At 30.5% G+C, this 83,739-nt stretch carries 72 protein-coding genes, 1 tRNA gene, 1 other RNA gene and 1 pseudogene; 51 read left to right on the top strand and 24 right to left on the bottom strand.

Annotation, left to right across the window (positions count from 1 at the left end):
- Window positions 1–168 precede the first annotated feature (168 nt).
- The 13 genes from ABNK64_RS04335 (at window position 169) to ABNK64_RS04275 (ending at window position 13,161) form a co-directional block, all read left to right on the top strand.
- Window positions 169–906 carry a phosphatase gene (locus ABNK64_RS04335; RefSeq protein ID WP_349763594.1) on the top strand — a complete coding sequence of 246 codons (738 nt, stop codon included), beginning with the start codon at window positions 169–171 and terminating at the stop codon, window positions 904–906.
- A gap of 84 nt (window positions 907–990) precedes the next feature.
- The gene (locus tag ABNK64_RS04330; protein ID WP_349763593.1) at window positions 991–1,929 is read left to right on the top strand and encodes an NAD(P)H-dependent flavin oxidoreductase; all 939 of its coding nucleotides are present in this window, start codon (window positions 991–993) and stop codon (window positions 1,927–1,929) included.
- Between the two features lie 21 nt (window positions 1,930–1,950).
- The gene (fabK, locus tag ABNK64_RS04325) at window positions 1,951–2,904 is read left to right on the top strand and encodes an enoyl-[acyl-carrier-protein] reductase FabK (RefSeq protein ID WP_349763592.1); all 954 of its coding nucleotides are present in this window, start codon (window positions 1,951–1,953) and stop codon (window positions 2,902–2,904) included.
- Window positions 2,905–3,086: 182 nt separating this feature from the next.
- Window positions 3,087–3,749: a hypothetical protein gene (locus ABNK64_RS04320; RefSeq protein WP_291255946.1), complete on the top strand. Its 663-nt coding sequence runs from the start codon at window positions 3,087–3,089 to the stop codon at window positions 3,747–3,749.
- On the top strand, window positions 3,733–4,311 hold the full coding sequence (locus tag ABNK64_RS04315) for a Maf family protein (RefSeq protein ID WP_300341924.1): 579 nt from the start codon (window positions 3,733–3,735) through the stop codon (window positions 4,309–4,311). The genes ABNK64_RS04320 and ABNK64_RS04315 overlap by 17 nt, the downstream gene beginning before the upstream one ends.
- A 22-nt stretch (window positions 4,312–4,333) precedes the next feature.
- The gene (locus ABNK64_RS04310; RefSeq protein WP_291255948.1) at window positions 4,334–5,380 is read left to right on the top strand and encodes a rod shape-determining protein; all 1,047 of its coding nucleotides are present in this window, start codon (window positions 4,334–4,336) and stop codon (window positions 5,378–5,380) included.
- Window positions 5,381–5,398: 18 nt separating this feature from the next.
- On the top strand, window positions 5,399–7,018 hold the full coding sequence (locus ABNK64_RS04305; RefSeq protein WP_349763591.1) for a hypothetical protein: 1,620 nt from the start codon (window positions 5,399–5,401) through the stop codon (window positions 7,016–7,018).
- Window positions 7,008–7,544, top strand: a complete 537-nt coding sequence (gene scpB / locus ABNK64_RS04300) for an SMC-Scp complex subunit ScpB (protein WP_291255950.1) — start codon at window positions 7,008–7,010, stop codon at window positions 7,542–7,544. Before ABNK64_RS04305 ends, scpB begins: the two co-directional genes overlap by 11 nt.
- Entirely contained in the window at window positions 7,531–8,232 is a 702-nt protein-coding gene (locus tag ABNK64_RS04295; protein ID WP_349763596.1) for a pseudouridine synthase, read from the top strand. The genes scpB and ABNK64_RS04295 overlap by 14 nt, the downstream gene beginning before the upstream one ends.
- A gap of 52 nt (window positions 8,233–8,284) precedes the next feature.
- Window positions 8,285–8,572 (top strand): Asp-tRNA(Asn)/Glu-tRNA(Gln) amidotransferase subunit GatC, encoded by a 288-nt coding sequence (gatC, locus tag ABNK64_RS04290; protein ID WP_300389462.1) that lies wholly within the window; start codon window positions 8,285–8,287, stop codon window positions 8,570–8,572.
- Window positions 8,573–8,644: 72 nt separating this feature from the next.
- Complete coding sequence (gatA, locus tag ABNK64_RS04285; protein WP_349763590.1) at window positions 8,645–10,102, top strand: Asp-tRNA(Asn)/Glu-tRNA(Gln) amidotransferase subunit GatA; 1,458 nt, start codon at window positions 8,645–8,647, stop codon at window positions 10,100–10,102.
- 18 nt (window positions 10,103–10,120) lie between these two features.
- Entirely contained in the window at window positions 10,121–11,560 is a 1,440-nt protein-coding gene (gatB, locus tag ABNK64_RS04280) for an Asp-tRNA(Asn)/Glu-tRNA(Gln) amidotransferase subunit GatB (RefSeq protein WP_349763589.1), read from the top strand.
- Window positions 11,561–11,721: 161 nt separating this feature from the next.
- Window positions 11,722–13,161 carry a multicopper oxidase family protein gene (locus ABNK64_RS04275; RefSeq protein WP_349763588.1) on the top strand — a complete coding sequence of 480 codons (1,440 nt, stop codon included), beginning with the start codon at window positions 11,722–11,724 and terminating at the stop codon, window positions 13,159–13,161.
- A gap of 120 nt (window positions 13,162–13,281) precedes the next feature.
- On the opposite strand, the gene ABNK64_RS04270 is transcribed toward ABNK64_RS04275, so the two are convergent.
- The 3 genes from ABNK64_RS04270 to pssA all read right to left on the bottom strand — a co-directional run bounded on the left by ABNK64_RS04270 (window position 13,282) and on the right by pssA (window position 16,137).
- The gene (locus tag ABNK64_RS04270) at window positions 13,282–14,022 is read right to left on the bottom strand and encodes a potassium channel family protein (protein ID WP_291255955.1); all 741 of its coding nucleotides are present in this window, start codon (window positions 14,020–14,022) and stop codon (window positions 13,282–13,284) included.
- 31 nt (window positions 14,023–14,053) lie between these two features.
- A complete protein-coding gene (gene rpoN / locus ABNK64_RS04265; protein WP_291255956.1) occupies window positions 14,054–15,295 on the bottom strand; it encodes an RNA polymerase factor sigma-54 in 1,242 nt (413 codons plus the stop codon).
- A 77-nt stretch (window positions 15,296–15,372) separates the two neighbouring features.
- A complete protein-coding gene (gene pssA, locus ABNK64_RS04260; protein ID WP_291255957.1) occupies window positions 15,373–16,137 on the bottom strand; it encodes a CDP-diacylglycerol--serine O-phosphatidyltransferase in 765 nt (254 codons plus the stop codon).
- A 250-nt stretch (window positions 16,138–16,387) separates the two neighbouring features.
- Between pssA and ABNK64_RS04255 the strand changes: the two genes are divergently transcribed.
- From ABNK64_RS04255 to ABNK64_RS04195, 13 genes and pseudogenes are all read left to right on the top strand, one after another.
- The gene (locus tag ABNK64_RS04255) at window positions 16,388–17,161 is read left to right on the top strand and encodes a YlmH family RNA-binding protein (RefSeq protein ID WP_349763587.1); all 774 of its coding nucleotides are present in this window, start codon (window positions 16,388–16,390) and stop codon (window positions 17,159–17,161) included.
- 14 nt (window positions 17,162–17,175) lie between these two features.
- Window positions 17,176–18,873 carry a hypothetical protein gene (locus ABNK64_RS04250; protein WP_349763586.1) on the top strand — a complete coding sequence of 566 codons (1,698 nt, stop codon included), beginning with the start codon at window positions 17,176–17,178 and terminating at the stop codon, window positions 18,871–18,873.
- Between the two features lie 56 nt (window positions 18,874–18,929).
- An RNA gene (ffs, locus tag ABNK64_RS04245) (signal recognition particle sRNA small type) lies at window positions 18,930–19,029 on the top strand.
- Window positions 19,030–19,062: 33 nt separating this feature from the next.
- Window positions 19,063–20,289: a GNAT family N-acetyltransferase gene (locus tag ABNK64_RS04240; RefSeq protein ID WP_349763585.1), complete on the top strand. Its 1,227-nt coding sequence runs from the start codon at window positions 19,063–19,065 to the stop codon at window positions 20,287–20,289.
- Between the two features lie 58 nt (window positions 20,290–20,347).
- Complete coding sequence (locus ABNK64_RS04235; protein WP_300341942.1) at window positions 20,348–22,525, top strand: ATP-dependent helicase; 2,178 nt, start codon at window positions 20,348–20,350, stop codon at window positions 22,523–22,525.
- 11 nt (window positions 22,526–22,536) lie between these two features.
- Window positions 22,537–23,361 (top strand): UDP-3-O-acyl-N-acetylglucosamine deacetylase, encoded by an 825-nt coding sequence (lpxC, locus tag ABNK64_RS04230; RefSeq protein WP_291255962.1) that lies wholly within the window; start codon window positions 22,537–22,539, stop codon window positions 23,359–23,361.
- Between the two features lie 34 nt (window positions 23,362–23,395).
- Window positions 23,396–23,821 (top strand): 3-hydroxyacyl-ACP dehydratase FabZ, encoded by a 426-nt coding sequence (gene fabZ / locus ABNK64_RS04225; RefSeq protein ID WP_291255963.1) that lies wholly within the window; start codon window positions 23,396–23,398, stop codon window positions 23,819–23,821.
- Window positions 23,822–23,837: 16 nt separating this feature from the next.
- Window positions 23,838–24,611, top strand: coding sequence for an acyl-ACP--UDP-N-acetylglucosamine O-acyltransferase (gene lpxA / locus ABNK64_RS04220; protein ID WP_291255964.1), 774 nt, complete (start codon window positions 23,838–23,840; stop codon window positions 24,609–24,611).
- Window positions 24,611–25,414, top strand: coding sequence for an LpxI family protein (locus ABNK64_RS04215; protein ID WP_291255965.1), 804 nt, complete (start codon window positions 24,611–24,613; stop codon window positions 25,412–25,414). Before lpxA ends, ABNK64_RS04215 begins: the two co-directional genes overlap by 1 nt.
- Window positions 25,415–25,426: 12 nt before the next feature.
- Entirely contained in the window at window positions 25,427–26,500 is a 1,074-nt protein-coding gene (gene lpxB / locus ABNK64_RS04210; protein WP_349763584.1) for a lipid-A-disaccharide synthase, read from the top strand.
- Window positions 26,497–28,272, top strand: coding sequence for an ABC transporter ATP-binding protein (locus tag ABNK64_RS04205; protein ID WP_300341948.1), 1,776 nt, complete (start codon window positions 26,497–26,499; stop codon window positions 28,270–28,272). The genes lpxB and ABNK64_RS04205 overlap by 4 nt, the downstream gene beginning before the upstream one ends.
- Window positions 28,273–28,311: 39 nt before the next feature.
- A pseudogene (gene rph / locus ABNK64_RS04200) lies at window positions 28,312–29,636 on the top strand (ribonuclease PH).
- 61 nt (window positions 29,637–29,697) lie between these two features.
- Window positions 29,698–32,538, top strand: coding sequence for a DUF3427 domain-containing protein (locus tag ABNK64_RS04195; protein ID WP_349763583.1), 2,841 nt, complete (start codon window positions 29,698–29,700; stop codon window positions 32,536–32,538).
- Between the two features lie 80 nt (window positions 32,539–32,618).
- Here ABNK64_RS04195 and cysK read toward each other — a convergent pair whose 3' ends face one another.
- The 4 genes from cysK to recG form a co-directional block, all read right to left on the bottom strand.
- Window positions 32,619–33,536 (bottom strand): cysteine synthase A, encoded by a 918-nt coding sequence (gene cysK, locus ABNK64_RS04190; protein ID WP_349763582.1) that lies wholly within the window; start codon window positions 33,534–33,536, stop codon window positions 32,619–32,621.
- Between the two features lie 197 nt (window positions 33,537–33,733).
- Entirely contained in the window at window positions 33,734–35,146 is a 1,413-nt protein-coding gene (locus tag ABNK64_RS04185; protein WP_349763581.1) for a leucyl aminopeptidase, read from the bottom strand.
- 139 nt (window positions 35,147–35,285) lie between these two features.
- Window positions 35,286–36,995, bottom strand: a complete 1,710-nt coding sequence (locus ABNK64_RS04180; protein ID WP_349763580.1) for a proline--tRNA ligase — start codon at window positions 36,993–36,995, stop codon at window positions 35,286–35,288.
- Between the two features lie 63 nt (window positions 36,996–37,058).
- Window positions 37,059–39,116 carry an ATP-dependent DNA helicase RecG gene (gene recG / locus ABNK64_RS04175; RefSeq protein ID WP_349763595.1) on the bottom strand — a complete coding sequence of 686 codons (2,058 nt, stop codon included), beginning with the start codon at window positions 39,114–39,116 and terminating at the stop codon, window positions 37,059–37,061.
- Window positions 39,117–39,233: 117 nt separating this feature from the next.
- Here recG and ABNK64_RS04170 point away from each other — a divergent pair, with 117 nt between their 5' ends.
- Window positions 39,234–39,563: a YchJ family protein gene (locus ABNK64_RS04170; RefSeq protein WP_300341957.1), complete on the top strand. Its 330-nt coding sequence runs from the start codon at window positions 39,234–39,236 to the stop codon at window positions 39,561–39,563.
- A 41-nt stretch (window positions 39,564–39,604) separates the two neighbouring features.
- Here ABNK64_RS04170 and ABNK64_RS04165 read toward each other — a convergent pair whose 3' ends face one another.
- The 12 genes from ABNK64_RS04165 to ABNK64_RS04110 all read right to left on the bottom strand — a co-directional run bounded on the left by ABNK64_RS04165 (window position 39,605) and on the right by ABNK64_RS04110 (window position 53,032).
- Window positions 39,605–40,549, bottom strand: a complete 945-nt coding sequence (locus ABNK64_RS04165) for a thiamine pyrophosphate-dependent enzyme (RefSeq protein WP_291255990.1) — start codon at window positions 40,547–40,549, stop codon at window positions 39,605–39,607.
- 11 nt (window positions 40,550–40,560) lie between these two features.
- Window positions 40,561–41,739, bottom strand: coding sequence for a pyruvate ferredoxin oxidoreductase (gene porA, locus ABNK64_RS04160; RefSeq protein ID WP_300340745.1), 1,179 nt, complete (start codon window positions 41,737–41,739; stop codon window positions 40,561–40,563).
- 17 nt (window positions 41,740–41,756) lie between these two features.
- On the bottom strand, window positions 41,757–42,059 hold the full coding sequence (locus ABNK64_RS04155; RefSeq protein ID WP_349763579.1) for a 4Fe-4S binding protein: 303 nt from the start codon (window positions 42,057–42,059) through the stop codon (window positions 41,757–41,759).
- Window positions 42,059–42,634, bottom strand: a complete 576-nt coding sequence (locus ABNK64_RS04150) for a 2-oxoacid:acceptor oxidoreductase subunit gamma family protein (protein ID WP_349763578.1) — start codon at window positions 42,632–42,634, stop codon at window positions 42,059–42,061. Before ABNK64_RS04150 ends, ABNK64_RS04155 begins: the two co-directional genes overlap by 1 nt.
- A gap of 472 nt (window positions 42,635–43,106) precedes the next feature.
- On the bottom strand, window positions 43,107–44,885 hold the full coding sequence (locus ABNK64_RS04145) for an aminopeptidase P family protein (RefSeq protein WP_349763577.1): 1,779 nt from the start codon (window positions 44,883–44,885) through the stop codon (window positions 43,107–43,109).
- 14 nt (window positions 44,886–44,899) lie between these two features.
- Complete coding sequence (gene glmS / locus ABNK64_RS04140; protein ID WP_349763576.1) at window positions 44,900–46,723, bottom strand: glutamine--fructose-6-phosphate transaminase (isomerizing); 1,824 nt, start codon at window positions 46,721–46,723, stop codon at window positions 44,900–44,902.
- A 258-nt stretch (window positions 46,724–46,981) separates the two neighbouring features.
- A complete protein-coding gene (locus ABNK64_RS04135) occupies window positions 46,982–47,992 on the bottom strand; it encodes an electron transfer flavoprotein subunit alpha/FixB family protein (RefSeq protein ID WP_291255996.1) in 1,011 nt (336 codons plus the stop codon).
- 44 nt (window positions 47,993–48,036) lie between these two features.
- The gene (locus ABNK64_RS04130; protein ID WP_291255997.1) at window positions 48,037–48,822 is read right to left on the bottom strand and encodes an electron transfer flavoprotein subunit beta/FixA family protein; all 786 of its coding nucleotides are present in this window, start codon (window positions 48,820–48,822) and stop codon (window positions 48,037–48,039) included.
- Between the two features lie 56 nt (window positions 48,823–48,878).
- Window positions 48,879–50,024, bottom strand: a complete 1,146-nt coding sequence (locus ABNK64_RS04125) for an acyl-CoA dehydrogenase (RefSeq protein ID WP_349763575.1) — start codon at window positions 50,022–50,024, stop codon at window positions 48,879–48,881.
- Window positions 50,025–50,565: 541 nt separating this feature from the next.
- Window positions 50,566–51,504, bottom strand: coding sequence for a TDT family transporter (locus ABNK64_RS04120; RefSeq protein WP_349763574.1), 939 nt, complete (start codon window positions 51,502–51,504; stop codon window positions 50,566–50,568).
- A gap of 202 nt (window positions 51,505–51,706) precedes the next feature.
- Window positions 51,707–52,396, bottom strand: a complete 690-nt coding sequence (locus ABNK64_RS04115) for a YwaF family protein (RefSeq protein ID WP_349763573.1) — start codon at window positions 52,394–52,396, stop codon at window positions 51,707–51,709.
- A 15-nt stretch (window positions 52,397–52,411) separates the two neighbouring features.
- Entirely contained in the window at window positions 52,412–53,032 is a 621-nt protein-coding gene (locus ABNK64_RS04110) for a ribonuclease H1 domain-containing protein (protein WP_349763572.1), read from the bottom strand.
- A 157-nt stretch (window positions 53,033–53,189) separates the two neighbouring features.
- Between ABNK64_RS04110 and rpmE the strand changes: the two genes are divergently transcribed.
- Window positions 53,190–53,402 (top strand): 50S ribosomal protein L31, encoded by a 213-nt coding sequence (gene rpmE, locus ABNK64_RS04105; RefSeq protein WP_291256002.1) that lies wholly within the window; start codon window positions 53,190–53,192, stop codon window positions 53,400–53,402.
- Window positions 53,403–53,468: 66 nt separating this feature from the next.
- Window positions 53,469–54,092 carry a uracil phosphoribosyltransferase gene (gene upp, locus ABNK64_RS04100; protein WP_349763571.1) on the top strand — a complete coding sequence of 208 codons (624 nt, stop codon included), beginning with the start codon at window positions 53,469–53,471 and terminating at the stop codon, window positions 54,090–54,092.
- A gap of 60 nt (window positions 54,093–54,152) precedes the next feature.
- Here the strand turns inward: upp and pdxR are convergent, their stop codons facing one another.
- Window positions 54,153–55,547, bottom strand: coding sequence for a MocR-like pyridoxine biosynthesis transcription factor PdxR (gene pdxR, locus ABNK64_RS04095; RefSeq protein WP_349763570.1), 1,395 nt, complete (start codon window positions 55,545–55,547; stop codon window positions 54,153–54,155).
- Window positions 55,548–55,724: 177 nt separating this feature from the next.
- On the opposite strand from pdxR, the gene pdxS reads away from it, so the two are divergent.
- The 10 genes from pdxS (at window position 55,725) to thrS (ending at window position 67,317) form a co-directional block, all read left to right on the top strand.
- Window positions 55,725–56,600: a pyridoxal 5'-phosphate synthase lyase subunit PdxS gene (gene pdxS, locus ABNK64_RS04090; RefSeq protein ID WP_349763569.1), complete on the top strand. Its 876-nt coding sequence runs from the start codon at window positions 55,725–55,727 to the stop codon at window positions 56,598–56,600.
- A 1-nt stretch (window position 56,601) separates the two neighbouring features.
- Window positions 56,602–57,165, top strand: coding sequence for a pyridoxal 5'-phosphate synthase glutaminase subunit PdxT (gene pdxT / locus ABNK64_RS04085; protein WP_349763568.1), 564 nt, complete (start codon window positions 56,602–56,604; stop codon window positions 57,163–57,165).
- Between the two features lie 146 nt (window positions 57,166–57,311).
- The gene (locus ABNK64_RS04080; protein WP_349763566.1) at window positions 57,312–57,926 is read left to right on the top strand and encodes an NUDIX hydrolase; all 615 of its coding nucleotides are present in this window, start codon (window positions 57,312–57,314) and stop codon (window positions 57,924–57,926) included.
- Window positions 57,927–57,986: 60 nt separating this feature from the next.
- Window positions 57,987–58,472, top strand: coding sequence for a D-glycero-beta-D-manno-heptose 1-phosphate adenylyltransferase (rfaE2, locus tag ABNK64_RS04075; protein ID WP_349763565.1), 486 nt, complete (start codon window positions 57,987–57,989; stop codon window positions 58,470–58,472).
- On the top strand, window positions 58,465–58,929 hold the full coding sequence (gene tsaE, locus ABNK64_RS04070; RefSeq protein WP_291259054.1) for a tRNA (adenosine(37)-N6)-threonylcarbamoyltransferase complex ATPase subunit type 1 TsaE: 465 nt from the start codon (window positions 58,465–58,467) through the stop codon (window positions 58,927–58,929). Before rfaE2 ends, tsaE begins: the two co-directional genes overlap by 8 nt.
- Window positions 58,910–59,602 (top strand): tRNA (adenosine(37)-N6)-threonylcarbamoyltransferase complex dimerization subunit type 1 TsaB, encoded by a 693-nt coding sequence (tsaB, locus tag ABNK64_RS04065; RefSeq protein ID WP_349763564.1) that lies wholly within the window; start codon window positions 58,910–58,912, stop codon window positions 59,600–59,602. The genes tsaE and tsaB overlap by 20 nt, the downstream gene beginning before the upstream one ends.
- Before the next feature lie 60 nt (window positions 59,603–59,662).
- Window positions 59,663–60,979 (top strand): FAD-dependent oxidoreductase, encoded by a 1,317-nt coding sequence (locus tag ABNK64_RS04060; RefSeq protein ID WP_349763563.1) that lies wholly within the window; start codon window positions 59,663–59,665, stop codon window positions 60,977–60,979.
- A 99-nt stretch (window positions 60,980–61,078) separates the two neighbouring features.
- The gene (locus ABNK64_RS04055) at window positions 61,079–61,396 is read left to right on the top strand and encodes a thioredoxin family protein (RefSeq protein ID WP_291256008.1); all 318 of its coding nucleotides are present in this window, start codon (window positions 61,079–61,081) and stop codon (window positions 61,394–61,396) included.
- Window positions 61,397–61,586: 190 nt separating this feature from the next.
- On the top strand, window positions 61,587–65,366 hold the full coding sequence (locus ABNK64_RS04050) for an LPS-assembly protein LptD (protein WP_349763562.1): 3,780 nt from the start codon (window positions 61,587–61,589) through the stop codon (window positions 65,364–65,366).
- Window positions 65,367–65,403: 37 nt separating this feature from the next.
- Window positions 65,404–67,317, top strand: a complete 1,914-nt coding sequence (thrS, locus tag ABNK64_RS04045; RefSeq protein ID WP_349763561.1) for a threonine--tRNA ligase — start codon at window positions 65,404–65,406, stop codon at window positions 67,315–67,317.
- Window positions 67,318–67,363: 46 nt separating this feature from the next.
- On the opposite strand, the gene galE is transcribed toward thrS, so the two are convergent.
- A complete protein-coding gene (gene galE / locus ABNK64_RS04040) occupies window positions 67,364–68,344 on the bottom strand; it encodes a UDP-glucose 4-epimerase GalE (RefSeq protein WP_291256011.1) in 981 nt (326 codons plus the stop codon).
- 33 nt (window positions 68,345–68,377) lie between these two features.
- On the bottom strand, window positions 68,378–69,040 hold the full coding sequence (locus ABNK64_RS04035) for a YczE/YyaS/YitT family protein (protein ID WP_300389708.1): 663 nt from the start codon (window positions 69,038–69,040) through the stop codon (window positions 68,378–68,380).
- 193 nt (window positions 69,041–69,233) lie between these two features.
- Here ABNK64_RS04035 and recA point away from each other — a divergent pair, with 193 nt between their 5' ends.
- From recA to ilvA, 8 genes are all read left to right on the top strand, one after another.
- Window positions 69,234–70,304, top strand: coding sequence for a recombinase RecA (recA, locus tag ABNK64_RS04030; RefSeq protein ID WP_349763560.1), 1,071 nt, complete (start codon window positions 69,234–69,236; stop codon window positions 70,302–70,304).
- Between the two features lie 185 nt (window positions 70,305–70,489).
- The gene (gene nagA / locus ABNK64_RS04025; protein WP_349763559.1) at window positions 70,490–71,635 is read left to right on the top strand and encodes an N-acetylglucosamine-6-phosphate deacetylase; all 1,146 of its coding nucleotides are present in this window, start codon (window positions 70,490–70,492) and stop codon (window positions 71,633–71,635) included.
- A gap of 60 nt (window positions 71,636–71,695) precedes the next feature.
- Window positions 71,696–71,784, top strand: a tRNA-Leu gene (locus ABNK64_RS04020).
- Window positions 71,785–71,848: 64 nt separating this feature from the next.
- Window positions 71,849–72,544, top strand: coding sequence for a biotin--[acetyl-CoA-carboxylase] ligase (locus ABNK64_RS04015; RefSeq protein WP_349763558.1), 696 nt, complete (start codon window positions 71,849–71,851; stop codon window positions 72,542–72,544).
- 10 nt (window positions 72,545–72,554) lie between these two features.
- Window positions 72,555–73,598 (top strand): tRNA 2-thiouridine(34) synthase MnmA, encoded by a 1,044-nt coding sequence (mnmA, locus tag ABNK64_RS04010; protein ID WP_349763557.1) that lies wholly within the window; start codon window positions 72,555–72,557, stop codon window positions 73,596–73,598.
- A 146-nt stretch (window positions 73,599–73,744) separates the two neighbouring features.
- Window positions 73,745–74,923 carry an NAD(P)-dependent malic enzyme gene (locus tag ABNK64_RS04005; protein WP_300340797.1) on the top strand — a complete coding sequence of 393 codons (1,179 nt, stop codon included), beginning with the start codon at window positions 73,745–73,747 and terminating at the stop codon, window positions 74,921–74,923.
- A gap of 25 nt (window positions 74,924–74,948) precedes the next feature.
- Entirely contained in the window at window positions 74,949–75,269 is a 321-nt protein-coding gene (locus ABNK64_RS04000; RefSeq protein WP_349763556.1) for a GRAM domain-containing protein, read from the top strand.
- Window positions 75,270–75,626: 357 nt separating this feature from the next.
- On the top strand, window positions 75,627–76,829 hold the full coding sequence (gene ilvA / locus ABNK64_RS03995; protein ID WP_349763555.1) for a threonine ammonia-lyase: 1,203 nt from the start codon (window positions 75,627–75,629) through the stop codon (window positions 76,827–76,829).
- Between the two features lie 50 nt (window positions 76,830–76,879).
- Here the strand turns inward: ilvA and ABNK64_RS03990 are convergent, their stop codons facing one another.
- Together ABNK64_RS03990 and ABNK64_RS03985 are read right to left on the bottom strand one after the other, a co-directional pair.
- The gene (locus tag ABNK64_RS03990; protein ID WP_349763554.1) at window positions 76,880–77,530 is read right to left on the bottom strand and encodes an epoxyqueuosine reductase QueH; all 651 of its coding nucleotides are present in this window, start codon (window positions 77,528–77,530) and stop codon (window positions 76,880–76,882) included.
- On the bottom strand, window positions 77,527–80,328 hold the full coding sequence (locus ABNK64_RS03985; protein WP_349763553.1) for an ATP-dependent helicase: 2,802 nt from the start codon (window positions 80,326–80,328) through the stop codon (window positions 77,527–77,529). The genes ABNK64_RS03990 and ABNK64_RS03985 overlap by 4 nt, the downstream gene beginning before the upstream one ends.
- 162 nt (window positions 80,329–80,490) lie before the next feature.
- Between ABNK64_RS03985 and ABNK64_RS03980 the strand changes: the two genes are divergently transcribed.
- Genes ABNK64_RS03980 through ABNK64_RS03965 form a run of 4 tightly spaced genes read left to right on the top strand, consistent with a single transcriptional unit; the run spans window position 80,491 to window position 83,538 of the window.
- Window positions 80,491–81,180, top strand: a complete 690-nt coding sequence (locus tag ABNK64_RS03980) for a YoaK family protein (RefSeq protein ID WP_300340807.1) — start codon at window positions 80,491–80,493, stop codon at window positions 81,178–81,180.
- Window positions 81,181–81,204: 24 nt separating this feature from the next.
- Window positions 81,205–81,870, top strand: coding sequence for a response regulator transcription factor (locus tag ABNK64_RS03975; RefSeq protein WP_349763552.1), 666 nt, complete (start codon window positions 81,205–81,207; stop codon window positions 81,868–81,870).
- Window positions 81,854–83,179, top strand: coding sequence for a HAMP domain-containing sensor histidine kinase (locus tag ABNK64_RS03970; protein WP_349763551.1), 1,326 nt, complete (start codon window positions 81,854–81,856; stop codon window positions 83,177–83,179). The genes ABNK64_RS03975 and ABNK64_RS03970 overlap by 17 nt, the downstream gene beginning before the upstream one ends.
- Window positions 83,180–83,211: 32 nt before the next feature.
- A complete protein-coding gene (locus ABNK64_RS03965) occupies window positions 83,212–83,538 on the top strand; it encodes a hypothetical protein (RefSeq protein WP_349763550.1) in 327 nt (108 codons plus the stop codon).
- Window positions 83,539–83,739 lie beyond the last annotated feature (201 nt).

Raw genomic sequence — 83,739 nt, 5'->3', positions numbered from 1 at the left:
CCGTAAACGCTGAAAGTACTTGGAGGGAAGCCTCCTGGGAGGATAGGAACTTGCCAAGCTTTTTTTTATTTTTTGGAGAATATCAAAAAAATAGTTAAAATAGGTGTAATTATTTTGAACTATTAAAAGAGATATGATATAATAAAGAAAGTAAAAAGGAGGGGGAAAATGAGATATCCTATAGATTTACATATACATACTTCTGCTAATCCACATGCTTATAGTACATTGGAAGAGAATATAAGAAGTGCAAGAGAAAAAAATATGAAAGTGATAGCAATAACAAATCATGGACCGGCATTACAAGATTCACCCCACTGGTGGAGTTTAGTGAATATGCGTGTTATTCCTGAATATGTAGGAGAGTTAAGAGTATTAAAAGGTGTTGAAACTAATATTATAGATGAAAATGGTAATTTTGATATAAATCAGAGAATTTATGATGTGATGGATATTATTCTGTGTGGTTTACATACTGTTGAAGCATATGGAGATCCTACAAATATAATAAAGAATACAAAAGCTGTAGTAAATATGATAAGAAGTCAAAAAATAGATATTATGGTACATTTAGGAAATCCACAATTTCCATTGGAGTATGAAATTGTAGTTCAAGAAGCTACTAAAGCAGGAGTGGCAATTGAACTAAATAACTCATCTCTAAGAGCTTCAAGAAAAGGTTCTGAAGTAAATTGTAGAAAGATATTGGAGCTATGTAAAAAATATGATACCTATGTGTCATTGGGAACAGATTCACATATCTCCTATGATATAGGTGAGTTTTCAAAAGTACAGGAGTTAATAGATGAAATTGGATACCCTATGGAGAAGATTTTAAACTTTTCTGTTGAAAATTTAGAGGCATTTTTAAAAGAAAGAAAAGAGAAAAGAGTAAAAAACATATAAAAAAACAGATGTAATTTTATACTTTACTTAATTTATTACACGTGTTATAATTAACCTAGCTTAATTTAAGGAGGTAATTTTAATATGGTAAAAATTGGAGATTTAAGTATAAAAACACCGATAATACAGGGTGGTATGGCTATTAGAGTCTCAATGGCTAAACTGGCAGCAGCAGTGGCTAATGAAGGTGGATTAGGAGTAATAGCAGGAACAACTTTAAGTATAGAGGAATTAAAATCTGAAATAAAAAAAGCTAGAGATATGATAGTTAATAAAGGTGGAGCATTGGGTGTTAACATAATGTATGCAGCTACTAATTTTATGGAATTAGTTAAGGCTTCCATTGAAGAAAAAGTAGATGTTATCATATTTGGAGCTGGATTTTCAAGAGATATATTTGAAGTGGCAAAAGGGACAGGAGTAAAAATTGTGCCCATAGTTTCTACATTAAAACTAGCTAAAATATCTCAAAAATTGGGAGCAGATGCCATTGTGGTAGAGGGTGGAAATGCTGGAGGACATTTAGGAACTGATTTGGACTCTTGGGATATAGTGGAAGATATAGCAAAAAATGTAGATATTCCAGTATTTGGAGCAGGTGGAGTAATAACTCCAGAAGATGCTCAAAGAATGATGAATTTAGGAGTTTCAGGGGTACAGATGGGAAGTAGATTTGTTGCTTCTGAAGAGTGTGAGATAGATAGAAAATTTAAAGAGATGTATATCAATGCCAAAGAGGGAGATATAGTAAGGATGATGAGTTCAGCTGGTTTACCAGCCAATGCTATAATAAGCCCCTTTGTAGAAAAGATTAGAGAAGATAGAGCTGATAGACCAACTAAGTGTATAAAATGTTTGAAGAAATGTACCTACAAGTTTTGTGTGAATGAGAGATTAGTGAGAGGGCATTCAGGTGACTTTGAAGGTGGAATTTTCTTTGCGGGAAAAGATGCTTGGAAAATCAATGAGATACTATCTGTTAAAGAGATATTTGACAGATTTAAAAAAGTATTTAAAGAATAAGATAATAATTTAGGAGGATTTATGGAAAATAACAAAATCTGTAAACTACTGGGAATAAAATACCCAATATTTCAAGGAGCAATGGCTTGGATAGCTAATGGGAACTTAGCAGGACACGTATCTAGAGATGGAGGATTGGGAATAATTGCTGGTGGAGGAATGCCAGTTGAGATATTAAGACAAGAGATAAGAAAGGTAAAAGAGATCACATCTAACCCTTTTGGAGTAAACTTAATGTTGATGATGGAAGATATAGAGAAACAAATAGATGTTTGTATAGAAGAGAAAGTACCAGTAGTAACAACAGGTGCAGGGAATCCAGGACCTTATATGGAGAAATTAAAAAATGCAGGAATAAAAGTTATTCCAGTTGTAGCATCAGTGGCACTTGCTAAAAAAATGGAAAAAATAGGAGCAGATGCTGTTATAGCTGAAGGTATGGAAGGTGGAGGACATATTGGTACAATAACTACAATGTCTCTATTACCACAAGTAGCTGAGGCTGTTTCTATTCCAGTTATAGGTGCAGGTGGAATAGCTAGTGGAAAGCAGTTTTTAGCAGCTCTTTCTCTAGGAGCTGAAGGAGTGCAAGTTGGAACAAAATTCTTAGTAGCTAAAGAGTGTACAATACACGAAAATTATAAAAAGGCAATTTTAAAAGCTAAAGATAGATCAACAGTTTCAACAGGAAATTATACTGGTCATCCTGTAAGAGTTATTGAAAATAAATTTGCTAAACAGATATTAGAGATGGAAAAGGTAGGAGCTCCAAAAGAGGAGATCGAAAAGATGGGAGTAGGAAAATTAAGATTGGCTGTTGTAGATGGAGACACAGATAATGGAAGCGTTATGGCTGGTCAAGTAGCAGCAATGGTAAATACTCCAATGACAACAAAAGAGATACTAGAAAGTTTTATGAGAGAGCTAGAAGAGGAAAAAGCAAAACTTATAGCTAGAATTGACTCTTGGAAATAGTAGATAACTAAAAATTTAAAATAAAATTATAAATATATGAAAGGAAAAACTTACTTTTAGTAACTAATGCTTATTATGGTGGTTTTTCCTTTTTTAGTTGTAATATCATCTCTTTTTATATTGAAATCAATTATTCTCTATGATACAATATAAAGTAGTTTAAATAAGGAAAAGAGGTAGAAATGAAAAGATTTTCTCTTTTAATTCAATTAAAATTTATTTATATGTATGTTCTGTTGTATCTAATAATTGGATATTTCTATGACAGTAAAATAAAGATGCTTGGATATTATGATATTTTGGAGCAGTATTTTGGAAATTTCATTGTTTTTATGATTTTTATTTTAATGTTACATCTATACTCCCTTTTTATAAAATGTAAAAGAAATAGAATGGTCTATGGAATCAGATTAAATTTCTTTGTAATATTGGGAGTTTCAACAGTTTTTCTTGGTGGACTTTATAACTTGGGATTACCTTTCAAAAAAATAGTGGCTGATGAGGTAGTTTTAGAAAATTCAATCAGAATGTTTTTATATCAGTATAAGCTAGGAACAGTATTGACTTATTCATTTAACTACTGTATAAGCAATATCTATTTTAACTATTTCTATGTGAGCTTATATGTATTGATTTTTATTTCGTTATTTTTCTTGATTGCTAAGAAGTTGAGAGTGACTATTACCTCTATAATTGTCCATAGAAGAGAGGAAAAAAGACGAAGAATAGAGAAACAATTAATTCAAGAGCAGATAGAATTGATGGAAGCAATGGAGAGAAGAGAGAGGGAACAGAAGATCTTAGAAGAGGAAAAGGAGAAGGTAGAAGATGATACTAGCATCTAAATCACCTAGAAGAAAAGAGATTCTAGAGAGTGTAGGATTTAATTTAAAAATTATAAGTGTAGATATAGATGAGTGTAGTGATGAGATTGATATTTGTGATAAGATAAAGGATATTGCTTATAAAAAAGTAAAAGCAGTAGCAGATAGATATCCAGATGAATATGTAGTAGGAGCAGATACAATAGTTGAATTAGATGGAGAGATAATAGGAAAGCCTAAAGATGAGAGAGAAGCCTACGAAATATTAAAAAGATTGTCAGGTAGAACTCACAATGTGATAACAGCATATTCATTTATAAATAGAAAAAAGAATTTGGAAATAAAAGATTGCTCAGTAACTAAAGTATACTTTAAAGAGTTGAGTGATGAGATGATTGAGTGGTATATAGGAACTAAAGAGCCAATGGATAAAGCAGGAGCCTATGGAATTCAAGAGAAGGGAGCTATATTTGTAGAGAAAATAGAGGGTGATTTTTTTACAGTGATGGGATTCCCAATAGAGAGATTTATGGAAAGATTATTAAATCTAGGAGTAAAATTAAAAGAGATTGAAAGAATATAATATATGAAGTTAGAGGTGTGTAATGAGAAAAATATTTAATAAATTTTTAGGGATATTTTCAGAGGATTTGGGGATTGATTTAGGAACTTCAAATACTTTGGTTTGTATTAGAAATAGAGGAATAATACTGAATGAGCCTTCTGTAGTAGCTTTGAATAACAAAACTAAAGATGTTTTTGAAGTTGGAGATAGAGCCAAATTGATGATAGGAAGAACTCCTGGGAGTATTCAGACAATAAGACCATTAAAAAATGGAGTTATTGCAGATTATGAGATAACTGAAAAAATGTTGAGAAGCTTTTTAAAAAAGGTAAATCAGAAAAAAGGATTATCTAGTCCAAGAGTTATAATCTGTGTTCCTGCTGGAGTAACACAAGTTGAAAAGAGAGCTGTTATAGATGTAACAAGAGAAGCTGGAGCAAGAGAAGCTTATTTGATAGAGGAGCCTATGGCAGCTGCAATAGGAATAGGATTAAATATATTTGAACCAGAGGGAAATTTAATAATAGATATCGGTGGTGGAACATCAGAGATAGCTGTAATATCTTTAGGTGGAATAGTAAAAACTTCATCTTTTAGAGTGGCTGGAGACAGATTGGATAGTACAATAATAGATTATGTAAGACAGAAGCACAATCTATTAATAGGAGAGAGAACAGCTGAAGAGATCAAAAAAACAATAGGAGCAGTTATTGATTTAGAAGAGGATGAGGTTATCGAGATAAGTGGAAGAAACGCTTTAAATGGATTACCTAGAGATATAAAAATATACTCTTCTGAGATAGTAGAAGCTTTGGGAGACTTAGTACAACAGATAATTGAAGAGGTGAAAGTTATATTGGAAAAAACACCACCTGAATTATCTTCGGATATTAAGAGAAAAGGAATATATATAACTGGAGGAGGAGCTCTTTTAAGAGGAATAGATAAAAAGATATCTGAGAACTTAAACCTAGAGGTAAAAATATCAGATGATCCACTAAATGCAGTAATAAATGGAATACAAATTTTATTAAAGAATTTTGAGACATATAAAAAAGTGTTGATATCTCCTGAAAGTGATTATTAAGAAAGAAAGAGGAAAAATATGAAAAAATTGATAACTCTATTTTTAATAACATATATTTTTTCATATGCAAACTATCTCATTACTAATAGTGAGATAGTTCTTTTTTATGATAAAGAGTATAATAGCATAAAATATATAAGAGGTGATGTTTTTAATAAAACAGATATCTCAAAATTAGAGGGGAGTTTAATTTTAAATAACAATGAGATAATTCCTTTAAATAAATATTTTATTAGTGCAGAAATGGTTACTCAAAACAATATTTTAAAATTAAACTATAGAATTAAAGAGAAAGATATAAGTGTTTATATCATTCCCTCAATGAGTGAGAGAGATAAGCTATATTTTAAAGTTGAATTGGGAGAGTTTAAAAGAGAGGCTAAAAATATAGATTTCGCATTAAAAATAATACCTCAATATGAGAATAGATATGTTGATTTTAATGAAAAAAATAGTTCATACTCATATGATGATTTTTATATTAAGGCTGAAAATTATCAAGGAAAGTTATATATTACAAGGGATTCACAGTTGGAAGATTTAAATTTAGAAGAGGTAAAAAATAAGGTAAAAAAATATCAAGATGATAGCTTATATTACATTGTAAAGGATATTGAAAAAGAGAGAGATTTAGTTTTAGTAATTAAATTTTATCAAGAGTTTCAAAAAGATCCTCAAATATTAAATCAGGATATATTTGCAAATGAGATTGATTACTGGGAGAAAAATGGTTATGATAATAAATTTACTGAAAAGAAAGTTATTTTTCGAAAGGAGCTTGAAAATTTACAGATAATGAGCTCTAGAAGTATCATACCAAATAGAATAGATTATACAAAAAGTGAAAAAAATTTAAATACAAAGATAAAATTATACTACTTGAACACTCTATATGATAAAGGGTTTAATGCAAATAAACTTTTTGAAGATATAAACATAAGAAAGAGTGAAAATGAAGCTATAATATATTATACTTTTCTTTTTAGATATTTAAATGATAGTGAAAATACCCTCAATGGAAATCTATTAAAGGGGAAGATAATGCCAGAGGTACTCTCTTTGTTAGATTATTTAGAGGAAGTAGATGATGAGGTTATAAATATTAGAAATAATATAAATAGCTATTATTGGTACTATCAGTTAATAGAAGCTATTCAAGAAAGAGAAGAGTTTCAAAGTGAGAGAGAGTTCATAAAAAATAAGAAAGAGTTTCTTTTAAACTATTTGAATAGAAATTTTGTGAGTGAGAATGGTTTAAAAAGTAGAAAAAATAGTAAAAGAATTAACTATAAAAATATAAAATATATTGATTTTTTACCTCAAGAGGAACAGTTAAAGCTATTAAGAAAGGATTATAAAGAGAATTACAATAGTCGTTATGGAGTTTTAATTCATGGAAAAGATGTGGATAGAATAGATTTAAATTATAATCTTGCTTTTATCTCAAAGTTATACAAAAATGGAGAGAGCTTTTTAGCAGACAAGTTATTTTTTAATATAAAAAACTATATTAAAAGAAATAACTACTATGTATCTAACTATATATATTTAACTGGAGATAATATCCCAGGTATAGATGGAGAAACTTTATATTTATACTTTATAGCAGAAGAGTACAGGGAGAAATATGGAGATTAAAAATAAGATTGAAGCAATTCTTCTCTTAGGTGGAGATGAAGTTAAGATAAAAGAGTTATCTAAGTTTTTTTCCATTCCTTTAGATGAAGTATTAAAGATATTAGAGGAATTAAAAGAGGAGAGAAGAGAGAGTGGAATAAATATAGAGATAGATGGTGAGGTTGTAAGTTTAGCAACTAATCCAATCTATGGAGAGGTAATAAATGATTTTTTCCAACAGGAGAGCAAACCTAAAAAACTTTCAGGAGCAGCACTGGAGACACTTTCAATAATAGCTTATAGGCAACCTATAACAAAGGGAGAGATAGAAGCTATTAGAGGTGTATCTGTAGATAGAATAATCCAAAATTTGGAGGAGAAAAAATTTATAAGAGTGTGTGGAAAGAGAGAGACAATAGGAAGACCAAATTTATATGAGGTAACTAATAAATTTTTAGGTTATATAGGAATAAAAAAAATCGAGGAATTACCTAATTATTTAGATGTGAGAGGAAGTGATGAAGATAGAGGAGATCAGAATAAATAAGTATCTAGCTTCTTTGGGAGTAGGTTCAAGAAGAGAGATTGATAGATTGATAGAAGAGGGAAAAATAAAGGTCAATGGAGAGATAATCTCAGCTGGAATAAAGGTAACAGAGGAAGATGAGATTGAGGTAAGGGGAAAGAAAATTGAAAAAACTGGGGAGAAGAAAGTGTACTATATGCTAAATAAACCCTTGGAGATATTGAGTTCAGCTAAAGATGATAGAGGAAGAAAAACTGTTGTAGATCTAATCAGATGTAAGGAGAGAATATTTCCTATTGGAAGATTGGACTACAATACAACAGGACTGATTCTACTTACTAATGATGGAGAGTTATTTAATAGAGTGATACACCCTCGTTCAGAGATATATAAGGAGTATTATGTTAAGGTGTTGGGGGAGATAAAGGAAAGCTCTATAAAAAAGCTTGAGAATGGAGTTGAGTTGGAAGATGGTAAAACTCTGCCTGCATATGTAAAAGTATTATCTAAAGAGAGAGGAAAGAGTGAGCTATTGATCTCTATAAGAGAGGGAAGAAATAGACAGGTGAGAAGAATGTTAGATGCAGTTAATCACCCTGTAGTTATTTTGAGAAGAGAGAGAATAGGGAAGCTAGCTTTGGGTAAATTAAGAGTAGGAGAGTATAGAGAGTTGACAGCAGAGGAAGTAAAATACCTATATTCTTTATAATTAAATTATGTTATAATATAGGGTAAAAACAAGTATAATAGGAGGCAAAAATATGGCATTAACAAGAGAAGAGGTTTTAAATGTAGCTAAACTTGCTAGATTAAAATTTCAACCTGATGAAATTGAAAAATTTCAAATAGAATTAAATGACATACTTGGATATATTGATATGTTGAACGAAGTGGAAACTGAAGAAGTTACAGCTATGACACAGGTAAATTCACAAGTAAATAACTTGAGAGAAGATATAGTGAAAGAATCTTTAACAGTTGAAAAAGCACTTTCAAATGCTCCAGATTCTGGTGATGGTGCAATAATAGTACCAAAAGTAGTTGGTTAATTAGAATAGAAGAAGATTAGTAGATAATCATAGAGAGTGTGGTATCTATTAAAACTAAGGAGGATTTTTTTAATGGAGAATTTGTATAAATTATCTGCCTTTGAAATAAGAGAGAAGATTTTAAAAGGTGAAGTAAAATCAGAAGATTTAGTTCAAAAAATATTTGAAAGAATAGAAAAAATAGATAGTAATATTGGAAGTTTTGTTTCTTTAAGAAAAGAAAAAGCTTTACAAGAGGCTAGAACAATTGATGAGAAGATAAAAAATGGAGAAAAAGTGGGAGAGTTAGCAGGGGTACCAGTAGCTATAAAAGATAATATGGTATCTGAAGGAGATAAGACAACTGCTTGTTCAAAAATTTTATCAAACTATACAGGTATATATGATGGAACAGTTGTAAAGAAATTAAAAGAGGCAGATGCAATCATAATAGGAATAACTAATATGGATGAGTTTGCTATGGGAAGTACAACAAAGACATCTATTCATCACATCACAAGAAACCCTTGGGATAATGAGAGAGTACCAGGAGGGAGTAGTGGAGGAGCTGCTGCTAGTATAGCTGCTCAAGAGGCATATATCTCTTTAGGATCTGATACTGGTGGAAGTATAAGACAACCAGCTTCATTCTGTGGAGTAGTTGGAATGAAACCTACTTATGGAAGAGTATCAAGATATGGACTTATGGCTTTTGCTTCATCTCTTGATCAAATAGGACCAATAGCTAAAAAAGTTGAGGATATAGCTTTAGCTATGAATGTTATAGCTGGTCCTGATGATTATGATGCAACTGTTGTAAATTGTGAAGTTCCTGATTATACTCAGTTTTTAAATCAAGATATAAAGGGAATGAAAATAGGAGTACCTAAGGAGTACTTTATAGATGGAATAAATCCAGAAGTTAGAAAGATAATGGATAGCTCTTTAGAAAAATTTAAAGAGTTAGGGGCAGAGATAGTTGAAGTTTCTCTACCACATACAAAATATGCTGTTCCAACTTACTATGTAATAGCTCCAGCTGAAGCAAGTTCAAACTTAGCTAGATTTGATGGTGTAAGATATGGATATAGAAGTGAAAATATAGAAAATATAAATGATCTATATATTAACTCAAGAAGTGAAGGTTTTGGAGATGAGGTAAAAAGAAGAATTATGATAGGAACTTATGTTTTAAGTGCTGGTTTCTATGATGCATACTTCAAAAAAGCTCAAAAAGTAAGAGCAAAGATAAAAGATGATTTTGAAAAAGCTTTTGAAAATGTAGATATAATATTCACTCCTGTATCACCAACAACAGCATTTAGATTAGATGATAAAAAGACACCAATAGAGTTATACCTAGAGGATATATTTACAATTTCAGCAAACTTAGCTGGAATACCAGGAATTTCAATTCCAGCAGGAAAAGTAGAGGAATTACCTGTAGGAATTCAATTGTTGGGAAAACCTTTTGGAGAGGGAGAGTTGATCAAAGCTGGATCAGCTTTTGAAAAAGTAAGAGGAGAATGGGAGCTTCCTGAATTAGATTAGGAGAAAAGGAGAAAAGATATGAGAGAATGGGAATCAGTAATCGGGCTTGAAGTCCACCTACAATTAAAAACTGGAACAAAGGTTTGGTGTGGTTGTAGTGCTGACTATGATAATGCTGAATCAAATACAAATACTTGTCCTATCTGTTTAGGACATCCTGGAGCATTACCTAAACTTAATAAAAAAGTAGTAGAATATGCAGTAAAAGCTGGGTTAGCTTTAAATTGTAAAATAAATAATGAAAGTAGTTTTGATAGAAAAAACTATTTTTATCCAGATACACCTAAAAACTATCAAATAACACAATTTGATAAATCATATGCTGAAAAAGGTTCATTAGAGTTCAAATTAAACTCTGGTAGAGAGGTAAAAGTAGGAATTACAAAATTACAGATAGAGGAGGACGCAGCTAAATCAATACACGCTGAGCATGAGTCTTTGATCAACTTTAATAGAGCGTCTATACCATTGATAGAGATAATTTCAGAACCAGATATGAGAAGTTCTGAAGAGGCTTATGAGTATTTGAACACTTTAAAGAGTGTTATTAAATATACAGGTGTAAGTGATGTTTCAATGGAATTAGGATCTTTAAGATGTGATGCTAATATATCTGTAATGGAAAAAGGATCTAAAGTTTATGGAACTAGAGTTGAAGTAAAAAACTTAAACTCATTTAAAGCAGTAGCAAGAGCTATAGATTATGAGATAGGAAGACAGATCGAAACTATTGAAAATGGTGGAAAAATTCATCAGGAGACAAGATTGTGGGATGAGGAATCTCAAACTACAAAAGTGATGAGAAGTAAAGAAGAAGCAATGGATTATAGATATTTTCCAGAGCCAGATCTTTTAAAGCTTGTAATAACTGATGAAGAGATAGAAGCTATTAGAGAGACTATGCCAGAATCAAAAGTTGAAAAAATCGAGAGATTTATAACTGAGTATGGATTACCAGAGTACGATGCTAATATTCTATGTGAAGATATAGAGTTAGCTGATTATTTTGAAGGTGTAGCAAAATCTTCAAATAATGGAAAACTTAGTGCAAACTGGATAATGACAGATGTTATGAGAGTTTTAAAAGATAAGAATGCAACTATTGAGGAGTTTACAATCTCTGCTGAACATCTAGGTCAAATAATAGCTTTGATAGAGAAGGGAACAATCTCAACTAAGATTGCAAAAGAGTTATTTGAGATTAAATTAACAGATGAGAGAACACCTGAAGAGATAGTAAAAGAAAAAGGAATGGTTCAAGTAGCTGATACAGGAGCTATAGAAGCTATGGTAGATGAGGTAATTGCTAACAATCCTAAGATGGTAGAGGACTATAGAAACTCTGATGAGGGAAGAAAACCAAGAGTGTTAAAAGGACTTATTGGACAGGTTATGAAGCTTTCTAAGGGAAAGGCAAATCCTACATTAGTAACAGAGATAATGACTAATAAATTATAAAAATAAATTAATTGTAAAAAAGGGAGGAATTAACTAGTTTGTTAAGGTTAATTTTCTCCTTTTTTTTAATATTAAAAAATAGCAAAAAAATAATTTGTCATATTCAAGACATAAAATAATGATACTCTTTCTTTGTAAATGAAAAGCAAGGAGATAATAAAATGAAAAAAATAATAGCTGTATCACTATTTTTAACATCTATAGCTGGTTACGCCATGGAGGATCACAACAGTAATCATAAGATGGAGAGTTCTAGTCACCATTCTCATATGACTAAGTTTGAAAAGAATAGAGAGATAAAATTTGAAAGAGAACTATTAGTACCACCACTTTTAAAAGGAAAGCTTATAGACAATACAAGAGTTTTTAATTTAGATATAAAAAAAGGTGAATGGGAATTTTTAAAAGGAAAAAAAACTGAAACCTATGGATATAATGGTCCAATATTAGGCCCTGTTCTAGCTTTAGAAAAGGGAGAGAAGACTAGAATTAATATATCGAATAGTTTATCAGAGGAAACAACAGTTCATTGGCATGGAGCTATTGTTTCTCAAGAATCAGATGGAGTTCACAATTCAGATATTTTACCTAATAGTAAAAAGACAGTTGAATTTACATTGAATCAACCAGAGGCTACTCTGTGGTTTCATCCACACCCAATGCATAAGACAGCTCAACAAGTGTACAAAGGCTTGGCAGGATTGATATATTTAAGTGATGAGAAGAGTAATGAATTAGCTATTCCAAGAGAGTATGGATTCAATGATTTTCCGATAGTCATTCAAGATAAGAAGCTATCTTCAGAGGGGAAGTTGGAATATAAAACAAATCATATGGAGAAAATTCATGGGAAATCGGGAGGATATTTAATGGTAAATGGAATCGTTTCACCATATATGAATATTCCAAAAGGTTTAACAAGATTGAGAGTTATCAATGGAAGTAATGCAACAAATTACAACATTGATTTATCAAATAGAAGCTTTTTTCAAATTGCTAGTGATGGAGGACTTTTAACTTCTCCTGTGGAGATGAAAAAACTTATTTTAGCTCCTGGTGAACGTGCTGAGATTATTGTAGATAGTGAAATCTTAGAGACAAAAGATTATCTGTATATAAATGGTGTTAAAGCCCTTGAGTTTAGAAAAACTAATAGAGAAAGTTTGACTAAACTTCCAAAAAATCTAAGTATTTTACCTGAAATTAAAGATGATTTAACAAAGTTAAAAACTTTGAATTTTACTTTAAAAACTACTTCTAAATCTAATACAATAAATGGAGAAGTATTTGATATGGAAAAGATGAATTTCCAAGTAAAAAAAGGTGAGAAACAGATTTGGAATATTGTAAATAGTGATGGAATGATGGATATGCCACACCCTTTCCATGTACATGGAGCTCAATTTAGAATACTAGAAAGAAATGGACAACTTCCTCCACTTAATGAACAAGGATGGAAAGATACTGTAAATTTAAAAGCTGGAGACAATGTTAAGATTTTAGTTGAATATAAAACAGATGGTATAACTGTTTATCATTGCCATATTTTAGAGCATGAGGAAACAGGAATGATGGGACAATTTCAAATTATTGATAGATAGACCTAACCTTAACTACACTATTCTTTCCTTTCAACTACTAAATTAGTGTAGGTAAAAAATGAAAAAGAGAAAACTCTACTTAAGTAGGATTTTCTCTTTTTCTTTATAAAGAATGGTTATTTATTTTTTATGATCAGCAGAAAGAATACCTGAACCAATTAATAGCCCCAGAATAACATTTGTTAAGATTATACCTAAGATAATTTCAACTATTACTAAAAATTGACCAATAGGAACAATGGGATAGATATCTCCATATCCAGTAGTAGAGATTGTTATAAAACTAAAATATATGTGCTTCATATAAAAATGAAAACTAGGCATACTAGGATCTATACCATGAAATATAGGTTCATTAGATAAAAGACTTAAAAGTGTATATATGAGTCCAAAACTTATGGCTATTGTAATATAGGTAGTTATTACAATTCCAATATCTTTTATCATTATCTTTCTTCTTCTTTTAAAGAAATCTACTATCACGTATTTGAGAAGAATCACGTGAGAAATTATTAAAAGAGAAACATTAAAGAATGATAGAAAGTTGAGTATATACTGAATTTTAATATTATTCTCATTTAAATTTAAAGAAAAATCTACTATAGGAATAAGTAGTAGATAGTAAAGTATTAGAATAGTAGCTTTTATAGGTCCATCTTTAAACAGAAAGTTTCTCTGTTTTATAAAGACTAAGGGTAGAATATCAAAAAATATTTTTATTCCAGTAAAAATTATCTCAGCTGAATTAAATCTATATTCTACTATACCATGAACAAAAATAGAGATAAAAAAAGAAAGTATAAATGCTATGGTAGTTACTTTAAAAAAATGGATAATTTGTGTTTTTTGATAAAGTTGCATAGAAATCTCTCCTTAAGTTTTCTAAAAAATACTAAATTTTAGTTTTTCTTCTCTCTCTAGTTGAAGGAAAACCAAGTTCCTCTCTATATTTTGCAACAGTTCTTCGAGCAATTTTAAAATTTCTCTCTCTCAGTAGAGATGCTAGTTTTTCATCAGAATAGGGAGAGTTTTTATCTTCATTATTTATAAACTCCTCCAATAGAATCTTAATTGTAATAGAGGTAGAGTCACTGATAAAAAGTGATTTGAAAGAGATAATCCCCTGTGGAGTCTCCAAATACTTATCTTTTATAGCTCTAGAAATAGTTGATTCATGAAGTCCTAACTCTTTAGCAATATCTTTTAAAATTAGAGATTTTAAAAAATTACTACCAAAAAAGAAAAAATCACGCTGTTTAACCAATAGAATTTCTAAGATTTTAGAGAGTGTTTGATACCTTTTCTCCAAACATTTAATAATATTAATAGCTGTATAGATAGAGTTCTTATTAGCTTCGTTACTATTGATATATGAAGAGTTTAGATTAATTTTGGGAATAGCCTCCTCATTTATTTTAAATATTAAAGTTCCATCATTTATCTCTATTTTAGCTTCTGGAACAATATAGTTAGTACTGTCATTGACAATATAACCTCTAGAAGGAATAGGAGATAGGGTTCTAATTAATTTTAAATAATCTAAGATCTCATCCTTTGTTATATTTAATTTACTTGAAATTAACTCAAAATTTTGGTTGGCAATATCTTCTAAATGGTTATCAATTAAAAGAAAGAGAACCTCATCATCAATTTGTTTATATCTTAACTGTATTTTTAAACAATCTTTTAAATTTTCAGCTCCAACTCCTACAGGCTCTAGAGAATAGATTATATTAAAAGCTTCATTGAGGGACTTAGTAGATAGCTTTAGAAGTTTTTTAATCTCAAGTTTTCCCATTGCTAAATATCCTTTTGAATCCAAATTATTAATAATAAATATACAGATCTCTCTAAGTTTAGCTGAGATTTTTAAGTATCTTATCTGCTCCTCTAAAATATCAAATAGAGTCTCTTCTTTGGACATAAATTCAAGAGGGGAGATATACTCATCACTGTTAGATTTAAAAGAAGATTTAGAAGAATAATTAATCTCTATAGCTGGATTTACAACTGCTTCTTTTTCAATGTACTCTCTAAGTTTAGATGAAGACATCTGTAAAATATTCATAGAAGTTTTCATCTCTTGAGTAAGTATAAGTTTTGCTTCCTGTTTTAAATTTAATGAAAAATCCAATGTAAACACACCCCCTTATTTTAATAAAAAAAGATGGCTTTAAAATAAAGTCATCTTTTTTAACTAAATTTAATTAATTATTTTTCCTCTTCAATCTCTTCTTCAATAACATCTACAAGTTCTTTGTCATTATCATCATGTGAACCATCTACAATTTTAGTGATGAAGCCCATAAGATTAATTAAAACGTAAAAGAATGACACTATAAATAAACTATATTTTAGTGTAGCTATTACAACTATGATAAAAATACCAACAAATTTTTTAGGAATGAAGGCAAATGATTTATCAGGAGTCTTAAATTTAATTGTACTAACCATCAATACTGCAGCAATAACAGTAATTGCCATAAAAATATCTAGATTAAAGAAATCAATATTATAATTTTGTTTTAGATAGTATGAGATTAAATAGTATGAACATACCATAGCAGCAGCGTTAGGAATAGGCATTCCACTAAAGTCACCCTTTTCATTAGAAGCCACTGTTATTATATTAAATTTTACAAGTCTCATTACTCCACAAAGAGCATATATAAATGATACTGGAACAATAAAAGCACTAGCAGCAGTATATTGAACAAGTATAGAGTAAACTAATAAGCTTGGAGCTAATCCAAAAGATATAGCATCACAAAATGAGTCAAACTCCTTACCAAATTCACTAAAAGCATCTAATTTTCTAGCTGTTTTACCATCTAAACCATCACATACCATAGCCAATACAATAAACCATATAGCTTGAATAAAATTCCCTTTGATTGAAGCAGTGATACTCAAATATCCTAAAAACATATTTGCAGCTGTGATTGCATTAGGAGCAATATATTTTCTTTTAACCATTCTTAAATTCATCTCCTTAAAAAACTATGATCATTAAATTCTAACACAAAAATGCGATTTTTTCAACATTAAACAAAAAAAATAGACAAATTAATATCTTTATATACACTTAATGTATTTTTTAAATATGGGTAAAGATCTCACTAAATATGAGTGAATTTGATTTAATAAAGGGAGAAATAAAAAATAAATTGAAAAATTGATAAAAATTGTATAAAATCAAAGTATAATAGTAATGGAGGAGAGTAGAGTGGATAGAAAAAAATTTCAAAATATGTTTCAGGAGATGGATGATTATCTATTAGCTTCGCTTTGTGATGATATAGAGCTATGTGAAGAGATAGAGTTTCCAGTTTATAGTAAATATTTTTACCCTCCACAACTTTGCAAAAAGATTTCTGAAATGAATATAGGAGGAATAGGATTTGTTCTGTGTGGACTAAATAATGATTGTGAAAAAAATATGATAGCTATTTTACCTAGAGATTATCCAGTAGAGCAGTTATACTTTCCTGTGAAGTATTTTAAAATAACAAATAAATCAAAATTTAAGGAGCTAGAGCATAAGCACTATTTAGGAACAATAATGTCCTTAGGAATAAAGAGAGAATTGATGGGAGATCTAGTTGTAGAAGATAACTGTTGCTATGGAGTGGTGATGGAAGATGTATTTACATATCTGTCGGAAAATCTTACTGAGATAGGAAGAAATCCTGTTGAAATAGAGGAGATAACAGCTGAAAATATACCTCAATTGAAATATGAGGAGATAGTGGATAGTGTCAGTTCTATAAGATTGGATAATATTGTTTCAGTTATGATAAATAACTCTAGAGGAAAGAGCTTAGAGTTAATTGAAAGTGGTGAGGTAAGTGTTAATTATATAGTGGAAAAAGAGAAGAATAAATCTATAAAAGAGGGAGATATAGTAACAATAAGGAGAAGAGGAAAATTTATATTTGAAAGGATAATGGGAGAGAATAAAAAAGGGAAAATAAGAGTTGTAGTAAAAAAATTTATTTAAACAAGAGGTGAACTATGAAGAAAAAGGTTGGATTAGTACTGGGGATAATCATTGTAATTTTAGGAGGAGTTTATTTTTCTAAAAACTATATAATAAAAAAGGTATTAGAGAGTAAATTAACAGAGATAAATAAGGGAAAGGTTGATATAGGAAGAGTAGATCTATCTCTATTAGATAAAAAAGTAACCATTGAGAATATAGATCTTACAAGTAGAAAGGATGGGATGAAAAACTTTATATCAATAGGCAAATTTAGTGCTGATTATGATATTTATTTCAAAGAAAAAAAAGTATTGGTAAGTCAAGCTGAATTTGATAAGGTTGAGTTTATGACACCGAGAGAGACTGATGGAAGCATTGGACATGTGGTTCCAAAGAAAGTTGAAGTAATAGAGGATAAGAGCGGTGAATTAGAGAAGAAGAAAGATGACTCTTTAAAGGATTTAGAGGAGTTGATACAAGCAAGAGCTATGGTAAATAAGTTGACACTTCAAAATATATTGCAGAGTCACTATGATGAGGTTGAAGCTCAGATAACAGCTAAGAAAGATTATTGGAATGAAAAGTTAAAGTTAATTGAAAAAAATCCAGAGTATGTTGTATTGAAAGCTAATTATAAAAAATTAGCTAATGAGAAAAATCCTTTAAAATTGATAAGAATGGAGAAAGAGATAAAAAATATGGCTAGTTCTTTCAAAGTTTTAAGTAAGGAGATATTAAAGGATAAAGAGGAGATAAAGAGCGATTTTACAAATATTATAAAGAAAAGTGATATAGACAAGGATTTGGAGAGATCTGTAAAGGAGCTAATAGGTAGAGGAGAGTTTGTAATAACAGATTTAGATTCGATAATAAACTACTATCTAAATGAGATCTATGGAAGTGAGATACAGAGATTGGTAGAGAAATATAGAAATCTAATGGAAGAAGTGGAATTGAGAAGAGATGAAGATGCTCTTGAAAAGAGTAAATGGGAGATTTTTGTTGAGGATATAAATATAAATTCTCATATCTATGGAATTGAACTAAAGGGAGAGATTAAGAATATTTCAAGTAGATTATCAAGAAATAAAGATAAGATAGAGTTGTATCTATTTGCTGATTCAAAGATAAGTCATGGAGAAGCTTACGGGTATGTAGATTTAAATAAAATCCAAGGAAAAGTAAATATAAATATCTCTAACTTCAGTTTTGAAGATGTAAAAGATATGGACGTTTTAAATAAGTATGTAGAAAATGGTGAAGCCTCTCTAGTGAAAGAGATACTTTTAAGCAAAGAGAATATAGATGTGAGAGGAGATGTACAGATTCAAGATATGAATCTAAATAGTGAGGAGATACTTACAAAGTTAAATATAAAGACACCATTTTTAAAAACAATGTCAACTCCTATTTTAAAGGATTTAAGAAGTGGAAATGTACACTATGAATATAATTCAGTAGATCAAAACCTTGTTATTAAGAGTGATCTTTCAGAAGAGATTATGGATATTCTAAATGATAAAGATGGTATTGTTAAGAAAAAAATTACTGATGATCTCTTGAGAGAGGGAAGAAGAGAGTTAAAAAATTATGAAGAGCTATTGAATAGTAATAATGATAAGGTAGTAGAGGAGCTTGAGGGAGAATTAAATAGTAAAACTAAATATTTAGATAAGGTTCAAGAGATTTTAGATAGATTTAATTTGGGAGGAATCTTAGAAAAGTTTTAAGAAAAAATTATTGACGTAATTTGAAATTATTGATATAATTAATTGTCATGGAAATCAGAGAGGAATTTTATGGCGTAATAGTATCGAACCGTGTCAGGTCTGGAAGGAAGCAGCACTAAGGTATTTATTACGGGTATGAAATACTACTTCTTTGGTTTTCATGGCTTTTTTTATAACAGGAGGGATTTTATGTATAAGATATATGACTTAGAAGAGTTAGAAGAAAACTTTAAAGACATAAGAGATATAGATAAGAGTTTTTTAGAAAAAAAAGATGGTATATATTTTGTAATAAGATCACAAAATGTTTTAGTTGGATATCTTGTAGCAGAGAGTATTCAAAATAACTATGTAATAAAGAGAATATTTGTAAGAGCTGGAATGAGATATAAATCTTATGGTGTAAAACTGATAAAGTTCTTAATAAACCATGGGATAGAGGAGAAAAAAGATAAGATAATTTGTGAGGATCTTACAAATAAAAGTTTCTTTATAAAAAATGGATTTAGAGAAAATGGAAATATATTGGAAATTGATAACATTCAAAGAGAGACAATAAGAATGAAAGAGGGTAAGAAAGTAGTTATATCCTCAATTTTTCAAAATATATTTTTAGCAGTTATAAAGATAGCAGGTGGAATTTATGGGAACTCAAGAGCATTGATCTCCGATGGAATAAACTCTTTGGCAGATGTAGGGAGTTCTTTTGCAATCTTATTGGGGATATATTTTAGTAACAAACCTGCAGATGAGGATCATCCTTATGGTCATGAGAAGATAGAGAGTATAATAGGAAATATGCTGGGAGTATTTTTACTTTTAACAGCTTTTGAGCTAGGTAAGGGTAGTGTCCTGATGTTAATTAAGGGAGAGTACACAACAACACCAGCATATACAACAATAATTTGGGCCTTTATCTCTATGGTAGTTAAATTCTTTATGTATAGATACAAGTTAAAAGTTGGAAAAGAAACTGATAATAGTGCTTTGATAGCTGATGCAAAGGATAGTAAAAGTGATGTTTACTCTTCAGCAGGAGTAATAGTGGGAATATTACTATCAATTTCAATATCACCAATATTTGATATAATAATCAGTTTATTAGTAGCTTTTCTTATTTTTAAAGAGGGAGTTTCAATAATACTTGAAACTTCAAATCTTATCTTAGATAAACAGGATAAGGAGTTTGTAAAAGAGGTGGAACATTATCTGTATGAGAATGAAAATATCAAAAATGTCCATGATATCTATATGAGAAAGTCAGGGGATAAGATATTTTTGACAATGCATATAAGAGTACCTAAAGAGATGACTGTATATGAGGCACATAATTTAGTTGATGATATAAGAGAGGAGATTATTTTAGAGTTTGAAAATGTAAAGGATGTTATAGTACACATAGATTATTTACATTAGTAGACATAATAATAATCAGTATGATATAATTATTAATTGAGAAGGAGTTGAAAAATTAATGAGTATATTGGATAAGTTAAATGATAAACAGAGAGAGGCAGCCTCTAAAATAGAGGGAGCACTACTTATATTAGCAGGAGCTGGTTCAGGAAAGACAAGAACTATTACATATAGAATAGCTCATATGATAGAAGAGAAAGGTATTTCACCATATAAAATTTTAGCTGTGACATTTACAAATAAAGCCGCTAAAGAGATGAAGGAGAGAGTGGAGTCTCTCATTGGTGAAGAGGCTAACAGAGTAATGATTTCAACATTCCACTCATTTGGATTGAGATTGTTGAGAGTATATGGAGATAGATTAGGTTACAATGCTAATTTTACCATTTATGATACTGATGATCAAAAAAGAGTGGTAAAAAATATAATGAAAGAGTTGATAATAAAAGATAAAAACCTTAAAGAGGGGTTAGTGGTATCAATTATCTCAAAATTAAAAGAGGACGGAATCTCTCCAGAAGAGTATGAAAATAGTGAAAAATATAATGAGAATGGAAAGATAATTTCAGAGGTTTATAGAAGATATAACTCTGTTCTAAAGAGCAATAATGCTATGGACTTTTCAGATATACTTGTAAATACAGATAGACTTTTAGAGATATCAGATATTTTAAATAAGGTTCAGGATAAATTTAGATATATAATGGTAGACGAATATCAAGATACAAATAATATCCAGTATAAATTAGTTAACAAGATAGCTAAAAAGTATGGGAACATCTGTGTCGTAGGAGATGAAAACCAGAGTATTTATGGATTTAGAGGAGCAAATATCCAAAATATATTGGATTTTGAGAAGGATTATCCTGATGCTAAGGTTGTAAAATTGGAAGAGAACTATCGTTCTACATCTGTGATATTAGATGCAGCTAACTCAGTAATAAAAAACAACACAAGTTCAAGAGATAAAAAATTATGGACTAAGAAGAGTGTTGGAGAGAAAATTACAGTTGAAGGTTGTAGTGATGCTAGAGCAGAGGCAAACTTTGTAGTTGGTGAGATAATAAAGGGAAAAGCAAAGGGAGCAAAATATAGAGATTTTACAGTACTGTATAGAACAAATGCTCAATCGAGAATGTTTGAGGAAAAATTATTGAGAGAGAATATACCATATAAGATTTTTGGTGGAATGCAGTTCTATCAAAGAGCAGAAATAAAGGATATTGTAGCATATTTAGCAGTGATAAACAACACTGATGACAATCTAAATCTAGCTAGAATTTTAAATGTTCCAAAGAGAAAGATAGGAGATAAGACAGTAGAGAAGATAAGTGAATTTGCAAAAGAGCAAAATCTATCTCTATTTGAGGCTTTGGGAAGAGCGAATGAGATATCAGGATTGAGTGCTAATCTAAAAATAACAATATTAGAGTTTTATAAGATGATGAGTGAATTTATAGAGCTAAGTGAGAGTGAGTTGGTATCGGAGTTATTTGATACAATTATAAGATCTATAAATTACAATGATTATTTGATTGCAAATTATGAGGATTATGAGGTAAGAAAAGAGAATATAGAGGAGTTAAAAAGCTCAATAGTGGAATTGGAAAAGGTAATTGAGAATATGAGCTTGAGAGAGTATCTTGAAAATATCTCACTTATTAGTGCTACAGACAATTTAGAAGATGAGAAAGATTATGTGAAGTTAATGACTATTCATAACTCTAAAGGATTGGAATTTCCAATAGTTTTTGTAGTAGGAGCAGAGGAGGGAATATTCCCAGGAAGTAGAGCAGACTTTGATAGTAATGAGTTGGAAGAGGAGAGAAGACTTTGCTACGTTGCTATAACTAGAGCAGAGGAGAAACTCTATATGACATATGCAACAAGTAGAATGATGTATGGAAATGAAGATTTTGGAAGAAGAGCCTCAAGATTTATAGATGAAATTCCTAAAGAGTTAGTGGAAAAAAGTAGTTCAGAGCTATTATATAAACCAAAAAATGATAAGGGAAGTTTCATAACAGAGAGAGCCTTCAAAAAAATGATAACAATAGAGGATCTTAACAAAACTGCGAAAAACTTTCCATACTCAGTTGGAGAGAAAGTTATGCATAAAAAGTTTGGTTTAGGAGTAGTAAAATCTGTAAACGATAAAAAAGTTGAGATAAATTTTGTGGACGGAAAACGTGAAATAGCTATGGCAGTAGCTGAAAAATTCCTTACAAAATGCTAATGGGAGGTAAAATGAAAAGAAAGACAGTTGCCAAAGAGATTGAATATGTAGGGATAGGACTTCATAAAGGTGAAAATATAAAGATGAGACTACTTCCTAGTAAAGAGGGAATAGTTTTCAAAAGAGTTGATTTAGAAGAGGGAAAAAATGAGATAGTTTTAGATATAGAGAATACTTTTGATCTAACTCGTGGAACTAATTTACAAAATGAGTATGGAGCAAAGGTACATACAATAGAGCATTTTCTATCTGCTCTATATGCTTTAGATATCACAGATTTAGTTGTAGAACTAGATGGAAATGAATTACCTATTTGTGATGGAAGTGCAAGAGTATTTATAGAGCTTTTTGAGGAGGCTGGACTAAAAGAGTTAGAAGAAGATGTGGAACCTTTAATTGTTAAAGAGCCAATATATCTAAGTGTTGGAGATAAAAATATAGTAGCTCTACCATATGATGGTTATAAATTAACTTATACAATTAAGTTTGAACATACATTTTTAAAATCACAATTAGCTGAATTTGAAGTAGATTTAGAAACATATAAAAAAGAGATAGCCTCAGCTAGAACTTTTGGATTTGATTATGAGATAGAGTATTTGAAGAAAAATAATTTAGCTTTAGGTGGAACTTTGGAAAATGCCATTGTTATAAAAAAAGATGGAGTATTGAATCCAGGTGGACTTAGATTTGAAGATGAGTTTGTTAGACACAAGATGCTTGATATTATTGGAGATTTAAAAATTTTAAATAGACCAATAAAAGCTCACATTATAGCTATAAAAGCTGGACACGCTTTAGATATAGAATTTGCAAAATTATTAAAAAACATGTAAAATATAAGTCAAGATATAATTTAGGAGGAAATTGATGTTAGATACTTTAGAAATAATGAAAAGAATACCGCACAGATATCCATTTTTATTAGTAGATAGAATAATTGAGGTAAACAAAGAGGAGCAAAAAATAAAAGGACTTAAAAATGTAACTATAAATGAAGAGTTCTTTAATGGGCATTTTCCAGGACATCCTATAATGCCAGGAGTATTAATAGTAGAGGGAATGGCACAATGTCTAGGAGTTCTTGTTATGGACGGAATAGAGGGAAAAGTTCCTTACTTTGTAGGAGTAGAAAGTGCAAAATTTAAATCACCAATAAGACCTGGAGATCAGATAATATACGAGGTAGAAGTAGAGAAAATAAAAAGAAATTTCGTAAAAGCTCATGGAAAAGCTTTAGTAGATGGAAATGTTGCTTGTGAAGCAAACTTTACTTTCTGTATAACAGACAAATAGAAAATGGGGGATAGTTATGATAGATATTCATAATACTGCTATAATAGAAGAGGGTGCTGTTATAGAGGATGGAGTAAAAATAGGTCCATATTGCATAGTAGGAAAAGATGTAAAGATAGGAAAAAATACAGTACTTCAATCACATGTAGTAGTAGAGGGAATTACAGAGATAGGAGAGAACAATACGATTTACTCTTTTGTTTCTATAGGAAAAGCCTCTCAAGATTTAAAATATAAAAATGAACCAACAAAAACTATTATAGGAAATAATAACTCAATTAGAGAGTTTGTAACTATTCATAGAGGAACAGATGATAGATGGGAAACTAGAATAGGGAGCAACAATCTATTGATGGCATATGTTCACGTAGCTCATGATGTAATAGTTGGAGATGGATGTATATTAGCAAACAATGTCACATTAGCTGGACATGTTGTAGTTGATAGCTTTGCAATAATAGGAGGATTAACTCCAGTTCATCAATTTTGTAGAATTGGTTCTTTTTCAATGACAGGAGGAGCTAGTGCTATAAATCAAGATATATGTCCTTTTGTTTTAGCAGAGGGAAATAAGGCTGTAGCAAGAGGTCTTAACAGTGTGGGATTGAGAAGAAGAGGTTTTACAGATGAAGAGATAAGCAGGATAAAGAAAGCTTACAGATTGATATTCAGAAGTGGATTACCTTTAAAAGAGGCTTTAGCACAGATTGAAGCAGAGATAGAGCAAGATAAGAACATAGCATATTTTGTAGAGTTTATAAAAAATAGTAATAGAGGTATAGCTAGATAATGAAAAAAATAGGGATAATAGTTGGTAATGGAAAATTACCTCTCTATTTTCTAGAAGAAGCTGAAAAACAGGAGTTAGATGTTTTTCCTTTAGGACTATTTGATAGTATAGATGAGGGTATAAAATCACATAAAAATTTTATAGCTTTCAATATAGGTGAGGTAGGAAGTATTATTAAGTACTTCCTACTTAATAATATCAATGAAATAGTTATGCTCGGGAAAGTAGAGAAAGATATAATATTTAAAGATATAAAATTAGATAGATTTGGAGAGGAGCTTCTGAGGAGATTACCAGATAGAAAAGATGAAACTCTCCTTTTTGCAATTATAGCATTTTTTAGATTGAATGGAATAAAAGTTCTCCCTCAGAACTATCTTTTAAAAGGTTTTATGTTTAAAGATGAGTGTTATACCAATATAAAGCCAACTGTTGAAGATATGAAGAGTATTAAGATAGGAATAGAAGCTGCAAAAGCTTTGAGTGAGGTAGATGCAGGGCAGACAGTGGTGTGTAAAGATTCATCAGTAGTCGCTCTTGAAGGAATAGAGGGAACTGATAAAACAATAAAGAGAGCTGGAGAGTTAGCTGGAGCTGGTACAATAATTGTTAAGATGTCAAGACCACAACAAGATATGAGAGTAGACATACCTGCAGTTGGAATAGAGACAATTAAAAGAGCTATTGAGATAGGAGCTAAAGGAATTGTAGGAGAAGCAGGAAGAATGCTTTTTTTGAATAGAGATGAAGCAATAAAATTGGCAGAAGAGAACTCTTTATTTATATTGGGAGTAAAAGTTTAATAGGAGATAATTATGAAATTTTTTGTTTCAACAGGTGAAGTTTCAGGGGATCTACACCTTTCCTATGTGGTGGAAGCCATTAAAAAGAGATATGACAATGTTGAATTTTATGGTGTTGCAGGAAAGCATAGTGAAAGAGTGGGAGTAAATGTAATTCAGAATATAGATGAACTTGCAATAATGGGATTTACTGAAGTTTTGAAGAAATATAGCTTTTTAAAGAGAAAAGCTAATGAGTATGTAGAATTTATAAAGAGAGAGAATATAAAAAAGGTTATACTAGTAGACTATGGAGGATTTAACCTAAAATTTTTAGAACTTTTAAAAAAGGAGATTGAGGATATAGAGGTATTTTACTATATACCACCCAAATTATGGATCTGGGGAGAAAAGAGAATAACAAAATTAAAAAAAGCAGACCATATTATGGTAATTTTTCCTTGGGAAGTTGAGTTTTATAAAAAACACAATGTTGATGTTGTGTACTACGGAAATCCATTTGTGGATAAGTATGTAGTAGAACCTAGAGATGAGGAGTATATTCTATTATTGCCAGGGAGTAGAAAGCAGGAGATAAAATCACTTATTCCAATAATGTTAGATCTAGTAAAAAGAGAAAATGAGAAAAAGTTTTTGCTTAAACTTTCTAAAGAGGAGCATCTTCAATGGATAGATAGAGATTTAAGTGAGTATCCAAATTTAGAGATAGAGTTTGAAAAGGATCTTTCACAATGTGTAAGAGTATCTAGATTAGCTATTGCAGCCTCAGGAACAGTGACTTTAGAATTAGCCTTGATGGGGCTACCTACAATAGTGGTATATAAAACAGGAAGAATAAATGCTTTTATAGCGAAATATATATTGAAGATAGGTTTTGTTTCTTTGCCAAATCTTACATTGGATAGAGAGGTTTTCCCAGAACTTTTACAGGAGAGATGCAATGTAGATGAGATAGAAAAATATATATTGAAATTAGAAAAAAATAGAGATGAGATTGATAGAAATATTCAAGAGGTAAGAAAAAGACTTTCAGGAAAAAATGTAGTTGAAAGTTATGGGGATTTTCTAATGAAAGGAGAGAGATGAAAGCAAATATATTTCAAAATAAATCGTTAAATAGCTTTTTAAAATATAGTTTTAAATATAAATGGGCAATGGTGGCAGTTATCTTGATGTCAGTTTTGACATCAGCAATGGGAGCTGTACCAGCTTGGTTAAGTAAATATTTGATAGATGATGTATTAGTAAAAAAAGATGCAAAAATGATGACAATGGTAATATCAGCTATATTTTTGTCTACAGTTATAAAGGTGGTATCATCTTACTATGCAAATATCTCATCAAACTATGTAACTGAAACAATAAAGAGAGATATAAAAATAGATGTCTTTATACATCTACAAAAATTGCCAATATCATATTTTAGAAAAAATAAATTGGGAGATATAATGGCTAGACTTTCTGGAGATTCAGCTACTCTTGGAAGAATAGGTTTTATTCTTTTTGAAATGTTAAGAGAGTTTTTAACAGTGGTAGCTCTTGTATTTAGAATGTTTCAAGTGGATTGGATATTAGCAACAATATCATTAACAGTTATGCCACTTGTTATAAATACGGTGAGAAAGTATACTAAAAAAATTAGAAAATCTGGTAGAGTTAGACAGGATACATCAGGAGCAGTAACAGCTTTTGTACAAGAGAGTTTATCAGGTATATTTGTAATAAAAGCTTTTAATAATAGTGATATGATTATTGATAAGTATAAAGATATCAGTATGGATGAGTTTGAAAAATCATATAAAAGTACAAAGATTAAGGCAAAGGTATCTCCTATCAATGAGGTAATAACAACTTTAATGGTAGTTTTAGTAGCTGCATATGGTGGGTATCAAATAGTTGTAACTCAAACTATATCTCCTGGAGATTTAATATCTTTTGTTACTGCACTTGGATTGATGAGCCAACCATTGAAGAGATTGGTTAGCAAGAATAATGATTTACAAGAAGCTATCCCTTCTGCTGATAGGGTGATAGAGATCTTAGATGTACCAGTTGAAAAGGAGTACTATGGAGAAGAGGAAAAATTAGAGGGAAGAATAGAGAATATCCATTTTGACAATGTCTCTTTCGCTTATGATGATGCTAAAAGTAATGCTTTAAAAAATATAAATTTAGATGTTAAAGCTGGAGAGGTCGTTGCCTTTGTTGGAAAGAGTGGAAGTGGAAAAACAACAATAGTTAACCTTATTCCTAGATTTTTTGAGGCTACTGAGGGAAAAATTTTAATCAATGGAAAAGATATAAAAAATATCTCTTTAAATAAATATAGAGATCTAATAGGGATTGTTCCACAGGAGAGTTTCCTGTTTTCAGGAACTATAGCTGAAAATATCTCTTTTGGAAAAGAGAATGTAAGTGAAGAGGAGATAATTCAAGCAGCTAAAATGGCTAATGCATATAGCTTTATAACTGAGCTGGAAAATGGATTTGAGACTGAAGTTGGAGAAAGAGGAGTTATGCTATCTGGTGGACAAAAACAGAGAATTGCAATAGCAAGAGCCTTAATTCAAAACCCAGAGATATTAATTCTAGATGAGGCAACATCAGCTTTAGATACAGAGTCAGAAAGACTTGTTCAAGATGCTTTAGATAAACTTATGATAAATAGAACAACATTTGTAATAGCTCATAGATTATCTACAATAATAAATGCAGATAAGATTGTAGTTATGGAAAATGGAGAGATTAAAGAGATTGGAAAACATCAGGAGTTATTAAATCAAAATGGTTTATATAAGCATTTTTATGAGATACAATTTGGAAAAGAAGTAAAAGAGAGAGAAAGTATGAGAGTGTAGGAGATAGGTATGATAAAAGAGATGATAATTGAAGAGGATATGAGAACATTAAAATTGAGAGAAGATGGAAGAAATGTAGATGAGTTAAGACCTTTAAAGGCAACAAAAGACTTTAACCTTTATGCTGAGGGGTCAGTACTAATGGAGTGTGGAAATACAAAGGTTATATGTACAGCCACTGTAAGTGATAAAGTCCCTCCATTCTTAAAAAATCAGGGAAAAGGATGGTTGACTGCTGAATACTCTATGATACCAAGAGCTACTGGAGAGAGAAATCAGAGAGAATCTGCTAAGGGAAAACTTAGTGGGAGAACTATGGAAATTCAAAGATTGATAGGAAGAGCCTTAAGAACAGCAGTAGATTTAGAAAAATTAGGTGAAAGAACGATAACAATAGATTGTGATGTAATACAAGCAGATGGTGGAACAAGAACTACTTCAATAACAGGAGGGTATATAGCTTTAGCTCTTGCTATGAAAAAATTAGTGGCAGAGGGAGTTCTAAATGAAAATCCAATAACTTCAAATGTAGCAGCTATAAGTGTGGGAATTGTAAATAAAACTCCAGTACTTGATTTGAAATACACTGAAGATTCAGCAGCAGAGGTAGATATGAATGTTGTAATGAATGGAAATGGTGAGTTTGTAGAGGTACAAGGAACAGGAGAAGAGGCAACTTACACAAGAAAAGAGCTAAATGAGATGTTGGATTTAGCTGAAAAAGGTTTAAAAGAGATAATGGAATTACAAAATAAAATAATAGAGGGATAGTTATGAAGATATTTTTAGCAACAGGAAATAAACATAAGATTGATGAGATAAAGGCTATATTTTCCAATGTAGAAGATGTAGAGATTCTATCTATAAAAGATGGAATAGAGATACCAGAAGTAATTGAAGATGGAGAGACATTTGAAGAGAATTCAGCTAAAAAAGCTGTTGAGATTGCTAAATATACAGGAATGATTACAATAGCTGATGATTCAGGACTATGTGTAGAAGCTTTAAATGGAGCTCCTGGAGTATATTCAGCAAGATATTCTGGAGAGAATGCCACTGATGAATCAAATAACCAAAAATTAATGGAAGTAATGAAAGATGAAAAAAATAGAAGATGTCATTTCGTAAGTGTTGTTACTCTAGGAAAACCAGATGGTAGATCTTACTCTTTTAGAGGTGAGATAGAGGGAGAATTACTATATGAACCTAAGGGAAAAGATGGTTTTGGGTATGATCCATACTTCTATGTAGCTGAATACAAGATGTCTTTAGCTGAGATGCCAGAGATAAAGAATAAGATCAGTCACAGAGCAAACGCTCTAAAAAAATTGGAAAAAGAATTAAAAACAGTTTTAGCTGACTAGTAGATAATAGGGAGAGTGCAAGAATTTGGACTTTCCCTATTTTGTTAGAATGGAGAGTATAGTGGAAAATATTTTGATAAACAGTATTAAAACAAGTCTCATAGATAGAGAGATAGAGTCATCAGATAGGTATCAACATAAATTAATATCCAATAGAGAAGAAAAGATAATAAGTTTATTGAGAAGAGAGTTAGAAGAGTGTGAGGAGTTTATAATATCAGTGGCATTTATAACAATGAGTGGTGTCACAATGATATTGGAACAGTTGAGAGAGCTAGATAAAAGAGGAGTAAAAGGAAAAATTTTAACTGGAGATTATTTGAATTTTACACAGCCTAAGGCTTTAAAAAAACTGCTAGAGTTTAAAAATATAGAATTGAAAATTCTATCTACAGAGAAATTTCATGCTAAAGGTTATTTTTTTAAAAAAGGAAATATTTGGAGTATGATGATAGGTAGTAGTAATCTTACTCAAACAGCACTTACTACTAATTTTGAATGGAATTTGATGATAAACTCTTTAGAAAGTGGAAGGATTATAAAGGATACTTTGGAAAATTTCTATGAAGTTTTTAATGGACTTGAAAATTTAACTATAGAAAAGATAATAGAGTATGAGAATGTGTATGAATTTAACAGAGAGTATAGAGAGAGAAGAAAAGAAAAAGAGTTAAAAGAGGAAAAGATTAAACCTAATATGATGCAGATTCAGGCATTGGAAAATCTGAGAGTTTTGAGAAAGTATGAGAAAAGAGGACTTTTGATAAGTGCCACTGGAACAGGAAAAACATATTTAAGTGCTTTTGATGTTCAAAACTGTAATCCCAAAAGAGTACTATTTATAGCCCATAGAAAGACTATTCTTGAAAAGGCAAAGGAGACTTTTGAAAAGATTTTAAAAGAAAGGGAGATCATAATCTATAACAATGATGAAAATAGAGAGGCAGATATTGTTTTTGCTATGATTCAAACATTGGGAAAAGAGGAGAATTTTAGAAAATTTCCAAGAGATTACTTTGATTATATAGTTATAGATGAGGTACATCACAGTGGAGCCAAAACTTACCAAAATCTAATAAATTACTTCATACCTAAATTTTTACTTGGAATGACAGCCACTCCAGAAAGAGGAGATAATTTTGATATCTATAAATTATTTGATAATAATATAGCTTATGAAATAAGATTGTATGATGCTTTGAAAGAGAGTTTGTTATGTCCATTTCACTATTTTGGAGTATCAGATATAGAGATAAACGGAGAGATAATAAGTGAAAAAACTCATATAAATAAACTTGTAGTCTCAGAAAGAGTGGAGCATATTCTAGAAAAAAGTAGATTTTACGGTTATAGTGGGGATAAACTCCACGGGCTTATATTTGTATCTAGAGTTGAGGAGGCTATAATCTTAAGTGAAAAGTTTAAAGAGAGAGGAGTTAGGTGTGAAGCTTTAAAGGGTGATGACAGTGATGAGAAAAGAGAGAAAACAATAAAAAAACTAGAAGATGGTGAGATAGAGTATATAATAACAGTGGATATATTTAATGAAGGGGTAGATATTCCGTGTATAAATCAAGTGATTTTATTGAGACCAACACAATCTTCTATAGTGTATATCCAACAATTGGGAAGAGGATTAAGAAAATATAAGGACAAGGAATACTTAGTTATTTTAGACTTTATAGGGAACTACGAAAAAAACTTTTTGATTCCCATAGCTATATCTCAAAATAATAGCTTTGATAAGGACTATATGAAAAGATTTTTAGTGAATGGAACAAATATAATTCCTGGAGAGAGTTCGATAATTTTTGAAGAGATAGTTAAAGAGAGAATATTTGATAATATCAATAAAAATAATTTTTCAACTAAAAAAAATATAGAGAAGGATTTTATCTTTTTAGAAAAACAATTGGGAAGAATACCTATGTTATCTGATTTTTTTGAGAGAAATATGATAGATCCAAGTGTAATTTTAAAATATAAAAAAACTTATGATGAAGTTTTAAGAATATTAAAACCTAAATTAGAATTAGAACCATTAAATCAAAAAGAGAATAATTATCTTACTTTTCTTTCAAGTTTTTTTACACCAGCTAAAAGGGTACATGAGATGCTTATTTTAAAAGAGGCATTGATAAATAAAGATGTAAATATAGAGATTATAGAAAAGATTTTAGAGAATGAATATAGTCTAAAAAATCAAAAAGAGAGTGTAGAGAATGGAGTAAAACATCTTCTTAAAGAGATTTTTGTCAGTTTGTCAACAGCTAAGGAGTTTTATCCTATATTAGAAAGATATGGTGATAAGATTGTTCTTGCAAAAGATTTTTTTGAAAGTTATAGTAAAAATAGATATTTCAAAGATTTGATAGATGACCTGATTAAATATAATTTAGCTTATAGTGGTAAGAACTATAAACAAGTTGGAGAAAAGAGTATATTAAAGTATAAGGAGTATAGCAAACAGGAGGCGTTTTGGTATCTGAACTTAGACTTTAACAATGGATATCAAGTGAGTGGATATACAGTTTTTGAAGAGGCTAGAAAGGTAATTCTTTTTATAACTGTAGATAATGATCTAGATATGACACAATATGATAATGTATTTTATGATAGAAGAAAATTTGTATGGTTTTCTAAAAATAAAAGATGCTTGAAAAGAGATGGAAAGTTGACAGCTGAAGGGAAGATAGCTGAAAATTATTACACTTTAGAGGCTTTTTTAAAAAGAAAAACAGGAGAAAATTTTTATTATATTGGAGAGATAGAAACAGTTTTAGAAGGAAAGGATACAATAAACTATAAAGGAAATAGTGTTGTAGAGTATTTACTTTTATTGAAAGATGAGATTGAAAATGATCTTTATCAATATGTTGTGAAAAACAGTTCATCAAAATAGAGGAAAAAAGTTGATTGACTCAGACAATAGATTGAGTTAATCAACTTTTTTAATGTGAAATAAAAATGCGTGAGAATTTTCTAAAAAATATTACTAGATAGATATTTTTCTCCAGAATCGTTAGAAAATACAACAATATTTAAATTTTTATTTTTATTATTTTTACAAATTTCTATAGCTGAAGATAGAGTAGCTCCAGTGGAAATTCCAGCTAGAATTCCCTCTTCTTTAGCTAATTTTTTCATATAATCAATACTTTTATCATAGTTAGCCAACAATACTTTATCAGCTAAGCTATTATTAAAAACATCTGGTATTTTTCCCAAGCTCATACCCATACCTTGAATCTTATGAGATCCAGTATATCCTTTTGAGATAAGAGGAGAAGTATCAGGTTCAAGAGCTATGTTTTGTATACTTGGAATAACCTCTTTCAATCTTTTAGCAATTCCAGAAAAACTTCCGCCTGTTCCTGTTCCACAGATAAAATAGTCAATTTTATTATTCAAATCTTTTAGAATTTCATTGGCAGTAGTTTCATAGTGTATACCTGGATTTCTAGGATTAGAAAATTGATTAGGAATAAAATAATCTTTTGTTTCCTCTTTTATTAATTCAAGTTTATCACTACAACCTTTCATTCCTAAGTGTCCAGGAGTTAAAATTACCTCTGCTCCATAGGCTCTCATAAGTTGAATTCTTTCAACACTCATATTGTCAGGCATTATTATTTTTAATCTATATTTTTTCAAAGCACAGATCATAGCTAATGAAATTCCTGTATTTCCACTAGTAGCTTCAATTATAGTTGTTTTTTTACTTATTTTTCCAGATTTTTCAGCATCTTCAATCATAGCCAAAGCTATTCTATCTTTAGTACTTTTGCTAGGATTACTTCCTTCTAATTTTAAATATATATTATTTCCAAAAGTTTCGATATTATTTAATTTTATAATTGGAGTATTTCCAATAAGCTCTAACATTGATTGTATTAACATTTTTCCCCTCCGTAAAGTATTGATTATATTAAAATTATAAGGGAAAAAACTATAAAATTATAGATGCCAATAAAAAAATTATAAAGTTCAATATATTTTATATTATCCTTATTTTTTCTAGTTTTATAAGTTTATTTTAGTTCATGATTTTAGAATACTAGTAGATAACTTATAGGATCTGTTAGAAATTTTACTTCTTATCTCTCTTTACAATAGTTATAAAGACCTTTTACATGTACTCCAGAAGCTCCTTTTTTAAACCATTTAGAGGAGTTATCAAAGGCAGTACCAGCAATATCCATATGTGTCCAAGGAGTATCCTCAGCAAAAATTTCTAAGAATTTAGCAGCACTAATAGCTCCACCCCATCTTGTTCCCATATGTTTAATATCAGCAACCTCTGATTTTAAAAGTTCTTTAAATTGGTTATCAAGAGGCATTCTCCAGATTCTTTCTCCATATTTATTACAACTATTCTCTAATTTAGAATAAATATCATCAGAGTTAGAGAATACTCCAGTAATAAATGTACCTAAAGCTACCATCATAGCTCCAGTAAGAGTAGCTACATCAATTATTTCACTGACCTTTTCATTTCTAACAATATAAGTTATAGCATCAGCAAGGGCTAATCTACCTTCTGCATCAGTATTTATTATCTCTACACTCTTTCCGTTCATAGATTTGATAATATCTCCAGGTCTGTATGAGTTTCCATTGATAGAGTTTTCACAAGCAGGAACAACAGCGATAACATTTCTTTTTATTTTATTTTTAGCCACAGCACACATTGTACCAATAACTGTAGCTCCACCAGTCATATCATCTTTCATAGTTAGCATAGAATCAGCAGGTTTTAAACAAAGTCCACCAGTATCATAAGTTAATCCTTTTCCAACTAAACCTATTTTTTCATCAGAAGAAGAATCTCCAAAATATCTCATAACTATAAGCTTAGGTTTATTAACAGAAGCTTTTCCAACGTTATATAAAAGGTTCATACCTAAATCTTGAATTTTATTCTCATCAAGTATTTCTACTTCAAATCCAAACTCCTTACCAAGTAGTAAAGTTCTCTCAGCTAGAGTGTCAGGGTTGATAATATTAGCTGGTAAATTAACCAATTCTCTAGTAACATCAGTAGCCTCATTTAAAATAAGAGCCTCTGTAATATCTATATTATCAAAAGAGAAAAAATCAACATCTATTTTTTTTCCTTTTTCACTTTTAAATTCATCAAAATAGTAATTTACATTTCCAACTATTTCACAAATAATATCGGTATTTCCAAGTTCTTTAGAGTTACTAGATATTAATATACTACCTTTTTGTCCGTTAAGATATTTAAAAAGAGTCTCTCTCAATATATTTTCAGAGAACTCCTCTTTTTTTCCAAATCCTAGAATATCCATTGATATAAGAGTGTCGTTAACAAAATAGTTAACTGATAAAACTTCAGATCTCTTTCCAGTAAAAGAGTTTTTCTCCTTTAGTTTTTCTATTAATTTTTTTCCATCTTCAGGAATACAATCACAATAATTATTCTCATCTTCAAATATTAATAGAAGATTTTTATCATAAAATTTTTCTAATTTATTTATAACTTTCATATGAACCTCCATTAATGATCTTTATTATATTATATCATAAAAAAAATATAAAACTAGATTAATTTGATATAAAATAAAATTGCTATATGAGTTTTTTTATAAAAAAAAGGAAAAACTGAAAAGTTTTTCCTTAAAAACATTAGTATTTTTTCATTAATTCTCTAACTTTAGAGATAACTTCATCTTTTGAAATTTCAAAAGTTTCTCCAGTTTTTCTTATCTTTAACTCAACAAGACCTTCTCCAGCTTTTTTACCACAGATAACTTTAAATGGGAATCCAATTAAGTCAGCATCTTTAAATTTGAATCCAGGTCTTTCATCTCTATCGTCAATCATAGTATCTATACCATCATCAAGTAGAGCATTATATAGTTCTTCAGCAAGAGCTACTTGTGTCTGATCTTTCATATTAGCAGGGATAACATCTACAATATATGGAGCTATAGCAGTTGGCCAAACTATTCCAAATTCATCATTGTTTTGTTCAACAGCAGAAGCAAGAGTTCTAGATACTCCTATACCATAGCACCCCATTATTATAGGATGAGTTTCTCCTTTTTCATCTATGAAGTTAGCTTGTAACTTCTCAGAGTATTTAGTTCCTAGTTTGAATATGTGACCTACTTCAATTCCTCTAGCAGAAGTAAGAGTTCCATCACATTTTTCACAAACATGTCCTGGTTTAACAGTTTTTACATCTTTAACAATATCAGCTTTATAGTCTCTACCATAGTTTACATTTAGGTAGTGAGTATCCAATTTATTTCCACCAGCTGTGTGGTTAGTTATCTCTAAAACAGTATCGTCTGCCACTATTTTTATATTTCCTAAATCTGCTCCAAAAGGACCAATAAATCCTTTGATAAGTCCTAATTTTTCTAACTCTTCATCAGTTAATAACTCAACTTCAATAGCGTCTATAGCATTTTTAAGTTTAGTTTCATTAACTTCATAATCTCCTCTGATTAGTACCATGTATACATCATCAGTTCCAAGATCTTTATACATCATAGCTTTTACAGTTCTTTCTACAGGAACTTTTAAAAACTCTACAACGTCCTCTATTTTTGATACATTTGGAGTATCAACTAATTCAGGAGATTTTAACTCCTCTTTTTCAGCATGGAAAACTTTACTTACAGCAGTTTCTACGTTAGCTGCATAGTCACAACTCTCACAGTAGATGATCTCATCTTCACCAGAATCAGCTAATACGTGGAACTCTTTAGATCCATTTCCACCAATGGCACCAGAGTCAGCCTCAACAGGTCTAAACTTTAGTCCGCATCCAGCAAATATTCTTTTGTATGCAGCCTCTATGTTGTCAAACTCTTGATCTAGAGATTCTCTAGTAGCGTGGAAAGAGTATCCATCTTCCATTACGAACTCTCTTCCTCTCATAAGTCCAAATCTAGGTCTGATTTCATCTCTAAATTTAGCTTGAATTTGATATAAATTTAAAGGTAATTGTTTGTATGATGTTAAATCATTTTTAATAAGGTCTGTTACTACCTCTTCATGTGTTGGTCCTAATACGAAATCTCTCTTAGCTCTATCTTGTAATTTCATCATAAGAGGTCCCATAACGTCCCATCTTCCACTTTCTTTCCAAAGTTCTGCTGGTTGTAGAACTGGCATAAATACCTCTTGTGATCCTGCTCTGTCTAACTCTCTTCTTACAATAGCCTCTACTTTTTTAAGAGCTTTTAATCCTAGAGGTAGGTATGTGTACACTCCACTAGTTAATTTCTTAATCATTGCAGCTCTCAAAAGAAGTTTATGACTTGCTATTTCAGCTTCTTTTGGAGTTTCTTTAAGTGTTTTAATATAACTCTTACTGAATCTCATCTTATCCTCCATCTAAAATTTATTTTACTCTATATTTTAACATATTTCCTTATACTTTGTCTATTATTTTACCTCTTTAAATTTTTCTGAAATATCAATAGCTAAATAATCATTATGAATTTTTCCATTGTTTTCTTTCAGGTAATCAGTACATATATCTTTAACTAATTTTATAGTTTTAACATCATGTACTATATCAATAAATTTTAAGTCACTAAGTCCACTCTGTTTTGTTCCAAAAATCTCTCCTGATTTTCTAAGTCTCAGATCTTCTTCAGCAATTTTAAATCCATCTTGAGTCTCTTCCATAACTTGAAGCCTAGCCTTAGATGTGGCATTATCTGTTTTAGAAACTAAAAAACAGTAAGATTGATGTTGTCCTCTTCCAACTCTTCCACGTAATTGATGAAGGGCGGAAAGTCCAAATCTTTCAGCATTATTTATAACTATGATAGATGAATTGGGAACATCTACACCTACTTCAATAACTGTTGTTGAAACAAGGATATCCAACTCTTTATTTTTAAATTTTTCCATAACCTCATCTTTTTCAGAGTTTTTCATCTTTCCATGAAGTACTCCTATCTTATAACTGGGTAAAAATTTTTCTACTTCCTCAGTAAGTTCTTGTGTAGATTTAGCAGATAATTTTTCACTCTCCTCAATAAGAGGAGCTATAAAATAGGCTTGTCTACTTTGTTGCAATTTTTTATCAATAAAATTATACATTGTGGTTATCTCTTCATCAGAGGAGATCCACTTAGTTCTAATGGGTTTTCTTCCTGGTGGGAGTTCATCTATAACAGATACATCTAAGTCACCATAGATACTTAAAGCTAGTGAACGTGGAATAGGTGTGGCACTCATAACAACAAGATTGGCTAAAACTCCTTTATCTTTCAAAGCTTTTCTCTGTAAAACTCCGAATCTATGTTGTTCATCAATTATAATTAATCCTAATTTATTAAAAACAACACTCTCCTCAATAAGAGCATGAGTTCCAATAACAATACCTATATCGCCATTTTTGATATCTTCTAATATTTTTAATTTTTTCTTTCCAGTAAAACTTCCAGTTAATAATTCTACTCGAACTCCCAATTTTTCAAATTTATCTTTTACTGAGAGGTAGTGTTGTACTGCTAAGATCTCAGTAGGAGCCATAAGTACTCCTTGATATGAGTTTTCTAACATGTATAGAAGTAAAACCATTGAAACAGCAGTTTTACCACTTCCAACATCTCCTTGAATCAATCTATTTACAATTCGACCATTTGCTAAATCTCGGTATATTTCGGTAATAACTCTTTTTTGGGCATTGGTTAATTCAAAGGGAAGAGATGCTAAATATTTTTTTACTAGATTTTTCTTATCCTCTAGCTGGTATTTTTCCTTATTTAAATCATCTACCTCAAATCTTTTTTGAAGTATTCCCATTTCTAAAACCAATAGCTCTTCAACAGCAAAACGTCTTTTAGCTTCCTCTAAATTTTTACTGTTTTTAGGAAAATGTATAGCTTTTAATGCTTGTTTTCTATCCAATAGCTTATATTTTTTAATTATCTCATCAGGAATATTTTCGTTTATAATAGAGAGAGCTGTATTGAGAGTTTTTTCAATAATTTTTCTAAGAGAGTTTTGAGGAAGCTCCTTACTGGTACTGTATATAGGAAGAATCTCTCCTTCATCAAGTTTTCTTTGATTACTACTTAGTTTAAATTCGGGATTGACCATCTGAAATATGTAACCACGTTTAACCTGTCCAATAAATATATACTCTTCTCCTATTTTTAAAGACTTCCTTAAATAAGGCATTTGAAACCAGATAACTTCAATAACACCAGTTCCATCTGTGGCAGTAGTTTTTACCATCTTTAATCCAGAACGTGTAGGTGGTGCAGAAATAGTTAAGAGAGTAGCTTTTAAAACAACATATTCCTCTCCACGAAGTTCACCAATTTTTTTTATATTAGTTCTATCATCATAGGCTTTAGGAAAATAATAGAGTAGATCAGATATAGATCTTATACCTAGTTTTTCTAATTTTTTTAAATTTTTACTTTCAATTCCAATATCAATATTTTCTAAAGGCCAGTATATTTTCTGATATCTTTCCACTATTTCTCACTCCTTTCTAAATCTTTCTTTTAATTATAGCATAGTTGGATAAATATTATCAATTTTAAGAAGAAATATTGTGGAAAAAATGATATAATTGAGAAAAAATAGGAGGATAAAATGAGTAACCCTAAAACAGCACTTGAATTAATGAAAGCAAGGTATGAAGCATACACTAAATGTGATATAGAATTTATCAAAAAAACACATGATCCTAAAACGGCAAAAGGGATATGCTGGAAAGAAGCAGAGGAGTGGGCAAAAAATTCTAAATGGTTAGGTCTTGAAATTGTAGAAGTTATTGCAGGAACTCAATTTGATAAAGAGGGAATAGTTGAATTTAAGGCTAGATATATTGATAGCAACGGAGAAGAGGTGGTTCATCATGAAAGGAGTTATTTTGTAAAAAAAGGAAGACATTGGTATTATAAAGGTTGGCTTGAGATATAGAAAAAGAGCAAGTATAGCTTAGCTAACTTGCTCTTTTACTCTTATTTATCCAATTCTTCTCCACATCTTTTTAATAGTCTTTCCCATTTCAAATCTACATTTGCCTGTATTCTATCTATGATATGTCTATTTTCAGGTTTAAATAGATGTTTAAATCTACCTTGTTTCTTTAAAAACTCTTCAATAGGAAGTTTTTTCTTAGGTCTATAATTTAATTTCCATTCTCCATTGATCACTTCAAATAGAGGCCAATAGCAAGTTTCTACCGCTAATTTACAGATTTCCATCAAATCTTCACTCTCATATCTCCAACCTCTAGGACAAGGAGCTAAAACATTTAAGAAAGCTGCCCCTTCTGTATAGATAGCTTTTTCTGCTTTTTCATGTAAATCTTTAAAGTTTCCTATAAAAGTTGTTTGTGCAACATAGGGAACATTATGAGCTGCAATTACATCAGTTAAATCTTTTCTTCCTTGTGGTTTTCCAGCACTTTCCTTTCCTACAGGAGTAGTAGTAGTATCTGCTCCTATTGGAGTAGCAGATGATCTTTGGATACCAGTATTCATATATGCTTCATTATCATAACAAACATAGACCATATCATGTCCTCTTTCCATTGCTCCAGATAATGATTGGAATCCTATATCATATGTTCCTCCATCTCCACCAAAGGCTATAAATTTATAAGTATCATCAATTTTACCTTTTTTCTTTAATACTCTATAAGCAGTTTGTGCTCCACTTATTGTAGCAGCTGCATTTTCAAAGGCAGAGTGAATAAAAGAATCTTTCCAAGCTGTGAAAGGATATAGGAAGGTAGATACCTCTAAACAACTTGTAGCACTACAAATTACAGCTTGATCCTCAGGTTTTAATGCTCTCAATACTCCTCTTACTGCTACTGGTGCTCCACAACCAGCACACATTCTATGACCACCAGTTAATCTTTCTGGTTTTTCCATCTCTTTTTTAAAATTATATGCCATACTATTGCCTCCTACCCTCTTACACCAAAATGTCTATATGTATCTCTAACTTCTTCATCTTTTTCTTTTAATAGAGTTTCAAATATCTCTTTAATATGAGCTACTGTAACATCTCTTCCTCCAAGTCCATATACATAGTTAACCATTTTAGGTCTTGGGTTGCAGTCATAAAGAGCTGATCTAACTTCAGCAAATACTGGACCACCTGCTGCAGAGAAACCTTCAGATTTATCCATTACTGCTACCATTTTAATATGTTTTAAAGCTTGAGCAATCTCTTCCATAGGGAAAGGTCTAAATACTCTAATTTTTAATAAACCAACTTTTTTACCCTCTTTTCTCATCTCGTCTATAGCAGTTTTAGCAGTACCAGCAGTTGAGTTGATTACAACTATTGCTACTTCTGCATCTTCAAGTCTATATTCTTCAAAGAAACCATATTTTCTTCCAGTCATTTTTTCAAACTCTGCTGCTACTTCTAAGATCACTTTTTTAGCATTTTTCATAGCATTAGCTTGTTGAACTTTATGCTCCATATAGTAAGAAACTATATCATAAGGACCAACTGCTATAGGTCTCTTAGCATTCAATAAGTAATCTTCTGGTTTATATTCACCAACAAATGCTTTGGCTTTATCATCTTCAATTAATTCTATATTTTCAACAGCGTGGCTTGTTATAAATCCATCTTGACATACCATTACTGGCAATTGAACATCTGGATGTTCTCCAATTCTGTTAGCTTGTAACATATTGTCATAAGCCTCTTGGTTTGTTTCACTGTAAAGTTGAATCCAACCAGCATCTCTAGCACCCATAGAGTCACTATGGTCAGCATTGATGTTGATAGGTCCTGTCAAAGCTCTATTTACACAAGCTAATGTAACAGGAAGTCTTGCTGAAGATACTACATATAGCATCTCCCACATAAGAGCAAGTCCACAAGATGAAGTTGCAGTCATTGTTCTTGCTCCAGCTGCTTGTGAACCCATAGCAGCAGACATAGCACTGTGTTCAGACTCCACAGGTATAAATTCAGTATCAACACTTCCATCAGCTACAAATTTAGAGAAATATTGTGGGATCTCTGTTGAAGGAGTTATTGGGAATGCTGGTACTACATCTGGATTTATTTGCTTCATAGCTATAGCGATAGCTTCATTTCCTGACATTCTTTCTCTTATACTCATTAATTTCTACCTCCGACTTACTCTTTTACCATTTCTATTGCTTTGAAAGGACAGACTTTTGCACAAATTCCACAACCCTTACAATGGTCCATATCAAAATCAAGTCTTTTACCATCTTTTACTGGAATTGATGAATCAGGACAACAAGGGACACAAAGTAAACATTGTTTACAGTTGTCAGCAATAAATACTGGTCTATTTGATCTCCAATCTCCTGTTCTAAATTGAGCAGCACTTCCAGCTTCATAAACCATACCACCTGGAGTGATATCTTGCCATTTTATATCTTCAACTATAGGTAATCCTGCTTTGTTTTTCATTATTCTTTCACCTCATTCATAGAACGAATTAATGCGTCCATATTTCCTTTTAAAACTTCTGGTTTACTAGCAAATTTATGTTTAAAAGATTCTTCCATAGCCTTTAAGAAAGCTTTCTCTTCCATAACTTCACTAACTTTTACAACTGATCCAAGCATAGGAGTATTAGGGAAATTTTTACCTAAAGTCTCTTCAGAAATTTTTCTTGCATCACAAGTAAATACTCTTCCTTTGTATCCTTTTAAAAAGGGAATAAATTCAGAAGCAGGTTTAGAACTATTTATGATTATAGCACCATCCTCTTTCAAACCTTTAGTAACATCAACACTCTCTATTAAAGTTTCGTCAACTACTACAACAAAGTCTGGTTCATAAATATTAGAATGCACTCTAACGGGATTTTTAGAGATACGATTGTATGCAGTAATGGGAGCTCCCATTCTTTCAGGTCCATATTCTGGGAATCCTTGTACATACATTCCACCACTAAAAGCAGCATCAGCTAATAGAAGAGAAGCAGTTTTAGCACCTTGTCCTCCTCTACCATGCCATCTGATTTCAAATATTTCTCTCATATCCTACCTTCCTTTCATACTTAAGTAATCTTTTTATTAAATTTGCCTTTTTTAACAACTTATTTAAAATAAAAAAGTTCTTATTCTAGTATAATTATACTACTATATTATATTTTGGTCAAATTCAATACGTAATTAAAGGCATAAAAAAGAGATTATAATAGAAAAAATATTGATTTGATATATTATAGAATAGTTTAATTTTAATAAAGTATATTTAAAAATGATTTCCTGACTTTTTTAGTAATTTTTTTGTCTGTAGCTTGTAATATTCCTGTTTCTAGATTAAAGATTTATTATATAAAAATCTCTATTTTTAATGATTATAAAAAATTTTTATTTCTTTTTTTATATATGGTTCATTAAAATAAATGATTATACGAAAAGAAAAAATTATAATTCAGAGTAAAATAAAAAAAGAGCAAGTAAACTTCAACTTACTTGCTCTACTGTGTATCTTAATTTAATTTAGTTAAATCTCTCGAGTATACTCTTTTAGCCACTCTTTTTCTTCAGGAGTTAAAAATGGAGAGATCTTATCATACACAATTTTATGATAATTATTTAAAAACTCAATCTCTTCACTAGATAATAGCTCATTTACAACTCCATCTAAATCCAATGGAGCATAAGTTATTGTTTCAAACTTCATAAATTGTCCAAAGTCAGTTTTTTCATCTTTTGTAACAACCAATTCATTTTCTAATCTAATTCCGTGAGATCCTTCAATATATACTCCCGGTTCATTAGTAACATTCATTCCCTCTTCCAATCTTTGAGGATTATATTGAACTCTAATTCCTTGAGGTCCTTCATGAACATTTAGTAAAAATCCAACTCCATGACCAGTACCACATTTATAGTCTATTCCAATATTCCAAAGTGCTTGTCTAGCCAATATATCTAAGTTAGTTCCAGTAACTCCATATAGGAATTTAACTTTTGATAGATTGATCATTCCTTTTAAAACAAGAGTGAAATGTTTTTTCATCTCCAAAGAACAATCTCCAAGAATGAAAGTTCTAGTAATATCAGTTGTTCCATCAAAATATTGTCCTCCTGAGTCCACTAAAAGCATGTTTCTAGGAGCTAATTTAGCATTTGACTCTTCAGTAGCTTTGTAATGCATCATTGCAGCATTAGCTTCATAAGCTGTAATAGTGTCAAAACTAGGTTCAATATAAAGAGCTTGTTCCTTTCTAAAGTCCTCTAATTTTTCAGTGGCTGAGATCTCTGTGATATTTTCTTTTGAGATACTGTTTTTTAGCCAAAACATAAATTTTGTAACAGCAACTCCATCTCTAATATGACAAGATCTTAGATTGTCTAACTCAATTTTATTTTTACAAGCTTTTAATATAGTACTTGGATTTGCTCTATTGACAACCTTTATTTCAGAGTTAAGGTTTTTAAATATAGCATAGTTAACTTTATTTAAGTCCATCATAATAATATTAGAGTTTGAGATTCTTTCCATATCTTCATAAATTTCAAAATAATCTCTAACTTCAACTTTATTTTCATAAAGATATTTTTCAACTTTTTCATTTAATTTTTTCTCGTCAATATATAGGATAGCTCTGTCAGTTGTTATGATAGCATAAGCAAGATTTACAGGATTATTAACAACATCATTGCCTCTAAGATTGAATATCCAAGCAATATCATCTAGAGAAGTGATGATATTCATATCGCAGTTTTCTGCTTCAAGAGTCGCTCTTATTCTACTTAATTTACTCTCGATACCTTCACCACAATACTTTTCTTCAAGGATAAAAACTTCACTAGAAGGTAAGCTAGGTCTATCATTCCAAAGCTCATTAATTAGATCGAATCTATAATTGAAATTAATTGCTCTATCCTCTAACTCATCTTGAAGAGATAAGATGAAATTTGTAGCTAAAACTTTTCCATCAAAACCAATTGTTTCCTTGTTTTTTATTTTAGATTTAATATATTGGTTAAGAGTAGGAACTCCCTCTTCTCCCATTTTGAATAGAGTTATCCCACTGCCAAGTAGTTGTTTCTCCGCTTGTATAAAATATCTACCATCAGTCCAAAGTCCAGCCTCTTCAAGAGTTATTAATATAGTTCCAGCAGATCCTGTAAAACCAGATATCCACTCTCTACTTTTGAAATAACTTCCAACATACTCACTTTGATGATAGTCTGATGAAGGAATGATATAGTAATCTATACTATTTTTTTTCATCAGTTCTCTTAAATTTTCAATTCTTTTTGCAATTTCCATAGTATCACCTCTTTTTATTCAACTGTAACAGATTTTGCTAAATTTCTAGGTTTATCAACGTCTACTCCTTTTTCTACTGCTGTATAATAAGCTAATAATTGTAGTGCTATATTAGCAACAGTTGGAGCAATTATATCTTCTATATTTTCAAAAGTAATGAAATTATCAGATATTTCAATAATATTTGTATATCTCTCCTTAGTAATAGCTATAACATAAGCTCCTCTAGCTTTTAACTCCTTTATATTAGAGAGCATTTTCTCAACCATATCCTCTTGAGTAGCAATAGCAATTATAGGTGTACCCTCTTCAATAAGGGCTATAGTTCCATGTTTTAACTCACCAGCTGGAAAAGCTTCAGTATGTATGTAGCTTATCTCTTTCATTTTTAGAGATCCCTCTTGACAGCATTTGCTATCTATTCCTCTACCTATGTAAAAGGCATCATTTTTATTTTTTAAAAACCCACTGATAAGTTTTATCTCCTCTTTCTTTTTTAGAATGAGATCAATATTATTTGAAAGTTTATAGATAATATCTAGATAACTATGATAACTCTCATTGTCAACTACTCCATTTTTCTCACCTAAATAGATAGCTAATAGGTAAAGAAGGGTAACTTGTGCTGTATAAGCTTTAGTTGAAGCAACAGAGATTTCAGGTCCAGCAGTAGTATATAGAACCATATCTGCTTCTCTAGCAATACTAGATCCCAACACATTTGTGATAGCTAAAGTTTGAGCTCCTTTACTTTTTGACATCTTCATAGCCATAAGAGTATCCAATGTTTCACCAGATTGACTGATAAAAATAACAAGGGTATTTTCATTTATGAAAGGATCACTGTATCTAAATTCAGAGGCAATATCAACATCAGCCTTGATTTTAGATATATTTTTTAAAAAATGTGCTCCTTGAAGTCCAGCATGGTACGCAGTTCCACAAGCAACTATATAGATCTCTTTGATCTTAGATAGATCAATATTTAAAGAGGAGTTAAAGTTAATTTTACCTAAATTGTCAGTATATGTATTCAGTGTTTTTTCTACAATACTAGGTTGTTCTTCAATCTCTTTTAGCATAAAGTGAGGATATCCATTTTTACTAGCTTGTTCCATATCCCAATCTATTTTTATAATATCTTTAGTAATTTCTACTCCAAAAGAGTTGAAAACTTTAACACTATCTTTTTTTAGAATCGCTATCTCATTGTTATCTAGGAATATCACATTTCTAGTATATTTTAAAATAGCAGGAACATCAGATGCAATAAAATTTTTGTTTTTTCCAACTCCTATTATCAAAGGACTATCCTTTCTTGTACAGATTATTTGTTCAGGATTATCCCTATCAATTATTCCAATAGCATAGCTACCTCTCAATCTCTCCTTAACTTTTAAAATTGTAGTTATTGGATCATCAATGTAGTATTTAGAAAAAAGATGAGCAATCACTTCACTATCTGTTTGAGAAGTAAATGAACACCCATCTTTAATAAGTTCAGCTTTAATTTCTAAATAGTTTTCAATAATACCATTATGAACAATGGCTACCCTTTTATCATTACTAAAATGTGGGTGGGAGTTTTCATCACTAGGATTTCCATGAGTAGCCCATCTAGTATGACCTATACCAATAAAAGATCTCTCCTCTTTATCTTTTAAAAAATCTTTTAAATTTTCCAATTTACCACTTTTTTTAGCAATGAAGATACTGTCATTTTCGATAATAGCAAGACCACAAGAGTCATAACCTCTGTACTCAAGCTTATTAAGTCCATCTAATATGACCTCCATTGCTTTTCTTTCATCTCCTACATAACCGATTATTCCGCACATACAAATCCTCCTATATATTAAATTGTTAATGTTCATAGGAGATTGTTACTTATTACCCCTTTGTCCTCTAAGTTATCTTAAAGTTTTGTACTGGTAATGGCTGTAACCACCTCTGGAGTATCCGCCGAATTTTCGATAAACTCCAGTCCTCGTCAACTTAAAAAAGTTCTGGCGCTCTTAAATTTAATCTCCCTATAGAGTTAATTATAACTTATAAAAAAAAGCTGGTCAAGTGTTATTTGACCAGCTTTAAATCTATTATCTAGATTCTTTAGCTTTCTTTAAAGCTTCTAATAATTGAACAGCGATCTTATTAGCATCTCCAACAATTCCTAAGTCAGCTATATTGAATATAGGTGCTTCTTTATCTTTGTTGATAGCTACGATATATTCAGATTCTTCCATACCTGCAACGTGTTGGATTGCTCCAGAGATTCCACAAGCGAAATAGATATCAGGTCTAACAGTTTTTCCTGTTTGTCCAACTTGTCTATCATGCTCAATAAATCCAGCATCTACTGCTGCTCTTGATGCAGATACAGTAGCTCCTAATTCAGTAGCAACTGATTGTAAAGCTGCAAAGTTTTCAGCAGATCCAATTCCTCTTCCTCCAGATACAAGTATCTTAGCTTCAGAAATATCAACTTTATTTTTAGTTTCTTTAACTACTTGTAAAACTTTTACTTTCATTTTAGAGTTATCTAAAGTTACAGAGAAGTTTTCAACTTCTGCTCTTCTTCCCTCTTCTTTAGGAGATTTTTGCATAACTCCTGGTCTTACTGTTGACATTTGAGGTCTGTGATCAGGACAGATGATAGTAGCCATTAAGTTTCCACCAAATGCAGGTCTTGTCATTTCAAGTCCTCTAGTTTCAGCATTAACTTCTAGTCTAGTACAGTCAGCTGTAAGTCCTGTATTCATTCTTGAAGATACTCTTGGTGCTAAATCTCTTCCTAAAGTAGTAGCTCCGAATAGAACTATTTCAGGTTTTTTAGCATCAATTATTGCTTTAAATACTTGAGCATAAGCTTCAGTATCATATAATTCTAATTTAGGTTGATCTACAACGATAACTTTATCTGCTCCATATTCTCCTAAAGTATCAGCTAATTTTCCAACATTATATCCTATTAATGCTGCTGTTACTGGAACGTCTAAAGTTTGAGCTAATTCCTTAGCTTTTCCTACTAATTCAAGTCCAACGTTTTGAAGTACCCCGTCTCTTTGCTCTGCAAATACTAATATTCCTCTATAATCATTTAAATTCATTCTCTTATCTCCTTTATCCTAAGGTTATTAAGGTTTTTTGTTAATTAGATAACAAATTTCTCTTTTAATTTTTCAACAATTAATTCAACAGCTTCTTTAGTGTCTAATTCAAATACTTTACCAGCTTGTTTAGCTCCTTTAGTAAATGATTTTTTAACTTTTGTAGGTGATCCTTTTAATCCAATTATTTCAGGATTTATTTCGATATCATCAAATGTCCAAGTTTCAACTGGTTTATCAAATGCTTCAACGATTCCTTTAACTCTCATATATCTTGGAGCGTTAGCTTCAGTTAATACAGTTACAAGAGCAGGTAATTGAACATTTACTAAGTAGTATCCATCTTCAACAACTCTTTTTATAGTTAAGCTATTGTCTTTATCATCATATTGCATCTCTTTAACATAAGATACTTGTGGTAAATCAAGGTGCTCAGCAATTTGTGGACCTACTTGAGCAGTATCTCCGTCTATTGCTTGTCTTCCAGCGATTATTAAGTCTGCATCTATTTTTCTTAAAGCAGCAGCTATAGTGTTAGAAGTAGCTAAAGTATCAGCTCCTCCAAATTTTCTATCTGTTAATAGTATTGCTCTATCTGCACCCATTGCATAAGCTTCTCTTAAGATAGCCTCAGCTTGAGGTGGTCCCATTGTAATAACAGTTACATGGGCATTATATTTATCTTTTAATCTTAATGCTTCTTCTAATCCAGCTTTATCATCTGGGTTCATAATACTAGGAACTCCATCTCTAATTAATGTTCCTGTTACTGGATCTAATTTTATCTCAGTTGTATCTGGAACTTGCTTTATACAAACTACTATTTTCATCTTGCATCCTCCATATATTAATTCCTGAACTTTTAATTTCTTAAATTATTTAATAACTATTTTAAAAGATTTCCAGAGATTACCATTCTTTGAACTTCTGAAGTTCCTTCATAGATCTCAGTAATCTTAGCATCTCTCATCATTCTTTCTACTGGATATTCTCTAGTGTATCCATATCCTCCGTGTAGTTGAACTGCTTTTGTAGTTACTTCCATAGCAGTTTCTGCAGCAAATAGTTTTGCTCTAGCAGCATCTACTGTATATGGTAGGTGGTTGCTTTCTCTCCATGCAGCTTTGTAAACAAGAAGTCTTGCAGCTTCGATCTTAACTTCTAAGTCAGCTAATTGGAATTGAGTATTTTGGAATTGAGCTAATGCTCTCTTGAATTGTTTTCTCTCTTTTACATAGTTTACAGTTTCATCTAAAGCACCTTGTGCGATTCCTAATGCTTGAGAAGCAATTCCTATTCTTCCTCCATCAAGAGTCATCATAGCAATTTTAAATCCTTTTCCAACTTGTCCTAATAAGTTTTCTTTAGGGATTCTTGCATTTTCAAATATTAATTCACAAGTAGAAGATCCTTTGATTCCAAGTTTTTTCTCTTTTTTACCTACAGAGAATCCAGGAGTTCCTTCTTCAATAATGAAAGCAGATATTCCTTTTAGTCCTAATGATTTGTCTGTCATAGCAAATATTACATATACGTGAGCATATCCAGCGTTAGTTATGAATATTTTAGAACCGTTGATAACCCATTCATTTGTTGCTTCATCTAAAACAGCAGTAGTTTGTTGTCCTGCAGCATCAGTTCCAGCATTTGGCTCAGTTAATCCGAAAGCTCCAATCCACTCTCCACTTGCTAATTTTGGAATATATTTTTGTTTTTGCTCTTCAGTACCAAATTTTAAAATTGGCCAAGTTCCTAATGAAGTGTGTGCAGAAACAATAACTCCTGTTGTACCACAAACTCTAGAAAGTTCTTCTACAGCCATAGCGTACATTACGTTATCTCCACCAGCTCCACCATACTCTTTAGGAATAGGGATACCCATTAATCCAATTTCAGCCATTTTCTTAACTGTTTCTACTGGGAATCTCTCCTCTTCATCAACTTCAGCAGCTAGAGGTTTTACCTCTTTTTCAGCAAATTCTCTTATCATTTGTCTGAAAAGTTCATGTGTTTTAGGCATATTAAATTCCATTCTTTTAATCCTCCTACAAAAAAAATTACTCTTTCATTATTTTGCTTGAACTCATAATATAACTTTTTCAAAATTTATTTAGTATAATTTTAAAGTTATTAATCCTATACTGGGACGAAAAAGCAAACTCCCCTTGATACTCCCCTTACCTAGCAGTTTTTAACTACTATATAGAATCAGATAGATTTAGAAACAAAAAATATTTTCTGTTTAAATCCTATTGATTCTTCCTATCGATAGTATAGCATATTTTTATAAAAAAATTAAGTTTTTTTAATAAAAATCACATTTAGTTATAAAAAGAAAATAGTATTTATTGAACTTTTTACAAACATCTAGTCTATCCATAGGACTCATATTATTAGTTATATCAATAATTTACTTTAATGTCAAGAATATATTGATATTTATTTTTTTACACTCAAATTTTAATCTCAAGAAATTGAAAAACTAACCATTTTAATTCTTCCCAAATTAAAAAGACTATCAGCCCTAATAAAGGGCTAATAGCCTTAAAAAAAATATGAATTAGGATGTAAAATTAAGCAAGAATATTCTTCTTAATAAAGATTAACATTTTTATGAATATTCCTGAGATTAAGATAGTAGCCATAATAGATGCTATACAGGCAAAGTCATACCAAAACTCTCCTCTAGCTAGATCAAAACTACTAATGTATTTTGAATATTTTAAAATAGCAGTAGAACTTATAGCCAATGGGAAAGTGAATGATGCATATACTGGAGTAAAATCTAATCTAAAAATTTTAAACATTGCTATATATATTAATGCTGTCATAAATATTCCTAATGGAAAAAGAAAATTTACAATTGTAGGATTAGGGCTACTAAAAGCAACCAAGTAACCAGCTAAACATAGATTTGGTGGAGCAGCCATAATAGCAAATGTAGGAAGTCTTGCATCATCAATTCTTTCTACAAAAATTATTCTGTACAACATCAATGGTAACATAACTATATAAAAAACAAAACCAATATAGAAAATTATCTGTGTTAAGAATGGCATACCCATAGATGAAGAGCTTACACAAGCTACAACTATTCCAATTGGTGGAACAAACCAACTTGGAATCATATGATGCATATTCCAAGAGTTGCAACGATGGTAAATAAATGATGTACCAAATATAAAGTGTAAAACTATACATAATAGCCATAAACCTTTTCCTAAAACAGGGGAAAAGTGATATAACACTACAGAAAAATTCATCAGAGCCATATCTAAAGTGGGGATAAAACTTCCTATTGTTGGGTGTTTCAACTCTTCTTTAAAAACATCAAAATGTAAAAAGTTTTTAGTAATTATAGGTAATAATAACATTAAAGAAATAAAATTTCCAATATACAAAAAAGCAGGATTAAAAATAGCAGACAAAGCTCCACTTATTCCTGATATTCCTAAAGCCAAACCAGTAAGTGCCACAGGCAAAGCCTTAAAAATCTCTTTAAAAGATCTCATAATACTCTCCTTATTATAAATTTTTAATTAACAGAGTTATTATAATATTTTTATAAAAAATAGTCCAGTTAAATATTAGTAAAATTTATAATTATTTATTTTATGATAATAAAAAATTATTATAGATGTAGAAGAGTAATAAAAAAACTACCAAAATATTCTAATTTCAGTAGTTTTTTAGTGATTTAGAAATGTTTATATTTTAATAAAAACTCTCTTTTTTAAACTTTACAGATCTATTTCTCATAGGAAGATAAGCAATATAAGTGATAATAATATATATTAACTCTGCAACAATGATGTAATTAGGCCACTCTCCAAAATAGTTCAGTGGAGATGAAAACGAAGGTAACCTATTTATATATAGATAGTTTGTGCCAAGTTTATCATTTATAAAATACACTCCCAAAGCTATTAAATTAATAGAAAAGAAAGCTGAAAAATAGCCACCTAATGTAGGTCTAAATTTGAAGTGTACATATGCATAGATCACTGCAAATAATATATAAAAATGTGTAATGAAAAAACTCAAAGTCATAAAATTAGGAAATGAGTACTTTATATCTGGTGTAATGATTGCAAAAATAGCTCCTAAACTCCAGTAATAACAGAGTTGAAACAAGGTATTAGAACCACTGAGCATCATAATTATAATAAAAATTAGAGTTATATTACAAAGATGAAGTGGTAAAAGTTGAGAGATACTTTCACTATTATACATATATCTATAAACCAATTCACTGATTTTAAGTAAAAATATTGCTACTGCAGAGATTTTTGCAAATCGTTTTTTATTAAAAAAGTTAGCAATAATTATTAAAAAAATAAAAAATAAAACATTGGAAAAAATTATCCAAAAATGTTCACTACTAAAAACCTTAAAATTCTCCATACCAAAATTCCCCCTTTATCTGTGGAATCCTAAATCTGCAGGATTATAATCTCCAGAAATATAGTGAATATTTCCACCATTGTTTTCAAAGATTTTTCTAGCTCTTATAACCCTTAAGATCAGCTCCACTGTCTCTGGTGCCAAATTATCTCTCTTATACATACCTTTTGACCAGAAATAGAGAACTAAATTACTATCTCCATAGATATTTTTATAATTTAATTCTGTTGCAATATCAATAGCTAGTAAAAGACCCAATAATTCACCAAAGTTATTAGTTTTTTCTTTTCCAAGATAGATATTATCAAACTCATTAGTTGGATATCCTAATGTATTATGATGTAATAAAGATTTTCCACTTTCATCAGTTACCCTTGTTTCTACTCCAATACCTCTACCAGTTCCAGCATCAAAATATATTCCAGAAGAAAGATTTTTTTGAATCTCTCTCTTTATTTCAGCTTTTTTTTCATAGTTAGCTCCATTGGATAACCAAAGTTTCCCCTCTGCAATAGTTGGAAAAGATTTATATCTCGCTTTTTTTCCAGATACAATTAACTTACATTCATCCCAAGTTTCAACTATTCCACTTTTATTTTCCTTTTCTAAGAAATATGCATAAATTTTTTTTGCCACACTTTTCCTCCTGAAATGTATTCATAGAGATATCTTAGCTCATAAATTAAAATTTTACAATTTTTTTTTGAAACAAACAAAAAATAGTTGCACAAAATTGAGAAGTATGATAAAATAACTTCGATATTAAGAAAAATTTTTGTAGGAAGGTGAAAATATGAGAAACGGAATTCATCCACAATATAATGTAGTAACTGTTGAGTGTACTTGTGGAGAAAAATTTGAAACAAGATCAACATATGCTAAAGGGAGCGAACTTAAAGTAGCAGTATGTTCAAAATGCCATCCATTCTATACTGGAAAGGCTAAATTTATCGATGCAGCTGGAAGAGTTGACAAATTCAATAAAAAATATAGCATCAAAAAATAGTTTATTAAAGGAAAGTAGGGTTAATATCCTACTTTTTTTATAAAAATATATTTAAGGAGGAATGACATGGCGGTAATAGAGATTAATCACCCATTAATTCAGCATAAATTAACATTGATGAGAAGTGTAGATACTGACACTAAATCATTTAGAGAAAATTTAAATGAGATTGCTAAACTTATGACATATGAGGCAACAAAAAATTTAAAATTACAAGATAAAGAAGTTACAACACCTCTTATGACAACAACAGGTTGTGAATTACAAGATAGATTGGCAATCATACCAATATTAAGAGCTGGATTAGGAATGACAGATGGAATACTAGATCTTATGCCAACAGCTAAAGTTGGACATATAGGAGTATATAGAAACGAAGAGACATTAGAACCTGTATATTACTATTGTAAACTTCCTGTAGATATAACTTCAAGAAAAGTAATAGTAGTTGATCCTATGTTAGCAACAGGAGGATCTGCTGTATATGCAATAGACTATTTAAAAAATCAAGGAGTAAAAGATATTATATTTATGTGTCTTGTTGCTGCTCCAGAAGGAATTGCAAAACTTTTAAATAAACATCCAGATGTAGCTATATACACAGCTAAAATAGACCAAGGTTTAACAGCTGAAGGGTATATTTATCCAGGACTAGGAGATTGTGGAGATAGAATATTTGGAACTAAATAACTAATATCAATAAAAAGGATGTTACAATAATAATTTGTGACATCCTTTTATTTTTCTATACTAATTAATATTAATTAGCTCAGAAAGCACTTTTTTAAACAACTTTATTCCTTTTTTTATTTGATTAGAATTACATTGGGCAAAACTTAAACGCAAATAGGTTGAATAATTTATAGAAAAAACAACACCAGGAATAATCCTGACACCTTCTTTTATAAGTTTGAAATATATGGCTTCTCCAGTGATATTAGGAGGAAGTTTTATCCAAAAAGATAAACCACCTTGAGGTTTGTTAAAACTAATTTCTGTAATTGTTGAAAGTTCATTAAAGAGTAACTCTTGTTTTATAGAGTACTCTTTTCTGAGTTTAAAGATATAGTCCATCCAAATGTTATTTTCTAGAAAATATTGAAAAATTCTTTGATTTAATCCAGAGGTGGAAATATCTGTAGAATACTTTGTTCTGATTACTTCAGAAACTATTGATGGTGGAACAATCATAAATCCTATTCTAAATCCAGGCATAAAAATTTTGGAGTAACTTTTTATAAAAATAACTCTATCTTTATTATCTAAACTTTTAAGTGGAAAGATTTTGTCTTTAAAATAAAGTTCAGAGCTACTATCATCTTCAATAATATAGAAGTTATATTTTTCTGCTAAATTTAAAAGTTTGTATTTTTTTTCCTGAGATAGAGTTATTCCAGTAGGATTTTGGAATATAGGAATTATATATAGTAGTCTAATTTGGTTATATTTTAAAAAGTTTTCTAATAATTCTATATTAATTCCATCTTTATCAAGAGGAATTCTTTCGATTATTGCTCCTTTTTCTTTAAAACTATTAATTGCTCCTTTATAAGTGGGATCTTCAACAATTACGATATCATTATTTTGGATAAGAACTTGGCTAATTAAATTGATTCCTTGTTGAGCTCCAGAGATTATCTGTATATTTTCAAGTTTTGTTTCTATATCCATAGTTTTTAATGTTTTTAAGATACATTTTCTAAACTCAATATTTCCTTGTGGGAGCTCATAGAGAAGCGCTTTTTCACCTTGAGTGTCTAATATAGAATTGATGGTACTTTTTAAAATATCTATAGGAAAAAAATTGCTTTTAGGTGAAGCTGAAGAAAAATCAATGTTACAGTTGTCAGTAAAATAATTGTATTTAAACTCTTCATTTATCATATAATCTTCTGGATAAAAAAAGTGATTATTTCTATTATATTTTATATAGAAACCACTCCCTTTTTTAGAGAAAACATAAGCATTTTTTTCTAATAATTCGTAAGCTTTAATTACAGTAAAATTACTAACTTTAAATTTTTTAGCTAATTTCCTAATTGAAGGGAGTTTATAAGTCAATTTTTCACTTTCAATATCTTTTTTTAAGAAATTATATAATTTAAGATAAAGGGTATCACCATCTTCTAAGATCAATTTATCCATAAATTTATACTCCTATTTACTAATTTATTTCTTTATCCATTTAAAAGTGTACCGATACAATTTTAGATGAATAAATTGAATTTATGTATTTAATATGTAATAATAAAATTGTAGATTATATTAATACTTGTATCTTAATTATAATAAAATTTTCAAAAAAAATAAAGGGGGATTATTATGGAAAGACATGAATTAAATAAGAACTTGGCACAAATGTTAAAAGGTGGAGTTATAATGGATGTTACTACTCCAGCTGAAGCAATTATAGCAGAAAAAGCAGGAGCTTGTGCAGTAATGGCTTTAGAGAGAGTACCGGCAGATATTAGAAAAGCTGGTGGTGTAGCAAGAATGTCAGATCCTAAAATGATAAAAGAGATTCAAGCAGCAGTTTCAATTCCTGTTATGGCAAAAGTAAGGATTGGACATTTTGTTGAAGCTCAAATATTAGAGGCTTTAGAGGTAGATTATATAGATGAAAGTGAAGTTTTAACTCCAGCAGATGATAGATATCACATAGATAAAACTAAATTTAGAGTTCCTTTTGTTTGTGGAGCAAAAAATCTAGGTGAGGCTCTTAGAAGAATACAAGAGGGAGCTAGCATGATAAGAACTAAGGGGGAACCAGGAACAGGAGATATAATTGAAGCTGTCAAACATATGAGAAGAATGAATGAAGAGATAAGAAGAATAAGTTCAGTGGCTGAATCAGAACTATATAATATAGCCAAAGAATTAGGAGTTCCTTATGAGTTATTAAAGTATGTGTATGAAAATAAGAAGTTACCAGTTGTAAATTTTGCAGCTGGAGGAGTTGCTACTCCAGCAGATGCGGCTTTAATGATGCAGTTAGGTTGTGATGGTGTTTTTGTGGGCTCAGGGATATTTAAATCTGGAGATCCTGCTAAAAGAGCTGCAGCAATAGTAAAAGCTGTCACAAATTATAATAATCCTAAAATATTGGCAGAAATATCAGAAGATTTAGGAGAAGCTATGGTTGGAATAAATGTTTATAGTTTAAATCAAAATGAAAAAATGGCTGATAGAGGTTATTAAAATGAGAATAGGAATATTAGCTTTACAGGGAGCCTTTTTAGAGCATAGACAGAGATTGGAAAAATTAGGTGTTGAAAATATCTATGTGAAAACTAAAGAGGACTTAGATCATATAGATGGAATAATTTTACCAGGTGGAGAGAGTACTGCTATGGGAAAATTATTAAGAGAATTAAAAATTTTAGAGAAATTGAAAAGAATGATAGAAGAGGGATTGCCAGTATTTGGAACTTGTTCTGGAATGATTTTATTAGCTAAAAATTTATATAATGATAAAACTTGTCATTTGGGAACTATGGATATAGAAGTAAGAAGAAATGCTTATGGAAGACAATTAGGTAGTTTTTCATACTTGGGAGATTTTAATGGTATGGAGAATAAAATAAAAATGGCATTTATTAGAGCTCCTTATGTTGAAACTGTTGGTGAAGGAGTAAAGATTTTAGCTAAAGTTAACGGGAAAATAGTTGCAGTGAGGGAGAGAAATATGCTTGCTACATCTTTTCATCCAGAATTAACTGAGGATTTATCTATACATAAATATTTTTTAAGTATGATAAAATAATATTTTTAATGTATAAAAAAGGGAGATACTAGGTATTTCTCTTTTTTTTATGTCCAAAAAATATTTGAAAAATAATTGTATAAACACTTTAATTTGTAACATATAAATGATAAAATTTATATATAAAATGATTGAAGAGGGAAAATATGAAGAATAAACTTTTGAAGTTATTATCAGATAATAAGAATGCAATAATAGGAGAAGAGAAGTATATTGTAGCTGCAGTTCTTATAGCTATGGTTGTGATAGAGGGAGAGGAGTATATAGTATTAGAGAAGAGAGCCTCACAGATAAGACAGGGTGGAGAGATCTCATTTCCAGGTGGAAAGTATGATGTAGCAGATTTAACAACAGAAACCACAGCTTGTAGAGAAACCTATGAAGAGTTAGGTATAGATAGAGAGAAGATAGAGATACTGGGAAAATTTGGTAGTTTGATTACACCAAGAGGAATGTTACTAGATATCTATGTTGGACAACTAAATATAAAAAATGTAAAAGAGATGAGATTTAATACAAGTGAAGTGGAGAAACTCCTATTTGTTCCAATTAAATTTTTTAAGGAGAATGAACCGAGAATAGAAAAGATAGAGATGAAAAATATACCTATGTTTTCACCTAGTGAGTTGAAACTACCTAAAAGGTATGGAAACTCTTGGACTGGGTATTTTAGAGATGTATACTTTTATAATTATCAAGAAGAGGTAATTTGGGGAATTACAGCAGAAATTATATACGAGTTTATACAGAAGTATAGCTAACCTTAAGAAAAAGTGATATAATATAGAGGAAAATAGTTGGATAACAGGAGGTTGTTAAAGATGATATTAAGCAGAGAAACAGCTGCAAGAGTGATAGAAGAGTTAAAACTTCAAGGTAAAAAAGTAGTGTTTACAAATGGATGTTTTGATATTTTACATGTAGGGCATTTAAGATATTTAAATGATGCTAAAAAACAGGGGGATGTATTAATTGTAGGGGTTAATTCAGATAGCTCAGTAAGAAAGTTAAAAGGTCCAACTAGACCAATTAATAATGAGATTGATAGAGCTGAGATGCTATCAGGATTAAAAGCAGTAGATTTTACATTGATATTTGATGAACTTACACCTATAGAGACATTGGAGAAAATAAAGCCTTCAATACATGTAAAGGGAGGAGATTATAAAAAGGAGGAGCTACCAGAGACAGCTACAGTGGAGAAAAATGGTGGTGAAGTTAGAATCTTGTCCTTTGTTGAGGGAAAATCAACTACTAATATAGTAAATAAAATACAATTTAAAGATGATGGAGGAAATGATGAATAAGATACTCACTTTTGAAGAGCTAGATAGATTAGCAGAGAAGTTAGCTGATTTTTCTAGTGAAAATACAGTGATAGCTCTTATAGGTGATTTAGGAACTGGAAAAACTACATTTTCACAGAAATTTGCTAAAGCTTTGGGAGTGAAGGAGCAGATAAAAAGTCCAACATTTAACTATGTATTAGAGTATTTAAGTGGAAGATTACCACTATACCACTTTGATGTATATCGTTTAGGTGAAGCAGAGGAGATATATGAGATAGGTTATGAGGACTATTTAAATAGTGATGGAGTCCTTTTGATTGAATGGGCTAATATAATAGAGAGTGAGCTTCCTAAAAAATATATTGAGATTAAAATAAACTATCATACTGAAAATACTAGAGAAGTGGAATTACAGTATATAGGAGATGAAATGAAAGATAAGGAGATGTTGGAGTATGTTGGTTTTAGCCATTGATACAGCTACAAAGATAGGAAGTGTAGCTCTTTATGATGATAAAATTGGAGTGATAGGAGAGTTAAATATATATGTTAAGATAAATCACTCAGCAGTTATAATGTCAATGATAGATAATCTATTTAAAATGACAAAATTAACTATAAATGATGTGGATAGAATAGCTATAACAGTTGGACCAGGATCGTTTACAGGAATAAGAATAGGAGTGGCTGTAGCTAAAGGTTTATGTTATGGAACAGAAAAAAGTATTGTTGGAATAAATGAGCTAGATCTATTAGCTAATAATATAGAGGGATTTCAAGGTGAGATTGTATCATTAATAGATGCGAGAAAAGAGAGAGTATACTACTCTATATATGAAAAAAATAGTGAATTAAAAAGAGTGAGTGACTATAAAGATGGGGAGATAAGAGAGTTATTAGAAAACTTAAAAGGAAAGACTCCAATTTTTTGTGGAGATGGTGCTATAGCATATGAGAGTATAATCAAAGAGATTTTAGGAGAAGATGCTAAAATAGTTACTAGAGCTAACTCAATCCCAAGAGCTGTAATAGCAGGACAGTTATCAATTACAAGAACTGAAGATAATCTATATACTTTAGAGCCTTTTTATGTAAATAAATCTCAAGCAGAAAGAGAAAGAGAAGAGAGATTAAGCAAGAATTGTTAAGTAGTTTGTAAATAAAATTAAAATAAATTATGATACTTAAATTCAAATGGAGGGAACTTTATGTTAGTAAAAAAGTGGAGATGTACAGTTTGTGATGAATTATTTGACTATGACAAAAAACCGTCTAGTTGTCCAGTATGTGGAGTTGGACAGGAGCTTTTTGAATTGGTAGAGGTAGAGGTATCAGAAAACTCAATAGAAAAAGAGGTGGATATATTAATAATTGGAGGTGGAGTTGCAGCTGTAAATGCAGCAGATGCAGTTTCTAGTAGAAATAAAAAAGCTAGAATAACAATAATTTCCAAAGAAAAATATCTACCATATTACAGAACAAGATTAACAGAGATAATAGACAATGAGATTCCTATGGAGAGAATGTTGATAAAAAAAGAGAGTTGGTATGCTGAGAGAAATATCAAACTACTACTTGAAGAGGAGGTTATCTCTGTAGCAACAGATGAGAAATTTGTTGAGCTGGCTAGTGGGAAAAGATTGAATTATGATTCTTTAGTAATAGCTAGTGGAGCTAGATGTTTTGTTCCACCATTTGAAAATAAAGATCTAAAAAATGTTAGAGTTATAAGAGAGATGGCAGAAACTTATGATATAATTGATACAGCCAAAAAATCTAAAAAAGTAGTTGTGATAGGTGGAGGAGTTTTAGGACTTGAAGCTGCTTGGGGATTTAAAAATTTAGGTTTAGATGTAACTGTATTAGAAGTTATGCCAAGAGTTCTTCCAAGACAATTGGATGAAAAAGGTAGTGAGTTATTAGAAAAATTGATAAAAACTTCTGGAGTAAATATTATGACAGGAGTAGAGATTAAAGGATTTGCAGGTAGCGATTGTGTAGAGAAAGTAGTGTTGAAAAATGGAGTTGAATTAGATGCTGATTTGGTTATAATCAGTGCTGGTATTGCTCCAAACAAAGAATTTATGCTTTCTACTAAGATTGCTGTAAATAGAGGTATCATAGTAAATGAGAAGATGGAAACATCTATAAAAGATATCTACGCTTGTGGAGATATAGCTGAATATAATGGAAAGATAATAGGATTGTGGCAAGTAGCTATGGAACAAGGAAAAATTGTAGGTGCTAATATTTGTGGTGAAGAAAAAATTTATAGTGAGCAGATACAACCACTTAGCTTTGAAGGAATGAATACACAACTTCTTTCTATTGGAAATATAACTGATTCAGGTGAGACAGTTGTAGACTATAATGCAGAGAAAAATATCTATAGAAAATTTTTCTTTAAAAATGAGATTCTAGTAGGGGCACTATTGATAGGTGATACTGGAAAATCAGTGGCAGTGATAAAAGGTGTAAGAGAGGGAGTTAGAAAAATCCAGATCTTAGCAAAATTATATAATTAAAGCTTGGCTTTTTTTTGAAAATATTGTACAATGTAAAGAAACAATTTCTGACTACTAAAATTAAGAGTTTTGAACATTATCAGAAATTAGGAGGAAGAATTGAATAGGTTAATAAACTTAAATGACGCAACTTTTTCTGAATACTTGAATAGTGAAGAGGAGTTAGTAATACTTAATTTTGTAACAGAGTGGTGTGGTCCTTGTAAGATGTTACTTCCTATTTTAGAAACAATATCTACAGAAGAAAAGATAAAAGTATTCAAGGTAAATGTTGATGAAAACCCAAACTTAGCCTATGAGTTTGGAATAACTAGTGTTCCCGTAACCATATTTTTTGGTGAAGGAAGTAGAATATGCCAATTAAATGGAATGAAATCAAAAGAGGAACTGAGAGAAAAATTAAGGGAATTGAGATAGATAGAGCTCTTGATTTTGATAGTTAAATTAAAAATTAAAGAGAGGGAAATCGTTTCTAAACATATGAAAAATATGATTTTAGAGATGATTTCTTCTTTTTATTTTATTCTTTTAAATAAATTTTAGACAAAATAAATAAAGATATGGTATAATTATCTAATAATATTCAGTTTGCAGAGAGGATTAGATTATGAGGGATAGGATAAGATTAGCAGTAGCATTCGTAGTTGTATCATATATAGTTTTTGGAATAAAACTGGAAGAGATTCCAGCAGTTTCAAATTTATCTTCTTCAGCCACTCAAATCGAATTGAAAAAAGAGAGAGAAGGGGCAATATTAGCAGGAACAGATGAGGTAGAGATCGACCTATTAAATAATACATTAAAATCAAAAAATGGAATAAATTTAAAACAGGGAGATTTAGAACTAAAGGCCTATGATATAAGAAGAGATATTGAAAAGAATAGAGCTTATGTGAATGGAGAACTTCAAACGCTTTTTTCTAATGAGGTAGGAGACTTGAGCCTACAGTCATTAGAGGGTGGGAATGTATCACTTGCAGGAACAGATGGGGAATTTTATAAAAATTTTGGATATTTAGATGTCTCTAAAGTAACTGGAGCTGAAGCACCAAATAATAATATATATTTTGGTGGGGATAAGATTCAGTATAAAGATAATAAAATTTTCATAAATGATGGATGGCTTACAACGGATTTTAACATAATGAAAACGAAAGATCCAAATGATGCAGGATATCATTTCTTATCTGAAAATATAATAATAGAGCCTGATAAGCAAATTACTTTAAAAAATAGTGATTTCTTTCTTGGAGATAAAAGTAGACTACCATTTAGATTTCCTTGGTATAGAGCTAATATAAGACAAGGTTCACAAGTACCATTGTTTCCTCAGTGGGGAACAGACGACTACTATGGTTGGAATGTTTCTTGGGGATTTTTGTATGGAGATAGAGGAGATAAGTATATAGGTGGATTTGCTCCGAAATTTGCTGATACTATGGGTGTTTTGGTAGGTAGATGGGAGAACTGGTATAAAACTGATAACTTTGGAACTATGAAGTTGGATGTAGATGATTGGTTAGTTCATTCTAAGGAGAAGAGTTTAGATACAAGTAAATTAGATCCTATGAAAGATGCTGGAAAGTATTTAGAGCATGAAGAAAAAAAGAAAAGATACAGAGTGAACTATACTCACGAATATGATGCTGAGTATGGGAAACTGTATTTTAACACTATAAATGCAACTTATAATATGATACCTAGGTTGGAAGATATAGTAGTAGACTATACAAACAACAATAGATTTGGAGCGAAAGAGGAAGAGGGAGTAAGACCTGATCTGACTAAAACTATGAGTTTTTTCAGTATGGATGCTGATTTAAAAAATCTAGGTGCTGATAAGGATATAACGTTAAAGAGTAAGTTGAAATTAACTGATGATAAAAAAGCTTATGCTTTAATGGTATATGATGATATAGATGATGTATCTTATGGAAGTAGTATAGATAACGATCTATTTAGTCAGGTGGAGTTATATAAAGACAATAAGAGCTATAAAATAGGTGGATACTATAATTATTTATACGATATGGATCCAGGATCAACATTTGATGATACTCAATCTAGAGCAGAGGATTTTGGTTTTGAATACTTAGATAAGGAAACTAAAGTAGGATTCTCTTATGATGAGAAAAACGGAGATAGATTTAGAAAGCTTGGACTTTGGGAGAGAGATCCGAAGTTGGATAGCCTACTTAAATACAATAGTATGTATGGTAGTAAATTTAAAGCTGATTATTCTCCAAGTATGGTAAAAGAGTATAATGAGTTTGATACAAAAGATTTGAGAGTATCTTTTGGAGAGTATGATTTTATAGGGGATTACAAGATAAAGCCAGGGTATGATTACTATTCAGAGATCAGAGAGCTAAATCTTGATAATGATCCATTGAGAGAAAAAGTTATAAAAGGAAATGAAAGAAGTAAGCAGTATAATAGATTTGAAGATATTATTTATAGCAATTTTGAGCAAAAAAGAGGTTATGTAGATATATTCAATGATACTACTAAATTTACTTTTGCTGGTGGAAAGACAGAGGAGGAGTTCTGGGATAGAACCGGAATTTATACAGCTGATGGATATAGAAAATATATTAATAATTCAGATTTCTATGAAGTGAGTGCTCAAAGAGATGAGATCTCTTTAGATAACTTTGGAGAGATTGCTCTGTTTGGAGGACTTAGATACGATAAGTATACCAGTGGTTACAATCCATATAGCAATAATGGAAAAGGAAATTTTGCTAGTGGAGAGGATTCTACATTAAGAACTCAATTGAAGTTAAATCATACAATGACTGTATTTAATAACGAAGAGAATAGAGATAGAACTATAGATCTATCTATGGCTAATAATTTGACGTTATTTTATCAAAGATATGACTATGATTCTGGAAGTGTAAATTTTGGTGAAGATACTAATGGAAGAAGTGCTGAGTATATAAGATTAAAAAATAAAGATAATATATACCAAGTGAAGGATAGTATTAATACCACAGTTGGGAACACTGAAACTATATATACTATAGATTACAAAAGAGCAGAAAATCCAGCTACTAACAAATTAAATAATGAAGTTGTAAAAAATGATCTAGAATTTAAAATAGATGGAGATAAATCATTAGTTTTAAATTATGGTGAAGATAAAAAGTATACAGATGAGACTTTAAATAAAGAGAATTATAACTACTACACTTTTAGAGACTATGGTGTGACTTACTATTTAGGAGATCATAGATTGTCTTATCAAAACAATAGTATAGATTCAAAAATTTGGGATATAGATCCTAAATACAACAATGGATTGAATATAGATAATGCTAAAGAAAAAATTAGATTGAATACCTATTCATATGAATATACTTTTGGAGATAATAGATTAGGACTAGATTTTAGTGAAGGTAGAGATAATAGAAGAAACTATAAGACACCAGAGGAAGAGCTAGATGTTAAAAACCAAATTTATGGAGTATCTTTCTTAGATGGTGGAGATGTAGAGAATTACTATAGAGCGACTTATGAGATCTATAACCACAATGAAAAAGGTGCTAGAGATAGTAATTTAGGATATAACCTTCAAAACTCAGATATAATCTCATTTAACTATGAATATAGAGATAAGAGATTTAGTGATGATGAGTTGAGAAGATATGCAGAGATAGAGTTTGATAAGGATTCTAACTCATTGACTCCACAAGAGATATATAGAGTTAGAGATATATTGAGAAATAGAGAGAGAAATCATGTAGATTTTAAATTGAATAGAAGTATCTATGATGATTTTACAAATATGGCAGAGTATAAACGTAATTTCAGAGTTAATTTGATGTTACAGAGAAACGAAGCTAGATACAAGATGACAGAGGACTACTGGGACTCTCTTGAAGAGATACAAGCTGGAGTATTCTATTCACAAAATAGATTTGGTATAGGATATGAAATTGAGGAAAATTCTAGTTGGAGAGATAAAAAAGGTGTTAAAGCCAAAGAATGGGGCAAAGTAGATAGAGAACATAAGATAAGCCTAGTAACGAAGATTGGTAAACCAAGTGAAGGTTGGACTTTAAAAACTTATGCTAAGTTCTATGAAGATCTGACAGGAGAGATAAAACAAAGTAGTGACGAGAGAGCTAGAAAATCATCTTTAGATGGATTAGGAATAGAGATTGGAAAAGAGATGGGATACTATCAATGGTCACTGGCATTTGAGAAAGAGTATGTTTTAAGTGCTAGAGATTATGAGTGGAGAGCAGCTCTTCAATTTACACTTCTAACCTTCCCAAGCAATCCAATATTTGGTATAGGTGCTGATACTGGTGTAGATAAGAAAACTAAGCCAGAAACCTATATGTTTGACGGATTGAAAGTAGAGGATATAGTAGATTAAAAGATGAAAAATTGATGATATAATAGGAGGAAAAATTATGAAAGCGATATTACCAAGTGGAGATGTAAAGGAGTTTGAAGGAGAAGTAAACTTATTTACAATAGCTAAAAGTATAAGCAATTCACTAGCTAAAAAATCAGTAGCTGCTAAAGTGAATGATGAATTGGTTGATATGTCAACTTTATTAAACGGGGAAGCTAAGGTGGAGTTTATAACTCCTGATACTGAAGATGGAGAAGAGGTTATAAGACACTCTACAGCTCACCTTATGGCACAAGCAGTAGTGAGACTTTTTCCAGGAACAAAAGTTGCAATTGGACCAGCTATAGAGAATGGATTTTATTATGATTTCGATCCAAAAGTTCAATTTACAGAGGAAGATTTAGCTAAAATAGAAGCTGAAATGAAAAAAATTGTTAAAGAGAACGAAAAAATTGAAAGAATAATGATGACTAGAGAGGATGCAATAAAGCATTTTGAAGAGTTAGGAGAAGAGTATAAAGTAGAGATAATAAAAGAGATAGCTCAAGGTGAGATGTTATCTTTCTATAAACAGGGTGAGTTTATGGATCTATGTAGAGGACCTCACGTACCTTCTACTTCATACCTAAAAGCTTTTAAATTAAAATCAGTAGCAGGAGCTTATTGGAGAGGAGACTCAAACAATAAGATGTTACAAAGAATATATGGATTTGCTTTTTCAGATGAGAAAAAATTAAAAGATTATTTAACACTATTAGAAGAGGCAGAGAAGAGAGATCATAGAAAATTAGGAAAAGAGTTAGAGTTATTCTTTATGAGTGAGTATGGACCAGGATTCCCAATATTCTTACCAAAAGGAATGGCTATTAGAAATACTCTTATAAATCTATGGAAGAGAGAGCATACACTTGCTGGATATACAGAGATAATGACACCAATTATGCTAAATAAAGAGTTATGGGAAACTTCAGGACACTGGTTTAACTATAGAGAAAATATGTATACATCAACAATAGATGAGACTGAATTTGCAATCAAACCTATGAACTGTCCAGGAGGAGTAATAACTTACAAACACCAATTACACTCATATAAAGATTTACCGATTAGATGTGGAGAGCTTGGAACTGTACATAGACACGAGTTTTCAGGAGCATTACATGGACTTATGAGAGTAAGATGTTTCACTCAAGATGACGCTCATATCTTTATGACTCCAGAGCAAATAGAGAGTGAAATTATAGGAGTAGTAAACTTAATTGATAAGTTCTATAGTAAATTATTTGGATTCGAGTATCATATAGAACTATCTACTAAACCTGAAAAAGCTATAGGATCAGATGAGATTTGGGAAAAAGCTGAATCAGCACTAGCAGGAGCTTTAGATAAAATTGGAAAACCATATAAATTAAATCCTGGAGATGGAGCATTCTACGGACCAAAATTAGACTTCAAAATTAAAGATGCTATTGGAAGAACTTGGCAATGTGGAACTATCCAGTTAGACTTTAACTTACCAGAGAGATTTGATATAAGCTATATAGGAGAAGATGGAGAGAAACATAGACCAGTTATGATACATAGAGTTGTGTATGGTTCAATAGAGAGATTCATTGGAATCTTAATTGAGCACTATGCTGGAGCTTTCCCATTATGGTTAGCACCTACTCAAGTAAAACTATTAACTATCAGTGATGAAACAGTTCCATATGCAAAAGAGATATACAATATCTTATTAGAAAAAGGAATAAGAGTTGAGTTAGATGATAGAGCTGAATCTATAGGTTACAAAATTAGAGAAGCTAATGGAAAATACAAAGTTCCTGTTCAATTAATCATAGGTAAAAATGAAGTTGAGAACAGAGAAGTTAATGTAAGAAGAAGAGGATCACAAGAGCAAGTTTCAATGAAATTAGATGAATTTGTAAATATGATCGTAGCAGAAGCAGAAGTAAAATTTGATAAGTAATAAAAGAGAGTGGTATGGGAAACTATACCACTCTTTTGTAATTGATTTAGATTTTATTTCTTAAATTCCATTCCCAAGCTGTTCTTATAATGTCTTTAACATCAGTATAAACTGGTTTCCAGTTAAGCTCAGCCACAGCTTTTTTACTAGAGGCAATAACACAAGGTGGATCTCCAGCTCTTCTACCAGTAAATTCAGCAGGTATATCTATTTTTGTAACCTCTTTAGCAGAGTTTAGCATCTCTAAAACAGAGAATCCATTACCATTTCCTAAATTGTAGATATTGCTTTTATTTTCAGCTAACTTATTAAGTGATAGAATGTGTGCTCTTACTAGATCAACAACATGTATATAATCTCTAATTCCAGTTCCATCTTTAGTATCAAAATCATTTCCATAGATAGATAGCTTAGGAATATCTCCTTTAGCAGCTTTTAATATAAGTGGAATAAGAGCAGTTATCCCCTCACCTTTTTGTCCGATATTATGTTTTTCATGTGCTCCACCAACATTAAAATATCTGAAAATAGAGTAGTTTAATCCATAAGCAGCAGCTGAATCCATAATAATTCTCTCAGACATCAATTTACTCATTCCATATGGATTGATAGGAAGTGTTGAGTGAGTCTCTTCAACTGGCTCAGGCTCTTTTACATCTCCATATACAGCAGCTGTAGATGAGAATACAATATTTTTAACATTGTGTTTTCTCATTGATTCTATAAGACACATTACAGTATAAGTATTGTTAAGATAGTATTTGTTAGGTTCAACAACACTTTCAGGGACTTTTATATATCCAGCAAAATGCATAACAGCATCTATTTTATTTTCTGAAAATATAGTATCCATAATAGAAGAATCTTGAACATTTCCTTGATAAAATTTAGCTCTTTTATCAACTAACTCTATAAAACCATTTTCAAGAGAGTCTACAACTACAACCTCATATCCTGAATCAAGAAGTTCAGCCACAGCATGACTTCCAATATAACCAGCACCACCAGTAACTAATATATTTTTCATCTAATATCCTCCTAATTATATTAATAAAAATTTTTAATGTTTTTGTATGTATCTTCTAGGAAATAAGATTTCAGAAGGAATGGAAATTCTTTTGTGGAAAAATTTAATAAAAACTCCATTAAAGAGAAACATAATTAGTGTTCCTATTCCAATTCCTGTAAAATCAAAACCATTATATATTCCAAAGCTAATTGCCAAAATAAGAGGAACTCCTAAATAGACAAGATTAGCTTTTTTAATATCAGAGATTAAATATTCGTTAACCGTTTGTAAAAATTGATCAAATGGATTGAGAGCTATATTTAATCTAAGATAGACCGAAATTCCAGCTGAAAGTACTGTATCTCCAATTAAAAATATTAAAATTCTCAATAGATAGTTTTCAAATGAAATAGTAGAAAAGAGATTTAAAAACATATCTAAAAATATTCCAAAGATATAGGCTACAAAAAATGAACCTATCAATCTAAAAAGATTAAACTTTTTAGATATAATGATAATAGGTATATAGACTAAAAAATTTAAAATTATAGTACAGACACCTATCTGTAGATGTGAAGATCGTGCAATCCCCATACTAGCCGCTATCCATGGACCACTACCAATATTACTTTTTATTAACAAACAGTTTCCAAAAGAATTTACAAATATAGAAAATACCCAGAGAGAGTACTTTTTCAAAAAATTCATATACATATATCTGTTCACCCAAATCAATATAATGTTTTATAAGATTAACTGAATTATAGCATAAAACTAGAGTAAAAAAAAGTTAAATTTCTTCTTATCTATATTTATAGAAAATTATATTTACAAAATAATTATAATGTGCTATATTATTAATAGATATAGATATACAATTTTTATAAATAAAGAATAGGTGATGAACATGGCTGTAAAAAAAGAAGAGATGAGTAAAGAAAAAGCTTTGGAACAGGCACTTACAAAGATTACAAAAGATTTTGGAGAGGGTTCCATTATGAAGTTGGGGAGCAATCTTAATATGGAGATAGATGTTATATCTACAGGAAGTCTAAATATAGATATAGCTCTAGGTGTTAATGGTGTTCCTAAGGGAAGGATAGTAGAGATCTATGGTGCAGAGAGTTCAGGAAAAACAACGATAGCTCTTCATGTTGTAGCACAAGCTCAAAAAAATAATGGAATAGTGGCTTATATTGATGCTGAACATGCATTAGATCCTGAATATGCTAAAGTTTTAGGAGTTAATGTAGATGAATTATTGATATCACAACCAGATTATGGAGAACAGGCATTGGAGATTGCTGATATGTTAGTGAGATCTGGGGCTGTAGATTTGATTGTTATTGACTCTGTAGCTGCTCTAGTACCTAAAGCTGAAATAGATGGTGAGATGTCAGATCAACAAATGGGATTACAGGCAAGATTGATGTCGAAAGCTTTAAGAAAATTAACAGGATCTCTAAATAAATCAAAAACTACTATGATATTTATAAATCAGATAAGAGATAAGATAGGAAGTTTTGGATTTGGACCTCAGACTACAACAACAGGAGGAAAGGCATTAAAGTTTTATGCTTCAGTTAGAATGGAAGTGAAAAAAGTTGGAAGTGTAAAGCAGGGAGATGAGATAATAGGGAATGAAACTGTTGTAAAAATAACTAAAAATAAGGTAGCACCACCATTTAAAGAGGCTAATTTTCAAATAATGTATGGTAAAGGAATAACAAGAGTAGGAGAGATATTTGAATTAGCTTTAGATAATGACATTGTTTCAAAGTCTGGAGCTTGGTTTAGTTTTGGAGATATCAGACTAGGACAGGGAAAGGAAAATGTTAAGAATAGACTAGAAGAGGAAAAGGAACTTTTTAAAATGATAGAGGAAAAAGTACTTGAGATTCTAAAAAATGGTGAGGCAAAAAAGAAAAAAATAGTTGTTGAGGATAGTGAGACAGAGGAAATAGAGAGCGAAAATTAAAGAGATTAGAGTGTGGTCAGGGAATGAAGAGAATAAAAATAAAATACAGTAGATATGTGCATACAGAATCAACTTTCTTAGAAAAATTAAAAAAAATCATTGTTAAAATAATAAAAATGTAATAAAATATTAATGTAAGGCAGATATATTGATTTTAAAATTCAAGGTTTAAGAGGGGGATTCTTATGTCAGGATTAATATTAACAAATGCTAAAATAGTTTTACCAGATAGAATAATAAATGGAGCAATCGTATTAAGAGATGGAAAGATAAAGAAGATCTATGAAGGAACTATGTTTGGAGAATTAGGTGGAATAGATGTAGAGGGAAGATATGTAGTTCCAGGATTTATAGATGTTCATATTCATGGTGCAGGTGGTGCTGATGCTATGGATAATAGCGAAGAGGCATTGAGAACTATATCTAAATTTATAGTTAAACACGGAACAACTAACTTTTTAGCAACAACTTTGACAAGTGATAAAGAGACATTAAAAGAGGTATTGGAAAAAATAGGAAAATTACAAAATGAGAGAATAGAAGGTGCAAATATATTTGGTGCACATATGGAAGGACCATATTTTGATGTTCAATATAAGGGAGCTCAAAATGATAAATATATTAAACCAGCTGGAATTCAGGAGATTGAAGAGTATCTAAATGTAAAACCAGGACTTGTAAAATTATTTTCAATGGCTGCTAAGGGAGAAGGTGCTCTAGAATCTATAAAATACTTAAAAGAGAAAAATGTAGTAGTTTCAGTAGGACACTCTGGTATCTCTTTTGAAGAGGTTCAAGAAGCTGTAAAAGCAGGAGTATCACATGCTACTCATACATATAATGGAATGAAAGGATTCACTCATAGAGAACCTGGTGTAGTGGGTGCTGTAATGGTTAATGATAATGTTAATGCAGAGATAATTTTTGATAAGATCCACGTACATCCAGAAGCAGTAAGACTTTTAATAAAAGCTAAGGGTGTAGACAGAGTACTATGTATAACTGATGCTATGTGTGCTACAGGTTTACCTGATGGAAATTATAAATTAGGTGAATTAGATGTATATGTAGGAGATGGACAAGCTAGACTTGTAAGTAATAATAGTTTAGCAGGAAGTGTACTTACTATGGATAAAGCATTTAAACATATGATAGAGTTAGGATATAGTATATTTGATGCAGTTAAGATGACAAGTACAAACGCTGCTAAAGAGTTTGGTTTAAATGCAGGTGTTCTTCAAGAGGGTAAAGATGCAGATATAGTTTTATTAAATCCAGATTATAGTGTTGAGATGACTGTAGTAAAAGGAGAAATAAAATTCCAAGCTTAATAAAAAAATATTGACAAAATAATATAAATATAGTAGAATAAATTTGTTGTGAAGGCAACTGCCTGGATGGCGGAACAGGTAGACGCACAGGACTTAAAATCCTGTGGTATTTAGTTACCGTGCCGGTTCGATTCCGGCTCTAGGCACCACTTTGTAGATTAGCACATCTTTTAGATGTGCTTTTTTTATAATCAAAATTAGAAAGAGGTTGAGATGCGAGTATTTAAGTTTGAAGAGATTGATTCTACAAATAAATATTTAAAATCTAGAAAAGAGTTGAAAAATTACGATTGTGTTATAGCTCAGACTCAAACTGCTGGGGTAGGACGACGAGGTAATAGATGGGTTTCTAATATGGGAATGGCTCTTTTTTCTTTTGCTTTACAAGAGGATAGGAGCAAAGAGATAGAGGAGTATAAAAGACTTCCCTTAATAGTTGGAATATCTATTTTATCAGCTTTAAAAAAAATAGAGGATTTAGACTATAAGTTTAAATGGACAAATGATATATATTTAGAAGATAAGAAATTGAGTGGTGTTTTAGTAGAGAAAATAGATGATTTTTTTATAATTGGTATAGGTATCAATATTAATAATTTGGATTTTGGATATGCTCAAGAGAGTGCTATCTCTCTAAAAAAAGTTACAAATAGACACTATATTATTGATGATGTTATCTATTGCATAATAAATGAGTTTAAACTTTATTTGGAAAAAGAGTGGACAGAGATTTTAAAGGAGATAGAGCATTATGATTATCTTTTAAATAGACAAATAGAGGTAATAAACGATAGGAAATCTCTTGGAGTAGGTATTGCCACAGGAATAGATAGAGATGGAAAGCTTTCTGTTAATATAGCTGGAGAGAGTTTAAAGTTTGATATAGGAGAGATACATATAAAAAAATAAAGAGGTGCTAATGGATAAAAATAGAGTAGTTATAGGTATGAGTGGTGGAATAGATTCCTCAGTATCTGTACATTTATTGTTACAGGAGGGATATGAGGTTATTGGGGTAACACTTAATCATAAAAAAGAGGATTCTTTGAAATATGAGATTCAAGCAGCACAAAAAGTTGCTGAATTTTTTAATATAAAGCATAGAGTTGTAGATATAGAAGAGATTTTTCAAAAAGAGGTAATAGATGACTTTTTAAGAGGTTATTCTAGCGGGATAACACCCTCGCCTTGTGTTATATGTGATGAGAGAGTAAAGATGAAGATACTCTTTGATATAGCAGAGGAAGAGGGAGCTTACTATATAGCTACAGGTCACTATTGCTCAACAGAGTTTAATGATGAGTATAGAAGAGTACTGTTAAAAAGAGCTGAGGATATAAAAAAAGACCAAAGCTATATGCTATATAGACTTACAGGAGAGAGGATAGAAAGACTTTTATTTCCTCTGTTTAAATATACAAAAAGTGAGATAAGAGAGATTGGTAAAAGTATAAATTTAGAGATACATGATAAAAAGGATAGTCAAGGAATTTGTTTTGCTAAGGCTGGGTATATAGATTTTTTAAGAGCTAATTTGAAAGATGAGATAAAAAAGGGAGATTTTGTAGATAGCAGTGGTAAGAAGATGGGAGAACATCAAGGTTATCAACTTTATACAATTGGTCAGAGAAGAGGCTTAGATCTAAAATTACCAAGAGCCTATTTTATTACCCAGATAATACCAGAGAGAAATGAGATTGTTTTAGGTGAGTATGAGGAACTAGCCAAGAAGAGAGTTGAGCTAGTGGAGTGTAAATTTGCCGTTCCACTAGAAGAGTTAGTTGGAAAAGAGTTAATAGGTAGACCAAGATTTTCAAGTATAGGGGCTTTGGGAATGATAGTAGAAAAGGAAGATAAAGTATATTTTGAATATAATGTAGATAATGTACAAAATGCCCCTGGTCAGCATCTAGTTATTTATTCTGGAGATTTTGTATTAGGTGGTGGAATGATAAAATATTAAAAAAATTTTTTCAAAAAAATATTTTGAGAAAATAATGTACTGTAATAGTTATTTGCTACAAAAATAATACACAAAATCCTTTACTTATTTTATGAAAAGGAATATAATGAGAATGTAAGGAAAAAAATCTAACTGGAGGAATGAAAATGGCAGATGTATATGAGAGAGCATTAGAGCTACATGAACAAAATAAAGGTAAATTATCAGTAGTTTCTAAAGTTAAAGTAGAAAATAGAGAGGATTTAAGCTTAGCATACTCTCCAGGAGTAGCAGAACCTTGTAGAAAAATAGCAGCAAATAAAGAGGATGTATATAAATATACAGGAAAAGGAAATTTAGTAGCAGTGGTTACAGATGGAACTGCTGTTTTAGGATTGGGAGATATTGGACCAGAGGCTGCACTTCCTGTAATGGAGGGAAAATGTGTGCTATTTAAAGAGTTTGGAGATGTTGATGCTATTCCAATTTGTTTAAATACTAAAGATCCTGAAGAGATAATAAGAACAGTTAAACTAATAGCACCAGGTCTAGGGGGAATAAACTTAGAGGATATTTCTGCCCCAAGATGTATTGAGATAGAGACAAGATTAAAAGCTGAATTAGATATACCTGTATTTCATGATGACCAACACGGAACAGCTATAGTTGTTGCAGCTGGAGTTATAAATGCCTTAAAAGTTGTAAATAAAAAGATTGAGGATATAAAAGTAGTTGTAAATGGAGCTGGAGCAGCTGGAAGTTCTATAATAAAATTGATAAAAAAATTAGGTGCAAAAGAGATAATGGCTGTAGATAGAGTTGGAATTTTAAGAAGAAGTGAAAAAGATAAGTATGACTTCTCTAAAAAAGAGTTGGCTGAGATTACAAACTCACAAGATATAAGTGGTGGACTTGCAGAAGCAATAGTAGGTGCAGATGTATTTGTAGGAGTATCAGCTCCAAATGTATTGACAAAAGATATGGTGAGAACTATGAATAGAGATGCTATCGTTTTTGCTATGGCAAACCCTACACCAGAAATTATGCCAGAGGATGCTTTAGAGGCTGGAGCAGCAATAGTAGGAACAGGAAGATCTGACTATCCAAACCAAATCAATAACGTTTTAGTATTCCCAGGATTATTTAAAGGTGCATTGAGAGCAAAATCTAAAAAAATAACTGAAGAGATGAAAATAGCTGCAGCTAAAGGTTTAGCATCATTGATAAAAGATGAGGAGTTAGAGAAAAACTATATTATTCCAGATCCTTTTGATAAAAGAGTTTCAGAAGCTGTTGCGAGTGCAGTAGAAAAACTAGCAAAAGAGCAAGGAATTTGTAGAGAGTAAAAAAATATAAGGAATGGGGGAGAATATGGCAGAGATGAAATTAGTTGAAGGTGAAGAGTTATTAATAAAAAAACAAGTTTCACACATAAAAACATTACTTGTTGTACCACAACCAAATCCAGGAAATTTATTTATAACAAATAAAAGAGTTGTCTTTACTCCAACTCAAGGGCGTTCTAGCTCAGCATTTGAATATAAATTAGAGGAGATAGCTTCATTTTCTGTAGGACTTATGAATACAATAACTCTTTTAACTAAAGATGGAGAAAAGCATAAATTAAGTGGATTGTTTAATAAAAGTATAATAGAAGTATTGGAAAAAATTAATATAACAAGAGAAAAATAAGTATTTTATAATTCTCTAGGGAAAAACTACCAGTAAAAATAAAATTTATTGGTAGTTTTTTTTAATTAAAAATAAATATTATTTATTTAAATAGCGAGTATATAAAAAAAGAAAAATAAAAGAGAATAAATCTACATTTATTTTAATTTTCTTTAAACTGAAAACAACTAAGTTTTATTCACAAACAAATCAATATATATAAATAAATATATGCTAGTATAATAATTAATAAAATATATTTTAATTCTACAAAACAAAGAATTTTTTTTATAAAAAATAGTACGAAATTTGACTAAAATGAATTATAAGTTTATAATTGTATTATAAAGCAAACTTATTCTTTGAGGAGGAGTAAAAATGACTGTAACTTTAGAAAGAATTAAAAAAGCAAAAGAAACGATAGAAAACTCAATAAAAAGAACACCTTTAATAGAGTGTCCAACATTAGAAGAAGAGTTTGGTGGAAAGGTATTTTTTAAATTAGAAAATCTACAAAAAACAGGATCTTTTAAAGTGAGAGGAGCTTTAAATAGAATAGCTAATTTGACTGAAGAGGAGAAAAAAAGAGGAGTAATAGCATCTTCAGCTGGAAATCATGCTCAAGGAATAGCTTTAGGAGCAACAGCTCAAGGAATAAAAGCCACAATTGTTATGCCTGAGACAGCACCAATAGCAAAAGTAGCAGCAACTAAAGGATATGGTGGGCAAGTTGTATTACATGGAAGTGTTTATGATGATGCTTTTGCAAAAGCTTGTGAGATACAAAAAGAAACAGGTGCAGTATTTTTACACCCATTTGATGATGATGATGTAATAGCTGGACAGGGAACAATAGGACTTGAAATATTAGAAGATGCAAATGATATAGATACAGTGTTAGTTCCAATAGGAGGAGGAGGTATCTTAGCTGGAATAGCAACAGCAGTGAAATCTCTTAATCCAAATATAAGAGTAATAGGTGTAGAGTCAGAAAATGCAGCTTCAATGACAGAAGCTCTTAAAAACGGTGAGTGTTGTGAAGTTTGTGCTCAACCTACAATTGCAGATGGAATAGCAGTAAAAAAAGTTGGTTGTAAAACATTAGAGTTAGTAAAAAAATATGTAGATGAAGTAGTTACAGTTTCAGAAGCTGAGATAGCAGAAGCAATACTATTCTTGATGGAGAAGAGTAAAGTTGTAGCAGAGGGAGCAGGAGCTACACCACTAGCAGCAATCTTAGCTGGAAAAATAGATTGTAAAAATAAAAAGACTTGTGCAGTTGTATCTGGAGGAAATATAGATATAAACTTAGTTGAAAGAGTTTTAAACAGAGCCTTGATAAATAAGGGTAGAAGATATCAATTCAAAGTAAAGGTACACGATAGATTTGGAGAGATAGAAAAACTTTTAGGACTACTTACAGCTAATAGAGCCAATGTGTTACATATAACTCAAAGTATGTATAATGGTGATTTAGGAATAACTATGCAAGAGGTAACATTGGTTATGGAGTGTAGTGATATCCAACATAGAGATAGAGTGTTAGAGAAGATAAGAGAAGCTGGTTATGAGATAAAATAGATTAGTAATAGAGTAGCTTAAGTAAAAACCTAAGCTACTCTAATTTCTATTTAAACTGTTGTTTGAGATGATTCTTTGATCTTTTTATACTCCTCTCTTTCCATTTTTGAAAAGACACAACCACAGTAATCTTGTCTATAGAGATTATACTCTTTAGAGATATTTACAGACTGGGCATAACGATTTTTCTTTTTAAAATCTCCATTTAAAAATTTAACTTGGTATTTTTCACCTAAGCTTTCTCCAAGTTCATTTATCCATTGAGAGTTTTTCATAGGGCTGATACTAAGAGCTGTAGAAAAATAGTCAAATTCAAGCTCTTTAGCTTTTAAGGCAGTTTCTTCCAAACGCAGACCATAACAACTAAAACATCTTTCTCCTCCCTCTTTTACTTTCTCTAATCCCTTGACTTTTTCAAAAAAATCCTCTCGAGGACTATACCTTCCCTCGATAACTTCAATAGGATAGTTTCTCTCCTCTAGATATTTTTTTTGCTCCTCCAATCTTTTAGTATATTCATCTTCAAATGTAATGTTAGGATTATAGAAAAATATTGTAATATGGAAATATTTTAAAAGATACTCTATTACAGCACAGCTACAAGGAGCACAACAAGAGTGCAGAAGAAGTTTTGGTTTTCTTTCCAAGTTTTGAATTTTTTCTATCTCCTTTTCCATTAGTAAATCATAATTTTGCTTCAAGATTCCTCCTTAATCATACAATAATAATTAAACTCACATTTAGAACATTTATCATCAAATTTTCTTGGTGGAAAATTTTTCTTTAAAAGTTCAGATGCGATTATATCAAATTTTTCAACACTTTTTTCAATGTTAGAACTATCTAAATCAATCTCAATTTTAGAATTTTCCTCATCAATATAATAGAGAGATGCCTTAATATTTTCTAAGGAGTATTTGTCCTTTAAAAGATAAGCATAGATCTCCAATTGATGTTTATAGATTTCAAATCTACTTTTATCAAATTTACCTGTTTTAAAATCAATAATCTCTATTCCCAAAGGAGTTTTTTTAACAAGATCCAAAGTACCAATCATAATATAGTTTTTTTCAATACTGTATGCTTCAAATTCAGTGGCAACTATATCTTCTAAATTGCTATTTTCAAGATAGTTACTAATATGGTATCTAACTTTTTCACGAATCTCTACTGGGAAGTTGGTTTTAAGTTCTTTTTCTAAAGAGTTACCAATATCGTTGATAATCTCCTCTAAATTATTATCAAAAAGATTTGCTAGAAAATCTCTGTGAACCTTTTCAATTACCCTATGTACAAAAATTCCATAAAAAGTGTCCTTAGAATAGAACGGTTTAAATTTAAAATCCTTAATAAATCTATATTTTAAAGGGCAAAAATCATAGAGAAGAATATGCCCAGTATAAGATAGAAGTGGTTTTATCTCAACTTTTTTTAAAGTTTCAACATTCAAGTTTTCCAATTTAAATTTTTCATCAGTAACATATGGAATTGATTCATAGATAGATCTAAAAGTTCGTGAAGGAAGTTCATTTTTTCCAGATCTATTCTCTATGCTAGTAAGAACTAGAAGATTTTGAGCACGAGAAAAGGCTGTATAGTATATTCTCCAAAAATCAAACTCACTCTTCTTATCTCTAGGTTCAAAATTATCATCTAATCTCAAAAGTTCACATAGTACGTCCTCTTCAGTTTTCTCCTTGAAAGCTGGAGTTGAATCTAAAGAGCCTACAATAACAATAGGAAATTCAAGACCCTTAGCTTGATGAAAAGTTAAAAATGGAATTGCTCCTAAAGGGAACTCCTCTTTATTTTCATATTCATCAATTTTTTTATGGTAGAGATTTTTTAAATAAACATTAAAAAAGTATTTTATAACTTTTTCAACATCATCTTTTTGAATATCTTCAACCTTTGATAATCTTTCAAATTTTTCTAAGAGTTCAGAAAAAACTCCTAAGTTGTAAGTCTCTCTTCCCTCTTTTACATTGTTGATATCAATTTTAATAAAATTTTTAAAAGTATCAAATTGGAGAAGAGAGTAAAATATTTTTCTAAAACTTGGAATAAAAAGAGTCGTTTCATATGAGTTCTCTTTTCTTTTTTCAACTAACCAGCTATAGAGTTCTTCATCATTTTTTATAACTTTTTTAAGAAGAGTAAGACACTCTTTATAGTAATCAAAAATTCTATTTCCACGATTTTGTACCTCATCAAGTATTAGATATTTACAGTGTGGAAAATATACTAAAAGAGCCCCAATTACCAATTTTATCTCTGATCTATCAAAAAAATCTTTTGATCTAGGTGAGTATATAGGAATACCTAAACTTTCTAGATGTTTTTTTAGCTCTTTTACATTGGATGATTGAACACTTCTAAAAAGAAATGCTACTTGACTATAGTCTTCGATCTTATTTGTAGTTTTTAAATTTTTAATAAATTTATATATATTATCCTTCCATTTTTTTTCAGAATCTCCACCTATTCTGACTACTCCACTATAGTCTGGAAAAGAGCTATCAGCAGGAGGGACAATATCTTTTCTAAAACGGAACTCTCTCCAATTGATGAGATTTATCCACCTGTTACAAAATCTAATAATATCTTCGTGTGAACGATAATTGATATCTAAATTTATTTTTTTACACACTCCCTGTTCAAATCTCTCTGGAAATTGGAGAATGTTTTTAATGGAAGCTCCTCTAAAACGATAAATTCCTTGATCATCATCACCTACAACACAGATATTTTTATATTTTTCACCAAGCAAAAAGATTATTTTTTCTTGGATACTATTGGTATCTTGATATTCATCTATCATTATGTAGTGCATTTTATTTTTTAATTTTTCAAGAACCTCTTCATTGTGGAGTATTCTATACATCTCTCTTTGAATAGTTGTAAAATCTATGATATTCTCTTCTACTAGCATCTCGTGATATCTCTTATGAGCACTCTTTAAAAATAGGATTTTTTTATTTTCAGTTTTGAGATTATCTAATCTTCTTCCCTCTTCATTGATTTTATTTAACCAGAATAATATCTTTTGACTTCTCTCCCAACTGTTATTAGCAGGAATATCCCTAAAAAATTCACGATACCCCTCTAACTCACTAAAATTTTTAATTCTACTATATATAAAAAATTGTTGGTCAACATCATCTAATACTCTATACCCTGATCTAAAGAAAGAGTATTCAATATTTTCATCAATGAGTCTTAAAAATATTGAGTGTAGTGTTCCAATATACATCTCATATAGATTTATCTTGTGTCCCAACTCTTTCAATCGTTCAGATATTCTTGTAATCAATTCTCTAGCAGCCTTTTCTGTAAAGGTAGAGAGAAAAATATTTTCAGGTTTAACTTTTTTTTCAGTTAAAAGGTATATAGTTCTTTCTACCAGTGTTCTAGTTTTTCCAGAACCAGGTCCAGAGATAAGAAGAAGTGGACCTTCTGTAGTAGTGACAGCTTCAAATTGTTTGGTATTTAAATTCATATACTATTCCTCCTCTCTCATTGAGAGTATTATACCATATATCTATTTTTTTCTCATTTCTTTTTAAAAATAGAATTTTGAGATAAGAGTATAATATATACTTGAAATTTTCTAAAAAAAAGGGTATGATTTCTTAGTATACCAATAATTTAGGGGGAAAAAATGAGGGTTTTACATAGACTTTTATTAAATTGGATCTATATGTTATGTTTTTTGGGGGGATTTATAAATACTATAAGTATTGCAAAGTATTCCTATACAGTTTCACATTTTACAGGGCATGTATCAAAAGCTGCTATCAATATAGGAGATGGAAATTTTTTAGAGGTATTTAAAATTATGTCCATTATAATAGCTTTTGTTTTTGGCTCTACTATCTCAGGATATTTGGTTGATGGAAGAGAGTTTAACCTAAAGAGACGTTATGGATATTCAATGTTTACATTGGGATGTGGATTATTACTACTCTATGCAACAGTAAAAGATACCTGGATCTTCTTTTACTATCTACCATTTATGATAGGAGTTCAAAATGGGCTCTTTATATCATATAAGGGAGTTGTTGTGAGAACAAGTCATATAAGTGGGAATCTAACAGATACTGGAGTGTATATAGGGCACTGTTTGAAGGGAAAAAAACAGGATAAATGGAAAGTTTACTTCTGTATAGTTACAGTGTTGGTATTTTTATTGGGAAGTTTTTTTGGGATAGAGTTCTATTATTTATTGAGGGATAAGGTGTTTATAATAGCTGGGTTTGGATATATACTCATAGCTTGTATATATTTTTCATTGAGACACAGATATAGACATGTTCTCCATCTAACTGATGAACACTATCATTTTCAATAGCTTTATAGATTGAAAGGGGAATTGATGAAGAGAAAGATATTGATAATAGAAGATGAAAAAAGTTTAGTAAATGTTTTACAGGATAACTTTAAACAGGAAGGTTTTAGTGTTGTTGTAGCTTATAATGGAGAAGAGGGGATAGAAAAATTTTATTTAGAGAGTCCTCAATTGGTTCTTTTAGATATAAATCTTCCTAAAAAGACAGGTTGGGAAGTTTGTAAAGAGATAAGAAAGGTTTCAACACTACCAATACTTATGATGACAGCTAGAGATTCAGATGAAGATGAGTATAGAGGACTTGATCTAGGAGCAGATGACTATATTACTAAGCCGTTTAATTTGAAGATTTTAACTTTAAAAGTAAAAAAGCTGTTGAAGTTAGATGATGTAAGTATATATAAATTTGAAGATTTTTCATTTGATGCTAAAAAAGGTGAGATAATCATTGAAAATAGTAGTATTGAACTTACAAGGAGAGAGATACAATTTTTAGAGTATATGATAAAAAATAAGGGAATAATATTTTCAAGAGAGTATCTTTTGAATGAGGTATGGGGTTTTGACTTTGATGGAGATGATAGAGTAGTAGATACCTTGGTAAAGAGAGTTAGAAAAAAGATGGACAAGTATAGCTATCTGTTGAAAACAGTGAGAGGTATGGGGTATAGCTTTGATGAGAGTAAGAATTAATCTATTTAGAAAAATATTTATTTTTTCAATATTTTTAGTTATATTTACAGTGACACTTAGTTATGTTTTTAGTGTTTTTGTGGCAGATTCATTTTATATAGCTAGAAAAAAGAGTGAGATAAAAAAGATAGTTCCAACAGTAAAAAGATTGATGATTGATGAGAAGATTTTTGAAGACTATGTTGAAGATATTAGAAACACTCAAGGGATAGATATATATATTTCAAATAACAATTACTATGATTCTTTTTATGGAATAGAGTATAAGGATAATTTTGATGATATAAAAGATGGATTTCATATTAACAATCTTGAACAGGGACACATAATGTTACTGGTATATAAGGAAAAGTTATCTCCAGAGAAAACTTTGTTTTTAAGCACATCACTATCTGTTATGAGTATGCATAGACATGAGGTATATTTTCTAAATTTAATCACCTTAGTAATAACATTGATCTTAAGTATAATTATAAGTAGGATATTTGCAAAAAAGATCACAAAAAATATATATGAGTTAAATAGGGTTGCAAAAAAAATTACAAAGCTAGATTTTTCCGAAAAAGCAGTAGTCAATACAAGTGATGAATTGTTAGAGCTAAGTGAGAATATAAATACTATGTCAAGAAGTCTCTCATTATCAATAGATAACTTAAAATCCTTTGTTTCCAATGCTTCACATGAGTTAAAAACACCTATCTCTGTTATAAATTCTCATGCACAATATTTATTGAAAGGAAGTTTGAAGAGTGAGGAGGAGCAGAGGAGATATTACAAGGCTATATTAAAAGAGAGTAATAATATGAATGAACTAGTTCAATCACTACTTTTACTATCTAGGTTATCCTCTGTAGGTTTAAAAATAGATAAGGAGGATTTAGATTTAAAACTAATAATAAAAAATAGTATTGAGAAATATGAGTTTTTGGAGTTGCAAAAGGATATTCAATGGAATATAGAGTTAGAAAGAGTGATGTTAGAAGGGAATAAAAAGTTCATTCAGATAGCAGTTGACAATATTGTTCAAAATGCTTTAAAATACTCACCAGAAGAGAGTGAGATAAGGATATATCAAGAGGGAGATTGTGTTAGATTTGAAAATCTAACAATGATAAGAGAAAATTTAAGTGAAGATAATCTACTACAACCATTTGCTAGAGGAGATAATGCTACTGAATTAAAGATTGATGGTCACGGATTAGGACTTTCAATTATAAAGAAAATTTTAGAGCTTCATAGTATTCCATTTGATATCGAGATAAGAGAAGAGAAATTTATTTTTAGTTTGACATATTTAAGTCATAAATAAAAGATATACTTATTTTAAGAGGTGATTATATATTGAAAAGATTATTAGGAATATTGATGATGATATTAACAATAAGTGTAATAAGTTTTGCTAAAGATAATATTGAGGAAACTGATAGAGAGATAATTCCAAGACACATACACAGAATGCATAAGATGGGACATCATAGAAATGATCCAGAAACAGTTGAAGCAAGATCGGTTATAGAAGCTAAGAAATTAGAGATAAGAAAAGAATTATTAAATGAGAACCCAGATTGGGAAAAGATAGAGAAATTGAATATAGAGATGGCAACTGAAGAAGCTAAATTGAGAACAAAGAGAATGAAGTTAAACTTTGAAAAAGAGTGCAAACATTAATAACTTTATAGAAGAAAAGAGATACACTACACACTTTTGTACCTCTTTAAAGGAAAAAATAAGAATTTCATATATTAAAAAATGAGAGGATTTTTCCTCTCATTTAATCTATATATCTAAATTCAACTTTCTTACCCTCAAAGGCTACTCCTATTTTTACAATATCTTTTACACCTTTACTTTCTAAGAATTGTGTATATT

The organism is Fusobacterium sp. SYSU M8D902 (assembly GCF_040199715.1).
Lineage (GTDB): Bacteria > Fusobacteriota > Fusobacteriia > Fusobacteriales > Fusobacteriaceae > Fusobacterium_A.
Note: the sequence above shows the minus strand (reverse complement) of the source record. Positions and strands in the feature narration are given on the sequence as shown.

Coding starts and splice junctions, on each gene's coding strand:
- ABNK64_RS04150 (WP_349763578.1), bottom strand. CDS start 42,634: ATGAGAGAAATATTTGAAATCAGATGGCATGGTAGAGGAGGACAAGGT.
- rfaE2 (WP_349763565.1), top strand. CDS start 57,987: ATGATATTAAGCAGAGAAACAGCTGCAAGAGTGATAGAAGAGTTAAAA.
- scpB (WP_291255950.1), top strand. CDS start 7,008: ATGGAGATTAAAAATAAGATTGAAGCAATTCTTCTCTTAGGTGGAGAT.
- ABNK64_RS03970 (WP_349763551.1), top strand. CDS start 81,854: ATGAGAGTAAGAATTAATCTATTTAGAAAAATATTTATTTTTTCAATA.
- ABNK64_RS03980 (WP_300340807.1), top strand. CDS start 80,491: ATGAGGGTTTTACATAGACTTTTATTAAATTGGATCTATATGTTATGT.
- porA (WP_300340745.1), bottom strand. CDS start 41,739: ATGAGTATAAGAGAAAGAATGTCAGGAAATGAAGCTATCGCTATAGCT.
- galE (WP_291256011.1), bottom strand. CDS start 68,344: ATGAAAAATATATTAGTTACTGGTGGTGCTGGTTATATTGGAAGTCAT.
- ABNK64_RS04185 (WP_349763581.1), bottom strand. CDS start 35,146: ATGAAAGTTATAAATAAATTAGAAAAATTTTATGATAAAAATCTTCTA.
- pssA (WP_291255957.1), bottom strand. CDS start 16,137: ATGGTTAAAAGAAAATATATTGCTCCTAATGCAATCACAGCTGCAAAT.
- ABNK64_RS04180 (WP_349763580.1), bottom strand. CDS start 36,995: ATGAGATTCAGTAAGAGTTATATTAAAACACTTAAAGAAACTCCAAAA.
- gatB (WP_349763589.1), top strand. CDS start 10,121: ATGAGAGAATGGGAATCAGTAATCGGGCTTGAAGTCCACCTACAATTA.
- fabZ (WP_291255963.1), top strand. CDS start 23,396: ATGTTAGATACTTTAGAAATAATGAAAAGAATACCGCACAGATATCCA.
- thrS (WP_349763561.1), top strand. CDS start 65,404: ATGAAAGCGATATTACCAAGTGGAGATGTAAAGGAGTTTGAAGGAGAA.
- ABNK64_RS04235 (WP_300341942.1), top strand. CDS start 20,348: ATGAGTATATTGGATAAGTTAAATGATAAACAGAGAGAGGCAGCCTCT.
- ABNK64_RS04315 (WP_300341924.1), top strand. CDS start 3,733: ATGATACTAGCATCTAAATCACCTAGAAGAAAAGAGATTCTAGAGAGT.
- ABNK64_RS04145 (WP_349763577.1), bottom strand. CDS start 44,885: ATGGAAATTGCAAAAAGAATTGAAAATTTAAGAGAACTGATGAAAAAA.
- ABNK64_RS04275 (WP_349763588.1), top strand. CDS start 11,722: ATGAAAAAAATAATAGCTGTATCACTATTTTTAACATCTATAGCTGGT.
- ABNK64_RS03975 (WP_349763552.1), top strand. CDS start 81,205: ATGAAGAGAAAGATATTGATAATAGAAGATGAAAAAAGTTTAGTAAAT.
- ABNK64_RS04335 (WP_349763594.1), top strand. CDS start 169: ATGAGATATCCTATAGATTTACATATACATACTTCTGCTAATCCACAT.
- ilvA (WP_349763555.1), top strand. CDS start 75,627: ATGACTGTAACTTTAGAAAGAATTAAAAAAGCAAAAGAAACGATAGAA.
- gatC (WP_300389462.1), top strand. CDS start 8,285: ATGGCATTAACAAGAGAAGAGGTTTTAAATGTAGCTAAACTTGCTAGA.
- upp (WP_349763571.1), top strand. CDS start 53,469: ATGGCGGTAATAGAGATTAATCACCCATTAATTCAGCATAAATTAACA.
- ABNK64_RS04005 (WP_300340797.1), top strand. CDS start 73,745: ATGGCAGATGTATATGAGAGAGCATTAGAGCTACATGAACAAAATAAA.
- ABNK64_RS04305 (WP_349763591.1), top strand. CDS start 5,399: ATGAAAAAATTGATAACTCTATTTTTAATAACATATATTTTTTCATAT.
- rpmE (WP_291256002.1), top strand. CDS start 53,190: ATGAGAAACGGAATTCATCCACAATATAATGTAGTAACTGTTGAGTGT.
- ABNK64_RS04165 (WP_291255990.1), bottom strand. CDS start 40,549: ATGGCATATAATTTTAAAAAAGAGATGGAAAAACCAGAAAGATTAACT.
- ABNK64_RS04330 (WP_349763593.1), top strand. CDS start 991: ATGGTAAAAATTGGAGATTTAAGTATAAAAACACCGATAATACAGGGT.
- ABNK64_RS04050 (WP_349763562.1), top strand. CDS start 61,587: ATGAGGGATAGGATAAGATTAGCAGTAGCATTCGTAGTTGTATCATAT.
- ABNK64_RS04240 (WP_349763585.1), top strand. CDS start 19,063: ATGTATAAGATATATGACTTAGAAGAGTTAGAAGAAAACTTTAAAGAC.
- ABNK64_RS04215 (WP_291255965.1), top strand. CDS start 24,611: ATGAAAAAAATAGGGATAATAGTTGGTAATGGAAAATTACCTCTCTAT.
- ABNK64_RS04320 (WP_291255946.1), top strand. CDS start 3,087: ATGAAAAGATTTTCTCTTTTAATTCAATTAAAATTTATTTATATGTAT.
- ABNK64_RS04205 (WP_300341948.1), top strand. CDS start 26,497: ATGAAAGCAAATATATTTCAAAATAAATCGTTAAATAGCTTTTTAAAA.
- ABNK64_RS03985 (WP_349763553.1), bottom strand. CDS start 80,328: ATGAATTTAAATACCAAACAATTTGAAGCTGTCACTACTACAGAAGGT.
- ABNK64_RS04135 (WP_291255996.1), bottom strand. CDS start 47,992: ATGAATTTAAATGATTATAGAGGAATATTAGTATTTGCAGAGCAAAGA.
- glmS (WP_349763576.1), bottom strand. CDS start 46,723: ATGTGCGGAATAATCGGTTATGTAGGAGATGAAAGAAAAGCAATGGAG.
- ABNK64_RS04115 (WP_349763573.1), bottom strand. CDS start 52,396: ATGGAGAATTTTAAGGTTTTTAGTAGTGAACATTTTTGGATAATTTTT.
- pdxT (WP_349763568.1), top strand. CDS start 56,602: ATGAGAATAGGAATATTAGCTTTACAGGGAGCCTTTTTAGAGCATAGA.
- pdxR (WP_349763570.1), bottom strand. CDS start 55,547: ATGGATAAATTGATCTTAGAAGATGGTGATACCCTTTATCTTAAATTA.
- ABNK64_RS04250 (WP_349763586.1), top strand. CDS start 17,176: ATGAAGAAAAAGGTTGGATTAGTACTGGGGATAATCATTGTAATTTTA.
- tsaE (WP_291259054.1), top strand. CDS start 58,465: ATGAATAAGATACTCACTTTTGAAGAGCTAGATAGATTAGCAGAGAAG.
- ABNK64_RS04125 (WP_349763575.1), bottom strand. CDS start 50,024: ATGGAATTTAATATGCCTAAAACACATGAACTTTTCAGACAAATGATA.
- ABNK64_RS04000 (WP_349763556.1), top strand. CDS start 74,949: ATGGCAGAGATGAAATTAGTTGAAGGTGAAGAGTTATTAATAAAAAAA.
- mnmA (WP_349763557.1), top strand. CDS start 72,555: ATGGATAAAAATAGAGTAGTTATAGGTATGAGTGGTGGAATAGATTCC.
- lpxC (WP_291255962.1), top strand. CDS start 22,537: ATGAAAAGAAAGACAGTTGCCAAAGAGATTGAATATGTAGGGATAGGA.
- fabK (WP_349763592.1), top strand. CDS start 1,951: ATGGAAAATAACAAAATCTGTAAACTACTGGGAATAAAATACCCAATA.
- cysK (WP_349763582.1), bottom strand. CDS start 33,536: ATGTTAATACAATCAATGTTAGAGCTTATTGGAAATACTCCAATTATA.
- ABNK64_RS04015 (WP_349763558.1), top strand. CDS start 71,849: ATGCGAGTATTTAAGTTTGAAGAGATTGATTCTACAAATAAATATTTA.
- ABNK64_RS04170 (WP_300341957.1), top strand. CDS start 39,234: ATGAGTAACCCTAAAACAGCACTTGAATTAATGAAAGCAAGGTATGAA.
- tsaB (WP_349763564.1), top strand. CDS start 58,910: ATGTTGGTTTTAGCCATTGATACAGCTACAAAGATAGGAAGTGTAGCT.
- ABNK64_RS04310 (WP_291255948.1), top strand. CDS start 4,334: ATGAGAAAAATATTTAATAAATTTTTAGGGATATTTTCAGAGGATTTG.
- lpxB (WP_349763584.1), top strand. CDS start 25,427: ATGAAATTTTTTGTTTCAACAGGTGAAGTTTCAGGGGATCTACACCTT.
- ABNK64_RS04035 (WP_300389708.1), bottom strand. CDS start 69,040: ATGTATATGAATTTTTTGAAAAAGTACTCTCTCTGGGTATTTTCTATA.
- ABNK64_RS04060 (WP_349763563.1), top strand. CDS start 59,663: ATGTTAGTAAAAAAGTGGAGATGTACAGTTTGTGATGAATTATTTGAC.
- gatA (WP_349763590.1), top strand. CDS start 8,645: ATGGAGAATTTGTATAAATTATCTGCCTTTGAAATAAGAGAGAAGATT.
- ABNK64_RS04155 (WP_349763579.1), bottom strand. CDS start 42,059: ATGAAAAACAAAGCAGGATTACCTATAGTTGAAGATATAAAATGGCAA.
- ABNK64_RS04270 (WP_291255955.1), bottom strand. CDS start 14,022: ATGCAACTTTATCAAAAAACACAAATTATCCATTTTTTTAAAGTAACT.
- lpxA (WP_291255964.1), top strand. CDS start 23,838: ATGATAGATATTCATAATACTGCTATAATAGAAGAGGGTGCTGTTATA.
- nagA (WP_349763559.1), top strand. CDS start 70,490: ATGTCAGGATTAATATTAACAAATGCTAAAATAGTTTTACCAGATAGA.
- pdxS (WP_349763569.1), top strand. CDS start 55,725: ATGGAAAGACATGAATTAAATAAGAACTTGGCACAAATGTTAAAAGGT.
- ABNK64_RS04120 (WP_349763574.1), bottom strand. CDS start 51,504: ATGAGATCTTTTAAAGAGATTTTTAAGGCTTTGCCTGTGGCACTTACT.
- ABNK64_RS04130 (WP_291255997.1), bottom strand. CDS start 48,822: ATGAAAATAGTAGTTTGTATAAAGCAAGTTCCAGATACAACTGAGATA.
- recA (WP_349763560.1), top strand. CDS start 69,234: ATGGCTGTAAAAAAAGAAGAGATGAGTAAAGAAAAAGCTTTGGAACAG.
- ABNK64_RS04080 (WP_349763566.1), top strand. CDS start 57,312: ATGAAGAATAAACTTTTGAAGTTATTATCAGATAATAAGAATGCAATA.